General features: G+C 37.2%; 129 protein-coding genes, 1 riboswitch and 2 other annotated features (1 of these 132 running past the window's edge). Of the genes, 17 read left to right on the forward strand and 112 right to left on the reverse strand.

Features of this window, described 5'->3' with window-relative positions; all coding sequences use genetic code 11:
• The first annotated feature begins 169 nt into the window (after positions 1-169).
• Positions 170-823, forward strand: a complete 654-nt coding sequence (locus tag MHH85_RS19070; RefSeq protein ID WP_340708207.1) for a hypothetical protein — start codon at positions 170-172, stop codon at positions 821-823.
• Positions 824-970: 147 nt separating this feature from the next.
• Here the strand turns inward: MHH85_RS19070 and MHH85_RS19075 are convergent, their stop codons facing one another.
• Positions 971-1651, reverse strand: coding sequence for a KinB-signaling pathway activation protein (locus tag MHH85_RS19075; RefSeq protein ID WP_340708531.1), 681 nt, complete (start codon positions 1649-1651; stop codon positions 971-973).
• Between the two features lie 150 nt (positions 1652-1801).
• Here MHH85_RS19075 and gerD point away from each other — a divergent pair, with 150 nt between their 5' ends.
• On the forward strand, positions 1802-2407 hold the full coding sequence (gerD, locus tag MHH85_RS19080) for a spore germination lipoprotein GerD (RefSeq protein ID WP_340708208.1): 606 nt from the start codon (positions 1802-1804) through the stop codon (positions 2405-2407).
• Between the two features lie 61 nt (positions 2408-2468).
• On the opposite strand, the gene MHH85_RS19085 is transcribed toward gerD, so the two are convergent.
• From MHH85_RS19085 to MHH85_RS19415, 67 genes are all read right to left on the reverse strand, one after another.
• Positions 2469-3527, reverse strand: a complete 1059-nt coding sequence (locus MHH85_RS19085) for an Mrp/NBP35 family ATP-binding protein (RefSeq protein WP_340708209.1) — start codon at positions 3525-3527, stop codon at positions 2469-2471.
• A gap of 79 nt (positions 3528-3606) precedes the next feature.
• Positions 3607-4320, reverse strand: coding sequence for an N-acetylmuramoyl-L-alanine amidase (locus tag MHH85_RS19090; RefSeq protein WP_340708210.1), 714 nt, complete (start codon positions 4318-4320; stop codon positions 3607-3609).
• A 158-nt stretch (positions 4321-4478) separates the two neighbouring features.
• On the reverse strand, positions 4479-4871 hold the full coding sequence (rpsI, locus tag MHH85_RS19095) for a 30S ribosomal protein S9 (RefSeq protein ID WP_038179136.1): 393 nt from the start codon (positions 4869-4871) through the stop codon (positions 4479-4481).
• Between the two features lie 21 nt (positions 4872-4892).
• Positions 4893-5330, reverse strand: a complete 438-nt coding sequence (rplM, locus tag MHH85_RS19100; RefSeq protein WP_193738019.1) for a 50S ribosomal protein L13 — start codon at positions 5328-5330, stop codon at positions 4893-4895.
• Between the two features lie 172 nt (positions 5331-5502).
• On the reverse strand, positions 5503-6252 hold the full coding sequence (gene truA, locus MHH85_RS19105; RefSeq protein ID WP_340708211.1) for a tRNA pseudouridine(38-40) synthase TruA: 750 nt from the start codon (positions 6250-6252) through the stop codon (positions 5503-5505).
• Positions 6253-6274: 22 nt separating this feature from the next.
• The gene (locus tag MHH85_RS19110) at positions 6275-7072 is read right to left on the reverse strand and encodes an energy-coupling factor transporter transmembrane component T family protein (protein ID WP_193738017.1); all 798 of its coding nucleotides are present in this window, start codon (positions 7070-7072) and stop codon (positions 6275-6277) included.
• Positions 7069-7941, reverse strand: coding sequence for an energy-coupling factor ABC transporter ATP-binding protein (locus tag MHH85_RS19115; RefSeq protein ID WP_340708212.1), 873 nt, complete (start codon positions 7939-7941; stop codon positions 7069-7071). The genes MHH85_RS19110 and MHH85_RS19115 overlap by 4 nt, the downstream gene beginning before the upstream one ends.
• Positions 7917-8762: an energy-coupling factor ABC transporter ATP-binding protein gene (locus tag MHH85_RS19120; protein ID WP_193738015.1), complete on the reverse strand. Its 846-nt coding sequence runs from the start codon at positions 8760-8762 to the stop codon at positions 7917-7919. Before MHH85_RS19120 ends, MHH85_RS19115 begins: the two co-directional genes overlap by 25 nt.
• A gap of 420 nt (positions 8763-9182) precedes the next feature.
• Complete coding sequence (gene rplQ, locus MHH85_RS19125; protein WP_038179125.1) at positions 9183-9563, reverse strand: 50S ribosomal protein L17; 381 nt, start codon at positions 9561-9563, stop codon at positions 9183-9185.
• 54 nt (positions 9564-9617) lie between these two features.
• The gene (locus MHH85_RS19130) at positions 9618-10562 is read right to left on the reverse strand and encodes a DNA-directed RNA polymerase subunit alpha (RefSeq protein WP_038179123.1); all 945 of its coding nucleotides are present in this window, start codon (positions 10560-10562) and stop codon (positions 9618-9620) included.
• 140 nt (positions 10563-10702) lie between these two features.
• Entirely contained in the window at positions 10703-11092 is a 390-nt protein-coding gene (gene rpsK / locus MHH85_RS19135; protein ID WP_053418552.1) for a 30S ribosomal protein S11, read from the reverse strand.
• Between the two features lie 25 nt (positions 11093-11117).
• Complete coding sequence (gene rpsM / locus MHH85_RS19140; protein WP_053418551.1) at positions 11118-11483, reverse strand: 30S ribosomal protein S13; 366 nt, start codon at positions 11481-11483, stop codon at positions 11118-11120.
• Between the two features lie 23 nt (positions 11484-11506).
• Positions 11507-11620: a 50S ribosomal protein L36 gene (gene rpmJ, locus MHH85_RS19145; RefSeq protein WP_000868344.1), complete on the reverse strand. Its 114-nt coding sequence runs from the start codon at positions 11618-11620 to the stop codon at positions 11507-11509.
• A gap of 37 nt (positions 11621-11657) precedes the next feature.
• Entirely contained in the window at positions 11658-11876 is a 219-nt protein-coding gene (gene infA / locus MHH85_RS19150) for a translation initiation factor IF-1 (protein WP_038179110.1), read from the reverse strand.
• A gap of 457 nt (positions 11877-12333) precedes the next feature.
• On the reverse strand, positions 12334-12987 hold the full coding sequence (locus MHH85_RS19155) for an adenylate kinase (RefSeq protein WP_340708213.1): 654 nt from the start codon (positions 12985-12987) through the stop codon (positions 12334-12336).
• 66 nt (positions 12988-13053) lie between these two features.
• The gene (secY, locus tag MHH85_RS19160) at positions 13054-14340 is read right to left on the reverse strand and encodes a preprotein translocase subunit SecY (protein ID WP_193738013.1); all 1287 of its coding nucleotides are present in this window, start codon (positions 14338-14340) and stop codon (positions 13054-13056) included.
• Positions 14340-14780: a 50S ribosomal protein L15 gene (gene rplO / locus MHH85_RS19165; RefSeq protein WP_053418547.1), complete on the reverse strand. Its 441-nt coding sequence runs from the start codon at positions 14778-14780 to the stop codon at positions 14340-14342. Before rplO ends, secY begins: the two co-directional genes overlap by 1 nt.
• A gap of 34 nt (positions 14781-14814) precedes the next feature.
• A complete protein-coding gene (gene rpmD, locus MHH85_RS19170) occupies positions 14815-14997 on the reverse strand; it encodes a 50S ribosomal protein L30 (RefSeq protein ID WP_038179101.1) in 183 nt (60 codons plus the stop codon).
• A 13-nt stretch (positions 14998-15010) separates the two neighbouring features.
• Positions 15011-15511 (reverse strand): 30S ribosomal protein S5, encoded by a 501-nt coding sequence (gene rpsE / locus MHH85_RS19175; protein WP_038179099.1) that lies wholly within the window; start codon positions 15509-15511, stop codon positions 15011-15013.
• A 21-nt stretch (positions 15512-15532) separates the two neighbouring features.
• Positions 15533-15892, reverse strand: coding sequence for a 50S ribosomal protein L18 (gene rplR, locus MHH85_RS19180; RefSeq protein WP_038179097.1), 360 nt, complete (start codon positions 15890-15892; stop codon positions 15533-15535).
• Positions 15893-15925: 33 nt separating this feature from the next.
• Positions 15926-16465, reverse strand: a complete 540-nt coding sequence (gene rplF, locus MHH85_RS19185) for a 50S ribosomal protein L6 (RefSeq protein WP_038179095.1) — start codon at positions 16463-16465, stop codon at positions 15926-15928.
• Between the two features lie 31 nt (positions 16466-16496).
• Entirely contained in the window at positions 16497-16895 is a 399-nt protein-coding gene (rpsH, locus tag MHH85_RS19190) for a 30S ribosomal protein S8 (RefSeq protein WP_053418546.1), read from the reverse strand.
• A 29-nt stretch (positions 16896-16924) separates the two neighbouring features.
• On the reverse strand, positions 16925-17110 hold the full coding sequence (gene rpsN, locus MHH85_RS19195) for a 30S ribosomal protein S14 (RefSeq protein WP_008406949.1): 186 nt from the start codon (positions 17108-17110) through the stop codon (positions 16925-16927).
• Between the two features lie 21 nt (positions 17111-17131).
• Positions 17132-17671, reverse strand: coding sequence for a 50S ribosomal protein L5 (gene rplE, locus MHH85_RS19200; protein ID WP_193738011.1), 540 nt, complete (start codon positions 17669-17671; stop codon positions 17132-17134).
• A gap of 26 nt (positions 17672-17697) precedes the next feature.
• A complete protein-coding gene (gene rplX / locus MHH85_RS19205; RefSeq protein ID WP_038179088.1) occupies positions 17698-18009 on the reverse strand; it encodes a 50S ribosomal protein L24 in 312 nt (103 codons plus the stop codon).
• A 36-nt stretch (positions 18010-18045) separates the two neighbouring features.
• Positions 18046-18414: a 50S ribosomal protein L14 gene (rplN, locus tag MHH85_RS19210; RefSeq protein WP_038179086.1), complete on the reverse strand. Its 369-nt coding sequence runs from the start codon at positions 18412-18414 to the stop codon at positions 18046-18048.
• Positions 18415-18455: 41 nt separating this feature from the next.
• Complete coding sequence (gene rpsQ, locus MHH85_RS19215; protein WP_038179084.1) at positions 18456-18719, reverse strand: 30S ribosomal protein S17; 264 nt, start codon at positions 18717-18719, stop codon at positions 18456-18458.
• A 17-nt stretch (positions 18720-18736) separates the two neighbouring features.
• Positions 18737-18937 carry a 50S ribosomal protein L29 gene (rpmC, locus tag MHH85_RS19220; protein ID WP_038179082.1) on the reverse strand — a complete coding sequence of 67 codons (201 nt, stop codon included), beginning with the start codon at positions 18935-18937 and terminating at the stop codon, positions 18737-18739.
• Positions 18927-19361 carry a 50S ribosomal protein L16 gene (gene rplP / locus MHH85_RS19225; protein WP_038179080.1) on the reverse strand — a complete coding sequence of 145 codons (435 nt, stop codon included), beginning with the start codon at positions 19359-19361 and terminating at the stop codon, positions 18927-18929. Before rplP ends, rpmC begins: the two co-directional genes overlap by 11 nt.
• A gap of 1 nt (position 19362) precedes the next feature.
• Positions 19363-20019, reverse strand: coding sequence for a 30S ribosomal protein S3 (rpsC, locus tag MHH85_RS19230; RefSeq protein WP_038179079.1), 657 nt, complete (start codon positions 20017-20019; stop codon positions 19363-19365).
• A 3-nt stretch (positions 20020-20022) separates the two neighbouring features.
• Entirely contained in the window at positions 20023-20367 is a 345-nt protein-coding gene (gene rplV / locus MHH85_RS19235) for a 50S ribosomal protein L22 (RefSeq protein WP_038179077.1), read from the reverse strand.
• A gap of 21 nt (positions 20368-20388) precedes the next feature.
• Positions 20389-20670, reverse strand: a complete 282-nt coding sequence (rpsS, locus tag MHH85_RS19240; RefSeq protein WP_038179075.1) for a 30S ribosomal protein S19 — start codon at positions 20668-20670, stop codon at positions 20389-20391.
• Positions 20671-20730: 60 nt separating this feature from the next.
• Complete coding sequence (gene rplB / locus MHH85_RS19245) at positions 20731-21561, reverse strand: 50S ribosomal protein L2 (RefSeq protein ID WP_340708214.1); 831 nt, start codon at positions 21559-21561, stop codon at positions 20731-20733.
• A gap of 41 nt (positions 21562-21602) precedes the next feature.
• A complete protein-coding gene (gene rplW / locus MHH85_RS19250; RefSeq protein WP_038179071.1) occupies positions 21603-21884 on the reverse strand; it encodes a 50S ribosomal protein L23 in 282 nt (93 codons plus the stop codon).
• Positions 21884-22507 (reverse strand): 50S ribosomal protein L4, encoded by a 624-nt coding sequence (gene rplD, locus MHH85_RS19255; RefSeq protein ID WP_193738010.1) that lies wholly within the window; start codon positions 22505-22507, stop codon positions 21884-21886. The genes rplW and rplD overlap by 1 nt, the downstream gene beginning before the upstream one ends.
• A 26-nt stretch (positions 22508-22533) precedes the next feature.
• On the reverse strand, positions 22534-23163 hold the full coding sequence (gene rplC, locus MHH85_RS19260; RefSeq protein WP_053418543.1) for a 50S ribosomal protein L3: 630 nt from the start codon (positions 23161-23163) through the stop codon (positions 22534-22536).
• A 47-nt stretch (positions 23164-23210) separates the two neighbouring features.
• The gene (rpsJ, locus tag MHH85_RS19265; RefSeq protein ID WP_004233624.1) at positions 23211-23519 is read right to left on the reverse strand and encodes a 30S ribosomal protein S10; all 309 of its coding nucleotides are present in this window, start codon (positions 23517-23519) and stop codon (positions 23211-23213) included.
• 315 nt (positions 23520-23834) lie between these two features.
• Positions 23835-25151 (reverse strand): Na+/H+ antiporter family protein, encoded by a 1317-nt coding sequence (locus MHH85_RS19270; RefSeq protein ID WP_340708215.1) that lies wholly within the window; start codon positions 25149-25151, stop codon positions 23835-23837.
• 125 nt (positions 25152-25276) lie between these two features.
• Positions 25277-27265: an ABC transporter permease gene (locus tag MHH85_RS19275; RefSeq protein WP_340708216.1), complete on the reverse strand. Its 1989-nt coding sequence runs from the start codon at positions 27263-27265 to the stop codon at positions 25277-25279.
• Positions 27255-28016, reverse strand: coding sequence for an ABC transporter ATP-binding protein (locus MHH85_RS19280; protein ID WP_038179060.1), 762 nt, complete (start codon positions 28014-28016; stop codon positions 27255-27257). Before MHH85_RS19280 ends, MHH85_RS19275 begins: the two co-directional genes overlap by 11 nt.
• Positions 28017-28115: 99 nt before the next feature.
• Positions 28116-29141, reverse strand: coding sequence for a sensor histidine kinase (locus MHH85_RS19285; RefSeq protein ID WP_193738006.1), 1026 nt, complete (start codon positions 29139-29141; stop codon positions 28116-28118).
• Positions 29142-29147: 6 nt separating this feature from the next.
• Positions 29148-29834, reverse strand: a complete 687-nt coding sequence (locus tag MHH85_RS19290; protein ID WP_340708217.1) for a response regulator transcription factor — start codon at positions 29832-29834, stop codon at positions 29148-29150.
• 144 nt (positions 29835-29978) lie between these two features.
• On the reverse strand, positions 29979-31166 hold the full coding sequence (tuf, locus tag MHH85_RS19295; RefSeq protein ID WP_038179057.1) for an elongation factor Tu: 1188 nt from the start codon (positions 31164-31166) through the stop codon (positions 29979-29981).
• A gap of 136 nt (positions 31167-31302) precedes the next feature.
• A complete protein-coding gene (gene fusA, locus MHH85_RS19300) occupies positions 31303-33381 on the reverse strand; it encodes an elongation factor G (protein WP_340708219.1) in 2079 nt (692 codons plus the stop codon).
• 43 nt (positions 33382-33424) lie between these two features.
• A complete protein-coding gene (rpsG, locus tag MHH85_RS19305) occupies positions 33425-33895 on the reverse strand; it encodes a 30S ribosomal protein S7 (protein WP_038179053.1) in 471 nt (156 codons plus the stop codon).
• A 35-nt stretch (positions 33896-33930) separates the two neighbouring features.
• Complete coding sequence (gene rpsL, locus MHH85_RS19310; protein ID WP_053418537.1) at positions 33931-34350, reverse strand: 30S ribosomal protein S12; 420 nt, start codon at positions 34348-34350, stop codon at positions 33931-33933.
• 100 nt (positions 34351-34450) lie between these two features.
• Positions 34451-34699, reverse strand: coding sequence for a ribosomal L7Ae/L30e/S12e/Gadd45 family protein (locus MHH85_RS19315; protein ID WP_340708220.1), 249 nt, complete (start codon positions 34697-34699; stop codon positions 34451-34453).
• A 132-nt stretch (positions 34700-34831) separates the two neighbouring features.
• Positions 34832-38431: a DNA-directed RNA polymerase subunit beta' gene (gene rpoC, locus MHH85_RS19320; protein ID WP_193738003.1), complete on the reverse strand. Its 3600-nt coding sequence runs from the start codon at positions 38429-38431 to the stop codon at positions 34832-34834.
• A gap of 130 nt (positions 38432-38561) precedes the next feature.
• The gene (rpoB, locus tag MHH85_RS19325) at positions 38562-42125 is read right to left on the reverse strand and encodes a DNA-directed RNA polymerase subunit beta (protein WP_340708221.1); all 3564 of its coding nucleotides are present in this window, start codon (positions 42123-42125) and stop codon (positions 38562-38564) included.
• 241 nt (positions 42126-42366) lie between these two features.
• Entirely contained in the window at positions 42367-42966 is a 600-nt protein-coding gene (locus MHH85_RS19330) for a class I SAM-dependent methyltransferase (RefSeq protein WP_340708222.1), read from the reverse strand.
• A 77-nt stretch (positions 42967-43043) separates the two neighbouring features.
• Complete coding sequence (gene rplL / locus MHH85_RS19335; protein ID WP_053418532.1) at positions 43044-43403, reverse strand: 50S ribosomal protein L7/L12; 360 nt, start codon at positions 43401-43403, stop codon at positions 43044-43046.
• 74 nt (positions 43404-43477) lie between these two features.
• Entirely contained in the window at positions 43478-43978 is a 501-nt protein-coding gene (rplJ, locus tag MHH85_RS19340; RefSeq protein ID WP_340708223.1) for a 50S ribosomal protein L10, read from the reverse strand.
• 32 nt (positions 43979-44010) lie between these two features.
• Positions 44011-44155, reverse strand: a sequence feature (ribosomal protein L10 leader region).
• A gap of 47 nt (positions 44156-44202) precedes the next feature.
• Positions 44203-44904: a 50S ribosomal protein L1 gene (gene rplA, locus MHH85_RS19345; RefSeq protein WP_193738001.1), complete on the reverse strand. Its 702-nt coding sequence runs from the start codon at positions 44902-44904 to the stop codon at positions 44203-44205.
• 129 nt (positions 44905-45033) lie between these two features.
• Entirely contained in the window at positions 45034-45459 is a 426-nt protein-coding gene (rplK, locus tag MHH85_RS19350) for a 50S ribosomal protein L11 (RefSeq protein ID WP_053418530.1), read from the reverse strand.
• Between the two features lie 176 nt (positions 45460-45635).
• Positions 45636-46169, reverse strand: a complete 534-nt coding sequence (nusG, locus tag MHH85_RS19355) for a transcription termination/antitermination protein NusG (protein ID WP_053418529.1) — start codon at positions 46167-46169, stop codon at positions 45636-45638.
• A gap of 103 nt (positions 46170-46272) precedes the next feature.
• Positions 46273-46458 carry a preprotein translocase subunit SecE gene (secE, locus tag MHH85_RS19360; RefSeq protein WP_038179025.1) on the reverse strand — a complete coding sequence of 62 codons (186 nt, stop codon included), beginning with the start codon at positions 46456-46458 and terminating at the stop codon, positions 46273-46275.
• 44 nt (positions 46459-46502) lie between these two features.
• Complete coding sequence (gene rpmG, locus MHH85_RS19365; RefSeq protein ID WP_038179187.1) at positions 46503-46652, reverse strand: 50S ribosomal protein L33; 150 nt, start codon at positions 46650-46652, stop codon at positions 46503-46505.
• 86 nt (positions 46653-46738) lie between these two features.
• Positions 46739-47383 carry an RNA polymerase sporulation sigma factor SigH gene (gene sigH, locus MHH85_RS19370; protein ID WP_193738000.1) on the reverse strand — a complete coding sequence of 215 codons (645 nt, stop codon included), beginning with the start codon at positions 47381-47383 and terminating at the stop codon, positions 46739-46741.
• Between the two features lie 62 nt (positions 47384-47445).
• A complete protein-coding gene (locus MHH85_RS19375; RefSeq protein ID WP_053418584.1) occupies positions 47446-47964 on the reverse strand; it encodes an NYN domain-containing protein in 519 nt (172 codons plus the stop codon).
• A 10-nt stretch (positions 47965-47974) separates the two neighbouring features.
• Positions 47975-48724: a 23S rRNA (guanosine(2251)-2'-O)-methyltransferase RlmB gene (gene rlmB / locus MHH85_RS19380; RefSeq protein ID WP_038179021.1), complete on the reverse strand. Its 750-nt coding sequence runs from the start codon at positions 48722-48724 to the stop codon at positions 47975-47977.
• The gene (locus MHH85_RS19385; protein ID WP_340708224.1) at positions 48702-49148 is read right to left on the reverse strand and encodes a Mini-ribonuclease 3; all 447 of its coding nucleotides are present in this window, start codon (positions 49146-49148) and stop codon (positions 48702-48704) included. The genes rlmB and MHH85_RS19385 overlap by 23 nt, the downstream gene beginning before the upstream one ends.
• Positions 49148-50548, reverse strand: coding sequence for a cysteine--tRNA ligase (gene cysS / locus MHH85_RS19390; RefSeq protein ID WP_193737998.1), 1401 nt, complete (start codon positions 50546-50548; stop codon positions 49148-49150). Before cysS ends, MHH85_RS19385 begins: the two co-directional genes overlap by 1 nt.
• A 6-nt stretch (positions 50549-50554) precedes the next feature.
• Positions 50555-51202, reverse strand: coding sequence for a serine O-acetyltransferase (gene epsC / locus MHH85_RS19395; protein ID WP_193737997.1), 648 nt, complete (start codon positions 51200-51202; stop codon positions 50555-50557).
• Positions 51203-51253: 51 nt separating this feature from the next.
• Positions 51254-51475: a binding site (T-box leader), on the reverse strand.
• 49 nt (positions 51476-51524) lie between these two features.
• On the reverse strand, positions 51525-52985 hold the full coding sequence (gene gltX / locus MHH85_RS19400) for a glutamate--tRNA ligase (protein WP_193737996.1): 1461 nt from the start codon (positions 52983-52985) through the stop codon (positions 51525-51527).
• A gap of 76 nt (positions 52986-53061) precedes the next feature.
• On the reverse strand, positions 53062-53538 hold the full coding sequence (ispF, locus tag MHH85_RS19405; RefSeq protein ID WP_193737995.1) for a 2-C-methyl-D-erythritol 2,4-cyclodiphosphate synthase: 477 nt from the start codon (positions 53536-53538) through the stop codon (positions 53062-53064).
• A 2-nt stretch (positions 53539-53540) separates the two neighbouring features.
• A complete protein-coding gene (gene ispD / locus MHH85_RS19410) occupies positions 53541-54230 on the reverse strand; it encodes a 2-C-methyl-D-erythritol 4-phosphate cytidylyltransferase (RefSeq protein WP_340708225.1) in 690 nt (229 codons plus the stop codon).
• A gap of 63 nt (positions 54231-54293) precedes the next feature.
• On the reverse strand, positions 54294-55391 hold the full coding sequence (locus tag MHH85_RS19415; RefSeq protein WP_340708226.1) for a PIN/TRAM domain-containing protein: 1098 nt from the start codon (positions 55389-55391) through the stop codon (positions 54294-54296).
• Between the two features lie 310 nt (positions 55392-55701).
• On the opposite strand from MHH85_RS19415, the gene MHH85_RS19420 reads away from it, so the two are divergent.
• Positions 55702-56364, forward strand: a complete 663-nt coding sequence (locus MHH85_RS19420) for an acetate uptake transporter (protein WP_340708227.1) — start codon at positions 55702-55704, stop codon at positions 56362-56364.
• 41 nt (positions 56365-56405) lie between these two features.
• Here the strand turns inward: MHH85_RS19420 and radA are convergent, their stop codons facing one another.
• The 6 genes from radA to MHH85_RS19450 all read right to left on the reverse strand — a co-directional run bounded on the left by radA (position 56406) and on the right by MHH85_RS19450 (position 63104).
• Positions 56406-57782, reverse strand: a complete 1377-nt coding sequence (gene radA / locus MHH85_RS19425; RefSeq protein WP_193737992.1) for a DNA repair protein RadA — start codon at positions 57780-57782, stop codon at positions 56406-56408.
• 137 nt (positions 57783-57919) lie between these two features.
• Entirely contained in the window at positions 57920-60358 is a 2439-nt protein-coding gene (locus tag MHH85_RS19430) for an ATP-dependent Clp protease ATP-binding subunit (protein ID WP_227751961.1), read from the reverse strand.
• A complete protein-coding gene (locus MHH85_RS19435; RefSeq protein WP_340708228.1) occupies positions 60348-61469 on the reverse strand; it encodes a protein arginine kinase in 1122 nt (373 codons plus the stop codon). The genes MHH85_RS19430 and MHH85_RS19435 overlap by 11 nt, the downstream gene beginning before the upstream one ends.
• A complete protein-coding gene (locus tag MHH85_RS19440; protein WP_193737991.1) occupies positions 61459-62022 on the reverse strand; it encodes a nucleotide excision repair protein in 564 nt (187 codons plus the stop codon). The genes MHH85_RS19435 and MHH85_RS19440 overlap by 11 nt, the downstream gene beginning before the upstream one ends.
• Positions 62023-62037: 15 nt before the next feature.
• Complete coding sequence (locus MHH85_RS19445) at positions 62038-62508, reverse strand: CtsR family transcriptional regulator (RefSeq protein ID WP_193737990.1); 471 nt, start codon at positions 62506-62508, stop codon at positions 62038-62040.
• Positions 62509-62798: 290 nt separating this feature from the next.
• The gene (locus MHH85_RS19450) at positions 62799-63104 is read right to left on the reverse strand and encodes a DUF4870 domain-containing protein (RefSeq protein WP_193737989.1); all 306 of its coding nucleotides are present in this window, start codon (positions 63102-63104) and stop codon (positions 62799-62801) included.
• Between the two features lie 150 nt (positions 63105-63254).
• Here MHH85_RS19450 and MHH85_RS19455 point away from each other — a divergent pair, with 150 nt between their 5' ends.
• Complete coding sequence (locus MHH85_RS19455; RefSeq protein WP_340708229.1) at positions 63255-63524, forward strand: hypothetical protein; 270 nt, start codon at positions 63255-63257, stop codon at positions 63522-63524.
• 142 nt (positions 63525-63666) lie between these two features.
• Positions 63667-64629: a magnesium/cobalt transporter CorA gene (gene corA / locus MHH85_RS19460; protein ID WP_340708230.1), complete on the forward strand. Its 963-nt coding sequence runs from the start codon at positions 63667-63669 to the stop codon at positions 64627-64629.
• Positions 64630-64668: 39 nt separating this feature from the next.
• Here the strand turns inward: corA and MHH85_RS19465 are convergent, their stop codons facing one another.
• Positions 64669-64872, reverse strand: coding sequence for a histidine kinase (locus tag MHH85_RS19465; RefSeq protein WP_340708231.1), 204 nt, complete (start codon positions 64870-64872; stop codon positions 64669-64671).
• A gap of 323 nt (positions 64873-65195) precedes the next feature.
• Between MHH85_RS19465 and MHH85_RS19470 the strand changes: the two genes are divergently transcribed.
• Positions 65196-66506 carry a globin-coupled sensor protein gene (locus MHH85_RS19470; RefSeq protein WP_340708232.1) on the forward strand — a complete coding sequence of 437 codons (1311 nt, stop codon included), beginning with the start codon at positions 65196-65198 and terminating at the stop codon, positions 66504-66506.
• A 168-nt stretch (positions 66507-66674) separates the two neighbouring features.
• Here MHH85_RS19470 and MHH85_RS19475 read toward each other — a convergent pair whose 3' ends face one another.
• The 6 genes from MHH85_RS19475 to MHH85_RS19500 all read right to left on the reverse strand — a co-directional run bounded on the left by MHH85_RS19475 (position 66675) and on the right by MHH85_RS19500 (position 71514).
• Positions 66675-67673 (reverse strand): ABC transporter permease subunit, encoded by a 999-nt coding sequence (locus tag MHH85_RS19475; protein WP_053418511.1) that lies wholly within the window; start codon positions 67671-67673, stop codon positions 66675-66677.
• Positions 67651-68574, reverse strand: coding sequence for an ABC transporter ATP-binding protein (locus tag MHH85_RS19480; protein WP_193737986.1), 924 nt, complete (start codon positions 68572-68574; stop codon positions 67651-67653). The genes MHH85_RS19475 and MHH85_RS19480 overlap by 23 nt, the downstream gene beginning before the upstream one ends.
• A complete protein-coding gene (locus MHH85_RS19485; RefSeq protein WP_193737985.1) occupies positions 68564-69274 on the reverse strand; it encodes an ABC transporter ATP-binding protein in 711 nt (236 codons plus the stop codon). Before MHH85_RS19485 ends, MHH85_RS19480 begins: the two co-directional genes overlap by 11 nt.
• A gap of 2 nt (positions 69275-69276) precedes the next feature.
• Positions 69277-69642, reverse strand: coding sequence for a GntR family transcriptional regulator (locus MHH85_RS19490; RefSeq protein WP_340708233.1), 366 nt, complete (start codon positions 69640-69642; stop codon positions 69277-69279).
• On the reverse strand, positions 69639-70418 hold the full coding sequence (locus MHH85_RS19495; protein ID WP_193737983.1) for a hypothetical protein: 780 nt from the start codon (positions 70416-70418) through the stop codon (positions 69639-69641). The genes MHH85_RS19490 and MHH85_RS19495 overlap by 4 nt, the downstream gene beginning before the upstream one ends.
• A gap of 148 nt (positions 70419-70566) precedes the next feature.
• Positions 70567-71514 carry a hypothetical protein gene (locus MHH85_RS19500; RefSeq protein WP_340708235.1) on the reverse strand — a complete coding sequence of 316 codons (948 nt, stop codon included), beginning with the start codon at positions 71512-71514 and terminating at the stop codon, positions 70567-70569.
• Between the two features lie 105 nt (positions 71515-71619).
• Between MHH85_RS19500 and MHH85_RS19505 the strand changes: the two genes are divergently transcribed.
• A complete protein-coding gene (locus tag MHH85_RS19505; protein WP_340708236.1) occupies positions 71620-72231 on the forward strand; it encodes a histidine phosphatase family protein in 612 nt (203 codons plus the stop codon).
• 49 nt (positions 72232-72280) lie between these two features.
• Here MHH85_RS19505 and MHH85_RS19510 read toward each other — a convergent pair whose 3' ends face one another.
• The 3 genes from MHH85_RS19510 to MHH85_RS19520 all read right to left on the reverse strand — a co-directional run bounded on the left by MHH85_RS19510 (position 72281) and on the right by MHH85_RS19520 (position 75486).
• On the reverse strand, positions 72281-72757 hold the full coding sequence (locus MHH85_RS19510; protein WP_053418504.1) for an acyl-CoA thioesterase: 477 nt from the start codon (positions 72755-72757) through the stop codon (positions 72281-72283).
• Between the two features lie 242 nt (positions 72758-72999).
• Positions 73000-74427: an aldehyde dehydrogenase family protein gene (locus MHH85_RS19515; protein WP_340708237.1), complete on the reverse strand. Its 1428-nt coding sequence runs from the start codon at positions 74425-74427 to the stop codon at positions 73000-73002.
• Positions 74428-74502: 75 nt separating this feature from the next.
• The gene (locus MHH85_RS19520; protein WP_340708238.1) at positions 74503-75486 is read right to left on the reverse strand and encodes a DUF4003 family protein; all 984 of its coding nucleotides are present in this window, start codon (positions 75484-75486) and stop codon (positions 74503-74505) included.
• 92 nt (positions 75487-75578) lie between these two features.
• Between MHH85_RS19520 and MHH85_RS19525 the strand changes: the two genes are divergently transcribed.
• Positions 75579-76403, forward strand: a complete 825-nt coding sequence (locus MHH85_RS19525) for an aminoglycoside N(3)-acetyltransferase (RefSeq protein WP_340708239.1) — start codon at positions 75579-75581, stop codon at positions 76401-76403.
• Positions 76404-76449: 46 nt separating this feature from the next.
• Here the strand turns inward: MHH85_RS19525 and MHH85_RS19530 are convergent, their stop codons facing one another.
• Entirely contained in the window at positions 76450-76812 is a 363-nt protein-coding gene (locus MHH85_RS19530; RefSeq protein WP_193737977.1) for a DUF779 domain-containing protein, read from the reverse strand.
• An 18-nt stretch (positions 76813-76830) separates the two neighbouring features.
• The gene (gene adh, locus MHH85_RS19535; RefSeq protein WP_340708240.1) at positions 76831-78351 is read right to left on the reverse strand and encodes an aldehyde dehydrogenase; all 1521 of its coding nucleotides are present in this window, start codon (positions 78349-78351) and stop codon (positions 76831-76833) included.
• A 214-nt stretch (positions 78352-78565) separates the two neighbouring features.
• Between adh and rluF the strand changes: the two genes are divergently transcribed.
• Both rluF and MHH85_RS19545 read left to right on the forward strand, forming a co-directional pair.
• Positions 78566-79270, forward strand: coding sequence for a 23S rRNA pseudouridine(2604) synthase RluF (gene rluF, locus MHH85_RS19540; protein ID WP_053418498.1), 705 nt, complete (start codon positions 78566-78568; stop codon positions 79268-79270).
• A gap of 37 nt (positions 79271-79307) precedes the next feature.
• Complete coding sequence (locus MHH85_RS19545; RefSeq protein ID WP_340708241.1) at positions 79308-80027, forward strand: DUF6904 family protein; 720 nt, start codon at positions 79308-79310, stop codon at positions 80025-80027.
• A 124-nt stretch (positions 80028-80151) separates the two neighbouring features.
• Here MHH85_RS19545 and MHH85_RS19550 read toward each other — a convergent pair whose 3' ends face one another.
• From MHH85_RS19550 to MHH85_RS19580, 7 genes are all read right to left on the reverse strand, one after another.
• Positions 80152-80634, reverse strand: coding sequence for a hypothetical protein (locus MHH85_RS19550; protein ID WP_340708242.1), 483 nt, complete (start codon positions 80632-80634; stop codon positions 80152-80154).
• Between the two features lie 199 nt (positions 80635-80833).
• On the reverse strand, positions 80834-81541 hold the full coding sequence (locus tag MHH85_RS19555) for an ABC transporter ATP-binding protein (RefSeq protein WP_340708243.1): 708 nt from the start codon (positions 81539-81541) through the stop codon (positions 80834-80836).
• A gap of 1 nt (position 81542) precedes the next feature.
• The gene (locus MHH85_RS19560) at positions 81543-82322 is read right to left on the reverse strand and encodes an ABC transporter ATP-binding protein (protein WP_340708244.1); all 780 of its coding nucleotides are present in this window, start codon (positions 82320-82322) and stop codon (positions 81543-81545) included.
• Positions 82312-83262 (reverse strand): branched-chain amino acid ABC transporter permease, encoded by a 951-nt coding sequence (locus MHH85_RS19565; protein ID WP_340708245.1) that lies wholly within the window; start codon positions 83260-83262, stop codon positions 82312-82314. Before MHH85_RS19565 ends, MHH85_RS19560 begins: the two co-directional genes overlap by 11 nt.
• Before the next feature lie 13 nt (positions 83263-83275).
• Positions 83276-84151: a branched-chain amino acid ABC transporter permease gene (locus tag MHH85_RS19570; RefSeq protein ID WP_340708246.1), complete on the reverse strand. Its 876-nt coding sequence runs from the start codon at positions 84149-84151 to the stop codon at positions 83276-83278.
• A gap of 85 nt (positions 84152-84236) precedes the next feature.
• Complete coding sequence (locus tag MHH85_RS19575; RefSeq protein WP_340708247.1) at positions 84237-85445, reverse strand: ABC transporter substrate-binding protein; 1209 nt, start codon at positions 85443-85445, stop codon at positions 84237-84239.
• A 330-nt stretch (positions 85446-85775) separates the two neighbouring features.
• Positions 85776-87989: an MMPL family transporter gene (locus MHH85_RS19580; RefSeq protein WP_340708248.1), complete on the reverse strand. Its 2214-nt coding sequence runs from the start codon at positions 87987-87989 to the stop codon at positions 85776-85778.
• Between the two features lie 118 nt (positions 87990-88107).
• Between MHH85_RS19580 and MHH85_RS19585 the strand changes: the two genes are divergently transcribed.
• Complete coding sequence (locus MHH85_RS19585) at positions 88108-88728, forward strand: TetR/AcrR family transcriptional regulator (protein ID WP_193737969.1); 621 nt, start codon at positions 88108-88110, stop codon at positions 88726-88728.
• 6 nt (positions 88729-88734) lie between these two features.
• Here the strand turns inward: MHH85_RS19585 and MHH85_RS19590 are convergent, their stop codons facing one another.
• On the reverse strand, positions 88735-89184 hold the full coding sequence (locus MHH85_RS19590) for a hypothetical protein (RefSeq protein WP_340708249.1): 450 nt from the start codon (positions 89182-89184) through the stop codon (positions 88735-88737).
• Between the two features lie 51 nt (positions 89185-89235).
• Between MHH85_RS19590 and MHH85_RS19595 the strand changes: the two genes are divergently transcribed.
• Positions 89236-90654, forward strand: coding sequence for a cryptochrome/photolyase family protein (locus MHH85_RS19595; protein ID WP_340708250.1), 1419 nt, complete (start codon positions 89236-89238; stop codon positions 90652-90654).
• Between the two features lie 26 nt (positions 90655-90680).
• On the opposite strand, the gene MHH85_RS19600 is transcribed toward MHH85_RS19595, so the two are convergent.
• The 13 genes from MHH85_RS19600 to MHH85_RS19660 form a co-directional block, all read right to left on the reverse strand.
• On the reverse strand, positions 90681-91115 hold the full coding sequence (locus tag MHH85_RS19600; protein ID WP_053418487.1) for a MarR family winged helix-turn-helix transcriptional regulator: 435 nt from the start codon (positions 91113-91115) through the stop codon (positions 90681-90683).
• A gap of 27 nt (positions 91116-91142) precedes the next feature.
• Positions 91143-91898 carry an SDR family NAD(P)-dependent oxidoreductase gene (locus MHH85_RS19605; RefSeq protein ID WP_053418486.1) on the reverse strand — a complete coding sequence of 252 codons (756 nt, stop codon included), beginning with the start codon at positions 91896-91898 and terminating at the stop codon, positions 91143-91145.
• A 141-nt stretch (positions 91899-92039) separates the two neighbouring features.
• On the reverse strand, positions 92040-92645 hold the full coding sequence (locus MHH85_RS19610; RefSeq protein WP_193737966.1) for an SAM-dependent methyltransferase: 606 nt from the start codon (positions 92643-92645) through the stop codon (positions 92040-92042).
• Between the two features lie 819 nt (positions 92646-93464).
• Entirely contained in the window at positions 93465-95492 is a 2028-nt protein-coding gene (locus MHH85_RS19615; RefSeq protein ID WP_340708251.1) for a CotH kinase family protein, read from the reverse strand.
• 36 nt (positions 95493-95528) lie between these two features.
• Positions 95529-96212 (reverse strand): DUF4956 domain-containing protein, encoded by a 684-nt coding sequence (locus MHH85_RS19620; RefSeq protein WP_193737964.1) that lies wholly within the window; start codon positions 96210-96212, stop codon positions 95529-95531.
• A gap of 21 nt (positions 96213-96233) precedes the next feature.
• Positions 96234-96935 carry a polyphosphate polymerase domain-containing protein gene (locus MHH85_RS19625; RefSeq protein ID WP_340708252.1) on the reverse strand — a complete coding sequence of 234 codons (702 nt, stop codon included), beginning with the start codon at positions 96933-96935 and terminating at the stop codon, positions 96234-96236.
• Positions 96936-96956: 21 nt separating this feature from the next.
• Positions 96957-97874 (reverse strand): peptidylprolyl isomerase, encoded by a 918-nt coding sequence (locus MHH85_RS19630; RefSeq protein WP_340708253.1) that lies wholly within the window; start codon positions 97872-97874, stop codon positions 96957-96959.
• A gap of 141 nt (positions 97875-98015) precedes the next feature.
• Positions 98016-99440: a HAMP domain-containing sensor histidine kinase gene (locus MHH85_RS19635; RefSeq protein ID WP_340708254.1), complete on the reverse strand. Its 1425-nt coding sequence runs from the start codon at positions 99438-99440 to the stop codon at positions 98016-98018.
• On the reverse strand, positions 99424-100104 hold the full coding sequence (locus MHH85_RS19640) for a response regulator transcription factor (RefSeq protein WP_340708255.1): 681 nt from the start codon (positions 100102-100104) through the stop codon (positions 99424-99426). Before MHH85_RS19640 ends, MHH85_RS19635 begins: the two co-directional genes overlap by 17 nt.
• A gap of 217 nt (positions 100105-100321) precedes the next feature.
• The gene (locus tag MHH85_RS19645; protein WP_193737959.1) at positions 100322-101599 is read right to left on the reverse strand and encodes a cation:dicarboxylate symporter family transporter; all 1278 of its coding nucleotides are present in this window, start codon (positions 101597-101599) and stop codon (positions 100322-100324) included.
• 153 nt (positions 101600-101752) lie between these two features.
• Positions 101753-102649: a response regulator gene (locus MHH85_RS19650; RefSeq protein WP_340708532.1), complete on the reverse strand. Its 897-nt coding sequence runs from the start codon at positions 102647-102649 to the stop codon at positions 101753-101755.
• 2 nt (positions 102650-102651) lie between these two features.
• The gene (locus MHH85_RS19655) at positions 102652-103920 is read right to left on the reverse strand and encodes an ATP-binding protein (protein ID WP_340708256.1); all 1269 of its coding nucleotides are present in this window, start codon (positions 103918-103920) and stop codon (positions 102652-102654) included.
• 403 nt (positions 103921-104323) lie between these two features.
• Positions 104324-105376 carry an NAD(P)/FAD-dependent oxidoreductase gene (locus tag MHH85_RS19660; protein WP_340708257.1) on the reverse strand — a complete coding sequence of 351 codons (1053 nt, stop codon included), beginning with the start codon at positions 105374-105376 and terminating at the stop codon, positions 104324-104326.
• Positions 105377-105554: 178 nt separating this feature from the next.
• Between MHH85_RS19660 and MHH85_RS19665 the strand changes: the two genes are divergently transcribed.
• The 4 genes from MHH85_RS19665 to MHH85_RS19680 are packed head-to-tail and all read left to right on the forward strand — an operon-like array spanning position 105555 to position 109326.
• Positions 105555-106352 (forward strand): ABC transporter ATP-binding protein, encoded by a 798-nt coding sequence (locus MHH85_RS19665; RefSeq protein ID WP_193737956.1) that lies wholly within the window; start codon positions 105555-105557, stop codon positions 106350-106352.
• Positions 106349-107275 (forward strand): iron-hydroxamate ABC transporter substrate-binding protein, encoded by a 927-nt coding sequence (locus MHH85_RS19670; RefSeq protein ID WP_340708258.1) that lies wholly within the window; start codon positions 106349-106351, stop codon positions 107273-107275. Before MHH85_RS19665 ends, MHH85_RS19670 begins: the two co-directional genes overlap by 4 nt.
• Before the next feature lie 36 nt (positions 107276-107311).
• Positions 107312-108322, forward strand: a complete 1011-nt coding sequence (locus tag MHH85_RS19675) for a FecCD family ABC transporter permease (RefSeq protein WP_340708259.1) — start codon at positions 107312-107314, stop codon at positions 108320-108322.
• Positions 108319-109326, forward strand: a complete 1008-nt coding sequence (locus tag MHH85_RS19680; protein WP_340708260.1) for a FecCD family ABC transporter permease — start codon at positions 108319-108321, stop codon at positions 109324-109326. Before MHH85_RS19675 ends, MHH85_RS19680 begins: the two co-directional genes overlap by 4 nt.
• 234 nt (positions 109327-109560) lie before the next feature.
• On the opposite strand, the gene MHH85_RS19685 is transcribed toward MHH85_RS19680, so the two are convergent.
• A complete protein-coding gene (locus MHH85_RS19685) occupies positions 109561-110562 on the reverse strand; it encodes a YeiH family protein (RefSeq protein ID WP_340708261.1) in 1002 nt (333 codons plus the stop codon).
• Between the two features lie 112 nt (positions 110563-110674).
• On the opposite strand from MHH85_RS19685, the gene MHH85_RS19690 reads away from it, so the two are divergent.
• Complete coding sequence (locus MHH85_RS19690) at positions 110675-111565, forward strand: LysR family transcriptional regulator (protein WP_340708262.1); 891 nt, start codon at positions 110675-110677, stop codon at positions 111563-111565.
• A 58-nt stretch (positions 111566-111623) separates the two neighbouring features.
• Here MHH85_RS19690 and MHH85_RS19695 read toward each other — a convergent pair whose 3' ends face one another.
• From MHH85_RS19695 to MHH85_RS19710, 4 genes are all read right to left on the reverse strand, one after another.
• Positions 111624-112361, reverse strand: a complete 738-nt coding sequence (locus tag MHH85_RS19695; RefSeq protein WP_340708263.1) for an amino acid ABC transporter ATP-binding protein — start codon at positions 112359-112361, stop codon at positions 111624-111626.
• 22 nt (positions 112362-112383) lie between these two features.
• The gene (locus MHH85_RS19700; protein ID WP_038178910.1) at positions 112384-113127 is read right to left on the reverse strand and encodes an amino acid ABC transporter permease; all 744 of its coding nucleotides are present in this window, start codon (positions 113125-113127) and stop codon (positions 112384-112386) included.
• Between the two features lie 63 nt (positions 113128-113190).
• Complete coding sequence (locus MHH85_RS19705) at positions 113191-114045, reverse strand: transporter substrate-binding domain-containing protein (protein ID WP_340708264.1); 855 nt, start codon at positions 114043-114045, stop codon at positions 113191-113193.
• Positions 114046-114181: 136 nt separating this feature from the next.
• A riboswitch (Lysine riboswitch) is annotated at positions 114182-114363 on the reverse strand.
• Positions 114364-114481: 118 nt separating this feature from the next.
• Positions 114482-115343 carry the 3' portion of a hypothetical protein gene (locus MHH85_RS19710; RefSeq protein ID WP_340708265.1) on the reverse strand. The gene runs 587 nt beyond the window's last position, so the window shows 862 of its 1449 coding nt (coding positions 588-1449); its start codon lies beyond the right edge, outside the window; its stop codon occupies positions 114482-114484.

Genomic DNA, 115343 nt, shown 5'->3' on the forward strand with positions numbered 1-115343 from the left:
CATTTATTGATTAACGTCTTGCATGTTCAGTTTTCAAGGTTCATTTTGTCGTTTTGTTTTGACGACTTACATATCTTATCATCCTTTTTGCATTATTGTCAACACATTATCATAAAAAAGTAATAGGGGATTTTTTCAGTGTTAATAAAAAATGAGCGGGAGCGTTGATATGATGCGGAAAACTATCATTCTTAGTAGTTTTATTTTGGTTGTTTTTTTATTATTTATACCTACGAAAGAGAAACTTTTAGAAGTTTTTAACGTAACAGATAGTCCAGATGTTATCGCAAGAGGTACTTATGGTCAAACGTTGACAATTGATGTTTCATTCGGAGATCAGGAACTGGAGCAATGGGTAAAGGCTTTGTCTCCCCCTTATCCTCTATTACTATTAGATAAGGATTGGATTAATCGTTCCCCTGCGATTTTACAATTAATTAAAGAGAAAAGGATTCCTACTGGATTATTAGGAAAAGAAAGCACATATTATGAAAGTAACCTAATGGCCTTGGAGGAAGAAATCGCTATTTATAAAAAGCATTTTGGCGTAAAGCCATTATGGTTCCGAACAAAGGACCAACTGTTCCCTAGTGATATGCGTCAACATTTATGGCAAGAACAAATTAATATGCTTGGATCTTCTAAAGTATGGACGAACGATAAACTACCTATACTTGTAAAAGGAGATATTATTACTGCTCCTATGCATCAAAAGGAACGTATAAGTTTTAAAAAAATTGATGAATTGCGCGCTAAATATGAATTCTCTACTTTAGAAAAGACGATCTTTGGCTACGAAATAAAGGATAAGAAGTTCCCATAAACGAGTTTTTACTCGGAAGAGAGAAAAACACTTTCTATTATCCGCTAATATAAAGCATGTTATATACGTCTCATGATTATTAGTTGAATATTAATGTTTTTCTACAAAAAAGTGATGTCCATCTATATAAGGACATCACTTTACTTATTATTTCACTTTAGATGCTTCGGCTAAGCGGCGTGCTTTACGACGCTCTTCCAATTTTAATCGATCTTCATCTGATTTTGCATTATACTTCGGCAAAACTAGCAATTGGAAAGCATTAACCGCTAAAAGAGGGAATAGTAATAACGTTACATATTCATCGCCACCGTCAGTACGTACCCATAACGCGATTAACCATTCAAGGGTAGTTACAACAATCATAAAAAATAAAGCTGGAACAAGAACATGTTTCTTTGTTAGCCTTGTCTTTTGAATAGCTGTTGCAATTGATCCTGCCAATAAGACAAGCAATAAAACTATATACAATAACCAATCTTGAGCAGTATGAGCATATGGTTTGAAGCGGAACAATACTAAATCAACTAACGTAACAACGATAATTAGCATTTGTACCCAATTCCATAATGTTAAAGAACGGAAAATGTTTACTCCAATTTGATGCACAGTTAAATATGCAAAGAACCCCATTTGTGCAATAACACTCATTGTAAAACCTAAAATAACAAACCAAATAATTCCTGTAAAGAACTCTGCCCATTCTCCATTAGAGAAATGCACAGCATAAAAATCGTTCCATCTAATGAATAAACTAAAAACTCCTGTAATGGAACCACCGATCAACATTGCATTTAAGAAAAATTTAAACCAATTTCGTATCGTCACGACTAAAAGTCCTCCGTTTGTAAAAACAATTTCTTGTTTCATTCTAACAACGAATCCGCAAAAAATCTATTTCTCCTTCAAATCAATACATATTACTTCGTTAATTGTGAACAATAATTGAAAGCAATATGAAGAAAGTGAGGGATTAGAATGGCCAAAAGGATCGTCTTTTCATTTTGCTTCATCGTTTTCTTAGCAGGTTGTTCTGCAAACCAACAAAGTACTCAGTCTTATGATGAAGTAAAGAAGATAATGCTCGATGCACTGCAATCTGAAGATGGCAAAAAAGCAATACGACAGCTTCTAGAAGATAACAGCTTTCGGGATTTAGTTATATTGGAAAATGAAGAGGTAAAAAAAGCAATTGAGGAAACATTGCTATCCAAAAAGTCTGAAGAATATTGGAAGAAACAGTTTGAAGATCCAAAATTCCGTGAAACATTCGCTAAAAGTATGAAGAAGGAACAAGAAGGCGTTATGAAGGACTTAATTAAAGACGCTTCATTCCAAAAAGATCTTGAACAATTTTTTGGTCAGCCCGATATGCAAAAACAGCTGGAGAAGATTTTAAAATCAGCTAATTCAAAAGAAAATTTAGAAAAAATTATTGCAGAAACAATCGAAAGTCCACTTCTACAAGAAAAATGGCTAAAACTTATTCAATCTGCTGGTGAATCCTCTGGTGGTGAGGAGAAATCCAAGGGAGGTAAAAGTGGCGATGAATCCAGTGGAGATAAAAAGAAACAAGAGGGATAATTAATCGGCATACAAAAGAAGAAGCGGGTGCCTTTGTTAAGGTGCCCGCTTCTTCTTTTGATTATTTTTCTAACTTTTCAATTACGTTACGCGCGATATCAAGATAAATTTGACCTGTAGAGTGATTTTTTGCATAAACAGATGGTGCGAAATCAACGTCATTCCAGTCAGGTTGACCTAATGGAATTTGACCAAGTAATTCTGCACGAAGCTCTTCAGCCAATTTCGGACCGCCACCTTCGCCGAAGACAAATTCACGTTCGCCAGATACTTTTGATTGGAACCAAGACATATTCTCAATAACACCAAGGATGTTATGATCTGTTTTAATCGCCATTGCTCCTGCACGAGCTGCTACGAATGCAGCAGTTGGATGAGGTGTTGTTACAACGATTTCATTTGATTCAGGTAGCATTTGGTGAATATCAAGAGCAATATCCCCTGTACCTGGAGGTAAGTCCAAAAGTAAGTAGTCAAGCTCGCCCCATTCTACATCACGGAAAAACTGGTCCAACACTTTTCCAAGCATTGGTCCACGCCATACTACTGGTGCGTTATCTTCAACAAAGAAGCCCATAGAAATCATTTTCACACCTAAACGATCCACCGGAATAATACGATTCTCTTCTACCACTGGCATTGTTTGTACACCCATCATATCAGGCACACTGAAACCATAGATATCAGCATCAATTAAGCCGACTTTTTTACCAAGACGCGCAAGCGCTACAGCAAGGTTAACTGATACTGTTGATTTACCTACACCACCTTTACCTGAAGCAATTGAAATGAATTTTACATTATTAAGTGGCGATAATACATCTTGTGCTTCTGCTCTTGTAGCTGTACCACGGAATTGCTCTAAAGTTTCCTGAGGAAGGTCTTCAAAACGAATACCTACTGTTTCCACTCCAGCATTTTTTAATGCATCTACAATTTGCATTTGTAATTGCATTTGTTCTGGTGTACCAGTTTTAGCAATCGCCACTTTCACACTTACATGGTTTTTTTCTTCTTTTATTGAGACATTCGTAATACCATTTGTTTCTGCTAATGTTTTATGTAAAAAAGGATCTTTTAGTTCTCCGACTAATTCACGGACTTGTTGTTCATTAATCACAATAGACACTCCTCTAGTAAATATCTTTTTTCGAATTTTAGTATATCACAAAGGGTATGAATTAGGTTTACGAGTTGCTTTATTCGATATTAATCTCAAAATATTGTTCAATCCCTTGGACAATCGCATCTGCCAATTGATCTTGGTATTTTGGTGAAGTAAGTAGTTTTTGTTCTTCTGGATTGCTGATAAAGCCTGTCTCTATAAGTGCAGAAGGCATCGTAGCTTTTTTCAATAAATACACTTGCTTTATAGACAGTGCTTCTCTTTTAGTATTCTTCAAATTCTCTCGTATAGAAGACTGAATTTCTTTTGCCAAAAACTCACCGCCAGGATGTCCATTTGCATGGTAGAATACCTGAGCACCTCTCCACTTTGTTTCTGGAATTGCGTTGGCATGAATAGTTATAAAGAGATCTGGTTTTTGTTTAGCTACAAGTCGTTCTCTCAAGAAAATATCTTCTTTTTTACGTTCTCGTAATGTATTGTAAGTTTGATCAGAGGCATGTTCAGCAATAACATCACCACTTTTAGAACGTGTCATAAATACTGTCGCACCTTTTTTCTTCAGCCTCTTCTCTACCTTTTGTGCAATGGCAAGAGTGATATCTCTTTCAATAATATCCCCTTTAGACGCACCGCCATCTATTCCACCATGTCCAGCATCTACTACTATTTTCACTCCACCTAATGTTTCTGCAATGAAAAATCCACGATCTGATGCTTTTACTCCATATACAACAAATAGTATACAGCAAAGTAAAATTGTCCCTAAAATAAGCCACCGCTTCAAATAACGACACCGCCCTTTTGCATTAATATATGCCCTATGCTTGGACGATATGTCGTAATGATAAGCTAATATAAAATCATTTATATAATACCTAGTATTTTAGAACAAAAAAACCGCCCCATAAAAATGGGACGGTTTGAATTCGCATAAACGAATGATTAACGTTTTGAGAATTGAGGTGCACGACGAGCGCCGCGAAGACCTGGCTTCTTACGTTCTTTCATACGTGGGTCACGAGTAAGTAGACCTGCTGATTTAAGTGCTGGACGGAAATCAGGATCAACTGTTAGTAATGCACGTGCAATACCGTGACGGATTGCGCCAGCTTGACCTGTGTATCCACCACCATTCACGTTAACGTGAATGTCATAGCTTCCAACTGTTTCAGTTGCTACTAATGGTTGTTTAATAATTTCGCGTAAAGCTGCGAATGGGACGTAGTTTTCAACGTCGCGATTGTTAATAACGATATTTCCTTCGCCTGGTACTAAACGTACGCGAGCTACAGAACTTTTACGACGACCTGTGCCGATATATTGAACTTGTGCCAAGGGTATTTCCTCCTCTAATGATTATCCGCGAAGCTCATATGCTTCTGGTTTTTGTGCTGCGTGTGGGTGTTCTGCTCCAGCGTATACGTGAAGTTTAGTGAACATTTGACGACCTAAAGAGTTTTTAGGAAGCATCCCTTTGATAGCTAATTCTAGCATTTGTTTTGGATATTTATCTTTCATTTCACCTGCAGTACGAGTTTTTAAACCACCTGCAAATTGAGTGTGACGGTAATAAATTTTATCTTGTAATTTGTTACCTGTTAATTCGATTTTACCAGCGTTGATAAGGATTACGTGATCCCCAGTGTCAACGTTTGGTGTGAAAATTGCTTTATGTTTACCGCGTAAGATAGCAGCTACTTCAGAAGCTAAACGACCAAGAGTTTTGCCTTCTGCATCAACTACTAACCATTTACGCTCTACTTCGTGACCTTTAGCCATGAATGTTGTACGCATGTTAGTATCCTCCTACTAATTGTTTCTATTTTCTGTTCCAATTGTTTTCTTTATCCACAACACTATAAGATTCGGGGCTTATCGAGTGGGGTAATGAAAATACCATATGTCATAATATAACGAATAACAACTTTTGTCAAGTGCTTAACCAAAAACACCTGGAGATGTTGCTTCAGTCGCTATAGAACACGGATTCTAAGTACAATCCGTGTGGTGGCGCGGTTTTACCGGCATTTCCTCGATTCATTGAAGCAATAATTGAGGCTAGTTCATCAGCTTGGCGTTTACCAATTCCGACTTCCCATAAAGTACCTGCAATAATTCGCACCATATTATACAAAAAGCCATTTCCTTCAATTGTCATATGCAATTCTTCACCATGCCATTCAAAGTCTAACTTTGCAACAGTACGCACTTTATCTTTCACACTTGTATTGGCTGCACAAAAGCATGAAAAATCATGTGTCCCTAGAATATACTGTGCTGCTTCTTGCATAGCCATAACATTTGGCTTCACACCATTGGTAGGTGTCGCATAAAAACGTCTAAAAGGGCTCTGTACGGCTTCACACGACCAGATATAGCGATATCTCTTTCCATGGACGCTAAACCTCGCGTGAAAGTCATCAGACACCTCTTCTATTTGAACAATTCGGATGTCTCTCGGTAATTGGACGTTTAATGCTTGTGCATAACGATCAAGAGGAATGGACAGTGTCGTATCAAAATGGATTACTTGGCCGGTTGCGTGCACCTTGGCATCCGTTCTCCCACTTGCTGTCACCTGGACAATCTCATTTTTATGCATGATGGTAAGCACCTTCTGAAGCTCTTCTTGCACTGTACGTTTCTCTGGTTGCACTTGGTAACCAGAGAAATTCGTTCCATCATATGTGATTGTAGCTTTCATTCTTCTTTTCATCGTTATGCAATCTCCTCATTCATTAACTACGAAGGGTTATTAATAATGCTGTCATGACTACAAGTAACAGGATCGCTAATGTATCCTTACTATCCCACTTCAGCTGACGGTAGCGTGTACGTCCTTCGCCGCCACGATAACCACGTACTTCCATTGCTGTTGCCAAATCCTCTGCACGCTTAAAAGCGCTAACGAAGAGTGGTACTAGCAATGGTACAACGGCTTTAACACGTTCTTTTATTGGTCCTGTACTAAGATCTGACCCACGCGCCATTTGTGCCTTCATAATCTTATCCGTCTCATCCATTAGTGTAGGGATGAAGCGAAGCGATATTGACATCATTAGTGCTAACTCATGTACAGGTAATTTTAATTTTTTGAATGGATTCAACAGAACTTCTAATCCATCTGTAATCGAAATTGGTGAAGTTGTTAGCGTCAAAATGGATGTCATAAAGACTAATACTAAAAATCTAATAGAAATGAAAATACCTTGCTTCAAACCCTCTTCATATATACTGATGAACTTCCAGTGATAAAGCAGTTCACCTTCCTTCGTAAAGAAAATATGAAGTAAGAATGTAAATGCCATTAATATAATAACCGGCTTCAAGCCATTTATTAAAAAGTATAATTTAATACGCGAAACAAAAATAACAAGTAATGTAAACACAAACAGCGCTGCATACGTCACCGGATTGTTCGCTAAAAATACGATAATAATAAATGCGAATACAAATAATAGTTTCGAGCGAGGATCTAATTTATGCACGAAGGAATCTCCTGGCATAAAGCGGCCAAAAATCATTTTCTCCATCATTGACCCGCACGCTCCTCTCGAACAGCTTCCGTAATCGCTGACGCGAGCTCTTCTTCTGTTAGACAAAGCCTTGGTAGCTTGCGACCGACCTTCTCTTCAAATTCTCTCTGGAAACGTACAATACGCGGAGGCTCTAATCGATACTTTGCCAATTGCTCAGCATTACCAAAGATTTCTTCTGGATTTCCTGTTAGTACACATTTGCCTTCATGCATAATTGCAATTCGATCTGCATAACGTGCTGCATCTTCCATACTATGTGTCACAAGGATTGTCGTTAACTTTCTTGCCTTATGAAGCTGTAGGAATAAATCCATTATTTCTTTACGGCCGCGAGGATCAAGTCCAGCTGTTGGCTCGTCAAGGACAATTACTTCTGGTTCCATAGCGAGTACCCCTGCAATAGCCACTCGTCGCATTTGACCACCCGATAAATCAAACGGTGATTTATCAAGTACCGTAAGTGGTAAACCTACAAGTTCGATTAAGTGATGAGCACGTTTTGTCGCTTCGTCTTCAGAGATACCAAAGTTCATGGGACCAAAAATAATATCTTTTAAAACCGTTTCTTCAAATAACTGATGTTCGGGAAATTGAAATACAATCCCTACTTTTTGACGAACCGGTTTTAAATCCTTCGCCTTTTTACCAGCCGTAATAGTCTTGTCCCCGATTTGTATAGTACCTTCTGTAGGTTTTAAAAGGGCATTTAGATGTTGTAAAATCGTAGACTTCCCTGAACCTGTATGACCTATAATTGCTTGATAGCTACCTGAAGGAATAGCCAATTCAACATCAAATAACGCTCTCTTCTCAAAAGGCGTTCCTTGTGCATACGCATAACTTACTTTTTGAAGTTGGATGTCCATAAGTCATTCACCAGCTCTTCTTCTGTCATGTGCTCACCTAGAAGCTTTACACCATTTTGTTTCAAAAGCTTTGTTAGCTTCATAGCAAATGGTAAATCTAAACCAAGCTCTACTAATTGGTCGCCTAAAGCGAAAATTTCAGATGGTGTTCCTTCAGCAAATTTCTTGCCACCATTCATAAATAACATACGGTCAGCTAAAATAGCTTCCTCTAAATCATGTGTAATTGATAGGACCGTTAATCCTGTCTCTTCACGTAATGCTTGTACAGTAGCCAGTACTTCGGCACGGCCCTGTGGATCAAGCATTGATGTCGCTTCATCCAAAATGAGCAGTTTCGGTTTTAGTGCAAGTGCACCTGCAATGGCAACGCGTTGTTTTTGCCCACCTGATAAATGCTGTGGTTCATGATTTAAAAACTGATCCATCTTTACTTGTTTCAGTGCCTCATGTACACGTTTAACCATTTCTTCATATGGTATACCGTTGTTTTCAAGTGCAAAAGCAACGTCATCCTGTACAGTCGCTCCTACAAACTGATTATCAGGATTTTGGAATACCATACCCATTTGAGACCTAATATCCCAAAGGTTTTCTTCAGTCAATGACTGATTCAAAACTTTAATGGTTCCTTCTTGTGGAAACAATAAACCGTTCATAAGGCGCGCTATAGTTGATTTGCCAGATCCGTTATGGCCTACAATCGCGATCCATTCGCCTTCATTCACAGCAAATGACACGTCTTCAACCGCGTTCTTAATATCCGGCTCATCCGGGGAATATGTGAATGTTACGTGATCCAGTGATAAGATTTCATCCATATGCTCAAACTCCTCTCGCTCAACTTCGCTCCGCTGTTCTCTCTAACTTACACTGTTTTATGTATGAATACTAGCTGAAAAGATTCTATATTAGAAAAATACGACTTTAGCTTATAACGGCGAAAGTCGATTCTCTTCATTACTAATATTTAGTGGACATGAGCAAGGGCTCTTCCAAATTAAATAAAAAAGCGCGCACCCCATTCAGAGAAATGCGCTTTGTTTCGTATCTCCGTTCTTAAAGTTGCTCAGACTTTAAGAGTGAATGAGGTGCGTAGAGCTAAACGAGACGGCACTTATGTCCGCTCATCATAACACTCTGCTTTTAAATTTGTCGTATAAATCTAAATTCTAATTTTTAAAAAAAGAGGGTGCAGTTCAAATAGCTATGAACCAAACACCCTCCTCCGCATCGTATGATTAAACTAGTTCAATCACAACTACAGGCGCACCGTCACCGCGGCGAGGTCCCATTTTCATAATGCGTGTATAACCGCCTTGGCGTTCAGCGTAGCGTGGTGCTACATCATCGAACAATTTTTGCAAAGCGTAAACTGTTGATTCATTGCCTTCAGCGTCAGTTGTAGTAGCTAATTCACGACGAATAAATGTAGCTGCTTGACGACGAGCATGCAAGTCTCCGCGTTTGCCTAAAGTAATCATTTTCTCAACAACCGAACGTAATTCTTTAGCACGAGTTTCTGTTGTTTCAATGCGCTCATTGATGATTAAGTCAGTAGCTAAATCGCGTAACATCGCTTTACGTTGAGAACTTGTACGTCCAAGTTTTCTGTAACCCATGGATGTTTCCCTCCTTTGTTCAATAACTGATCAGTCTTTTATATAAAAGTTCGCTTAGTCTTCTTCGCGTAACCCTAAACCAAGCTCTTCTAACTTCGCTTTTACTTCTTCTAATGATTTACGTCCTAGGTTACGAACTTTCATCATGTCGTCCTCAGACTTGTTAGCAAGTTCAAGAACAGTGTTGATACCTGCTCGTTTTAAACAGTTGTAAGATCGCACAGAAAGATCAAGCTCTTCGATAGTCATCTCTAAGACTTTTTCTTTTTGGTCTTCTTCTTTTTCAACCATGATTTCAGCAGTTTGTGCCTCGTCTGTTAAACCAACGAAGATATTTAAGTGCTCGGTTAATATTTTTGCTCCGAGCGAAATCGCCTCTTTAGGACCGATGCTACCATCTGTCCATACATCTAGAGAAAGTTTATCGAAATCAGACGATTGTCCAACACGAGTATTTTCTACTTGGAAGTTGACGCGTGAAACTGGAGTGTAAATAGAGTCGATCGGGATCACGCCAATTGGAAGATCCTCGCGTTTGTTTTGATCAGCAGGAGTGTAACCACGTCCACGTTGCGCATACATACGCATACGAAGATGACCATTTTTAGCAATAGTTGCAATATATAGATCTGGGTTTAACACTTCAACGTCACTGTCATGCGTAATATCCGCAGCAGTTACTACTCCGTCACCTTTGAAATCTATTTCAATGACTTTTTCTTCATCAGAATAGATTTTTAAAGCTAGCTTTTTAATGTTCAAAATAATTGATGCAACATCTTCTACAACGCCCTCAATAGTAGAGAATTCGTGTAGTACGCCGTCAATTTGGATTGAAGTAACAGCAGCTCCTGGTAAAGAAGACAGAAGGATACGACGTAAAGAATTTCCCAAAGTGTTTCCATATCCACGTTCAAGTGGTTCTACAACAAACTTGCCGTATTTGGCATCATCGCTGATCTCAACGGTTTCAATCTTTGGTTTTTCAATTTCGATCATTCAAATTTACCCTCCTTCAAAACATCGAATGTATGATTTTTATTTCCTACATTAAATCGAATGTCTAATCAATCATGTGTCTGCACAATTCAGTTTGTACAAGAAATGAGATTCTCAATCACTAGATTGAGATTCATCAATTATACACGACGACGTTTTGGTGGGCGACAACCGTTATGTGGAACTGGAGTTACATCTTTAATTGCTGTAACGTCTAAACCTGCAGCTTGAAGCGCACGAATAGCAGCTTCACGACCTGCACCAGGACCCTTAACAGTTACTTCTAAAGTTTTTAAACCATGCTCGATTGATGTTTTAGCAGCAGTTTCAGCAGCCATTTGTGCAGCAAAAGGAGTTGATTTACGAGAACCACGGAATCCTAGAGCACCTGCACTTGACCAAGAAACAGCATTACCTTGCATGTCAGTGATGGTTACAATTGTATTATTAAATGTAGAACGGATGTGAGCAATACCAGATTCGATATTCTTTTTCACACGACGTTTACGAGATTGTTGTTTACGTGCCATGTTAAGAAGAAACCTCCTTTACCGATTATTTTTTCTTGTTCGCTACAGTTTTACGAGGACCTTTACGCGTACGCGCATTGTTCTTCGTATTTTGACCGCGAACAGGTAAACCGCGACGGTGACGGATACCACGGAAAGATCCGATTTCCATCAAGCGTTTGATGTTTAGAGAGATCTCACGACGAAGATCACCTTCTAATTTGTATTTGTCTAATTGTTCACGGATTTTGTTAAGTTCGTCTTCAGTAAGATCGCGAACTCGAGTACTTTCAGAAACACCTGCTCCAGCAAGAACTTGCTTAGCAGTAGTGTTACCTACTCCGTAAATGTAAGTTAATGAAATTACAACGCGTTTGTCGCGAGGAATGTCAACACCAGCAATACGTGCCATATACGTTGTGCACCTCCTTCAAATTAACCTTGTTTTTGTTTGTGTTTAGGATTTTCACAGATTACCATTACTTTACCGCGTCGGCGAATAACTTTACATTTTTCGCAGATCGGTTTCACAGATGGTCTCACTTTCATCTAACCTAACCTCCTTAGTGGTCCGGAGTGCAAAAGATTATTTAAAACGGTATGTGATACGACCGCGAGTTAAGTCATATGGAGATAACTCAATAGTTACTTTATCTCCAGGCAAGATGCGAATAAAGTGCATACGAATTTTGCCTGATACATGAGCAAGAACTGTATGACCATTTTCTAATTCTACCTTAAACATCGCGTTTGGCAAAGTCTCAACAACTGTGCCTTCGATTTCAATTACATCGTCTTTCGCCATCGACCCTGTCTCCCTTCTATATGCAATTCAGGTTCCCATCTTCAAATCAAACGGAATTTGCTTCAAGTTTTTTTCTTTCATGAAAGAAACGACTCGTCTCAACATATGTTTGGATTGTATGAGAGATGTTCGAAAGACGCTCATCAGGTTTCGCTTCTTACAACCCATGGAATTGACTTTCCGTTTGAACCTTGTTTCCCTCATGTCAACATGACCATCCGGAATTGCCTTGGATAAGATCCTTCCATACCCGTTTACACAGATGCTTCCACGAAACCCATTATACCCTTTCAGAACTAGGATTGCATCAAGGACAAAGGGTATCCCGTATACCGATACATCTAATTCATCAGTGCATAGACCGGGCACAATATGCTTTTGCAGCTCTCGAAAATACATTTCCGTTGCTACCGCATACTCCCCGCGGAGGCAGTTATCTGCACCCGGGATTCGGGTATTAGTTGCGGCTGCCCTGTAATAGAGCATCTACGTCAGCAAAAACATCTGAGATATCTTGCTGTCCGTTGATATTTGTTAACACGTTTTTAGCTTGATAAAAATCAAGTAAAGGTTGTGTTTGTTTAATATTTACTTCCAGGCGATTAGAAACCGTTTCTGGATTATCGTCTGCTCTTTGATAAAGTTCTCCTCCGTCTTTATCACAAATGCCTTCCTCTTTAGAAGGATTAAACACTAAGTGATAAGCAGAGCCACATACTTTACAGATACGACGACCTGTTAAACGTTTAATCAACTCTTCTTGTTCTACTTGAATATTTACTACATATTCTATTCTCTTACCAAGATCAGATAAAATATTATCTAACGCATCAGCTTGTTCAATAGTACGTGGAAAACCATCTAGTAGGAAGCCTTGATCACAATCAGGTTGGCTTAAGCGCTCGCGAACGATTCCAATCGTCACTTCATCAGGTACAAGAGCACCTTTATCAATAAACGATTTCGCTAAAAGACCTAATTCCGTACCACCTTTAATAGCTGCACGGAACATATCGCCTGTAGAAATATGAGGGATTGCGTACTTCTCAACAATTTTATCTGCTTGAGTGCCTTTACCAGCACCAGGCAAACCCATCAAAACGATATTCATACGGAGAGAGCCCCCTCAAGTTATTGTGAAGGTTTAAGGAACGAATATCGTCCCTAAAAACCAACATTATTTCATGAAACCTTTGTAGTGGCGTTTCACAAGTTGTGATTCTAATTGTTTCATCGTTTCCAGTGCAACACCGACAACGATTAGTAGACTAGTACCGCCAATTTGAGCCGATGATGGAAGCTTCGCAACATTAATAAAAATGATTGGAAGGATCGCAACAAGCGACAAGAAAATCGCACCTACAAACGTTAAGCGATATAAAACAGTTGTTAGATAATCTTGAGTGCTTTTACCAGGACGAATGCCCGGGATATAGGCACCTTGCTTTTTCAAATTATCTGCAACTTTTTCAGGATTCACTTGGACGAACGCATAGAAATATGCAAACGCTACAATTAACGCTACATAAATGATCATCCCAACTGGTTGAGAATAATCAAACGTTCTTTCAATGAACTGAGTTGCTTTATTATCTCCAAAGAAAGTAGCAATTGTTCTCGGCGTTACGATAAACGCAACAGCAAAGATTACTGGGATTACCCCAGCCGCATTTACTTTCAATGGTAAATGAGATTGTTGTGCACCTCTTTGAGCACCAGCACGTTTTGCATATTGAATAGGAATTTTACGCAACGCTTGTTGAACGTAAATGACACCTACAACAATCGCAAGAGCGGCCAATACAATAAGAGCCATCACGATTATACGGATGAATAATTGCTCTCCCGCATTCTCGAATTGTGAAGCATAAATTTGATTCACAGTGTTTGGCAATGCAGCTACGATACCAGCGAAGATGATAACGGAAATACCATTTCCTACACCTTTTTCAGTAATTTGCTCACCTAACCAAAGTAAAAATGCAGTACCAGCAGTTAACACAATCGCAATTGTTAAGTACGTCATAACACCCTCATCTTTAATCAATGAACCGCCATACATACGGTTAAAACCGTAAGACATTGCGATTGATTGAATAAATGCAAGGATAATTGCGAAGTAACGTGTAAATTGAGCGATTTTACGTCGACCAACTTCACCTTGTTTTGACCACTCGGTGAACTTTTGGACAACATCCATTTGCAATAGCTGAACTATAATCGAAGCCGTAATGTATGGCATTATACCCATAGCAAAAATCGAGAAGTTTGACAAAGCTCCCCCACCAAATGTATTTAAGAAACCAACTAAACTATATTGATCAGTGGCTTTTAATACATTGGCGTCGACGTTTGGTACTGGTATAAACGTTCCAAGACGGAATACGACCAACATCAAAAGAGTGAAAATGATTTTATTTCTAATATCTCTCACGCGCATAAAGTTAGAGATTGTTTGAAACATTAAATCACCTCGATTTGTCCGCCGGCATTCTCAATTGCTTCTTTAGCAGAAGCTGAGAATTTATGAGCTTTAACAGTAAGCTTTTTCTCAACAGTTCCATTACCTAGAACTTTGATTCCAGCTTTCTCGTTGCTCACAACACCAGTTTCAATTAATAAAGCTGGTGTTACTTCTGTGCCGTCTTCAAAACGATTTAAAGCGTCAAGGTTTACGATAGCGTATTCTTTACGATTAATGTTCGTAAATCCACGTTTAGGTAAACGACGGAACAATGGGTTTTGACCGCCTTCAAATCCTGGACGAACGCCGCCGCCAGAACGAGAGTTTTGACCTTTATGACCTTTACCAGAAGTTTTACCGTTACCAGAACCGATACCACGACCTACGCGGTTACGTTCTTTACGTGAACCTAATGCTGGTTCTAACTCATGAAGTTTCATTTGGGTGGCACCTCCTTGTTATTGATTTTTCGAATTAAATCTCTGTAACAGTAACTAAGTGTGCTACTTTTGTGATCGCACCGCGAACAGCCACATTGTCTGGATGTTCAACAGTATGATTTACTTTACGTAAGCCAAGCGCTTCGATTGTTTTACGTTGAGCAGGTTTAGTACCGATTAAACTTTTAGTAAGGGTAATTTGTAGTTTAGTTGACATATTATTTCCCCCCTTAACCTAATAGTTCTTCTACTGATTTACCGCGAAGTTTTGCAACTTCTTCAGCATGTTTAAGTTCAGATAAACCTCTAACAGTAGCGCGAACCATGTTAATTGGCGTATTTGAACCAAGTGATTTTGAAAGAATATCAGTGATACCAGCAAGCTCTAATACAGCACGAACTGGACCACCAGCGATAACTCCAGTACCAGGAGCAGCAGGTTTAATCATGATGTTACCTGCACCGAAGCGACCCATGATTAAGTGTGGTGTTGTACCACCAACACGTGGAACTTCGATCAAGTTTTTCTTCGCATCTTCTACTGCTTTGCGAATTGCATCAGGTACTTCCTGAGCTTTACCTGTACCGAAACCAACATGGCCATTACGGTCTCCAACCACTACTAGTGCAGTGAAGCGGAAACGACGTCCACCTTTAACAACTTTAGCAACGCGGTTGATCGTAACAACGCGTTCTTCAAGTTCTAGTTTGTTTGCGTCAATGCGACTCATGAAATGTGTACCTCCTTCTTATTAAAATTCTAAACCATTTGCACGTGCAGCTTCAGCTAAAGCTTTAACACGTCCATGATATAAGTAACCACCACGGTCAAATACAACAGCTTTGATGTTTTTTTCCGCAGCGCCTTTAGCGATAGTTTCACCGATTTTTGTAGCAGCTTCTAAGTTACCAGCAGTTCCTTCAAACTCTTTATCCATAGTTGAAGCACTTACTAGTGTTAGGCCTTTAGAATCATCGATAATTTGCGCGTAAATGTGTTTGTTTGAACGGAATACGTTTAAACGTGGACATTCAGCAGTACCAGTAATTTTAGAACGCACGCGCGCATGACGTTTTTTACGAACTTGATTCTTATCTTGTTTCGTAATCACAGAGGTCACTCCTTTCTAATGCTTTAAGCAGCATTATTTACCTGTTTTACCTTCTTTACGACGAACGAATTCGCCTTCATAACGAATCCCTTTACCTTTATAAGGCTCTGGTGGACGCACTTGACGGATGTTAGAAGCAAGTGCTCCAACACGTTCTTTGCTAATCCCTTTAACGATAACTTTAGTGTTTGAAGGAACTTCTACAGTTACTCCTTCTTCAGGTGTGAACTCAACTGGATGTGAGTAACCTACGTTCAATACAAGTTTAGTTCCTTGTAATTGAGCACGGTAACCTACACCAACTAATTCAAGTGCACGTTCAAATCCTTCAGAAACACCAGTAATCATGTTTGCTAAAAGAGCACGAGTTGTACCATGGTTAGTACGGTGGTCTTTTGACTCAGAAGGACGAGATACTGTAATCACGTTACCTTCTTGTTCAATTTTCATATCTTTGTTAAAAGAGCGAACAAGTTCACCTTTTGGTCCTTTAACAGTTACTGTGTTGTCAGCAGCGACAGTTACAGTTACAGTAGCCGGTACCTCGATTGGTTTTTTACCTACGCGAGACATTTATGTTGCACCTCCATTCTTTTGTTGCTAATTACCAAACGTAAGCTAAGATTTCTCCGCCAACTTGTTTAGCGCGAGCTTCTTTATCAGTTAATAAACCGTTTGAAGTTGAAACTAAAGCGATTCCTAGTCCGTTCAACACTTTAGGTACTTCGTTAGTTTTCGCATAAACGCGTAAACCTGGTTTAGAAATACGTTTTAATCCTGTAATAACACGTTCGTTTTCTTGGCCATATTTTAAGAAGATACGGATGATACCTTGTTTGTCATCTTCTACATACTCAACGTCACGTACAAAACCTTCACGCTTAAGAATTTCAGCGATCTCTTTTTTGATATTAGAAGCCGGAAGCTCTAATTTCTCGTGACGGACCATATTAGCATTACGAATGCGTGTAAGCATATCTGCAATCGGATCTGTCATTGTCATTACATTTACCTCCTTCCCAAATTAGGGGATTACCAGCTGGCTTTTTTCACGCCAGGAATTTGTCCCTTATATGCAAGTTCTCGGAAACAAATACGGCAAAGTTTAAATTTGCGGTATACAGAGTGTGGACGCCCACAGCGTTCACAACGAGTGTATTCTTGCACTTTAAACTTTTGCGTGCGTTGTTGTTTAACGATCATTGATTTTTTAGCCACGTTTTCGCCCTCCTTGTTTTATTACTTTTGGAACGGCATACCGAATTGAGTTAGTAACTCGCGAGCTTCTTCATCAGAGTTCGCAGTAGTTACGATAACGATATCCATACCGCGTACTTTAGAAACTTTATCGTAGTCGATTTCTGGGAAGATTAATTGCTCTTTAATACCAAGAGTATAGTTACCGCGACCGTCAAATGCTTTTTTAGAAACACCACGGAAGTCACGTACACGTGGAAGAGAAACAGCGATTAGTTTATCCAAGAATTCATACATACGCTCACCGCGTAATGTAACTTTCGCACCGATTGGCATTCCTTCACGAAGACGGAAACCTGCGATAGATTTTTTAGCTTTAGTTACAACAGGTTTTTGACCTGCGATTAATGCTAATTCTTCAACAGCTGAGTCAAGTACTTTAGAGTTTTGAACTGCGTCACCAACACCCATGTTAATAACGATCTTGTCAACTTTAGGAACTTGCATAACTGATGTATATTCAAACTTGCTCATAAGAGCAGGTGAAACTTCGTTTACAAATTTTTCTTTTAGGCGGCTCATGTGTTTGTACCTCCCTTCTCTATTACTTATTTATCGATTACTGCACCTGATTTTTTTGCTACACGAACTTTTTTGCCATCTTCGATTTTATAACCTACGCGAGTCGGCTCGCCAGATTTTGGATCGATTAGCATTACGTTCGAAACGTGAATTGCTGCCTCTTGGCTGACAATTCCACCTTGTGGGTTAACTTGGTTAGGTTTCACGTGTTTTTTGACGATGTTTACACCTTCAACTAGTACACGATCATTTTTAGGGAAAGCAGCAAGAATCACACCTGTTTTGCCTTTTTCTTTACCTGAAATAACCTTTACCTTGTCGCCTTTTTTAACATGCATTCTGTCGCACCTCCTTGATTGGCACTTTCATGAAAATTAAAGAACTTCCGGAGCTAAAGATACGATTTTCATGAAACTGTTATCACGTAATTCACGTGCTACAGGTCCGAAAATACGAGTTCCGCGTGGTGATTTGTCATCTTTGATGATTACACATGCGTTTTCATCGAATTTGATGTAAGTACCGTCTTTACGACGAACGCCGCTTTTCGTACGAACGATTACAGCTTTAACTACTTCACCCTTCTTGACAACGCCACCTGGTGTTGCTTTCTTGACAGTACATACGATTACATCACCGATGTTCGCAGTCTTACGTCCAGAACCACCAAGTACTTTGATAGTTAATACTTCTTTCGCACCTGAGTTGTCAGCAACTTTTAAACGGGTTTCTTGTTGGATCACTTAGGTTACCTCCCTTCGGACGTTGTAGTTCCGAAATTTAATTAGATAATAACCGCTTTTTCTACTACTTCAACCAAACGGAAACGTTTAGTAGCTGATAGCGGACGAGTTTCCATAATGCGGACGATATCTCCAACTTTTGCTTCGTTGTTTTCATCATGCGCCTTGAATTTCTTAGAGTATTTTACACGTTTGCCATAAAGCTTATGCTTTTTGTGAGTTTCAATTAAAACTGAGATAGTTTTATCCATTTTATCTGAAACTACGCGGCCAGTGTAAACTTTGCGTTGGTTACGCTCAGTCATGCTGCAAACCTCCTTTATCAGTTATTTGCACTGATTTCTCTTTCACGAATCACAGTTTTCATACGCGCAATTGCTTTGCGTACTTCGCGGATGCGAGCTGTGTTTTCTAATTGACCAGTCGCCAATTGGAAGCGAAGGTTAAAAAGCTCTTCTTTCAGTGATTTTACTTTAGTTTCGATTTCTGCTGTTGTAAGTTCACGGATTTCATTAGCTTTCATTAGATTCACCACCAATTTCTTCACGTTTAACAATCTTACATTTCACAGGAAGCTTATGAGATGCTAAACGAAGTGCTTCACGAGAGATTTCCTCAGAAACGCCTCCGATTTCGAACATAATTTTTCCTGGTTTAACTACTGCTACCCATCCTTCAGGAGCACCTTTACCTGAACCCATACGCACTTCTAGAGGCTTTTTCGTATATGGTTTATGTGGGAAGATTTTAATCCAAACTTTACCGCCACGTTTCATGTAACGAGTCATCGCGATACGTGCAGCTTCGATTTGACGGTTAGTGATCCAGCTAGCTTCAGTTGCTTGTAAACCGAATTCGCCGAATGCTATTTCTTTACCGCCTTTCGCTTCTCCACGCATTTTTCCGCGGTGTACACGACGGTATTTTACGCGTTTTGGCAATAACATATTATTTGCCTCCTTCCTCAGAGTTCTTCTTCACTGGAAGGACTTCACCGCGGTAGATCCATACTTTAACACCTAATTTACCATAAGTAGTGTCAGCTTCTGCATGAGCATAATCAATGTCAGCACGAAGAGTATGAAGCGGAACAGTTCCTTCACTATAATGTTCAGCACGCGCGATATCAGCGCCGCCTAGACGACCAGATACTTGAGTTTTAATACCTTTAGCGCCTGCACGCATTGTGCGTTGAATAGTTTGTTTTTGTGCACGACGGAATGATACACGGTTTTCTAATTGGCGAGCAATGTTTTCTGCTACCAATTTAGCGTCAAGATCCGCACGTTTGATTTCAACAATATTGATGTGAACGCGTTTGCCAGTGATTTTGCCAAGGTTTTTACGAAGTGATTCCACTTCAGTACCGCCCTTACCAATTACCATACCTGGTTTCGCAGTGTGAATTGTAATATTAACACGGTTTGCAGCGCGTTCGATTTCTACTTTAGAAACTGAAGCTTCTTTTAAGCTTGTTTCAATGTATTTACGTACTTTAATGTCTTCATGAAGTAAAGTAGCGTACTCTTTTTCAGCGTACCATCTAGATTCCCAATCACGAATGACACCAACACGTAATCCTATTGGATGTACTTTTTGACCCACGTATTATCCCTCCTTCTTCTCAGATACCACTAGAGTAATGTGGCTTGTACGTTTGTTAATTGCGCTTGCACGTCCTTGTGCGCGTGGACGGAAACGTTTTAACGTTGGACCTTCATCAACGAATACTTCTGAAATAACTAAGTTATTTACATCTAAATCGTAGTTATGTTCAGCATTTGCAACTGCAGATTTTAGTACTTTTTCAACTACAGGAGACGCTGCTCTTGGAGTGTGACGTAAAATTGCAACTGCTTCGCCAATTTGCTTGCCTCGGATTAAATCAACCACTAAGCGGACTTTACGAGGAGCAATGCGAACTGTGCGAGCAATAGCTTTTGCTTCTTGCATCAGGATTTACCTCCCCTCATATTAGCGTACTGATGTTTTCTTATCATCTGCACCATGACCTTTATATGTGCGTGTTGGTGCGAACTCACCTAGTTTATGACCTACCATATCTTCAGTCACGTATACAGGAACATGTTTACGTCCATCATATACAGCGATAGTTAGTCCGATAAAGTTCGGGAAGATTGTAGAACGGCGAGACCAAGTCTTGATAACTTGTTTTTTCTCAGAAGCCTCTTGTGCTTCCACTTTTTTCATTAAGTGGTCATCGACAAAAGGTCCTTTTTTCAAGCTGCGACCCATATTGGAGCCTCCCTCCGTGATCCCACTACGGTTCTTTCAACGAACCGCAGTCTAATCACTTTATTTTTTACGACGACGAATGATAAGTTTGTCGGATTTGTTTTTCTTGTTACGAGTTTTATAACCAAGAGCTGGTTTACCCCATGGTGTCATTGGTGATTTACGTCCGATTGGAGAACGTCCTTCACCACCACCGTGTGGGTGATCGTTCGGGTTCATTACAGATCCACGTACAGTCGGGCGTTTACCTAACCAACGAGTACGACCTGCTTTACCGATGTTGATTAATTCGTGTTGCTCGTTACCAACTTGACCGATTGTAGCACGGCAAGTAGCAAGGATCATGCGAACTTCACCAGATTGTAGACGAACTATTACGTATTTACCCTCTTTACCAAGGATTTGAGCTGATGTACCAGCAGAACGTACTAATTGTCCACCTTTACCAGGTTTCATTTCGATGTTATGGATTGTAGTACCCATTGGGATATTTTCAAGTGGTAATGCGTTACCTACTTTAATATCAACATCTGCACCTGATACAATTGTCATTCCTACAACTAGACCTTTAGGTGCTAGGATGTAGCGTTTTTCACCATCTGCATAATTAATTAATGCAATGTTTGCAGAACGGTTTGGATCATATTCGATAGTAGCAACGCGTCCTGGAATGCCATCTTTCAAACGTTTGAAATCGATGACACGATATTGGCGTTTATGGCCACCACCATTATGACGAACAGTGATTTTACCTTGGTTGTTACGACCAGCTTTGCGTTTAGTCGGTTCTAACAATGATTTCTCAGGCTTGTTAGTTGTGATTTCAGCAAAGTCAGATGACGTCATGTTACGACGACCATTTGAGGTAGGCTTATACTTTTTAATCGCCATTTGAGTTCCCTCCTTCTTTATTGTTCAATAATGAACGAAAATTACATTTCGAATAATTCGATTTCGTTGCCAGCAACTAATTTCACGATTGCTTTACGGCGTTTGTTTGTGTATCCACCGAATTTACCAACGCGTTTGTATTTACCTTTGTAGTTCATGATGTTTACTTTCTCAACTTTAACACCAAAGATAGATTCAACAGCATCTTTAACTTCAGTTTTGTTGGCACGAGTGTCAACTTCAAATGTATATTTGTTTTCTGCCATTAGTTCTGAAGAACGCTCAGTAATGACAGGACGTTTTAAAATATCACGTGCTTCCATTAACCAAGCACCTCCTCAACTTTTTCTACAGCAGCTTTAGTGAAAACTACTTTTTCGTGACCTAAAAGATCAAGAACGTTGATACCAGCAGCTGGTACAACAGTAACGCCTTGGATGTTACGAGCAGATAATGCTACGTTTTCATCTACATTAGCAGTTACGAATAATGCTTTAGATTCGATTGAAAGATCTTTAAGAACTTTTACGAAATCTTTAGTTTTTGGTGCGTCTAGTTTAAGAGCATCTAGTACTAAGAAATTAGTTTCTAATACTTTAGCAGATAGAGCTGATTTAAGAGCTAAACGACGTACTTTTTTCGGTAGTTTGTAGCTATAGCTACGAGGTACTGGACCGAATACTACGCCACCGCCACGCCATTGTGGAGAGCGAATAGAACCTTGACGAGCACGTCCTGTTCCTTTTTGCTTCCATGGTTTACGACCACCGCCAGCAACTTCAGAACGGTTTTTTACTTTATGGTTACCTTGACGTAATGAAGCGCGTTGAGCGATTACTGCGTCGAATAACACGTTTTGGTTTGGTTCGATTCCGAAGATTGCATCGTTTAATTCGATTTCACCAACAGAAGAACCCGTTTGACTAAGCAAAGATACTTTTGTCATTCCTGTTTCCTCCTTTCTTCGGTAAGTTAGTTAGCTTTAATAGCAGCTTTTACTGTTACTAATGCTTTACGAGAACCAGGAACATTACCTTTAATAAGTAGTAAGTTGCGTTCAACGTCAACTTTTACAATTTCCAAGTTTTGGATTGTAACAACTCCGCCACCCATTTGACCAGGTAATTTCTTTTGTTTGAATACGCGGTTCGGAGCAACTGGACCCATTGAACCAGGACGACGGTGGTAACGAGAACCGTGGGCCATAGGACCACGAGATTGTCCGTGGCGTTTAATAACACCTTGGAAACCTTTACCCTTAGTAACACCTGTTACATCTACTACATCGCCTTCTGCGAAAATTTCAACTTTGACTTCTTGACCAACCTCGTACTCAGCTAAGTTTACATCGCGGATTTCGCGGATGAAGCGCTTAGGAGCAGTGCTTGCTTTAGCTACGTGTCCTTTTTCAGGTTTGTTAGAAAGCTTTTCGCGCTTATCTTCGAAACCGATTTGGATTGCTTCGTAACCATCTGTATCAACTGATTTCTTTTGAAGTACTACGTTTGGAGTAGCTTCAACAACAGTTACAGGGATTAAATCACCGTTCTCAGCAAAAACTTGCGTCATACCGATTTTTCTACCTAAGATTCCTTTGGTCATTTGTCACACCTCCTGTGATTATTGTTTTTCTATTTTCATTTTTACCATTAAAGTTTGATTTCAATATCAACGCCAGATGGTAAATCAAGTTTCATTAACGCGTCAACAGTTTGTGGTGTTGGGTTAACGATATCGATCAGACGTTTATGAGTACGCATCTCGAATTGCTCACGAGAATCTTTGTACTTATGCACGGCACGCAGAATTGTGTACACCGATTTTTCAGTTGGAAGTGGAATCGGACCTGATACACTTGCACCTGAACGTTTAGCAGTTTCCACAATTTTCTCAGCAGATTGATCAAGAATTCTATGATCATATGCTTTTAAACGGATACGGATCTTTTGTTTTGCCATTATTTTCCCTCCTTTTCGCCTATTTCCTAGACATTCTCCACGGAAATTTCTCCGTCACACGCGCCATGGCAATGCGGCCGGGTGTGTCGGCAACCTCCCGCTTCATCGCAGTCGAAGACCAACATTTGATATTATACACATAAAAAAAAGAATAAGCAAGTGTTTTTGCTAAACTCTTTTCAATGGCATGTTTATTTTATGATATCTTCATCTTTTGCTCTTCAGCAGATTCCAAGTATATAAAAAATACAGCTATATTGCAAACTATATGTAATAAAAAAAGGATGCAATTCAAATTGAATTGCATCCTTACTATTATAAGAAGAATACACAAGCAATCCAGCCAAAGATAATGAGTGGGATATTTACGAAGATAAACGTCGGAACACATGTATCCCAAATATGATTATGCTGTCCGTCAACGTTCAATCCAGCTGTCGGCCCTAGAGTTGTATCAGAAGCTGGCGATCCAGCATCTCCAAGAGCACCTGCTGTCCCAATCAAACACATAATTGCTAATGGGCTTAACCCTAGTTCTACAGATAAAGGAACAAATAGTGTCGCGATGATCGGAATTGTAGCAAAGGATGAACCAATTCCCATCGTTACGATTAAACCTATTATTAGCATAATAAATACAGCTAAACTCGTATTTCCTTTGAATATACTTAATGAACTGTTGATTAGACTATCTATATCTCCTGTTGCATTTATAACAGATGCAAAACCGTTTGCCGCAATCATAACAAATCCTATGAATGACATCATGCGCATACCATCTGTTAAAACTTCATCTGCTTCTCTCCATTTTAATGCCCCAGTTACGTACATAACTGTAATACCGGCAAATGCACCAACTATCATAGAATCAGTTGCAATCTGTGTATAGAGTGCTGCAATTAATGCAATGATAGTTGAAATAATCACCTTTTTGCTAACCTTTAGTTCTATAGAAGAACTTTCAACACCTACTTCTTCGTAGCGTCTTGGTTTACGATAAAAGAATAATGCAACAACTAAACCAATAACCATCCCTAACACAGGAATAGCCATTGCTATCGGAACATCATTTACGGATACATCCATACCGGCCTTCGTTACCTGAGTTGCTATAATCTCTTGGAAAATAGAACCAAATCCTGAAGGTACAAAGCTATATGTGCCCACTAAACCAACTGCAATAATTGTTGAGATAATTCGGCGATCTACTTCAAGCATATTTAGGATTTTCAAAATTGGTGGAATCAATAATGGAATAAATGCTATATGAATCGGAATCAAGTTTTGAGAGAATACGGCCATTGCAAAAATTAAAAAGAAGATTAAAGCCTTCACTAATCCTCGTTTATTATTTTCACCGTTTTTATTTAAAAGTTTCAGAATCGAAGCAATCATTAATTCTGGAATTCCAGTTTTTGAAATGGCGATTGCAAATCCACCTAATAAACCGTAACTCAAAGCTATTGTTGCTCCTGCTCCTAACCCTTCTGTAAATGTTTCTACAGTTTTAGAAATTCCCATTCCACTTGTTAGGCCCCCTGCAAACGCACCTAATACAAGTGAAAGAACAACATTTATACGTAATAGACTTAAGATTAGCATGACAGCTATCGCTATTATTACTGCATTCATATTTTACACTTCACTTTCATACTCTAGTTCTCTAGTTCGATAAAGTAATTATAAGTAGATTAATTATTAATGTCAATAAAAAAATCCCACGTAAAGTAATACTCCACGTGGGTTTTCTTCTGTAATTATAAACTTTCATTTACAACTCTGCGGTAATACGTAACGGACAACAATGCAAATACCGAATAAAGTAATGCGTAAATACTCATTGTCAGGATTAAAGGTGTTGTTAGCTCTGTACCAAATAGCATCCAGCCTGATTTAACAGCAAAATAACTGTGTAATAACCCGATTAGAAGTGGTACACCAAAATTAAAAGCTTGTTTCATATATATCCCCTTCATGATCTCTGACTTGGTAAAGCCGATTTTACGAAGAACCGTATAAGACTCTCTTTCATCTTCTGCATCGGACATTTGCTTAAAGTATAAAACGCTACCTGTTGCCAGTAAGAATGCTAAGCCTAGGAATGCTGTAATGAAAATGACATTACCCCATAAATCTAATGCTTCAGTTTTATTACCTTCCTGAGTCCATGCAATAAATTGTTTTTCTTTCCCTTTTGTGTCCTTTGTGGTGAATTTCCCACCATTGGTTGTCTTTATATATATTTCTTGAACTTTCTCCAAATCTTTTTCTTTAAACGTGTACCCCTCTTGCTCATACCAAATGGAGTTCTTCTGAATTTTCGCATCTGTTGCTAACTTATCGAAATATCGGTCTGTAACAACGATAGCTGCGCTACCATGTGAAAGTTGACTTGTAATAATCCCTCTTTTTTCAAGTCCGATCATTTTTAGTTTTGATTTACCTTCTGTTGTATGGACAGTCATAGACTTACCAACTTCTAGAGGCATTAATTCTGCAAGCATACCGCTATATCCTACTAGATAAGCTTCTCCCTCTTTTAAACTAGCTTCAGGGTATATTTTCTTCATATCGCTTAACTTTGTCACTATAGAATCAAGCCATATATTTTCTTTAATATCATTAGATACTGGATTTTTCATCAAGCTTGAAATATCAATATCTACATTCAACAAAGAAAACTCATATTTTTCAAAATTTATATTTTCTTTTTGAAGTTGTTCTTCAAACGTTTTATTTTGTTCATTTAATGTAATGACGTCAAAAGGGACAACTTGCTTTGCACTCGCACCCGCTGAATAGTACGCAATATAAGATAATGACATAATAGCTAAAGCAACCGCAGTCATTACTGTAATAAGCGTTAAAGACTTCGCATTCCCTTTCATACGATGCATAATAGGCGTTAATGCCAATACGTCAGTTAATGATAAATGCCCTTTCTTCCCTTTACGAATTACATTCATAATTAAAGATACTGAAAAACGGAAAACGAAAAAAGTACCTATAATAGTGGAACCCAATATTATAATCATCTTTATTACTAACTGATTAATAGTTGCGGAATCCAAATCAAATAAATGTGCTGATTTATAATATCCAAAGGTAATTAATACTAAGCCTACTAGACCTAATAACATTTGAAACAATCCAAAACGTTTCACACGCGTATCACCTTTTTTACTTGCAGAAAACAAATCAAGTAACGTTGAACGACGAATCACGAAAATAGTTTGAATGGTTATTACTATTAATAAAATTAAGAAAACAACAAGTGTTTGAAAAAGTGCCTGTGAAGAAAATGCAATTTCTACAAGAGCCTCTTTAGCAATTAGCTTCAATAAAATCATCGCAAATACCCGTGATGTTAAAAAACCAATACTTACCCCTACAGCTGTTGCACCTGTCCACAATAGTATATTTTCAATCGCTAATAGACGTACAACTGTGCTCTTCGACATTCCTATCAATTGATATAAACCGATTTCTTTACTTCTGCGCTTCATAAAAAGATGATTAGCGTAAATTACAAAAAACGTCACAATGAATACTAACATCACTGAAGCAGCTTTAAATCCTGCTGCACCTGTAGTACTTTCTTTTGTCATTTCTAAAATACTTGGGTTAAATTGCAAAGTCACAAATGAAAAGTATAATGTCACACTAAATATCAGAGCAAAAAAGTATAAATAATAATGTGTAATATTCTTTTTCATACTTCGGAGTACGAGTTGACTAATCGTCATAACCGTCACCGCCTAAAACACCTTGCGTATTCATTATTTCTTGGAAGAACATTTTACGGTTTTTTTCACCTTTGTAAAGCTCTGTATAAAGTTGACCGTCTTTCAGGAATAAGACTCGGCTACAAAAACTCGCTGCTACTGGATCATGAGTAACCATCATAATTGTCACCCTTTGCTTCTCATTAATAGTAGCTAAGTTTTCTAGAAGAGCGGTAGCTGATTTTGAATCTAGCGCTCCTGTTGGCTCATCCCCAAATACTATAGATGGATTCGAAATAAGTGCACGTGCTGCAGATGTCCTTTGTTTTTGTCCACCTGAGATCTCATTTGGATATTTATTAGCTAATTCACGTATATCTAATAAATCTGTTAGTGTATTGAAACGACTTTCAGCTTCAGATTTTGATACTTTACTAATAGATAGAGGTAGTAATATATTCTCTTTCACAGTTAATGTATCTAATAAGTTATAGTCTTGAAATATAAAACCTAACTGTTCCCGGCGAAACTTCGATAGCTCTTTCTCTTTCATCTTTCTTAAATCATTACCGTCAATTTCTATGACACCTTCCGTCGCATTATCAATCGAACATAGAACATTTAACAAAGTCGTCTTTCCAGACCCTGATGGACCCATGATACCAACAAATTCGCCTTCATTAACCTCTATATCAATACCTTTCAAGACTTCTTGAGCAGTTAATTTACGTCCATATACTTTTTTAACTTTACGCGCTTTTAAAATAGCCATTACAATTCCTCCCTCTCGCTTATATGACCATTCTATATAATTTCAAAAAAAGAATCGTTTGATTAACATGACAAACAAAAAGAGTAGGTGACATTTTCGTCATCTACTCATGATTTTAACGAATTCATTTTTCAAAGGAAAACGTAAGGAAAATACTGTCCCTACTTTTTCTTCAGACTGTACAAATATTTGGATACCTAATTTTGATGCTGCATTTTTAGCCAAATATAGCCCCATTCCAGTTGAAGCAGTCTGATATCGACCAATTTTACCAGTAAAGGACTTATTAAAAATACGTGGCAAATCAGCTTGACTAATCCCTATACCCGAGTCTTTAATATATAAATATACATGACCGTCTGAATCCTTTGATGAATATACCTGTATATCTGAATTATCATTACTATATTTGACTGCATTAGAAAGTAATTGACGAATAATAAAGGATGTCCATTTTTGATCAGTTAGTACTTCAGCATCAAGATTTTCAATATCAAAGCCAATACCTTTTTCAATACACCATGTTTGCAAATTCTTAATTTCTCTCAGTATTGTTGGCCTAATTGATATCATTTCCATCCTGTTGTCATTCTCTATTGAAGAAAGTCTAATATGATGTAATTCCTGATCAAGTAGCAAGTGGATTCTTAACCATTCAATTTCAAGGCGCTTCTTTAAAGTAGTGTCCTCTAAGGAGTCGATCATAAGCTTCATCGCAGTTAAAGGCGTCTTCACTTCATGAATCCATCCTAATGCTCTATCTTGATCTTCTGAAAACTCAACATGTACGTTGTTAATTTGTTCCCGCCTCTTTACTTCAACATTTTCAATAACCTTAAAAAATACTATTTCAAAACTCGATAGCTTTTCTGAAGGAGCTGGTAGAATACTCTCTATATCTAATTCATTCCCCAGGAAATGTTTCAGTCTACGAATTGATTTGGTCTCTTTTATATATCGCCATATTAAAAAAACAATAAATAAAACTGAATTAGTTAAATTTAGATAAACTGCAGATATATTGGATAATCCTACATCTAAGAAAATAACTAAATTTAACCACAGCTGAACAGCTATAAAAAAGAGAATCCACGACCTTCTTTCCTTAAGAAATATTAAAAGCATTACAAATTAGACCTCCTTAGTAATAGCCATATAGCCCAGTCCTTTTTTTGTAAGAATAACTTCTTCCAATCCAATTTCTTCAAGCTTCAAGCGTAAACGATTCATATTCACTGATAACGTATTATCATTAACAAAGCGTTCATCATCCCATAGCTTTCTCATTAATTCATCACGAGATACAATCTGATTTAAATGTTCTATTAAAATTCTTAAAATAAATAATTCATTTTTAGTTAATTCCACTAAACAGTCTTCTTTAGTAATAGTACCTCTTGAATAATCAATGGTAGCCCCATTCCATAATGCAGTATGTAGTCTTTCTTGTTTATAATCGTATGTTCTTCGTATAATGGCTTGTACTTTAGCCAATAGTACATCCATATTAAAAGGTTTTTGTATAAAATCATCTGCGCCCATTTGCATAGCCATTACTTGATCCATAGCATGATCTCGTGAAGACAAAAAGATAATCGGCACTTTAGAAATATGACGTATTTCACGACACCAGTGGAAACCATCAAATGCAGGCAACTGAATATCAATAATAACTAGTTGCGGAGTTTCATTATGAAAGCATTCCATAACTTTTTGAAAATCCGCAGGTTTTGTAACTTCCATAGACCACTGACTGAATCGTTCTCGAATAATTTCAAAAATAGCTTGATCATCTTCGATAATAAAAACTTTTATCATGTATTCACCCCCCTCATACTATATTGTACAAGAAATAGAGCAAATAAAAAAAGTTTTCTCCAGTAAAAGGGAAAACTTAAATAAATTTATAAATAAAAAACCATCTCGTCGTCACGAGATGGTTTTTAAAAAAAGTAATAGAAATTACTTAGTGATTGAAGCTACAACGCCAGCGCCTACAGTACGTCCACCCTCACGGATAGAGAACTTAGTACCTTCTTCAAGAGCGATAGGAGAGATCAAAGAAACAGTCATTTCGATGTTATCTCCAGGCATAACCATTTCTACGCCTTCAGGAAGATTACAAACACCAGTTACGTCAGTTGTACGGAAGTAGAACTGAGGACGGTAGTTTGAGAAGAATGGAGTATGACGTCCACCCTCTTCTTTAGAAAGAACATAAACTTCAGCTTTGAAGTCTGTGTGTGGAGTGATTGAACCTGGTTTAGCAAGTACTTGTCCACGTTGGATATCTTCACGAGCTACACCACGAAGAAGAGCACCAATGTTGTCTCCAGCTTCAGCGTAGTCTAATAATTTACGGAACATTTCAACACCTGTTACAGTTGTTTGTTTAGCTTCTTCAGCAATACCAACGATGTCTACAACGTCGCCGACTTTAACTTGACCACGTTCAACACGGCCAGTTGCAACTGTACCACGACCAGTGATAGAGAATACATCCTCTACTGGCATCATGAATGGTTTGTCAGTTTGACGTTCTGGAGTTGGGATATAAGAATCAACAGCGTCCATTAATTCAACAATTTTTTCTTCCCATTCTGCTTCGCCTTCAAGAGCTTTAAGAGCAGAACCTTTAATTACAGGAAGGTCATCGCCTGGGAAATCGTATTCAGATAATAGGTCACGAACTTCCATTTCTACTAATTCAAGTAGCTCTTCGTCGTCAACCATATCACATTTGTTCATGAATACTACTAGGTATGGAACACCTACTTGACGAGATAAAAGGATGTGTTCACGAGTTTGTGGCATTGGACCATCAGCAGCAGATACTACTAAGATACCGCCATCCATTTGAGCAGCACCAGTGATCATGTTTTTAACATAATCGGCGTGTCCTGGGCAATCTACGTGAGCGTAGTGACGAGTATCAGTTTCGTATTCTACGTGAGAAGTATTGATTGTGATACCACGTTCTTTTTCTTCTGGAGCGTTGTCGATATCAGCGTATGACTTAGCTTCTCCACCCATTTTTTTAGATAGAACTGTAGCGATTGCAGCAGTTAAAGTTGTTTTACCATGGTCAACGTGTCCGATTGTACCAATGTTAGCATGCGTTTTAGAACGGTCAAATTTTTCTTTAGCCATTAGAAAATGCCTCCTCAATAATGTTTATAATTTTAGTTTTATAGTCATATATTTCAGAGAATAGGGCCCTATCCTCTTCCATATATAGCATACAAGTTATTTATACTTTAATTAGAGTGAAAATTCAACTTAGAAATTATTCACCTTTATTTTTTTTAACGATTTCGGCAGCAATTGATTTTGGCACTTCTTCATAATGATCAAATGTCATAGAGAATACACCGCGACCTTGTGTACCAGAACGTAAAGTTGTAGCATATCCGAACATTTCAGATAGTGGCACCATTGCACGAACAACTTGAGAGTTACCGCGAGCATCCATACCCTCAACGCGTCCGCGACGAGCAGTAATGTTACCCATGATATCACCAAGATATTCTTCTGGAATTACAACTTCAACTTTCATCATTGGTTCTAAGATAACAGCGTTACATTGTTTCGCAGCTTCTTTAAGAGCCATAGATGCAGCAATTTTGAACGCCATCTCATTCGAGTCAACGTCATGGTAAGAACCGAATACTAATTTCGCTTTAATGTCGATTAGTGGGTATCCAGCAACTACACCGCGGTCAAGAGAGTCACGAAGACCCTGTTCTACTGCAGGAATGTATTCACGAGGTACTACACCACCAACGATAGCGTTTTCGAATTCAAAGCCTTTACCTTCTTCATTTGGAGAGAACTCAATCGTAACATCTCCGTATTGTCCACGACCACCAGATTGGCGAGTGAATTTACCTTGAACTTTTGCAGAGCTACGGAATGTTTCACGGTAAGATACCATTGGAGCACCTACGTTAGCTTCTACTTTGAATTCACGGCGCATACGGTCAACTAAGATATCAAGGTGAAGCTCACCCATACCAGAGATGATTGTTTGACCAGTTTCAGTGTCAGTGTGAGCACGGAAAGTTGGATCTTCTTCTTGTAGTTTTTGTAAAGCTTGACCCATTTTATCTTGGTCTGCTTTAGATTTTGGTTCTACAGAAAGTGAGATTACTGGCTCAGGGAATTCCATTGATTCAAGAATAACTAAGTTTTTCTCGTCACATAGTGTATCACCAGTAGTAGTATCTTTAAGACCTACTGCTGCTGCGATATCCCCAGAATGCACTCTTGAGATTTCTTCACGAGAGTTAGCGTGCATTTGTAGGATACGACCTACGCGTTCACGTTTACCTTTAGAAGAGTTTTGTACGTATGAACCTGAATCTAATGTTCCAGAGTACACACGGAAGAAAGTTAATTTACCTACGAATGGGTCAGTCATAACTTTGAATGCAAGAGCTGAGAATGGCTCTTCATCAGAAGGATGACGTTCTAATTCCACTTCACCATCAACATCTGTACCTTTGATTGATGGTACATCTAATGGAGATGGTAAGTAATCGATAACTGCATTTAACATAGGGCGTACGCCTTTGTGTTTGAATGCTGTACCACAGATTACTGGGTAAAATTCTACTGCGATCGTAGCACGACGGATAGCCGCTTTAAGTTCAGCAACAGTAATTTCTTCGCCTTCTAAATATTTTTCCATGATTTCTTCATCAACACTTGCAACAGCGTCGATTAATTTCTCACGGTATTCTTCAGCTAGTTCGCGGTGTTCTTCAGGAATTTCTCCTTCAGTTACTGCTGTACCTTTTTCGTCGCCGTAGAAAGTAGCTTTCATTTCAACTAAGTCAATGATTGCAGAGAATTGATCTTCAGCGCCGATTGGTAATTGAACAGGGTGAGCATTTGCTTGTAAACGCTCATGAAGAGTTCCTACAGAATATAAGAAATCCGCTCCTGTTTTATCCATTTTGTTAATGAATACAATACGTGGAACACCGTATGTTGTAGCTTGACGCCATACAGTTTCAGTTTGAGGCTCAACACCAGATTGAGCATCAAGTACTGTTACAGCACCGTCAAGTACGCGTAATGAACGTTCTACTTCTACAGTGAAGTCTACGTGTCCAGGAGTATCGATGATATTTACACGGTGGCCTTCCCATTGGGCTGTTGTCGCAGCAGAAGTGATTGTAATACCACGTTCCTGTTCTTGCTCCATCCAGTCCATTTGAGAAGCACCTTCATGAGTTTCACCGATTTTGTGAATCTTACCAGTGTAATAAAGGATACGCTCAGTTGTTGTTGTTTTACCAGCATCAATGTGAGCCATGATCCCAATATTACGAGTATTCTCAAGTGAGAATTCGCGTTTCATAGGAAATTTCTCCTTCCATATTGGGGGTTAAGCCGATTTTATATTACCAACGGTAGTGAGCAAATGCTTTATTTGCTTCTGCCATTTTGTGCATATCTTCACGTTTTTTAACTGACGCACCAGTGTTGTTAGAAGCATCTAGAATTTCGTTAGCTAGACGTTCTTCCATAGTTTTTTCGCCACGAAGACGAGAGTAGTTTACTAGGTAACGAAGACCAAGAGTTGTACGACGTTCTGGACGTACTTCTACTGGTACTTGATAGTTAGTACCACCTACACGGCGAGCACGAACTTCAAGAACTGGCATTACATTGTTTAATGCAGCTTCAAATACTTCGATTGGATTATTACCAGAACGTTCTTTAACTAATTCGAACGCACCGTATAAAATCTTTTGAGAAGTACCTCTTTTACCATCTACCATCATTTTATTGATTAAACGAGTTACTAGTTTTGAATTATAAATTGGATCTGGTAACACGTCACGTTTGGAAACAGGACCTTTACGAGGCATGTGTTTTCCTCCTTTCGATTAGAGCTTAATTTTAATTATTTTTTTTCTTTTGGTTTTTTAGCACCATATAGAGAACGAGATTGCATACGGCCAGATACTGCAGCAGTATCAAGCGCACCACGAACGATGTGATAACGTACACCTGGTAAGTCTTTTACACGACCTCCACGGATAAGTACAACACTGTGTTCTTGTAAGTTGTGGCCTTCACCAGGAATATAAGCGTTAACCTCGATTTGGTTTGTTAAACGTACACGAGCGTATTTACGTAACGCTGAGTTAGGTTTTTTAGGTGTCATTGTACCAACACGTGTACATACACCGCGTTTTTGTGGTGAGTTAACATCAGTTAGAGCTTTTTGGAAGCTGTTATAACTTTTGTTTAACGCTGGTGAGTTTGATTTCTTGCTTTTGGATTGGCGAGGCTTACGTAATAATTGGTTAATTGTAGGCATCGGTTTTTCCTCCCTTCATATCTTCAGTTTAAATCCACACATCCAGGTGGTTCATTTTTAGGTAAAAAACAAAGTCTTTGTGTATCATACACAAAAACCATCATTCAGTAATTGCAACAACTGCAGCACCTACTTGAATTCCGCAGGCTCTACCAAGTTCTTTTTTCGAGTCTACAAATACAATGGGAATACCATTTTTTTGTGCTAAGTGCACCGCATGCGTGGTAATTCGATCATCTGCATTTAGAGCAACGAAAATTTCAGTAACATGACCAGTACACATTGCTTTTACTGCTTGCTTAGTACCGATGATTGTTTTTTTAGCCTTTTTGACTTTTTCATAAGACATTTGCATATCCTCCGAAATGATAGACAATCAACTATCAACCTAAAATATATTATCACTCAATGCATTTATTGTCAATTAAAATCATAAAAATTCCGAGAAGAAGGAAAAATCGCTTCCTCCCGGATCTTTTTATTATTCAGCTAAAGCTGGTTCAGCATCTTCAATTTCGCTGTCTTCAATTTTGATTTGGCGATATCGTTGCATACCTGTACCAGCAGGAACAAGTTTACCTAAGATTACATTTTCTTTCAGACCTAGTAGTTCATCACGCTTACCTTTAATAGCTGCATCCGTTAACACACGAGTTGTTTCTTGGAATGATGCTGCAGATAAGAATGATTCAGTTTCAAGAGATGCTTTAGTGATACCAAGGATAAGAGGGCGACAAGTTGCTGGAAGTTTTCCATTTAACAACGCCTCTGCATTGGCTTCAGAGAATTGGTGAATATCAAGTAGTGAACCAGGAAGTACATCTGTTTCACCAGCTTCAATTACGCGAACTTTACGAAGCATTTGGCGAACCATTACTTCGATATGTTTGTCTCCAATTTCTACACCTTGCATACGATATACTTTTTGAACTTCTTTCAATAAGTATTCTTGAACTGTTGCTACATCAGTTACTTTAATCAATTCTTTTGGATCGATAGAACCTTCAGTAAGCGTTTGTCCGTGGTGAACTTGATCGTTAACTTGTACTATGATACGACCATTGTACGGAGCCAAATATTTACGAGTTTCTACTGTACCTTGAATTGTAATTTCTTTTTGACCTTCGCGAATCTCGTCAATGTCAACTACAGTACCTGCGATTTCCGTAATAACCGCTTGACCTTTAGGGTTACGCGCTTCGAAAATCTCTTGGATACGTGGAAGACCTTGTGTAATATCGCTACTTGCTACCCCACCTGTATGGAAAGTACGCATTGTTAACTGTGTACCTGGCTCACCGATAGATTGAGCTGCGATAATACCAACTGCTTCGCCGACTTCAACTTTATCACCAGTCGCTAAGTTCATGCCGTAACATTTTTTACATACACCATGCTTAGTGTTACATGTAAATGCTGAGCGAATTGTTACTTCTTCAATTCCTGCTTCAATTACTTTACGAGCTAGTTCTGGTGTTACTAATGCATTTCTTTCAACCATAACTTCATTTGTTTCTGGATGACGAATTGTTTTCTTAACATAACGGCCAAGAATACGTTCTTCAAGAGCTTCGATTACTTCTGTACCCTCTTTTAATGAACCTATTGTTAAACCACGGTCAGTACCACAGTCATCTTCGCGGACAATAACATCTTGTGCTACGTCAACTAGACGACGAGTAAGGTAACCTGAATCGGCCGTTTTAAGTGCTGTATCGGTAAGACCTTTACGAGCACCATGCGTAGAGATGAAGTATTCCAATACTGTTAAACCTTCACGGAATGAAGACTTGATTGGAAGTTCGATAATACGACCAGCTGGATTGGCCATAAGACCACGCATACCAGCAAGTTGAGTAAAGTTAGATGCGTTACCACGGGCACCAGAGTCACTCATCATGAAGATAGGGTTAAAGCTATCTAATGATTTCATAAGTTTCTCTTGGATTACGTCTTTCGCTGCACTCCAATAAGAGATTACACGATCGTAACGTTCTTCTTCTGTAATTAAACCACGACGGAACTGTTTCAATACTTTATCAACTTTTTCTTGAGCCTCTTCAAGAATCTCTTGTTTGTCTGGTAATACTAGGATATCTGAGATACCAATTGTAATACCAGCTTTAGTTGCATATTTGAACCCAAGATCTTTAAGGCGGTCAAGCATTTTAGAAGTTTCAGTAATGTGGAAGTTAGCAAATACTTCAGCAATAACTTTACCTAAATAGCTCTTCGTAAATGGTTTAACTGGATCAACTTCTGATAAATATTTCTTAATATCTGTATTTGTAGGAACAAAATATTTAGCTGGTGTTTCAACTTGTAAGTTAGTAATTGTTGGTTCATTAATGTACGGGAATGATTCTGGTAAAATTTCATTAAATATTACCTTACCAACTGACGTTAATAACAACTTGCTATTTTGTTCTTCTGTAAATGTTTGGTTATTTAATGATGAAGCTTTAATAGCGATACGTGTATGCAAGTGGACTTCATGGTTTTCATAAGCAACCATTAATTCCTCAGGACCAAAGAATACAGCGCCTTCGCCTCGAGCACCTTTACGTTCAAGAGTAAGGTAGTAGTTACCTAGTACCATATCTTGAGATGGTGTAACAACAGGTTTACCATCTTTAGGGTTCAAGATATTTTGAGCTGCAAGCATTAATAAACGTGCTTCCGCTTGTGCTTCTGCTGATAAAGGAACGTGAACCGCCATTTGGTCACCATCAAAGTCAGCGTTATATGCTGTACATACTAATGGGTGAAGGCGGATTGCTTTCCCTTCAACTAAAGTTGGTTCGAAAGCTTGAATACCAAGTCGGTGAAGAGTCGGTGCACGGTTAAGTAATACTGGGTGTTCTCGGATTATATCCTCTAATACATCCCATACTTCGTAGTGCATACGTTCAATTTTACGTTTTGCCGATTTAATGTTGTGTGCAAGACCACGTTCAACAAGTTCTTTCATTACGAAAGGTTTAAACAATTCGATTGCCATTTCTTTCGGTAAACCACATTGATACATTTTCAGGCTAGGTCCTACAACGATTACAGAACGACCTGAATAGTCAACACGTTTACCAAGTAAGTTTTGACGGAAACGACCTTGTTTACCTTTTAACATATGAGAAAGAGATTTTAATGGACGGTTACCTGGACCAGTTACTGGACGGCCACGACGACCATTATCGATTAAAGCATCTACTGCTTCTTGAAGCATACGTTTTTCGTTTTGAACGATAATACCAGGTGCTCCAAGATCAAGAAGACGTTTTAAACGGTTGTTACGGTTAATAACTCGACGATATAAATCATTCAAGTCACTTGTTGCAAAACGACCACCATCTAATTGCACCATTGGACGAAGCTCTGGTGGAATAACAGGTAGTACGTCTAAAATCATCCAATCTGGACGGTTACCAGAATGACGGAATGACTCAACAACTTCTAAACGTTTAATTGCACGAGTACGACGTTGACCTTGTGCAGTTTTAAGTTCTTCTTTTAAAGATTCTGTTTCTTTATCAAGATCGATTTCTTGTAAAAGACGTTTAATTGCTTCAGCGCCCATTGCAGCTTGGAATGTATTGCCGTATTTTTCACGATACGCGCGATATTCCTTTTCTGAAAGCAATTGTTTTTTCTCAAGTGCAGTATCGCCAGGCTCTACTACAACATAAGAAGCGAAGTAGATTACTTCTTCTAATGCACGTGGAGACATATCTAAAATAAGCCCCATACGGCTTGGAATTCCTTTGAAATACCAAATGTGTGAGACTGGAGCAGCTAATTCAATATGACCCATGCGCTCACGACGTACTTTTGCACGTGTTACTTCAACTCCACAACGATCACAAACTACGCCTTTATAGCGTACACGTTTGTACTTACCGCAGTGACATTCCCAGTCCTTTGTAGGTCCGAAAATTCGTTCACAGAACAAACCATCTTTTTCTGGTTTGAGTGTACGATAGTTAATAGTTTCTGGTTTTTTTACTTCTCCATAAGACCATGAGCGGATTTTATCAGGTGAAGCTAAACCAATTTTCATATACTCAAAATTATTAACGTCTATCAAGGAGCCTACCTCCCTTTAGTATGAAGTCTTTTCGACTTTATTCTTAGCTCGACGATTGATTTAATGATAATTGGAAAGCTGGACAAGCCCTAATGGGCCTGCCAGCCATTCAATTATTTGTTATTTATAATTATTCAACAGATCCTACTGGTGCTTCTTCATCAGCGCTCGGTAAGATATTAAGCGCGTCTGCTGGTTGAAGATCTTCATCTTCATCCATGTCACGAAGCTCAATTTCTTCGTCGTCAATTGTTAGCATTTTCACATCTAGACCTAGACTTTGAAGTTCTTTAATTAATACTTTAAATGATTCAGGTACGCCTGGTTCTGGAACACTTTCACCTTTAACAATTGCTTCGTATGTTTTCACACGACCTACAACGTCATCGGATTTAACTGTCAAGATTTCTTGAAGAGTATAAGCAGCGCCATAAGCCTCAAGAGCCCAAACTTCCATCTCACCGAAACGTTGTCCACCGAATTGAGCTTTACCACCCAATGGTTGTTGCGTTACTAATGAGTATGGTCCTGTTGAACGTGCGTGAAGTTTATCATCAACCATGTGAGCAAGTTTGATCATGTACATGACACCAACAGATACTCGGTTATCAAAAGGTTCACCTGAACGTCCATCATAAAGAATTGTTTTACCATCGCGGTTCATGCCCGCTTCTTCCATTGTTTCCCAAACATCTTCTTCGTTGGCACCATCAAATACTGGTGTTGCCATGTGAACGCCTAAGTAGCGAGCTGCCATACCTAAATGTAGCTCTAATACTTGACCGATGTTCATACGTGATGGTACACCAAGTGGGTTTAACATGATATCAATTGGTGTGCCGTCTGGAAGGAATGGCATATCTTCTTCTGGAAGAATACGAGAAATTACACCCTTATTACCGTGACGTCCGGCCATTTTATCTCCTACGCGAATTTTACGTTTTTGAACGATATATGCGCGTACAAGTTGGTTAACGCCTGGAGGTAATTCGTCACCATCTTCACGGTTGAAGACTTTAACATCAAGAACAATACCGCCTGCACCATGAGGAACACGTAGTGATGTATCACGAACTTCACGTGCTTTTTCACCGAAGATTGCATGTAATAAGCGTTCTTCAGCTGTCAATTCAGTTACACCTTTAGGAGTTACTTTACCTACAAGGATATCTCCGTCATGAACTTCAGCACCAATACGAATGATTCCACGTTCGTCAAGATTGCGTAATGCTTCTTCACCAACATTCGGAATATCACGAGTGATTTCTTCAGGCCCTAATTTAGTATCACGAGCTTCTGATTCATATTCTTCAATATGAACAGATGTATAAACATCATCTTTAACAAGACGTTCACTCATGATTACGGCATCTTCATAGTTATAACCGTTCCAAGTCATGAAGCCAACTACTACGTTACGACCAAGTGCTAGCTCGCCACATTCCATTGAAGGACCATCAGCAAGAATATCACGTGGGTTTACGCGGTCTCCAACTTTAACAATTGGACGTTGGTTATAACTTGTACCTTGGTTAGAACGAATGAATTTCTGTAATTTATATTTAGTTAAGTCGCCTTTTACTTCTTTGCCGTCAATTTCTTCAATACGACGAATGTGAATAGAGCGAGCTTCAACATGTTCAACAATACCTGGATATTTTGCAACTACTGCAGCACCAGAATCACGTGCATCTACGTGTTCCATACCAGTACCAACGAATGGTGCTTCTGGATTTAATAACGGAACAGCTTGACGTTGCATGTTCGCTCCCATTAGAGCACGGTTAGAGTCATCGTTTTCTAAGAAAGGAATACATGCTGTCGCAGCAGAAACGACTTGTTTTGGTGATACATCCATATAATCAACATTTTCACGTTTGAAGATAGTGTTATCACCACGGAAACGACCTACAACTTCTTCTTTAGCAAATGAACCATCTGGATTTAAGATTGAATTCGCTTGTGCTACTACGTAGTTGTCTTCTTCATCAGCAGTTAAATAGTCGATATGACCAGTAACTCGACTTGTTTCAGGATCAACGCGACGGTAAGGTGTTTCGATGAAGCCAAATTTATTCACTTTCGCGAAACTTGAAAGTGAGTTTATTAAACCAATGTTCGGACCCTCAGGAGTCTCAATTGGACACATACGACCATAGTGAGAATAGTGAACGTCACGTACTTCAAAACCAGCACGTTCACGAGTTAAACCACCAGGTCCTAAAGCTGATAGACGACGTTTGTGCGTTAATTCAGCTAATGGGTTTGTTTGGTCCATGAATTGAGATAATTGAGAGCTACCAAAGAATTCCTTAATAGAAGCAATTACAGGACGAATATTGATTAATTGTTGTGGAACAATAGATTGTGTATCGTTAATCGACATACGTTCACGTACAACACGTTCCATACGAGATAAACCGATACGGAATTGATTTTGTAATAATTCACCTACAGAACGTAAGCGACGATTACCTAAATGATCGATATCATCTGTGTTACCAACACCATAAAGTAAGTTAAAGAAGTAAGATACAGATGCAATAACGTCAGCAGGAGTGATATTTTTCACTTCTTCTTCTACGTAAGCATTACTGATTACTTTAATTTCTTTTTGCGCTTCATCATTAGGTGCAAAGATTTTAATTTCTTGAATTAAAACATCGCCTTCTAAAACGCCTGCAACTTTAGACATCGTTTGGAAGCCAATGCCTTTTTCTAGATGTGGTATTAAGCGATCCAGTACACGACGATCGATTAAAGTTCCAGCTTCAACTAAAATTTCACCTGTTTCAGGATCAACTAGTGTCTCTGCCACTGTTTGATTGAATAGACGATTTTTAATATCTAGCTTTTTGTTCATTTTATAACGACCAACATTAGCTAAATCATAGCGTTTTGGGTCAAAGAAACGTGAATACAAGAGATTTTTAGCGCTTTCTACTGTAGGTGGTTCACCTGGACGTAGACGTTCGTAAATTTCCAACAACGCTTTCTCTGTACTTTCAGTGTTATCTTTTTCTAAAGTATTACGTAAATATTCGTTATCACCAATAAGCTCGATGATTTCTTGGTCTGAAGCAAAACCTAAAGCACGTAAAAGTACTGTTACAGGTAATTTACGTGTGCGGTCGATACGAACATAGACAACATCTTTTGCGTCTGTTTCGTACTCTAACCATGCTCCACGGTTAGGAATCACTGTTGCGCCGAAACCTTTTTTACCGTTTTTATCTGTTTTATCGTGATAGTATACACTTGGTGATCTTACTAATTGTGAAACGATAACGCGTTCTGCGCCGTTGATAACGAAAGTGCCAGTTTCAGTCATAAGTGGGAAGTCACCCATAAATACTTCTTGTTCTTTCACTTCGTCTGTTTCTTTGTTGTGTAAACGTACTTTTACACGTAATGGTGCAGCGTAAGTAACATCGCGTTCTTTACATTCATCGACATCATATTTCGGTTCTCCGAGACTGTAGTCGACGAATTCAAGTGAAAGATTCCCTGTAAAGTCTTCAATCGGTGAAATATCGCGGAACATTTCACGTAAACCTTCTTCAAGAAACCACTCGTTAGATGCGGTTTGAATCTCAATTAGATTCGGAAGTTCCAGCACCTCATTAATACGCGCAAAGCTTCTACGCTGGCGGTGTTGTCCGTACTGAACTAGTTGACCTGTCAACTCATTCACCCCTCAATAAAGCGATAATAGGTCTTTGCGAAATCATACAAATGGTGTATGATATCGAAAGACAAAAAGAAAACGAGTTCGTTAAAGAGCTCATTTTCGATTAACCAAACATAACTTTGAAAAGTCTAACCATATTGATATAGTTTTTATACAAAAGGACAGACCTATTCAAATTAATATTTTTGCATTTTATTATAATATCACAGCTAATTTGTCAAGTCAATCTATAAACTTTAACAGATTATTTTTTGGCCTTGATAATCCAATAGCCTTTTTTCTTCTCTACGACTGTTACTTCAGTAAATTTCTCTTCCAAATGCGCAATAGTCGATGGAGCACCTTGCTTCTTCTGAATAACTATCCACAACTCACCGTTATCCACAAGTTTTTCAAAAGCTTGATCATAAAAACGGAAGATTGTATCTTTTCCCGCTCGGATCGGAGGATTTGTCATAACGGCAGCGACTTGTTCTTCTTGAACAGTAGAAAGTCCATCACTCTCAAAAATCTGCACATTTTGTACCCCGTTCACCTCAGCGTTTTTCTTCGCTAATGCAACCGCACGTTCGTTAACATCCATCATATGAATGACTCGTTCAGGATAATTTTTTGCAATAGACAAGCCAATTGGGCCATAGCCACAACCCACATCCAAAATACACCCTTCAACATCAGGCAATTCAAAACTATCAATTAACACACGGGAGCCAAAATCTACTTCGCTTTTACTAAAAACCCCTGCATCTGTTTCAAATACAAAAGAAAATCCTCGAAGAGTGAATTTCCATTTACTCGGATTACTTCCGACTTGAGGTTTTTTCGAATAATAATGTTCTGACAAGAAAATGCCCTCCATCACGTAAAATGAAGAAAAAGCTCGTCAGAATTGACGAGCTTTTTTCAAATAGAAAGTAGAAATTATTTAACTTCTACGCTAGCGCCAACTTCTTCAAGTTTAGCTTTGATTTCTTCAGCGTCAGCTGCAGAAACGCCTTCTTTAATAGCTTTAGGAGCGTTATCTACTACTTCTTTAGCTTCTTTTAAGCCAAGACCAGTGATTTCACGTACCACTTTGATTACTTTAATTTTTGATTCGCCTGCAGAAGCAAGAACTACATCAAATTCAGTTTTTTCTTCTACTGCAGCAGCAGCACCACCAGCAGCAGCTACAGGAGCAGCAGCAGTAACACCGAATTCGTCTTCGATTGCTTTTACTAAATCGTTTAATTCAAGAACTGTCATAGCTTTGATAGCTTCTAAGATTTGTTCATTGTTCATTATAATTTCCTCCTATACGGAATATTAGTTTTGTTTTGGCATATTATGCCGAGAAGATTAAGCTACGCTTAAAATTAAGCGCCTTGCTCTTCTTTTTGTTCTGCAACAGCTTTTGTTGCAAGAGCGAAATTGCGTACTGGTGCTTGAAGCACAGATAATAGCATAGAAAGTAGACCTTCGCGTGATGGAAGTTCTGCCAATGCTTTAACATCTTCAGCAGATGCAAATGTACCTTCGATAAGACCAGCTTTAATTTCAAGTTGTTCGTTAGCTTTTGCGAAGTTGTTAATGATTTTAGCAGGAGCAATTACATCTTCAGTTGAGAATGCGATTGCGTTAGGACCTGTAAGGAATTCATTAAGTTCTTCTTGTTCAACTTCTGCAGTAGCACGGCGTACTAAAGTATTTTTGTATACTTTGAATTCAACACCAGCTTCGCGAAGTTGTTTACGTAGTTCTGTTACTTGAGCAACAGAAAGGCCACGATAGTCAACAACTACTACGGATGCAGCGCTTTTGAACTTGTCAGCGATTTCTTGAACGACAGCTTGTTTAGCTTCAACTGCTTTGTTCATTTTGACACCTCCTATAAGAATGGGTCATTTATACCAACAAAAGAAAAGCCTCCTGTCTATGTAGACAAAGAGGCGGAAAGTCATCATCTTAAATAAGAGTCTGAGTTCCTTTGTCCTCGGTAGGTTGATTAAGCAATTACTTGCCCCTACGGTCTACGGTACAAATGGATGATTCACAACGTTGTACATCATATCAAAATATGATGTCGTTTGTCAATCAAAAATTATTTCGTAGCAACAGAAGTAGAAGCATCAACTTTGATTGATGGTCCCATTGTAGTTGTTACGTGTACTGATTTCATGTAAGTACCTTTAGCTGCAGCAGGCTTAGCTTTAATAATTACATCAACTAGAGTTGATAAGTTTTCAGCTAATTTATCAGCTTCGAATGAAGCTTTACCGATTGGAGCGTGAACGATACCAGCTTTATCAGCACGGTATTCAACTTTACCAGCTTTGATTTCAGCGATTGCTTTAGCAACGTCGAAAGTAACTGTTCCAGTTTTAGGGTTTGGCATTAAGCCTTTTGGTCCTAATACGCGACCTAGTTTACCAACTTCACCCATCATATCAGGAGTTGCAACGATTACATCGAAGTCAAACCATCCTTGTTGGATTTTAGCGATATATTCAGCATCACCAGCGAAGTCTGCACCAGCTGCTTCAGCTTCTTTAAGTTTTTCGCCTTTAGCGAAAACTAATACACGTTGAGTTTTACCAGTTCCGTTTGGAAGTACTACTGCTCCACGGATTTGTTGGTCATTTTTACGTGTATCAATATTTAAGTTAAATGCTACTTCAACAGTTGCGTCAAAGTTAACAGTGCTTGTTTTTTTAGCCAATTCAACTGCTTCTTGTACAGAATACACTTGAGTACGGTCTACTAATTTAGCTGCATCTTGCAGTTTTTTACCTTTTTTAGCCATTATAAATTTCCTCCTTGATTGTGGTTGTAGCGGAATAAACCTCCCACGAATAAAGGCTGCGAGTTTCAAATATGACTATTAGAAACATTCGCAACCCTCAAAAAACAATACTTCTATCAAGTAATGGGATTAGTCTTCGATAACAATACCCATGCTACGTGCAGTACCTTCAACCATTAACATAGCTGCTTCAACTGTTGCAGCGTTAAGGTCTGGCATTTTAGTTTCAGCGATTTCGCGAACTTTATCGCGTTTCACTGTAGCTACTTTTTTACGGTTAGGTTCACCTGATCCTGATTGGATACCAGCTGCTACTTTAAGTAGAACTGCTGCCGGCGGAGTTTTTGTAACGAAAGTGAATGAACGATCTTCGAATACAGAAATCTCTACTGGAATGATTAAACCTGCTTGGTCCGCAGTACGAGCGTTGAATTCTTTACAGAATCCCATAATGTTAACACCTGCTTGACCTAATGCAGGACCTACCGGTGGCGCTGGGTTTGCTTTACCAGCTGGAATCTGAAGTTTTACAACTTTAATAACTTTTTTAGCCACGAGACACACCTCCTTAAGTCCGTGATGTGGTAATTGGGTTGCCCCTCCCACTCAATATCTGTCTGTCGGCTTATTCCGATAACATTAAAAATAAAAATGCCAGTCCATAATAAAATGACAGTCTGACCTTTGAAATGATATCACTTTTAACATTCTAAGGCAAGTATAATTGTCAATTATACTTTTAACACTTGATCGTAGTCCAATTCCATTTTAGTTTCGCGACCGAACATATCAATAGTTACTTTAACTTTTCCTTTATCAGCAACAATCTCTTCGACCTTACCTTGGAAATGAGCAAACGGTCCTTCTAACACTTCAACTAAATCGCCAATAGCGAAATCAATTTCAAGTGATTTTTCTTGCATACCCATTTGTTTAAGGATGAATTCAACTTCTTCAGGTAATAATGGTGTAGGTTTTACCCCACCACCTGATGATCCGATAAATCCAGTAACACCTGGTGTATTACGTACTACATACCATGCATCATCTGTCATAATTAATTCCACTAGTACATAACCAGGGAATGTTTTACGCATATATTCTTTTTTGCGGCCATCTTTAACTTCCGTCTCTTGTTGTTCAGGAATGATGACGCGGAAAATTTTATCTTGCATACCCATCGTTTCAACACGTTTTTCTAGGTTTGCTTTAACTTTATTTTCATAACCAGAGTAAGTATGAACTACATACCAATTTTTTTCCATAATAGATAGGACTACTCGTCCTTCCCTCCTTCGCTAAAGGCAAATGAAAAAACCCGTTACAGATCATTCACGGGCCATTTCAAAAATATTAACATTAATTCAATTATAAATCCAAATACATGCGGAATAATTTAGAAATCCCTAAGTCTACTAACATGAAAAATGCAGCCATGAAAAGTAAAGTTGAAATAACAACAATTGTGTATTTCGTAAGTTCTTTACGCTTAGGCCAGCTTGTTTTTTGCATTTCCGACATAACACCGCGGAAAAAGTTACTAATCTTACCCATCTAACTAACCCCCGAATAAAATCATATATACAAAGCGAATCGTATTATCTAGTTTGTTTATGTAATGTATGTTCATTACAGTGAGAACAATATTTTTTCAGTTCCATCCTTGCAGTTGCACTGTCTTTAGATGCAGGAAGTGAATAGTTTCTTGAACCACACTTTTCACAGCTAAGCACGACTTTTTTTGCCATTTTATCACCTTTTCGGCATTTGTCCTTATAAAGACTAACACCTATCACAAATACTGTCAACTTGCCTACAGCTAGCATTCTTGCAATCATTCAATATCTAAATGACGTTCTAATTTCCGTTTTACGCGTTGTAAAGCATTGTCAATCGACTTCACATGCCTGTTCAATTCAGCGGAAATTTCGTGATAAGATTGTCCATCTAAATAGAGTGCCAACACCTGACGTTCGAGATCACTTAATATTTCGCCAATTTTTTCTTCCATGTAGCTAAATTCCTCACGATGAATAATAAGCTCCTCTGGATCGTCGACAACTGAACCTGTTAACACGTCCATTAACGTGCGCTGGGATTCTTCATCGAAAATTGGTTTGTCCAATGAGATGTATGAATTAAGTGGAATATGCTTTTGTCTAGTTGCAGTTTTTATTGCAGTGATGATTTGACGTGTAATACAAAGTTCCGCAAAAGCTTTGAAAGAAGATAACTTATCTCCTTTAAAATCGCGAATAGCCTTATAAAGTCCAATCATACCTTCTTGCACAATATCCTCTTTATCAGCACCAATGAGAAAATACGACTTCACTTTCATACGAACGAATGATTTATACTTCGTAATGAGGAAGTCTAACGCTTCACTATCACCACTATGGACCATTCCCACTAGCTCTTCGTCGGTATATTGCTCATATTGTTGTTGCTGCTTCAAGTGTAAATGATCGCTAATAATCAATAGTATCACTCCAATTGCGCTAGCATTGTTAAAAACAGTATAACGGAATTGGAAAATATGAGTCAATCATTCATTTTATTTCCTCTTCGCCATAACTCAAACTTTGCAGCAATATCATCTCTTAATTGTATCTTAGAACTAGGCTTTTGCACTTGAATATCCCTTACAGTTTGCGTGATTTTAGATTGCGTAGATTGCATTTCAATTTCTAATTCTCTAGCAGATTTTCTTAATGCCCCATGTCCGAAAACGACATTTTGCTCTGTCATATCAGATGTCGCTACATAAATGCGGACTCTTTTACTAATTAAAGAAGCAGTAAGCTTTTCAATTCTTTCATCTGCAGTCTCTCTAGCTCTTGTATAAATAACTTCTACGTCATGCTGCACATTTTTCGTTTCAATTCCTGGCACGAGATACGCGTCAAAGATAACAATGACGCGCCAGCCAGAATATGCCTTATACTCTGCCATCATTTCTACCAGTCGGTCTCTCGCATCTATTAGCCTTTGCTCTTTTAATCTTCTGAGTTCTTCCCAAGCACCAATAATGTTATAACCATCAACCAACAGTATATTCATGGCATTCACCTTAAACTTCTTGGCGTTTACGCAATACTTCGTACATCAATAAAGCAGCAGCTACAGATGCATTTAGTGATGTAACATGACCAACCATTGGTAAATTATATAGGAAATCACATTTCTCTGTTAATAAACGACTCATACCTTTTCCTTCACTGCCGATAATGACCGCTAGTGGCAAAGTCGCATCCATTTTACGATAGTCTGCTGAGCCTTTTGCGTCTGTTCCCGCGATCCAAACACCGCGTTTTTTTAACTCATCCACCGTTTGCGAAAGATTATTCACACGAACAGTTGGAATATGTTCGATCGCGCCTGTAGACGCTTTTGCTACAACAGCCGTTAAACCAACTGCACGACGTCTTGGAATGATAATACCATGAGCACCCACTGCATCTGCGGTTCTCATAATAGATCCTAAATTATGCGGATCTTCTAGTTCATCGAGAATTAAGAAAAATGGATCTTCTCCACGACTTTCTGCCAATTTAAACAAGTCATCTAATTCAGCATATTTATAAGCCGCAACAGATGCCACAATCCCTTGGTGATTAGCATCTGTTAACTGATCTAATTTTTTCTTTGGAACGAATTGTACGATAATTCCCTGTTCTTTAGCTAATGCAAGAAGCTCCGTCAAGCTACCGTGCTGAACACCTTCTGCAATCCAAATTTTATTCATTTCTCTTGCTGCACGAAGTGCCTCTAATACCGGGTTTTTCCCGGCAATCATCTCATTTGACTGTTCTTCCGTCATCTTTTGACACTCCTTTTGATTCTTCAATAATATCAATTGTATATTGGATTATTTCATTTACACGATCCATTTGACCTGTTAAATATAAGCTGCCAATTACAGCTTCATACGCTGAGCTATAGCGGTATGTTTGAACATCAGTATTCTTTGGTACCGATCCTGATTTTGCATTGCGACCGCGTTTTAAGACCGCCATTTCTTCTTCAGAAAAAAACTCTTCATCCATCATTCGGTGAATAACACTTGACTGCGCCTTTGCAGAAACATAATGCGTTGCCTCTTTATGAAGAATATTCGGTTTGACGCGTCCAGAGCGTAAGAGATGCTCACGTACCGCTATTTCCAGTACAGCATCTCCCATATACGCCAACGCCAATGCATTTAACTGTTTGACATCTTGGTTACGAAGTTCTCCCACTGCCATTAACCTCGTTTCCATCTAATGCCTTGGCGTGTATCCTCTAAAATAATATTCATCTCTTTTAGTTGATCACGAATTTCGTCAGCACGTTTAAAATCACGATCTTTACGCGCTTGAATACGTTCTTCAATAAGCGCATCGATCTCTTCATCCAACAATTCTTCTGCTACATCTAATTCAATTCCAAGTACATTAGCTAACGCACTTAAAGTATCGGCAAATTTCGTTAATACTTCTTCATTCGTATTTTGTTCAAGTAAATATTTATTGGCAGTTGCTGATAACTCAAATAGCGCCGCAATTGCATTTGCAGTATTAAAATCATCGTCCATAGCAATTTCAAACTGTTCTTTTACTTCAGCAATATTTGCTAACCACTCGTCTTTCTCTTCTCCTAAATTAGCTGTAGCAGTTAGTCGATGCTGCAAGTTGTTGTAAGAAGTACGGATACGCTCTAATCCTGCTGCTGCAGCTTCCACTAAATCTTGCGCAAAGTTAATTGGATTACGATAGTGTACTGATAGTATAAAGAACCTTAAAACTTGAGGGTCAATTTGCTTTCGAATGTCATTTACAAGAATGAAGTTACCAAGTGACTTAGACATTTTTTCGTTGTCGATGTTAATATATCCATTATGCATCCAGTAACGTGCAAATTGCTTACCTGTATACGCTTCAGATTGAGCTATTTCATTTTCATGGTGCGGGAATGTTAAATCTTGCCCACCTGCGTGGATATCAATAGTATCACCAAAATGCTCATGTACCATTACAGAGCACTCAATATGCCAACCTGGTCTACCTTGCCCCCACGGACTTTCCCAGAAGATTTCACCTGGTTTAGCAGCTTTCCAAAGAGCAAAGTCCAAAGCATCCTCTTTTTTGTCACCAGTTTCGATGCGGGCGCCAACTTTCAAATCATCAACAGATTGATGAGAAAGCTTTCCATATCCTTCGAATTTACGCGGACGATAATAAACATCCCCTTGAGATTCGTAGGCATAACCTTTTTCAATTAGCACAGCGATAAATTCAATAATTTGATCCATATGCTCCGTAACTCGTGGATGTGAATCTGCTTTTTGGCAACCTAATGCTGTAATATCCTCAAAATAAGCTTGAATAAAGCGATTTGTTAAATCTGATACATCTTCACCAAGTTCATTTGCCGCTTTAATAATTTTATCGTCTACATCCGTGAAATTTGATACATACGTAACCTCAAAGCCTTTATAAGTTAAGTAACGACGCACTGTATCATATACAATTACAGGCCGCGAATTCCCGATATGAATGTAGTTATAAACCGTAGGACCACATACATACATTTTCACTTTTCCTTCTTCAAGTGGTACGAAATCCTCTTTTTGTCGAGTTAATGAGTTAAAAATTTGAACACCCATTGTTATTTACATCTCCTTTTCACTTAGTACAATCTGCTTTTGAAGTTCTTCTATTTTCCGTTCTAACGTAGAGCATCGATCCTCTACTGGATCTGGAATATTTTGATGATCTAGTTTTTGTTTATTCTCTACTTTGATACCGTCTTGAATGACGATTTTCCCTGGAATGCCAACGACTGTAGCATTGGGAGGTACAGCTTTTAATACAACAGAACCTGCGCCAATTTTGCTATTTGCACCAATCGTTATAGAACCAAGCACCTTAGCGCCTGTCGCAACAAGTACATTATCTTCTAGTGTTGGGTGACGTTTCCCTTTCTCTTTTCCTGTACCACCAAGTGTAACCCCTTGATATAAAGTAACGTCATTGCCAATCTCACATGTCTCTCCAATTACAACGCCCATTCCATGGTCAATAAAGAAACGTCGGCCGATTTTGGCACCTGGATGAATTTCAATCCCAGTGAAGAATCTACTTACCTGAGAGATTAAACGTGCCATAAAGTAAAATTTTCGCTTGTAAAAAGCATGTGCAATGCGGTGTCCCCAAACCGCATGCAAACCAGAATAAGTTAGCACAACTTCCAAGGTGCTTCGTGCAGCAGGATCATTTTCAAAAATCGTCGCAACATCTTCCCTTATAGTTTTGAACATAAATTCAAAGCTCCCCTCTTTTTTCAAAATAAAAACGCCTCTGCCCTATAGGACAGAGACGCTGGATATGCGCGGTTCCACTCTGGTTGGAAGTATTAAAAAACACTTCCCGCTTAAAGTCTATAACGGTGACTTACCGACTAAGCCTACTTAACGTTCAACTCAGTGCTCAGAGGTGCATTTCTGTATTACATTGGCTCAGACCACTTTCAGCCGGTGATGGTCCTCTCTACAGAGCTTGCTCTACATACTTCTCCTCTTCAACGCTTTTTTATCGATAGTAGCTTCATTTTACAATGAAGCTAGAAAAAAGCAAACTAAATTACTTGATAAATTGTTCGACACGTTTAATGACTGTTTCTTTACCTAGTAATGCTATTGAGTTTGGAAGTTCTGGACCATGCATTTCACCTGTCGTAGCAACACGAATCGGCATGAACAGGTTTTTACCTTTGTGGCCAGTTTCCTTTTGCACTGCTTTAATAGCTGCTTTAATAGCTGCTGGTTCAAATTCTTCTAAAGCTTCTAATTGCACTTTGAATGAAGCCATTACTTCTGGAACCTGTTCACCAGCTAATATTTCTCTTTCTTCTTCATTGTATGCAAGTTCTTCCGTAAAGAACAATTGAGATAACTCAACAATTTCAGCACCGAAACTCATTTGTTCATGATAAAGGCCGATTAAATCAGATGCCCAAGCATGTTGCTCTTCAGTTAACTCAGCTGGCAATAGACCTGCTTTTTGTAAATGAGGTAATGCCAGTTCTACTACTTTTTCATGAGATAATTTTTTTATATATTGGTTATTCATCCACGTTAATTTTTGTTTATCAAACATAGATGGAGATTTTGAAAGACGTTTTTCATCAAATAGACGGATGAAGTCTTCTTTAGAGAAGATTTCTTCTTCGCCTTCTGGTGACCAACCTAATAAACCGAAGAAATTGAACATTGCTTCCGGCAAATAACCAAGATCACGATATTGCGAAACAAATTGGATAATGGATTCATCTCGTTTTGATAATTTTTTGTGATTTTCATTAACAATTAAAGTCATATGACCATAGCTTGGAGCTTCCCAATCAAATGCATTAAAAATCATTAATTGTTTTGGTGTATTTGATAAATGCTCTTCACCGCGGAATACATGAGTCATTTCCATGAAGTGGTCATCCAATACAACTGCATAGTTATATGTTGGAATTCCATTCGCTTTGACTAGTACCCAATCACCAACATCTTTAGATTCGAATGATACCTCACCACGAACTAAATCATCGAATTTGTATGTAACGCCTTCAGGAACGCGCATACGGATTGTGAACGCTTCACCAGCAGCTTCTTTTGCTGCAACTTCTTCAGCAGATAAATGACGGCATTTCCCATTGTACATTGGAGCCGCTACACCATTTGACTTTTGTACTTCGCGATCAGCTTCTAATTCTTCTGAAGTACAGAAACATTTATAAGCCATACCTTTTTCGATTAATTGATGCGCATGTTCACGATAGATGTCTAAACGCTCCATTTGACGATACGGCGCATAAGGTCCACCGATATCAACTGATTCATCATACTCTAAACCTAACCATTTTAAGTTATCTAATTGAGAAGCTTCGCCACCCTCGATATTACGCTCAATATCTGTATCTTCAATACGAACGATGAAATCTCCGTTATGGTGTCTTGCGTATAAGTAGTTAAATAAAGCTGTACGTGCGCCACCAATGTGTAAATGTCCTGTTGGGCTTGGTGCATAACGAACACGAACTTTTTTAGTCATGATATAATCCTCCTAGTTTTCCTGCAAAAATTCACTTTGTTCATTTTACCACTGCAAGTTTAAAATTTAAAGGAAGTCATTTTTTTATTAGTAAAATGGTCGCCATTGAAGCAATTCCTTCTTCGCGACCTGTGAATCCTAGTTTTTCAGTTGTTGTTGCTTTGACATTTACTTGATCAGGTTCTGCATTTAAGAGTTCCGCAATTCGATTACGCATAGGTTCAATATATGGTGCCATTTTAGGTCGCTGTGCCATAATTGTGCAATCTACATTACCTAGTACATATCCTTTGTCTTCAACGATTTTCCAAATGTATTCTAATAATTTTGCTGAGTCAGCATCTTTAAATGCAGGATCTGTGTCTGGGAAATGACGACCAATATCCCCTTCACCGATTGCGCCCAAAGCAGCGTCCGTTATTGTGTGTAATAAAACATCAGCATCAGAATGACCTACTAGACCTCTTTCGTGAGGAATTGTAATACCTCCGATAATTAATGGTCGACCTTCTTCAAATGCATGTACATCAAACCCTTGCCCTACTCGAAACATAGTTATCCTCCTATACGTTGGCTTAAAATCGCCTCTCCAAATACTAAATCTTCTTTTGTTGTTATTTTAACGTTATCGTAGCTACTTTCAACGATATGTACGACCTGTCCTAATCGTTCAACTAACATAGCTTCATCGGTTCCTAAAAATTGATCCTTCTCTGCTGCACGTTCTGCTTCTTGTAAAATTGTAAACTGAAATGCTTGAGGTGTTTGAATCATCCATAAGTTAGAACGATCTACCGTCTCAACTATGACACCATTTTCAACTTTTTTAATCGTATCCTTTGTACGCACACCAGCAATTACCGCGCCATTTTCTTCCGCAGCCTCTACTAGTTTGTGAATAACTGGAATTGTGATAAATGGTCTAGCAGCATCGTGGACGAGTACAATTTCACCATCTTTTACTTTCTTAACACAAGAATACACACTGTCTTGGCGTTCTGCTCCACCATCAGGTAATGCTTTAACTTTTTTAATATTATATTTCACAAGCAGCGATTGGATATATTCTCGTTCTTCAGGCTTTACTGCTAACCAAATCCCCTTACATACCGAGTCTTGTTCAAAGACTTCAAGAGTGTGGATTAATATTGGCTTCTCACGTAGTTCTAAGAACAATTTGTTATGTCCTGCACCCATGCGCTTACCGCTACCAGCTGCAGGTAAAATAACATCATATTGCTTCAAAATTTTCACGTCCTACTCATGGAAAAGGACAAGGCAAAATGCCCTGTCTCTTTTTGTTTTCTATTATGCTACTTTACCGCCACTTTTTGGTTTTGCAAAAATCATACGACCAGCAGAAGTTTGTAAAACACTTGTCACAACGACTATAATTGCTTGCCCAATATAGGATTTTCCTTCTTCAACGACAATCATTGTACCATCATCTAAATAAGCAACTCCTTGATTGTGTTCCTTACCATCCTTGATGACAACCACATGCATTTCTTCACCTGGAATAACGACAGGCTTCACAGCGTTGGCTAAATCATTAATGTTTAAAACCGCAACATTATGGAGATCACATACTTTATTTAAATTAAAGTCGTTGGTTAAAATCTGCCCACTCATTTTTTTAGCTAAACGAACTAATTTTAAATCTACTTCTTGAATATCATCAAAATCCACTTCTGTAATTAAAATATCCGTTGCTCGTTCATCCTGTAAAGTTCTCAAAATATCAAGACCTCGACGACCGCGGGTACGTTTCAGTGTATCTGACGAATCTGCAATATGTTGCAATTCCGTTAACACAAACTGTGGAACTACTAATGTACCTTCTATAAAACCAGTTCCTGAAATATCAGCAATACGCCCATCAATAATAACACTCGTATCTAGTAGCTTATAAGCAGGTGCTGGCGTTTCTGGAACCACTTCATCAGCACTTTTCTTTTTAGCTAAATTACTTGCTCTTGCTGCCGTAAACACATGAAGCAATTCATCCCGCTTTTTAAAACCTACCTGGAATCCTAAATACCCAAGAACAATTGATAATATCGGTAAGACCGGCGTAATGAGCGGCAGTTGTATACTATCAATCGAAAACCCAATAAAATACGCCACAATTAATCCTACAATCAAACCTAATGTGCCAAATAACAAATCACCAACTGGAGCTTTCAATAACTTGTCTTCCATCCAACGAATAAAACGGACACATGAATCGGAAAATAAAAATGAAAATCCAAACAAAATGAAAGCGCCAATTGCAACTGACACATATGGATTATTTAGCCATGGGTTTGAGGATAAATGAATGAATTCGTATAATGGCGGTAAAAATAATAAACCCAACGTACCTCCGATAAATAAGAAAGCAACTTGAATAACTATTTTCAACAAAATGAACACCTCCTTTATAGTTTTAATTATACATAGTTTGCCTTTTATTTGCTCGGCAAACCCCTTGGGCAATTCAAATCAATTATATTGCATGTTTTTTCTACTTTCTACTTCCAATTATCTAGAAAAAACAGCTTTTTTACGTAAAAAGATAATTTATAAATTAAACAGAATATGCTCTTTACAACAGAAATCCCTCTTGTTAATGACCATCCTTTAGTCAAATCTGACATCGCCGTGTCACATTTATTGAAATCGGTTACAATCTTCATATTCGAGAAAATTTACAACGCAAAACAGGAGGATTGTTATGAATCAAACACAAGATATTAAAATAACAACTGCAGATCCATCCGGCATCGGGCTTTTTGGACTAGCCATCGTTACACTTGTAGCCTCATCTCAAAAATTAGGATGGACAGAAGGTGTAGGTCTAGTCATTCCCTGGGCAATATTCTTAGGCGGTATCGCACAATTTTATGCCTCTATACTAGATTCTAAACATAATAATACATTCGGTACTACTGCTTTCGGAGCTTATGGACTTTTTTGGATGGGAGTCGCTACATCTTGGTTTGTTCAATCCGGAACCTTTGGGTTAACATTACAAGAAAGTGCTGATGTACATCAATTAGGGTTCGTATACATAGGGTACCTTGTTTTTACAATATTTATGACCATTGGTGCATTAGAAACAAATAAAGTACTATTCTTCATCTTTTTCTTAATCAATTTTTTATTCGTTGGCTTATCACTAAGTTCACTTGGCATCATGGAACACGGCATGCACCTTCTAGCGGCTTATTCTGAGTTTGGCATTGCCATCCTATCTTTATACGGTGCTGGCGCAAATGTTTTGAACAAACATTTCGGTTTCGAATTTTTACCTTTAGGTAAACCCTTCGGAATTATTACTAAACCAGTAGAAAAAGAAAAAACCGCTCACTTACAAACAAATAACCAATCATTTTAGAAAAAGCGACAACCTTTTGGTTGTCGCTTTCATTTACTGCATCATAAATCACGGAAGCAAAGTTTCAACGCCTCGTTTACCGTCTCTACCCCAACAATTTCAATACCAGCTGGATAATCCCAACCTCCTATGTTAGAGGCCGGAACAATGGCACGTTTAAAGCCTAGCTTTGCAGCCTCTTGAACACGCTGCTCCACACGCGATACACGACGCACTTCACCTGTTAAACCTACTTCACCTATAATACAGTCTCCTGCACTCACAGCACGGTCCTGATAGCTTGAAACAATACTTGTTAAGACTGCTAAATCGATTGCCGGTTCATCTAGTTTTACGCCACCTGCGACTTTAATGTATGCATCTTGAGCTTGTAGCAGCATACCCATACGCTTTTCAAGTACTGCCATCAACAACGACACACGATTCTGATCAATGCCTGTAGCCATACGTTTCGGGTAGTTAAAGCTCGAAGGCGTCACTAAGGCTTGGATCTCAACTAATATTGGGCGTGTCCCTTCCATTGAGGCAACGACGCTAGAACCCGCAGCCCCTTGCGAACGTTCTTGCAAGAACAATTCAGAAGGATTCAATACTTCTTTTAAACCACCCTGTAACATTTCAAATATGGCAATTTCATTCGTTGACCCAAAGCGGTTTTTTTGACTACGTAATATTCTATACGTATGATGACGCTCTCCTTCAAAATAAAGAACCGTATCTACCATATGTTCTAAAATACGTGGCCCTGCTATTTGCCCTTCTTTTGTTACATGCCCAACAAGGAAAATGGCAATATTTTTTGTCTTAGCAATACGCATTAATTCAGCAGTACATTCACGCACTTGTGATACACTACCTGGTGCAGAAGTTACTTCTGGATGATGCACAGTTTGAATGGAGTCAACAATGACAAACTTCGGTTGAACTTCTTCTATTGTTTGATTTAAAAACTCCAAGTTCGTTTCAGAGTAAATATATAGCTCAGCTGACTTCACACCTAGTCGCTCAGCACGTAACTTTGTTTGGCGGATGGATTCCTCACCAGAAATATAGAGTACCCTATGACCTTTATTAGAGAGCAACGCTGAAACTTGTAAAAGTAGTGTAGATTTACCGATCCCAGGATCGCCACCAATTAACACTAAAGAACCGGGCACTACGCCTCCACCAAGTACACGATTCAATTCATCTAGTTCTGTTTCAACTCTAGGCGCATCTTCTGTCTCAATCGAAATAATTGGCATAGCCTTTTGAGAAGTAGTTGATGAGTGCTGAAAAGCTCCTCTAGGTCCTTTAGAAATGACTTCTACTTCTTCCACCATCTTATTCCATTCACCGCACCCAGGACATCTTCCCATCCATTTAGGTGATTCATAACCACAAGAATTACATAAAAATTTCGTTTTCTTTTTAACCATATTTCCTCCCACTAACACTTCTATTGTTCTCTCTATTATAAAACAAGGCACTCCAAACATGTTGTTCGGAATGCCCTGTTTTCCCAGACCTTTGACGAATTAAGTAGCGAACTACACAATTGCATCATTAGAATGAATTATTTTGTTACAAACTCTTTAATATTTACAACGAACTCATCGTTTTCAACATCAAAAATGACACGCTGACCCGTTAACACTGTGCCTTTTAAAATCTCTTCAGATAAACGGTCTTCCACATGTTTTTGTATTGCTCGACGTAAAGGACGAGCACCATACTGTGGATCATAACCTTCTTTAGCAATTTTATCTAAAGCTGCGTCCGTTAACTCCAATTCGATATGTTGTTCTTGCAAACGTTTTGTCAATTGTTTTGCCATTAGCGCAACGATTTTCGTTAATTCTTCTTTTTGTAGCGCATGGAAGACAATCATTTCATCAATACGGTTTAAGAACTCTGGGCGGAATGCTTTTTTCAATTCAGACATTGTAACACTCTTATTATCTTTGTGTATGTCTTTTGCATTAGCCGAGCTAAAACCAAGTGATTTTCTATATTGAAGTTCTGAAGCACCTACGTTTGAAGTCATGATAACAACTGTATTTCTAAAGTCTACTACGCGTCCTTTAGAATCTGTTAAACGACCATCTTCTAATACTTGTAATAGAATATTGAAGACATCCGGATGTGCTTTCTCAATTTCATCAAGTAAAATAACTGAATATGGTTTACGACGGACTTTTTCTGTCAACTGACCGCCTTCTTCAAACCCTACATACCCTGGGGGTGAACCGACAAGTCTTGAAGTCGAATGTTTTTCCATGTACTCAGACATATCAACTCGGATCATAGAATCTTCATCACCAAACATTACTTCTGCTAACGCACGAGCAAGTTCCGTTTTACCAACACCAGTTGGTCCAAGGAAAATAAATGAACCGATTGGACGCTTCGGATCTTTTAATCCCGCACGTGCACGACGGATTGCTCTAGAGATTGCTTCAACTGCCTCAGTTTGGCCAACAAGACGTTTATGCAACTCTTCTTCAAGGTTAAGTAATTTAGCTGATTCCTCTTGTGCTAACTTCGATACCGGTATCCCCGTCCACACAGAAACAACTTCAGCCACGTCATTAACAGTTACTTTAGATTCTTCTTTACCTTGTTTTTCTTTCCACGTTTTCTTTGTAGATTCTAATTCTTCTTTTAATTTTTGTTCAGTATCGCGAAGCGAAGCCGCTTTTTCAAATTCCTGACTTTGAACGGAAGCGTTTTTCTCTGATCGAATCGCTTCTAGTCTTTGCTCGAGCTCTTTTAAGTTTGGAGGAGTTGTATAAGAACGCAACCTTACTTTAGATCCCGCTTCATCAATTAAATCAATAGCCTTATCCGGTAAGAAACGATCCGAAATATAACGGTCTGACATTTTCGCAGCTGCATCAATAGCTTCATCCGTAATTTTCACACGGTGATGCGCTTCGTAGCGGTCACGTAAACCTTTAATAATTAGGATAGCTTCCTCAACAGTTGGTTCATCGACTTGAATTGGTTGGAAACGACGCTCTAATGCAGCATCCTTTTCGATGTATTTACGATATTCATCCAATGTTGTAGCACCGATACATTGTAATTCTCCACGTGCTAGCGATGGCTTCAAGATGTTCGATGCATCAATAGCACCCTCTGCTCCACCTGCACCGATTAATGTGTGTAGTTCATCAATAAAGAGAATAACATTGCCTGCTTGGCGAATTTCATCCATCACTTTTTTCAAGCGATCTTCAAATTCACCACGGTATTTTGTACCCGCCACGACTGTTCCCATATCAAGTGTCATAACACGTTTATCACGCAAAATTTCAGGTACTTCATTGTTGACGATTTGTTGAGCTAAGCCTTCCGCAATTGCCGTTTTACCGACACCTGGTTCCCCGATTAAAACTGGGTTGTTTTTAGTACGACGAGATAGTACCTCAATAACTCGTGTAATTTCCTTACTACGGCCAATTACCGGATCTAAGCTGCCGTCCCTTGCAACTTGAGTCAAATCACGAGCCAAGCTATCTAACGTTGGTGTACTTGCAGCTTGGGTAGCACTATTTGCATTTTGAGCATGATCATGACTACCTAACAACTGCAACACCTGTTGACGCGCTTTATTTAAACTAACTCCTGCATTGTTTAAAACACGAGCTGCTACGCCTTCTCCCTCACGAATAAGAGCTAATAATAAGTGCTCTGTACCGATATACGAGTGGCCTAGTTTACGTGATTCATCGACAGATAGTTCGATTACTTTTTTTGCACGAGGTGTATAATGTACGATTGGACCAACGTCTTTTGTACCTACACCCACTAACTCCTCAATACCTTCTTCAATCATTTCAGAGCTAATATCAATTGCTTCAAGCGCTTTAGCTGCAATGCCGCCACCTTCACGAATTAAGCCAAGCAAAATGTGCTCAGTACCAATTGATTCATGTTTCATACGAATAGCTTCTTCTTGTGCCAGTTGAAGCACTTTTTGTGCGCGTTGAGTAAATCGATTAAACATCATAAGAATCCTCTCCCTCTTCGTCAGAATGACCTTTTTTTAATTCTCTATTGCATTGCAATCGTTCTCGCAACAAACTTGCTCGATACACATCTCGTTCATTTGATTGAAGTGTAGTACCTGCATGTTGTTGTAAAAAGCCCGGCTGCATATAAAGCATACATTCGTTCAAAACAGCAATAGGTATATTCTGGATTATACCCAAATATATACCCAATCGAACGTTAGATAAACAATTTGCTGCTTCTTCGCTCGTTAAAATTCTGGCATAAAGTAAAGTTCCCAATGAACGATTGAGACGATCAGCTAAAGCAATTGAAGCATGCTCTATTAATGCTGTACGTGCTTCTGTCTCTTTTTGAATAATTTGTTCAGTTACACTTTGTAAATCTAATAAAATATCCTTTTCTGATTTACCAAGTGTAATTTGATTGGAGATTTGATAATAATTGCCTACCGATTCCGTCCCCTCACCATACATTCCTCTCACAACCATACCAAGTCGTGGCATCGTACTTATGAGTGAACCAATTTGGTTTGTCATAGTTAACGCGGGTAGATGCATCATAATAGACGCCCTCAAACCTGTTCCTGTATTTGTAGGGCAACTTGTTAAATAACCAAATGTATCATCAAAAGCATACGGTAAATGATGCTCTAATAGACGGTCAATTTGATCGGCACTTTCATAAGCTTTTTCTAATTGTAAGCCTGGCTGTAAACATTGAATACGAATATGATCCTCTTCATTAATCATTACGCTAATCGATTCATCTTTTGACAGTAAAACCGATCCAACTCTCTCTTTATCTGCAAGCTGAGGACTGATTAAATGCTTTTCTACTAATACTTTACGCTGCAATGCAGGCATGTCATGCAAAGAAAAATAAGAGAACTGAAAATGTTGTTCTTCCTCATCATCTGCATCAATCAATACATTCGAAACAGCTTTATCAATTTGCATTGCCTCTTCATCAGAAAAAGCTCTTGGAAAACGGAAATCTGTTAAGTTACGCGCTAACCTAATGCGAGTACTCATGACGATATCACCGTATTGTCCTTCTTCTTGCATCCAATTTGTCGTTGGATTGTGTAAAAAGTGCTCAATGTTCATCTTGAGACTCACCTCCTACTTGCAACTTTTTTTCAAGAGCGCGGACATTATCCCGCATAGTTGCTGCATCTTCAAACCGCTCTTCCTCTATGGCCACTTTCATGTCCAAACGAATTGCCTCGATTTGTCTTTTTAATTGATATAGCTCGTTGATAGAACCTGGCACTTTTCCAACGTGTTCCACGGCTCCATTATGCAAACGTTTTAAGACTTGAGGTAGCTGCTCTTTAAAAGTTTCATAACAACCAGGGCAATTAAATTTTCCCTCGTTCAAAAATTGATGGTATGTCATGCCACATTCTGGACAATTCTCCTGTTCCTGCGTTTTCTGCTCATTTACATTTGGTGCTGCAACCGACCAACTCGGTGTACCAAACCAATTTGAAAAAAGTTTATGCATTGAAATTGGATCGGCATTAAAGTCGAGGTTCAAATGGAAAGAATCAAGTTGTTTATTGCACACTTCACAGAAATGCCTTGTCGTTTTTTTGCCATTCTTCATTTGTGTCACCGTGATAGTGGCCGGTCTTTGTTTACAGTTTTCACAAATCATACCCTCGCACCTCTTTTACAATTGCTTGTCATATTTTATAGTCAGTAGCATTGCTTGTAGGATACGCGCGCGTAGCTCATCACGTACCGGTAAATTTATTCGTAACACAGAACGATCGAGAGCTGCTAACATCATTTTAGCTTCTCTTTTCGTTATTACACCTTCGTCAATTAAACGGAAAATTAAATCGTTCGTCATATTTTGTGAAGCACCTTCATTCACTTGCTCAATCACTTGGTCAATTAAATCTGCCTTTGAATTAGCTTTGACACGCAAAATTCGTATATATCCTCCACCACCGCGTTTACTTTCAACTAAATAGCCACGCTCGGCGGTAAATCGAGTATTTATCACATAATTAATTTGGGAGGGTACGCATTGAAATTTATCAGCAATTTCACTCCGTTTTATCTCAATATGTCCTTCTCCACCTAATTCGATAACCTCTTTCAAATAACCTTCTATTATGTCAGAGATATTACGCATTTCAAATTCCACCTCGCTTGCATCACTGACTTTGACTATCTTTGACTATATTTGACTACATTATACACAGCCTAATAAAAAACACGCAATTGAAATGCTCATTGAAATGTGTACGGTGCCTGTTTAGCCTCGAAAAGCACCGATACCTTCAAATCGAAAATTTATTTTCAGTTTCGATAAGGAACCGGAAGTTAAAAGCATCCTACTGTCTCAAGATACCCGTTTCACCTATCTAATATTCTGCCCAAACAAAAAACCACGATAGCAAATGCCATCGCGGTTTTTTCGTATTAATACCATTTCCCAACAATCGGATAATCCCAATCTGTGTCATTAAGAGCTTTCACAATACCTATTACTGGAACTACAACGCCCATTATCAAAAAGACTACTAAGAACGGAAGTCCAATTAATAAAAAACTAAAGATCCCTGATACAATGACTAATACCCACATAACAAATTGGAACAATAACGCTTGAATAGACAAACGCTTAACTTGTTTATCATCAATAAATATATAGAATAGGATTGGCACTAAACACGGAGCAAAAAATGCACTTGCATGAAGAATCACTTTTAATCCTTTTGATTCCATCTAGAGCAACTCACTTTCATAAATTAATATACTTCTTATTCTATTTATACGATTCAAAAATTCATTAGTTTCATATCCTTATCAAAAAAGGAACATTCTTTATTTCGATTCGTCCTCTGAAGTAACAAAAGAAAGGGAGGAGTTTTTCCTTTGAAAAAAGCATTATTATTCATCGGTAGCATCGCACTATGCTTAATCATTTTCATTGCAATGCCGTATTGTTTATTGAAAAATTCATTTTCAAATGATTGCGAATCTAAAACTTCCTCATGCTCTAAAACCATTGAGCATAAAATAAAAATCATCAATTCAATAAGTGAATCTGATGTCCTGTATCAAGATCAAAATACTATTGAAGACTCAACCGATAAAAGTCATAGAGGTCAATTTATATCAAGCCTTTTCCTAAGTGATAACTAAATATCTTAAAATAAAAAAGAGGGCCGCTATGTATAAGCGCCCTCTTTACTATTTATATTATGTTCTATTCGACTTCTTCCCGTGACAATACGATACCGTTTATGAGAGGATAGTTATACACTAGTTGAAATGAGGACGATCTATGATTCGGACCCTTGGCGTTACTATTAATCAAGAACTAAAAATGGATTTTCCACTAGAAGAATTACGGAATAATACTTTTGAATGGTATTGGGTTGATTTTGATGAACCTACTGTGGAAGAAGAACTATTGCTAGACACATTCTTTCACTTTCATCCACTAGCTATTGAAGACTGTTTAATGCGATTACAACGACCAAAACTCGATTATTATGACGATTACCAATTTTTAGTTGCACATAAGTTAAACGAAGAGACCTTTGAAGCCGAAGAGGTTAATATGTTCGTTTCCGAAAAATTTGTTGTGACTTTTCATAAATCGCCAGTACCTGAATTTGATATCGTCCGTTCGCGTATAAATGACCAACCAAAGTATTGGAAAAGTGGTGCTATTTTCGTCACTTATCAAGCGATAGATAAAATCGTAGATAGCTATTTCCCAATGGTCTACAACATTGAAGATCATCTAAACACAATTGAGGATGAGCTAAATTATCAAAGCAATACAAAATCTATGCGCTATGTATTTGATTTGCGTAGTGATTTACTTCATATTCGCCGTACCATTTTACCGATGCGTGACCTTTTATATCGTATTTTAAACTCCGAACGCTTTACATTGATCAAATCCGAACGTGCTTACTTTGCCGACATTCATGACCATTTAATAAAACTAACAGAAATGGTTGAATCAAACCGTGAGCTTACTGCTGATATGCGAGATAGTCATATGTCGATGAATGCTAGTCGAATGAATGGCATTATGATGACTTTAACCATTATTTCATCTATCTTCATTCCGCTAACCTTTATAGCTGGTGTATACGGTATGAACTTTGAAAATATGCCCGAATTACATTGGTATTACAGCTACTTTATCGTTTTAGCTATCATGCTTATTATTGCCATATCTATGTTAGTTTGGTTCAAATACAAAGGATGGTTCGACTTATTCAAACCATAAAAAACGCAGGCTCTCCACAATTTGAGGAGAGTCTGCGTTTTATTTTAGTTCATCGTCTTTAGCATCTTTTAAACCAAATAATACAAAAGAAATGGCACCTGAAAATAATGCTGCACCTACGGCAATCATTATACGTGAGTTCAAAGGAACTTCTGTATAATCCTTATTCAATAACATCAACGCCGATACCACTACAACTGCCATTATTGGTAAAGCAAATTTCATCCCTCGCTTACGATCCATTGACCAATACATCCTTTTCTTCAAGACATTTCTTTTATTGTAGCATGGACAACCTACAAGAACACGGTGAAATAATATGTGACATCGATTGTTCACTTCTCCGTGTCAGTTTTAAAGGAGCTTTTTTTATACGTAGATCCATTAAATCCTCAGCACATTACTTTATACCTCCAATATTAACTTCAAAACTCCCTATTTATTAATTAAATATTACTAATTTCTCAATAAAAAGAAATCTATGTTATGTCTATAGATACGTTAAAAATGGTAGAATAGAATCATCATAAACTAAACTTCGCTTATAGTAGAATGGAGAAATTGACGTGTCAATTTGGACAATGAGAAGAACTAGAAAAGAAAAAGAGCCCTACTTTCAAACAGAGCACTATATGAATCAAGTTACTTTAAACGTAACTAGACATCATGATATACAAAAACAATTTCAATTATTAGATCTAAATAAGCAAGATTTAGCTATTTTAAAACAACTACAACCATTAACTCAGGATCTCATCAACGAAATGGTCGAGAAATTTTATGAAGCGATTAAACAATCAGATACTTTAATGGGAATTATTAGAAACCACTCTGAAATCAACAAATTAAAAGTAACATTAAAGCGTCACCTATCTGAAATGTTTGAATGTAATATTAATGATGCTTACATTGGACAACGCAAGATTATTGCACAAGTACATGTTCGCATAGGGCTACAATCAAAGTGGTATATCAATTCATTTCAATCTTTAACTACATCTTTCATTCACTTTGTTAATAGTCTAGAACTCAGTACTAAGGAGTCGACTTTAGCAATCAGTGCATTTTCAAAATTAATAAATCTCGAGCAACAACTAGTTATTGAGGCATATGAAAATGAACAAGATCGCATTAGGGAGAATTCAGATGAAAAGCAACAAAAAGTTGTCATCTCAGTTCAAAGTACAGCACAAGAGCTTAGTGCTATTAGCCAAGAGACAACTGCTTCACTACAATCTTTAGCTAGCCAATCAGATGATATTGCTCAATCAACTCAACAGGGTTTAATGTTTGTAACTTCTACTCAAGAAAAATCTGATAGTGGCAGAGAACTATTAGACGCACAAACAAAATTGATGAACAAAATGTCTTCAAGTGTCACTTTATTAGATGAGACAATGAATAGACTACGTATTTCTTCTAATGAAATCACACAAATTGTTCGTCTAGTAACAGACATTGCCGATCAAACGAATTTACTTGCATTAAATGCGTCGATTGAGGCAGCTCGTGCTGGTGAACATGGTAAAGGCTTCGCTGTTGTAGCTGATGAAGTACGTAAATTAGCTGAGGAAACGAAGAGTGCTGTTCGAAATGTATCACTTCTTATTAAAGACACTGAAAATAACATTGAGAATATGTCCAGTTCAGTTAAGGATGTCGACATTCAAATCTCTAAAGGCGTTGATATGCAAAATACCCTTTCTCAATCATTCAACATTATCGCAGAGGCAGTTGCAGGTATAAAAGAAAAAAATGAAAATACAACAAAAGACATCACTAGTATTTCCCATCTACTTGAGGATTTGAGCCAAGGAGCTGCTCAAGTATCTGCATCATCTGACCATCTAATTGAAATTACATGCCAATTAAATTAAAAAAACCGGCTGTTCGCTATGAGATTCATAGTGAACAGCCGGTTTTATATTATTGATAGAATCTCTTTATTCCATAAAAACCACCAAATATAAAGAGAACTCCAACTAAAATGATTGCTATAATGCACATCATTTCTGACATCATTTATCCACCCTAACTACACTCTACTACGCTGTAACATCTCGTTTAGTGAAGACAATATAACTAATCGCCATGAAAATAATTACGTAAACAGATAACACTGCTAGGGCGAGTGTCATTGTTGTTCCTTCAACTATTACATAACCATTCACAAACTGTGTTAAATCCGTATAAGTGAAGAATAAATATTTTACAATTTCATATTTGCTTAAGAAAACAACAATCGTACTTCCCATAAACCATAGGAACATTGAAATACCGATTGCTAATGCATTTGAACGGAAAACTGATCCAATCATAAATGCAAATGTTGCCGTTACAAAAATATTAACTGATGAAATTAAATATAAATACAATGAGCGTAGCCAAATCGACTGTTCCACCACTTCACTGCCATTCCATTTCAAATAACCTTCACCACTTGTATCAAATAATATAAACCCAATGATCGTAGAGGTAATCCATGTGACTGCTGCCATTACTATTCCAAATAATAATACTGTCGCAAATTTAGATGTAAGTATCTTCCATCTTTTCACTGGTCTCGTTAATAACATTTTAATTGTGCCTTCTGAAAACTCAATTGCCACAATTCCAGCTGCAATAACGACAACAAACATAGTAACTAGCGACAACATACCACTAGAGCCTAGCACAAAACTTTCCGTACTCATGTTATTTTCAGGTGCAATATCATTCTTCAAGCGATATTCTGAAATACTTTTTTGCTCGATTAGATCTTCTTTTTCATCTTTAGATAGACTATCTTCTTTTAGCATTTTTTCATTCTCAGCAATAACAGCTTTTTCCTGTTCTTGCCAACTCAACTTTGGTGCATCTTTCCCATCAGCATTTTCTATTGTTACTACTCCGCCTGTTGAATCCTCAGCAGAACCATACTTAGATGATATCCACTTATTTAACCCAGCCATACCAATTACTATTACTATGAGCATGATTAACATAATCCAAGTGGCTTTTTTACGCCATAACTTCATCCACTCATTTTGAATTAGTTTCAGCAATTTGGCCACCTCCTGTCATTTCTAAGAATTGATCTTCTAACGTTTTATGATAAGGATTTACTGCATAAATATTAATATCACTTGCAACAAGCGACTGCACTATTGCTGGAATTTGCGTTTTCTCTGCCTGTATGAGCCATCCCTTTTCATGCTGCTCAAAAACAACACCCGCATCAGCAAAGACTGTCGTGATATTAGCACTTTGTTCTGTTTCAATATAATAATGTGACTGCTCATCATCTTTCATTTCACGCATATCAATTAATTTACCATTTTGGATAACTGCAATTCTGTCACACATTAATTCTATTTCAGAGAGTAAGTGACTTGATACGAAAACAGCGACACCTTCCTCCTCCGCAATTTTACGTAAGTAGTTACGGAATTCTCGAATACCTGCTGGATCTAAGCCATTCGTAGGTTCATCTAAAATTAAAAACTTCGGTTTATTTAGCAAAGCCTGTGCTAAACCTAAACGTTGACGCATCCCTAACGAGTACGTCGATACCTTTTCACGAATACGATTTTCTAAACCTACTTGGCGAATAACTTCGTTAATTCTCTCTTTTGTTACGTTTTTATTCATACGCGCAAAATGTTCCAAGTTTTTATAGCCCGATAAGTATTTATACATCTCAGGGTTTTCTACGATTACACCTACTTTGCTAATCGCTTCCTCAAAATGCCTTTGGACTGACTGCCCATCGATGAAAACCTCACCGCTCGTCGGCTTCATAAGACCTACCATCATACGGATTGTTGTCGTTTTCCCCGCACCATTTGGTCCTAAAAAGCCCGTAATTTGACCGGGATACAAAGCTAAATTTAAATCATGGATAATCTTCTTACCTTTAATTGTTTTCGATAAATTCTTCAGTTCAACAATTGGTTTATTGTCCAACTTTGTCACCTTCCTTCAATAAATTTTTCAACCATGTAATCGTATCTTGGTTGTATATTTCGCGAATGTTTTCAATTTCTTCCTGTCCTACAATCTTTCCTTTTTGAAGAACGATAATACTATCCAACAAAGGCTCAACTTCCCTAATTTCATGAGTCGAAAGAAAAATTGTTTGCGTTTCTGAATCTGTAAATTGAATTAGCCCTTTAATCAAATTCTCTCGTACAAGTGGGTCAAAACCAGAGAATGGTTCATCCATTAAATAATAAGATGCATCTCGTCCTAGTGTAGCTGCCATCTTCACACGCCCACGACTACCCTTTGACATATTCTTAAGTTTTACATCTAATGGAATATTCAAAAATTGCGCCACAATACAAGCTTTGTCATAATGAAAGTCTACAAATTGTGTGTCATAATAACGGAAAAGTTCTTCTCCCGTAAAGTATGGATAAAATAAATCCAAGTCAGGTAAGTAAGCGATGTGCTCAGCACTTCCTCGATTTGACCTTCTACCATCTAGCTGCACTCTTCCACTCGTAGGATGTAGTAAACCAGCAATAATTTTTAGCAGTGTAGATTTACCACTTCCATTTTCTCCAGCTAACCCTATAATTTTCCCTTTTGGAATGGTAAAAGAAACATCGGATAATACAGTTTTTTTGCCATATTTTTTTGAGACTTTATCAACTGTAATCATACTTACTCACCTCGTTCCTTTGCTTGCAATACCTCTATCATTTCTTTTTGAGTAAAACCTAATGACTCCATGTTGTGAATGAAGCTTTCAACTAATCCTAGCTTCATCTCTTCGCGTAGTTCAGCTAGTCGCTCACGGTTTTCCGTCACGAATGTACCTTGACCACGCTTCGTTTCCGTAATATCCATTTGCTCCAACTCCTTGTATACACGCTGCATTGTATTCGCATTAACCCCGGCTTCAACAGCATATTCCCGAACTGATGGAAGGCGGTCTCCCGATTTTAAGCTTCCACGAATAATATCACCGCATATACGATCTACAAGCTGTTGATAAATTGGTTTATCCTTCAAAAAATCTACACTCATCGTTGTTCAACTCCTCGGTCGAACCACTTTAACGCTATAACGTAGAAGAGAATTGTTACGATGGCATAAAATAGAATAGAACCTAAATAAAGATTCTGAATTTCTAGTGTACCTGGGATATCAGTAATCTTTGGTACCACTTTTCCAACTACAGTCGATTTGATTTCAAATGTATAAAGCCACTTTTTCATCCATGCTAACTCTAACATGTTCGACCAAAGTAAAGAGGATACAATTCCAAAGACCACGGTAATAAATCCAGTAAATTTTCCAGTGTAATGTCTCATTTTCATATGGAAAATCCAGAACAATAACACAACAACAAACATAAACAACGAGTTTGAAACGAGTAGGAGTAGAAGATGAATCCCAAGTAAAATTAACTCTCCTAATTCAGCTATATGGCTAGCTACTAGCAAAGTAATACCCAATACACCCAACACGGTAAACACAACAATTTCAAAAAGGATGCTAAAAGCAATTTTAGAGCTTATAATTTGCCCAGTAGTAGCAGGTGTATGTAACCACACATCTATTCTTTTAGCATCTTGATTTAGACTAATACAGAATTGGATCAATACGATAAAACTCTGTAAGAGCACCCATAAACCTGTCAGTACAAGTGCGATTTCCACATATATTCCATCCCAATCGAACATCTTCATTAGTCCTATTGGTACCAGAAAAATTGTTACAACAGTGGCCAATATAACTCCCCATATCCAAGAGCGATATAATAACCACTCTCTTTGAAATAGGCCTTTCCATTTTTTCATAAGTATCCCTCGCATGTTCTAGTGTACTAGTTATATAGTACACCTAAAAAAAGGTAAAACGCAAGTGGAATTGTAATTTAATTACTTAACACCTTGGCAAAATGCTATTCAGTTAAACGCTCCATACCTTGCTATTACTAAGTTTAATTCACCCTAAAATAACATCAATTTTTTTCTGAATTTGCGTTTCTTTCTCCTCTGTCATTTCCAAGCGTTTACATAGTTCATCACAAGTAGCAATCACTTGATTCAATGTTTGTTCTACATGCTTTTGTGATGATTTAATACGCGAATGCAATGACCATTCAGAGAAGATATCATCAAACACATAATCCGCAAATGTTATAAATGAACCTCTTTCGACTTGTAAATTTTCAACTTGAATCTCCCTTACATCTAATAATTCTGTTTGAAAATTTTGAAGTGCAACCTGTGCTTTATGTATAGCATTTTCGGTATCATCTAACTCACCGTGTTTTAAAGCAGTCGCAATAAAACCACCACCTAAAAACGTATCCCATGTAGAGTAGCCTTCAGCATTATCTAATCGTTTTAGAGCAAACTGTAGTGATCTCTTCGCTACGTCCCCAGCTTTTATTGCTTCTTTAATTTCTCGACGTAAAGTCGTTAGTAACGTTCTTTCTTCATACAAGTCTCCCAATAGACGACACTCTGGTAAATTGTTATTGAAAATAAAATCTTCCTTTTCCTTAATAATTGAAGACCATCTGTCTTCAATATTTTGCCATATGGGATTGTAAAGTTCTGTTTGTATCTCTGCTAAATCAGCTTGTAAAGTCTCTTTCATCTTCTCAGCCTCACGCCACTTCGCTTCGGCTGATGCCATTTCCGACAATTCCTTTAATCGAATTTCGTCCTGCTTGCCTGTCCATGTTCTAAACATATTTAAAAATGAAAATCGATCTAGTTTATCGACATCCTTTGTTTCTTTCTGTAACTTTCTATAATATCTTTCTGAACGTCTACCTATCTCTTCAAGTTGTTCTTGAAGCGCAATTTGACGACGCAAAACTTTATCTCTCTTATCCATTTCAAGCTTTAATTCTGCTTGTCGATTATCTATTTGTTGTAACATTTACCCGACCTCCCACAATTACCTTTTATTAACATACGAAAAAGTTAATGAAATGGTTTCATTTATTTTGATAAACTAAAAGAATAATCGTGAGAGGGTGATCTTTTGGTTACTTTATATATAACAAGACATGGACAAACAGAGTGGAATGTAGCAAAGAGGATGCAAGGTTGGTCTGACTCTCCTTTAACAGAAAAAGGTCATCAAGATGCGAAGAAATTAGCTAATAAGTTGAAGAATATTCCTTTTTCAGTAGCCTATATTAGTCCAAGTGGGCGCACTGTACAAACTGCAGAAATTCTTTTGAAGGGACGCGAAGTGACAACCATTTTAGACGAAGATTTACGAGAGATTAATGCGGGAGAATGGCAGGGAATGACTTTAAGTAATATTGAATCCACATTCCCTGAACAGTACGTTGCTTATTATGAGCAGCCTGAGCAGTTCAAACCTACATCCGGGGAAAGTTTCCATGACGTTGAAAAGCGAGTTCTTTCAGTTTTAAATCGTATAATTGAAGCAGCACCAGAAGGAAACGTCTTAATCGTTACACATAGTGTTGTGAAAAAATTACTTATTAATTATTTTAAAGGGAATCCATTAAATTCTCTTTGGGATCCCCCTTTTATTCACGGTACAAGCTTAACCGTTGTAGAAATAGATAATGATGGACAAGCAACCTTTAAAATAGTTGGGGACACTTCACATTTTGAATAAAAAAACCGTCCTTCTATACATGATTCCATGCATGAAGGACGGTTTATTATCAGTGTGGCATTAAACGCTTCGCTTTACGATGCTCACGACGTGCAGGACCAGTATCGAATAATCGTTTTTCCGCTTCTGTTTCTGGGAACACACCGGGCACAGGAATAGGTTTACCATTCTCATCAACTGCAACCATTGTTACAAAAGATTCCGTAGTTAATTTCTGTTCTCCTGTTAATAGATCTCGGGAAATTACACGTACATACACTTCCATAGAAGATCGACCAGTAGAAGTCACTATACTTTCTAGTTCTAAGACATCACCTACATGAGCAGGTGATACGAAATCAACTGAATCAATAGAAGCTGTAACTACAGCACTTTTTGCATGCTTCATTGATGTAATTGCAGCAATTTCGTCAATATAAGCTAAAACTTTTCCTCCAAAGATAGAGTTCATATGATTTGTATCTGGTGGCAAGACTAATTTCGATTGTATAGTGCGAGACTCTTTCATTGGAATTGCTTCTGTCATTTTCTAAACACGCTCCTAGATCATTTTGTTTTCTCACGCTAATGTTATTTTAAAGTTAATGCGTTTGTTTTTCTACAATTCAGATTAAAATAATATCTAAAATCATTTATGACCGTTTACTAACTTAAAATCCCCTAAGGAAAACATTCTTAGTAAACTAATGATACTAATAATTTTAGATCTCATTTTATAGCTTCTCCAGTTAAGGCCATTCGTATTCCACAAGGAATCATTATGTTATTTTAAAGACCGGTGTTTACCGTAATAAATTTCAATTCTGTCATTCCTTCTACTGCAAACTTAACTCCTTCACGACCATAGCCACTCATTTTCACGCCACCATATGGCATATTATCTGTACGGAATGTGGGAATATCATTAATAATTACAGATCCTGCTTCTAATTCATCAGCTGCACGCAAAGCATCGTCTAGCTTATTTGTAAAAATGCCTGCATTCAAACCAAGGTCAGATGAGTTTAATAAATCGATAGCTTTGTCGAATGTTTCATATGGAACAATCGACACAATAGGTGCAAATACTTCTTGACAAACTACTTTCATATCTGTTTCGACATTCGTCATGACGGTTGGTGTCAACGTACGTTCAGTGAATGTTCCGCCAGTGGCGACGATTGCCCCTTGGGTTTTTGCTTCTTCAATCCACTCTGTAATTCTTGTTACTTCTTTTGGATTAATCATTGCGCTGACATCCGTCGATTTATCAAACGGATCACCCACTTTTAGTTTTGCTGTTTCTGCCACGAACGCCTTCGTAAATTCATCGTAAATCGATTCATGAACAAAAATGCGTTGCAATGAAATACAAACTTGCCCCGCAAAACCGAATGCACCGTTCACACAACGTCCTACAATTTTTTCAATCGGTGCACTTGGCTCTATTATTAATCCTGCATTTGAACCAAGTTCAAGTGTGATTTTACGTAAGCCGACCTGTTCTTTGATTTTCAATCCAACAGCTCCACTTCCTGTAAAAGTTACTTTTTTTACTGCTGAATTTGTAACAAGCTCCTCACTAAGCTCACTGCCGCTACCCGTAACAATTTGAAGCACACCATCTGGTAAACCCGCTTCTTTAAAGATTTCTGCCATCACAATACTGCTTAATGGCGTTTGAGATGCCGGCTTTAAGACGACCGCATTTCCTACAGCAAAAGCTGGCCCTAATTTATGTGCTACCAAATTAAACGGAAAGTTAAATGGTGTAATAGCAGCGACCACACCAAGTGGTACGCGCTTTGTCCAACCGATTCTATTCGTTACCCCTGGTGCTGCGTCCATCGGCACTGTCACACCATGTAGTTGTTTCGCTTCCTCTGCTGCAAATTGATACGTTGCAATAGTACGATCCAACTCACTTAAGCTAGCTGTAATTGGTTTTCCCGCCTCTAACGTCAAAATTTCCGCTAATTCATCACGACGTCTACGCATAATTTCAACAACACGATATAAAATTTCTGCTCTTTCGTATGCCGTTGTTTTTTTATAAGATTGAAAAGCTTTATGTGCTCCCTCAATAGCCCGTTTCACATCTGCTGGTGTCGCCTTTGCCACTTTAGCAATCACTTCACCACTATAAGGAGATTGTAGTTCATAGCTTTCTATTGTATCTTCCCATTTACCATCTATCCAAAGTTTCTTTTCTTCCATTTGAATTCCTCCTATATGTAGTTCACAACGCCTTCCATATTATCACTATTTTTTTGAACCGGTGCAGGTGGGCGTTTAATTACTACCATTGCTATTTGCTGCAGTAGATGCACTGACAATTACAGCGGTAGAAATCATTGCAGCTTGCTGAGCCTGTAAAATAGATTCTATAGATGTGAGTACTGTCATTGTCGTTCCAGTTTGTGTTTCGATTAAATGTTTTGTTTCAAGCTGGACTGCAATAGGTAAAATCATCTCTTTATAACCCCATTTGAAAAGCTTCATCTGTTCAAGTTCATAATAGACAGAAACAATTTTCTGTAGGAGTTCATCTTTCGCACCGATAGCTCCCAACAAACCAATTACCATATAATGCGGTCTCTTTACTTTAATACCCGCTTTTTTAAAATAATCACGTACATTCAACACATTTTCTATAAGTTTGCGATTATATCCAGCGTTTGTAATGGTCATAATTTGTGACGTCCATTGTAATTCATCACTACTATAAAAACCATTCCCCTTTAAATCCTTAAAATAATCATTCATTGTCGTAGCGCGTTCTTGTATATCCCCTTCTTGTTTACTTAGTAGCACAGCAAATGGAATATCTTCATGTGATGTAAGAAACGGATGATGCTTTCGAATTGCATCATAAAGCTCTTTCCCTTTATTCGCTTGTTCTTCTTCCGGTATAACATCACTATTGATAAAAAGAGCTGCTAAATATGAATACATCGACCGCTTAAATCCTGCTTGCTTCAAGATCTCTTCACGTGTTATTAATAGTCCTACTGCTGTACTTGGCATCTCATCTGTGCTATCTAAGAAAGCAACTATACTATGATGAATATGGGATCTTAGGGGTGATAATAATTTTGTCTGCGCTTTAATTTCATCTGATATTTCTATAAATCGTTTTGCATTAAATGTACGTCCAGTTGTAACATAATAGCTAGCTATAGAAATTAAAAAGCGTTTATCTACACCCCAGCCCACAGCATTTTTCAATCTTTCATATGTATCTTGTATATCTTGCTTCACTTGCATGATTTCCATAATATCCATCTCCTTTTTTAAATTTTACGTATTGGTTAATGATTGGTTTCATTTTGTTATAATGTAAATAATTTACGAGTGAGGTGAGTATCATGACAGAATTTGATGTCATACAACAAACGAATATCTTTCAATCAAAAGACACGTTAAAAGTACAACTCCAAGAGCTTGGCATACGTGTGGGTGATTCTATAATTGTTCACTCTTCCCTTAGCAAAATGGGATGGATTGCAGGTGCTGAACAGGCCGTAATTGAGGCTTTAATGGAGAGTATAACTGAAAAAGGTACAATTGTTATGCCTTCCCAATCTGCTACTAATTCTGAACCATCATATTGGGCACTACCGCCAGTACCAGAGCCTTGGCATCAAGCAATTCGTGATTCAATGCCAGCTTATGATCCACATTTATCTTCCTTACGTGGTATGGGTAAAATAGCAGAATGCTTTCTAAGACACCCTTCAACAGTTCGTAGCATGCATCCAGCACATTCCTTTATGGCATGGGGATTAAATGCAAAAGAATGGATGAATTCACATCCAATTGAAAGCTCATTTGGACTTAAATCTCCTCTTGGCAAAATGTTTCAACACGATATGAAGATATTATTGATTGGTGTTGATTATGATTCCTGTACAGCACTTCATTTATCAGAGTACCTTGCAAATGCACAAAATACATCTCCTCAAGGGGCGGCTATGTTGATTGCAGGTAAGCGCCAATGGGTTACCTTTGATATGCTCAATGTAGATTCAGACCGCTTCCTTGAGATTGGTAACTCATTTGAAAAGGCGTATTCTGAACATGTACATTATGGGACGTTAGGACAAGCCATCACTAAAGTTATTGCAATGAAACCACTTATTGAATACGGTACAATTTGGCTAAATGATCATGCTAAAACTCCTGAAGAATAAGAAAAAAAAGGGTCTCTAGCATGAAGTAGCTAGAGACCCTTTTCTTTTATAAAAGCTTTTTCACTTCTGTATATTCTTCTTCAGTAAACGCTCGCGAACGTGTTAAAAAACGTTTACCTTCAACGCCTTCAAGGGAAAACATGCCTCCACGCCCATTCACAACATCAATAATAAGCTGAGTATGCTTCCAATAATCATATTGGCTTTCATGCATATAGAAAGGAACTTCTCCTATTGAACCAAGAAGTACATCGACATCTCCTAGGATCAAATCTCCATCTGCATAGCACATCGGTGAGGAACCATCACAGCATCCACCTGATTGGTGGAACATGATAGGTCCATGTTTACTTTTAAGCAAGTCGATTAACGCTAACGCCTCATCTGTTGCGATAACACGTACTACCATGTTCCGAACACACCTTTCTTAGAAGAATCCTTGTGCACCTTCAGCGTAACTAACTAGTAAGTTTTTAGTTTGTTGGTAATGATCTAGCATCATTTTGTGATTTTCACGGCCAATACCAGATAATTTATAACCACCAAATGCAGCATGTGCTGGGTATTGGTGATATGTGTTTGTCCAAACACGACCTGCTTGGATTCCACGACCCATGCGGTAAGCCGTATTCATATCACGGGACCAAACACCTGCACCTAGTCCATATAGAGTATCATTTGCAATTTCAAGCGCCTCTGCTTTGTCTTTGAAAGTTGTCACTGAAAGTACCGGTCCAAAAATTTCTTCTTGGAAAATGCGCATTTTGTTATTTCCTTTAAAGACAGTTGGTTTTACGTAATAACCAGTTGCAAGTTCACCATCAAGTTCGTTTTGTCCGCCACCGATTAAGCACTCTGCACCTTCTTGCTTACCAATATCAATGTAAGAAAGGATTTTCTCAAGTTGCTCTTGAGAAGCTTGAGCGCCCATCATGACATCAGTATCAAGAGGATTACCAATCTTAATCTCAGCTACACGTTTTAATGCTTTTTCTATGAATCTATCATAAATAGACTCTTGGATTAAAGCGCGTGAAGGACATGTACATACTTCACCTTGGTTTAGGGCAAACATAACAAAACCTTCAACTGCTTTATCTAAAAATGCATCATCTTGATCCATTACATCTTCAAAGAAAATATTTGGTGATTTACCACCAAGCTCAAGAGTAACAGGAATTAAATTTTGAGTTGCATATTGCATAATTAAGCGACCAGTAGTCGTTTCACCAGTAAAAGCAATTTTACCAATTCGTGTACTTGTAGCAAGTGGTTTACCTGCTTCTAAACCAAATCCATTAACAACGTTTAATACGCCTGCTGGTAATAAATCTTGGATTAACTCTAATAATACAAGGATTGATGTTGGTGTTTGCTCAGCTGGTTTTAAAACGATACAGTTTCCTGCTGCTAATGCAGGAGCCATCTTCCAAACACCCATTAGTATAGGGAAATTCCAAGGAATAATTTGCCCCACAACACCGATTGGCTCATGGAAATGATATGCTACTGTGTCATTATCAATTTGACTAATTGAACCTTCTTGAGCTCGGATAGCTCCAGCGAAATATCTGAAGTGATCAATTGCTAATGGTAAATCAGCATTTAATGTTTCACGTACGGCTTTACCATTATCCCAACTCTCAGCTACAGCTAAAAGTTCAAGGTTTTCTTCTATACGATCAGCGATTTTATTTAGGATACGTGCACGTTCAGTAACAGAAGTAGTCCCCCAACTATCTTTTGCTGCATGTGCCGCGTCTAATGCAAGTTCAATATCTTCAGAAGTTGAGCGTGCTACTTTTGTAAACACTTGCCCTGTTACTGGTGATACATTCTCAAAATATTGACCATTTACTGGCGCTACCCATTCGCCTCCGATAAAGTTTTCATATTGCTCTTTAAAGTGGACTAAAGCACCTTCAGTATTTGGATTAGAATAAATCATTATTTATCTCCCCTTTTGCAATAATTTAAAACCGCCCACATAGAATACGCTTACATTTACATTTTTTAAATATATATTCTATTATTCAAGTGGTTGTCTACAATTACTATATTCCCTTATTTTAGAATAAATTACAACTTGTATAGCTCAATTTTTCTGAAAAGAATTTATGCTATCATGTATAATTATATTACTCAAAAAAAGGTGGAAGATTATGCGTATAAATAAGTATTTAAGCGAAGCAGGAATAGTTTCAAGACGCGGAGCTGACAAATGGATAGCAGACGGTAAAGTAACGATTAATGGTGAACCAGCAACTTTAGGGAGCCAAGTAGAAGACGGGGATAAAGTATGTGTAGACGGTAAACCAGTCGGTAAACAAAATCAATTTGTCTACATTAAATTAAACAAACCAGTTGGTATAACAAGTACAACAGAAAAACATATTAAAGGAAATATTGTAGACTTCGTCAATCACCCACTACGAATATTCCATATAGGTCGATTAGATAAAGATTCAGAAGGACTTATATTATTAACAAATGATGGCGATATTGTAAATGAGATATTACGTTCTGAAAACAAACATGAAAAAGAATATATTGTTAAAGTGGATCAACCTATCACTACTCACTTCTTAAAGAGAATGGCTGAAGGCGTAGATATTTTAGATACTACTACGTTACCTTGTAAAGTTGAAAAGTTATCTAGTAATACATTTAAAATCATTTTAACGCAAGGTTTAAACCGCCAAATCCGTAGAATGTGTTCCTCTTTAGGCTATGCCGTAACAAGCCTACAACGTATTCGTATTATGAATATCGAACTAGATGGCCTACGTGTAGGTGAATGGCGTGACCTAACTGATAAAGAAAGTTCAGAGCTGTTTCGTTTACTGAATTATAAACCTAAAAATTAATTTAATGAAAATGATAGATATTTGGGAGGGCTAGACAATGATTTCAATCAAGAGTACAGAAAATTTGACTGGTGCCCGCATTAGTGGCGACTTTTGGGACTTCGAAGAGCTTGTCCATGCACTGCACCACATCACGACTCTTGATGATCTACAATCTTCCTATGAAGGTGTTTGCATTAGGATTTTAGGTGTTTGCTACGATATACGGCTTGCTGCTCAAGGTAAGCATAATATCGAGTTCGTCAAAAATGGAATGCAAAAAGATATTATAAAGTCACAGAATGTCATTGTTCCCGAACAAAATGTATATCTATCGGTTGAAGTATTGTGGCCAGAGTTACTTTTCACAACAATCGCTCTTAATGAATTATACCGATTACAGCATGAACATAACAATGGTCATGAGTGGAATCTACATATGGCTACCATTCGGAAATTCCAAGCCAATGTAATCGACTGTCTGAAAGATTCAATGAATCCTAGTGATTTCAAACTTTTCATTAATATGCTTCAAGTCCATCAAACATCTATAGTAGAATATGCTGTTCAATATATAGACCTCTTAAACCTGAAGTTCATCGAGATGACACCAGAAGAAAGGCGAGCAAATTTATTAACTTTTGCTTATAAAATTGCATTTGAAGACACTGAATACCTCGTATTAAAAAAACAATTACTAGAAACATCCAGCATTACCGAAAGCCCCATTCATAAAATAAAAATACCCTTAAAGTACCCTAAAGAAATTAAATGGTAATTTAACACTTGGAAGTCGTAAATTGCACAGGATTCATTCTCCAGTCCCCAACAAACAAAGCTCTGTGTACTTAGCTTGTTCGAAAAATACGTAAGGCTACTAAATTTAATAGTAGCCTTATTCATTAGCTTATTTTATTTAAGGCTTTGGAGATGGAATAAAAATAATGATCGAGCGCTTTCAATTCAGTATCACACAAATCGTCCATTCTATAGGATAAATAAAGTTTCTTTAGATTTTTTAATACTCTTAAAAAATCTAAAGCCAAAACATTTGGAGTTGTTTTAGCTAAAGTATTTTCACCCTTTGAGGGAAGAACAATAATATTTACATCATGATTTTTGATTTTGAAAGCTAACTTATTATCAGAGGTCTTCCCAAAATCAGAATAGCTGGATTGCTTCTGTTGCAATAGTAAATTTAGAATTCCTTCGCACATACTTTCTATTAACATAAAATGGTGCATCGTTTCAAATTCACACTTACCATTATCCCCATAAGCAAACGTGAGAATAGCATTAAATTCAAATAGATTCGACCAGTGCACTTCTCCATCATGGATATCTATAAATGATTCGTCATTATCCAATATGGTTATCTTAATCATTAGTATTCACTCCAGACTTAATAGCTATTTATCACTTTATGGTTTATAGATTTTGCTAAAGTATAGACCTGCTATAAGACCCTATTAATTTTATATTTTTGCATTAGATAAAACACCTTCGATTAGTTGTACGTATTGTTTACGTACTCGCTCCGAAGGTGTTTCTATTTTTTTATAAATTAAAGTTGAGACACATCTTTTACAAACCACCTAGATATGCTGCCTTAACTTGTTCAGTTTCCTTCAGTTCTTTTGCTGTTCCGGATAATACTACTCTCCCAGTCTCAATAACATAAGCGCGATCCGCAACAGATAGTGCCATATGTGCATTTTGTTCTACAAGTAATATTGTAGTACCTTCTTTATTTATTTCCTTTACAATACTAAAAATTGTTTTTACCATAAGAGGCGCAAGACCCATAGACGGCTCATCAAGCAATAATAACTTTGGTTTTGCCATAATTGCACGGCCCATTGCGAGCATTTGTTGCTCACCGCCAGATAAAGTACCTGACTGTTGCTTACGGCGTTCTAGCAAACGAGGAAATAGCTCAAAAACTCGTTGTAAGTCCTTTGCTATACCACCTTTATCTTTACGTAAATAGGCACCCAGCTCCAAATTTTCTTCAACTGTCATATTTGCAAATACACGACGCCCTTCAGGCACATGTGAAATCCCTGCCTTAACAATAGATTGTGCTTGCTTCCCTGCAACAGAGGAACCTAAATACTCAATTGTTCCCTGCTTAGGTTTTAACAAACCAGATAATGTTTTTAGCAGCGTACTTTTACCTGCACCATTGGCACCAATTAATGTTACTATCTCACCTTCATTTACCTCTAAGGAGACGCCTTTTAATGCTTGAATATTACCGTAAAATACATTGATGTCATTCACTTTAAGCATATTATTCTGTAACCTCCTCACCAAGGTAAGCTTCAATAACCTTTGGATTGTTGCGAATTTCTTCGGGGGTACCATCCGCTATTAATTGACCATGATCCAATACATAAATTCGTTCACAAATACCCATTACCAATCCCATATCATGCTCAATTAGTAAAATAGTCAAATCGAATCTCTTTCGGATTAATGCTATTAAGTCCATCAAGTCCTTTGTTTCTTGTGGATTCATACCTGCTGCAGGTTCATCAAGAAGCAATAGTTTTGGACCTGCCGCTAGTGCACGTGCAATTTCAAGTCGACGTTGCATTCCATATGGTAAATTTTTCGCTAATTCATTTTTGTATTTATCTAGACCAAATATTTTCAAGAATTCAATCGATACTTCTTCCATTTTGGCTTCTCCAGAAAAGAAGCTTGGTAAACGAAATACTGAGCTGAAAATGGAGTGCTTTGCTAACGAATGATTTGCTACTTTAACATTATCTAATACAGATAATTCTTTAAAGAGACGAATATTTTGAAATGTACGACTGACACCACTTTTTGTTACTTGGTGTGGTGACATATTATTTGTCCGTTTGCCATCAAATAGAATTTCACCTTCAGTAGGTTTATACACACCTGTTAGCATATTGAAGCTCGTTGTTTTACCGGCACCATTTGGTCCAATTAAACCAATTAATTCGCCTTGAAATAGCTCTAAATTCAAACCTTGCACTGCCTTTAATCCACCAAATTGAATACCGACATTTTCTACTTTCAGAAGAAGGTTATTGGTCATCTAGATTACCTCCTTTAGAACGCTTACCTAATTTAAAATAGTCTGTAATTTCTTTTGTCCCCATCAAACCTGATGGACGATAAAGCATTACGATAATTAATACTAAACTATAAATAATCATACGTGTTTCCGGGAACTCTGTTAGATACATTGAGACAACTGTCAAAAGTATCGCTGCAATAATTGCACCTGACAAACTCCCTAACCCACCTAATACAACATAAATTAAAATATCAAAAGATTTTAAAAAGCCGAATTGCGAAGGTTGAATGATATAAAAGTTATGTGAGAACAAACCACCTGCAAGACCCGCAAAGAATGAACCTAACGCAAAGGCAACAACTTTATAATAGGTTGTGTTAATCCCCATAGCATCTGCTGCAATCTCGTCTTCACGTACAGCTATGCAAGCACGACCATGCCTAGACTTTGTAAAGTTTGCAATAATGATGACTGTAATGAAAACACCAAAGAATGCATAAGTCCAAGTAGTCATTTGTGTAATCTGCATGCCTGCTGCGCCACCAACATAATCCGTATTTAGGAAAATAATTCGAATGATTTCAGCAAAACCAAGCGTAGCAATTGCTAAATAGTCACCTTTCAATCGTAAAGATGGAATACCGACAACTAATCCTGCAAGTGCCGCAACAACCGCCCCAATAAATAATGCAACTGGGAATGGTAGGTCAAAATGCATTGTACAAATTGCCGAAATGTAAGCACCTACTGCTAAGAATCCCGCATGACCTATTGAGAATTGTCCCGTAATCCCTATGACTAGGTGCAAACTTACCGCCAAAATGATATTAATGGCAATCGTGATCAATAAATTCGAGTAATACATATCCAATTGTTCACTAGTAATCATGAATTGAACAATAGCGTAAACAATAAGTGCAATGATTGCATATAGCCAAAATACTTTAGACTTTTTCATAAGTACCACTCACCTACACTTTCTCACGGGTGTTTTTACCAAAGATACCCGACGGTCTAAAGATTAAAATTAAGATTAAAATGACAAATGCCGCGGCATCTCGCCATAAAGAGAAACCTAAGGCACTAACAATTGACTCTACAACGCCTAGAACCATACCACCAGCCATTGCACCTGGAATAATACCAATTCCCCCCAGCACTGCAGCTACGAAAGCTTTAACCCCTGGAATAACCCCCATTAACGGGTCAATTTTTGTATAATATACACCGAAAATCACACCTGCTGCTCCAGCTAAAGCTGAGCCAATAGCAAAGGTCGCAGAGATTGTATTATCTACATTGATACCCATTAAGCGAGCTGCCTCTACATCATGTGATACTGCACGCATCGCCTTACCAATTTTCGTTTTATGTACAATAAATTGTAGTATAATCATTAAACTTAAAGAAACTGACAAAATCATAATAGACTGAGCACTAATCTGTGCACCTAAAAAATTGAATGTACTTTTTGATAAGACATCTGGATACGCTTCTGGTTGAGCTCCTCTGAAATAAATTACACTGTATTCAATTAATAATGACACACCGATTGCTGTGATTAACGCAGCTATTCTAGTAGCATTCCGAAGCCTTTTATACGCAATGCGCTCAATGAGTACCCCAAAAATCGCACAGACTACCATCGCTAAAAACAATGCTGGGAAGAAACCTAAGCCCCACCCTGATATTGCATAAAACCCGATAAATGCACCGATCATAAATACATCACCATGTGCAAAATTAATTAGCTTGATAATACCGTAAACCATCGTATAACCTAATGCGATAAGTGCATAAATACTACCGAGTGAAATACCGTTTACTAGTTGTTGCACCCATTCCATAAAATCTCACTCCTTTTAAACCCGCATCGGGTAAGTTAAAACGCGAAAAGGGAGGTCAGTGCCTCCCCTTTCTGTTAGAAAATCATTAAGGATTAACTTTAGAGTTGAACACTTGTTTACCGTCTTTAAATTCAAGAACTGTTGCTGTTTTCACTGGATGGTGATTTTCATCAACTGAGAATGTACCAGTTACTAATGGCAGATCTTTTGTAGCCGCTAAAGCTTTTTGAACTGCTTCACCATCTGTCGACCCTGAACGTTCTATAGCATCTTTTAACCAATACACAGTGTCATAACCAAGAGCGTTAAACGCATCTGGTGCTTTATCTTTATTTGCTGCTTTAAATGCTGATACGAATTTTTGAATCTTTTCATCTGGATCTTCAGAAGAATAATGGTTAGTAAAGAATGTATTATTTAATGAATCTTTACCAGCTAACTCAACCATTTTTGGTGAATCCCAACCATCGCCACCCATAAGAGGCACATCAATACCTGCTTCACGAGCCTGTTTTACAATCAAACCAACTTCTTCATAGTAACCAGGAATATAAATGAATTCTGGTTTTTTAGATTTTAAACGAGTCAATATAGATTTGAAATCTGTATCTTTTGCGATATATGCTTCTTCAGCCACTACTTTACCGCCATTAGCTTCAACTGTTTCTTTAAATGATTTAGCTAAGCCTTTTGCATAGTCACTAGAACTATCAGCATAAATTGCTACATTCTTAAGCTTTAAAGTGTTTGTTGCAAAATTTGCTGCAATTTTCCCTTGGAATGGGTCAATGAAACATGTACGGAATGCATAATCATTAACAGATCCATCTTCGTTTACTGTTACAGTCGTAGATGTAGCAGATGGTCCAATAATCGGCATTTTATTTTTATTTGCAATTTGCACTGCCGCTACTGTATTACCCGATGTTGCGGAACCAATTTGTGCCACTACTTTTTCTTGAGTTGCTAATTTAATTGCTGCTGCTGTTGCTTCAGCTGCATCTGATTTGTTATCAATTTTAACAGGTTTAATTTGTTTACCATCAATACCGCCTGCCTCGTTAATCTCAGCAATTGCTAATTCAGCCCCTGCCGCTACACCTGAACCGTAAGATGCTACACCACCTGATAGCTCTAAGTTCATCCCGATTTTAATCACGTCACTGTCTTTCCCACCACTACTACCGCCACTAGTTGCACCATCTTTTGCACCACAGCCTGCTAAAGCACCGATGATCAATGAAGAAGCTAGAAATACTGAAGCAAATCTTTTTAGCTTGTTTTTTGATATCATATGAATCCCCCTTTAAGTATAATACTATATTTTTAGATATTTCTGATAATTATAAACAATTAGATTACTATAAGCAATACAGTAAAATAATTTTTAATATATCATCAGTTTTTTACATATTTAGAAGTACATTCAATATATTAAAACATCTTCCCAATTGAGTCTATATTATTTTTCAGTTTATTTAAAATATTCTTATATATTATGTTAATATTATTAATTCATACTATTTATATACTATTATCCTTTTCAAATAGTATATTTATGTCATTTCATACTAATAAAGAAACCTCGAGAAATATAAAATCCCTCGAGGTTTCTTTATTAAAATTAGCTATTTTCTTTTTTTGATAATTTTCCTGGCCAAAATGCGAAGCGTCCAGAAACAGTTGTTAATGCTGGTACTAATAATGGACGAACGATAAATGTATCTAACAAAATACCGATTGCCGTCACAACCCCAAATTGTACAAGCACCTGAATTGGCAATGTTGCTAATACAGCAAAAGTTCCAGCTAAAATTAGTCCTGCCGAGGTAATGACACTACTCGTATGGACAACACCATCGGCTACTGCATCCTTGTGGTTATGAGTTCGTCGTTTCTTCCATATCTCTGATACCATGAAAATATTATAATCTTCACCTAATGCGACTAAGAATACGAATGAATACAGTGGAATGGATCCCTGAATTGCTTCTGCTCCAAAACCATAATGCAACACTAACCACCCTGCACCCAATGCACCCAAAAATGAAAGAACAACAGTACCTAATAGATAAACGGTTGCTGTAATTGAGCGCAAATACACTAATAATAGTAACGCTATGATAGCAATCATTGTCGGCATAATAACTGATTCATCTCGGGCAATCGTCGTTTTTGTATCATATTGAGTGGCAGTTTCGCCACCAATCCAAAAACTATTTGTGGCATTCTCTATATCAGCTTCTTTTAATAACAAATTAACTTCCTTCTTCAAATCTGGAATATGTTCTAATGATTCAGCAGAATACGGATTATCCGATAATGTTAATTCATACAACTGAATATCTTTATTATTACTGCCTTGACGTGCTTCACTTACGCCGTCTATATAATCTAATTTAGAAAGATTTTTTTGTAAATTTACATCCTTACCTTTTGTATCAACAACTACCTTCACTGGAGCGAGTTCTCCAGGAGAAAAATTGTCTGAAATAAGCTTAAATCCTTCTCGTGATTCCATCTCTTCTGGGAATGAAGAAAGAATATCGAAAGTAAATTGTACACGAGGTACGAAAGCAGCTAAACCTCCAAGTAATATTACAGTTGCTGTAATAACAAGCCAAGGTCTATGCGTTACTAAATGACCCACTTTACGGCTAAATTTATGCTGTGGTTTCGGTTCTTTATAAGGTTTATTTTTTCGCTTAGCTCTAGCTTTTTCCATATCTACGGTACGTGGAACAAACGGATAAAATGCTACACGTCCAAATAAAACAAGCAATGCTGGTAATAACGTAAGTGATGCAATTCCCATAACTAATATTGCAAAACTAAATGGTACTGCGAATCTTTGAAAAGAACCATAATGTGCAAGTCCAAGCGTGCCTAGACCAATAACAACTGTCAAAGCACTCATTGCAATAGCGCCACCTGAATCTCTAATAGCAAGTTTCATCGCTTTGTACTTATCTTCTTCATCTAGTAAAATTTCACGATATTTTGATATTAAAAATAAACAATAATCTGTTCCTGCCCCAAAGAGTAGAACGGTCATAATTGATACTGCCTGGGCATCTTTACTAATCCATCCTTGCTCTGCAAAGAAACCTAATGAAGGACTAATAATTCCGTAAGCAAATCCAACGATAATAAGTGGAATTATTGCTAACAGCGGTGATCTATATAACAAAATAAGTAGGACTAAAACAAGTAATACTGTTGCAATCATTAGTTTAATATCTGCTGAAGAGAACAAACTAACTGCATCAATTTGTATTCCAACTGGTCCTGATAGACGTAGTTGCAACTCATCGCTACCTAATTTTGCAGCAAATGGGTCTTTCCCTAATTCTTCTTTTACAAGTTTTTTAAATTCATCGGTGCTTTTTTCAAGGTCATCTGTAATAGCATCTTTATCAAAGAAAATAGGCGTTACAATTGTTGTACCATTTTCAGATGCACTCGCAGCTAAGGCTTGAGGTGGTAACTTACCCAATGGAGGTAATACTGTTTGCTGCTCTAATGGGTTATCAGCTAATTTCTTATATACATTTTGAATAGTTGAATAATCTTCTTTCGATAATTTCCCATCTCTATGCCATACAACTAATAGTGGATTACCCGAGTCATCGGAAAACTCCTGATCAATTAACTTAGCAGCTTGTTGAGACATTGCATCAGCTGGAACATTTTCAGCTGAATCATTTTCAATACTGTTTACTTGTGGCCACATGAATGATAAAACCGTTACGAGCAATACCCACGTTATGAGTGCAATCCAACGTGACTTCTTTCCTCCAACTAATTCACCCCATGCTTCTAATGGATGCTTTTTCACACTTTACCACCTTCCTAATACATTTGTTTTTATTATATATACTGGTTAGTTAATTTTTCAAGTGGTTTCACCTAATATGATATAATATATGTAAAATAACCAAGTAGGGGGAGTTCAAGTGAGGCAGAAATCACGTAGCCTTGGGAGACCTCGTCAAAACCAAACGACAAAACCAACAAAAACGATTATTTTAGATACAGCAACAAAATTATTTATTCAACACGGCTATAAAATTGTTTCCATGGATGATGTCGCCAAAGAATGTGACATTACAAAAGCGACTGTTTATTATTATTACTCCACGAAAGCAGATTTATTTACAGATGCTATGGTGCATATGATGCAACGAATTGCTTTGCGTATTTCGCAAATTTTAGCAACAGATGCGCCTTTAAAAGAAAGATTATATCAGCTTGTCAAAATTCAGCTATCTGCAACAATTGATGTAGATATGGGAAGCTTTATGCGAGACGCCAAAACGCATTTATCCGATCAACAGCTACAAATGATGAAGGAATCTGAAGAGCAAATGTATAATGCAGTAGAAAATGTATTAATAGAAGCTATGAACAATGGTGAAATTCCAAAATTCGACCCTAAATTCGCCACACACTCCTTCATGTCTTTATTAAACGTAGGAAATTACCGAGATGCACAATCACAATCCATATTCCCTTCCATTGATGAAGCGACAAAGCAAATTGTTGATTTTTATCTTAGAGGTTTAGGTGTTCATTAAAAACACCTAATTTTTTTTTTTTTTGAACATTATTAAATAAAGACTAGCTAATACTATACCAAATAAAAGGTGACCAACTATCCACACAGCTAATGCCTCGACCGAGGTAAGGGCAGGTGTTCTATTAGATAGTACTGTAGTTGGAAAATACACTAAAGCGATTAATACTGATGTTAAAATTACTGCAATTAATTGATGTCTTTTTAAATATTTTTTAAAGTAAATTATGTATACCATAACAGCCGATAACCCAATGGCAATAAGTAGATGCAATAGAAACTCCACAAATTCCGGATAATGATAATTTCCGAAAATAGGAATAAAATCAATATTCAACAACAATGTGTACACTCTTATATTGAATGTGACTTCAACATATTTAAAAAAGAAACCTAGGAAAAGACCTGCGATAGTACCTGCAATAATACTCTTTATAACGAAATCCCTTTTTCTCACTACCATCATCCTTCTCTAATTGTTTACTGGACTATAAATGGAGGTATTACTATGAAAAAAATAATCGTTTGGTTCAGAAAAGATTTAAGAATCCACGATCATGCCGCACTTTTTGAAGCTGCTCAACAAGGATGTATAATACCTGTTTTTATTTGGCCATCTGAGCAAGAATTCGAATATGCGGATAGTATTGCTGCAAAGTGGTCACTTCATCAATCATTAATTTCACTGAAACAAAATTTAGAAGCAAAAGGAATACCTCTTATTATACGTAAAGGAAATATCCAAAAAGAATTATTGCAGCTTATAAAAGAAACTTCTGCTGATGCGGTTTTTTATAATAGATGCTACGAACCTTTCATGGTGCAATCCTTATTTGAGATTGAAATACAACTTTCTAAGTCCAAAATTGAAGTACAATCATTTCACGGTAATCTTCTCTATCAACAATTCAACATTTTAAATAAAAACCATGAACCGTATAAAGTATTCACTTCTTACTGGAAGAGAACTATGCAAGAACATGTCCCCACTCCTTATGCCATTCCGAAGATGACTTCTACTCTAGCTACATTACCTGCATCATTAGAAATACATGAACTACAGTTATTATCACCTAACAGCTTAGAATCTAGGCTAGATCAACATTGGGAAATTGGGGAACAAGAAGCGATTAGTCATTGGACAGAGTTTCTAGAATATGGACTTAATAAATATGAAAGCTATAAAGATTTCCCTAGCGCACAGGCTACTTCACTTCTATCCCCTTATTTAGTATGGGGGAATATTAGTGTGAAGTCGATTTGGCATTCTATTCAATCCCACGAAATACAAGGTCCATCTACTGAAACGTTTTTAAGACAACTGGTTTGGCGCGATTTTGCATATGACCAGCTAATCCACTTTCCTACTATGCCTATAAAGCCATTGAGAGAAGCATATAACACTTTTCCTTGGGAAGGTTCATCAAGTGATTTCAAAAAATGGAAGTTGGGGCAAACTGGGTATCCATTAGTGGATGCTGGTATGCGGGAATTGCTAGCGACAGGCTATATGCATAATCGAGTGCGAATGGTAGTTGCTTCATTCTTGGTTAAACATTTACTTGTTCCCTGGACAGAGGGATCTAAATGGTTCACGCAAAAGCTAATTGATTTTGATGTCGCCAATAATGCTATGGGCTGGCAATGGACAACTGGCTGTGGCATTGATTCTGCCCCCTTTTTCCGTATCTTTAACCCAGTTGCACAAGGGAAACGTTTTGATCCAAATGGCGATTACGTTCGTCAATGGATACCCGAATTGAAGAATCTTCCCCAAAAATTTATTCATAAACCATGGGAAGCCTCCAAGGAAATATTAGCATTAGCACATTTAGAATTAGGTAAAGACTATCCTTTTCCTATTGTTGAACATAATTTTGCAAGAAAACGTGCATTACAAGCTTATAATCTCATAAAAAAAGCTTAGTTCCCATGAGAGAACTAAGCTTTTTATTATAACTCTTCTTTTGCTACATTTTTCAACAATTTATTTTGGATGGCCAAATATTGATCGACCTCTTCCTCACTTAATACACTGAAAAGTTCCATTGCTAAATCATGTCCCTTTGACTGGGCATCAATTAACACTTTACTTCCCATTTCTGTAATAGCTAATAAAACATGACGACGGTCATTAGCATTATATTGACGTTCTGCAAAGCCATTTTTCACTAGTTTAGTTGCAATATTTGTCATAGCACCTGGAGTATAACCAAGCTTATCGGCTAAAACAGTCTGTTTTTGTGCCCCGTTTATTTTTAACTCACTCAGAGCTAATATAGGTGATATCCCTATATTATGTGGAAACATTTGTGAAAATCGAATGATATTAGCATTGTTAACTAATTCAACTGCATGTATAAGTTTAAAAATATTCGTGTCTCTCAATTTGTCCTCCCCTGATTGCAGAAAAACTTATCTAAGCATTATTGATCCACCATCAGCCATAATTGTTTGACCAGTAATATATTGAGAATCCTCAGAAGCTAAGAATACCGCTACGCGACCGATATCATTTTCAACATCACCAAAACGTCCCAAAGGAATTTTGTTTTTAACTGCTTCATAATATTCTGGTTGTGCTTTTGCCCAAGCTTCTACACCTTGAGAATTTGCAAGCGGTCCAATTATGTTAACGTTGATACCAAAACGGCCCCATTCGTTAGCAGCTACACGTGTAATACCACGAATCGCTTCTTTTGCTGCAGCATATACACCTTGCGTTTCATGTCCAGCTAAACCAGCACCTGAAGCAAAGTTAATAACATTACCTTTTGTTTCCTTCAAGTAAGGAAGTGCAGCTTGCATTAAATAGAATGTTGCGTAGAAACCAGTACCAAATGATAGATCAAGATCTGCTTGAGTTGTTTCCTCAATAGATACTTGTTTTGATGCATGAGCATTGTTTACTAAGACATCAATTTTACCATATTTTTCAGCCACTGTCTTCACGATATTGCCTAAATTATCACGATCCATAAGGTTAGCTTGGATAAATGATGATTTCGGCGAAATTTCTTGTAATTCTTTAGCCATTGCTTCTCCAGCTTCTTCGTTTAAGTCAACGATTGCAACGATTGCGCCTTCTTTAACCATTGCTTTTGCCATACCGCCACCGATACCGCCAGCTCCGCCGGTAATAATTACTACTTTTTCATCTAATTTCCCCATTAATCACAACTCCTTTTATTCATGAGTATAGTTTAACACTAAAATATTTATTAGTGAAATGAAAGTTCTTCTTTTAAAAATCTATTGATTCATAAAAGTTATACTATATAAGTCTTTACGGTAACTTTTTATGGATATAATTCACATATTTTTAAACACTAATATTCGCTCATTTACATTACGAACAGAAACTTCTTCGAGAAATATCTCATTCTCTAATTCAAAATTAGTCTCATATTGTAAAAACTGTACATAATCTATTGATGGATAATATAAAATAAGGCTAATTTGACGAGGCTCTAATTCAACTGAGCGTAATATATTGTTTACTACTTTACGGAATATTTGAACTGAAAATGGATTAAAAAAGAAAAACACATTATCCTTCTGCTGAACTAAATAGTCTTGTGCAAACACACATTGGAAATCAATAGCATTATTTTTCACACTGTATTTCTTCATATATTGAATTTTATTCGTTAGAGCATTTTCATAAAAAGTTAAATTCATTTCAACCCCAACAACATTTGTATGAAAGCGGTGATGTACATAAAAAGGGACACGTCCTTTACCACATCCCATATCCACCACACAATCTGTACTTTCAAGACTATATTTTTCAAAAAGTTGGTCTAGTGCGGCGTATGGCGTAGGCTCATAACGGTGATAATGCGTTAATGTTGGATAGCCATACTGATTGCCTGTAGTCTCAATATGTAAAAGCTGATCAAATTGTTGGTCATTCATATTTTTAGCACCTTCTATTTAATATTAAATATTTTAAAATTAAAACTTTTGATTATCTAATAATTTTCCTTTATAATAGTCTAACAATTTAATAATAATTAAACGGCATAGGATTTGTGAATAAAACGACTTGTTTAGCAAAAACGAGCTCCCATCATTACTAGTAGTGGTGTCGTAATTGATGAGTGTCACTCGTTTTTATGCTATAGAAACCGTTCGTTCAATGAGGAAAAGTACATTACAAACGAATTCACCTTGGAATTCAACTTCCTAAGGCAACGACTTCGTAATTCACATCGCGCAGATTTGAATCCAACCTTTCTAATAATTGTTCGAAAAGTTATTAATGGACTTTAAGGTCTAGCAACGGAGGCTAGATTTTTTTAATCATTTTCTAACTCACTCTTTTCAATCCGTTTTTATTAAATGCTTAAATGGGCAGTGAACTTTGAATTTCAAAATCTAAAGGATAAGTTCCACTCATTAATTGTTTCAACGACAAAATACCATTCTTTTAAGCTAGCTGCTCGACACAGCTAGCTTCTTTTTTTATTCTTTAAGTTATTTTTGATTAACTTTAACAAAATCTAACTCATTATTGTATTAATAATATTAGTAAGACATACATATAAGAATTTTAACTAATATCCGTTGAAATAGTTAACAGTACCATATTGTTTAGATAACAAAAGGTTGCCACTGATTGATGTGCTAAACAATCAATTGGCAACCTTTTGTCTCTTTTAAAGTGTAAGTTGGGTGGGTTTCACTGCCAGCACCGGCAATCAGGTACCGGCAGTGGTTGTTCGTTTGTTCGTTTTATCGTCTACGTTTGAATAGGAAAACGAAAATCGTGGCTATAAGTAGGCATCCAACAGCTATAGAACTTACTATAATCGTGTCTCTTGAATAACCCGTTGTTTGCTGATTATTTTTTTCAGGTATGCCTGGATTCTGCCCACCATCCCCTCCTCGACCATCTTGCATACTATTCGGAGATTGTCCTCTTTCAGGCATATTGTTTGAATCAAAACCTTCGCCACCAGGTTGATTGGGCATAACCTCTCCTTTTGTTTCCGCGTTAGGTTTTGCGGTAGAATCTTTATCAGCATTTGTATTTAGTTGATTTTTTTGATTTACTTTATCACCTGTAGAGTTGGATGAATCTACAACTAAATCACCTGATAGTTGCTTCAAAATTGATTTTGAGCGTTGTTTTGCAAATTCAGGTAAGCTATTATCTCCTTCTACTGCAGCTTTAAATTCTTCTGTTGTGTAAAATTTCGTTGGATCTTTTTCAACATAAGGCGTGATTAATTTTGCAATTTTGGCTGTTTCTACGGCAATTTTATCCTCTGTTAAATATTTAGTAGCGATATCATTTAAATATTCTTCATATTTTTTACGATATTCATCATTTGATAGTAGAGCATTTAATAATGGGCGCTCTTCTATAGACGTCCCGGAGACCGGTGTTGTTACACTGAAATTAATACTTGAATCAGAAATCAACTGACCATTCCCTGCACCCATACCTCCACGTTTTGCGATAACATTTTTATCCTTAGTGGCGTCTGATGTTCCGTCAGCCTCTTTTTTGTTTGATTCAGTTCCTTTTTTAGCGTCTGCTGATGCGTCTAGTTCTTCATTACTTGTAGGTTCCTGATTTGGTCTTGCTACGTTGTTTTCCTGTGGTGGCTGCAGTTGCCCACCATCACTTGGTGGTTGGCCATGTGTACCTTCTGGAGGTGTAGGCATATCAGTCATATCCCTTTGTTCATCACTATTTGATTCTGCTTCATCTTTACTCTCAGTAGTTGATGGTGTTTCAGAAGTGCTATCATCCTTAGTTACTAAAGAATCTTTTTCTGTATTTTCGTTAGTGTCTTCTTGAGGTCCACCACGGCCGCCACCGCCTCCCCCTGCACCAAAACCTCCAAAGCTCATATTGTAATCCCAAGGAATAATGGAGAACTTGCCTTTTTCTTCATATAAGTAATAGTTATGCTTCATGTTTCCTTGATAACTATCTAGATTTACTAGTGCTGTATTTGTTGCAAAGTAGCGCAACATATTGTCCACAGCAACTGTGTCTTCTATACTAGCGCCTTTATTATTAATGGCACTTAAGAAATTAATCATTGCTTCATCATCAGAATCATCTGTACTCGTTTTTGCATTCAAACCAGTGTAATCATCGATATCTTCACTAATCCATTTCAAATCACTGCCTGTACCATCTGGTTTGTATAATGACCCGGTATTTGTTGAGAAATTTTTGGCTAGGAAAGTTTCGTCCACTTGTTCAACGCCTAGGAAAAGTCCTCTATCTTCGCCATTCACCGTTACATACATGTATGAGTATGCAGGTGTTGGCAAGCCCATTTCTTCCATTAGCTGATAAGAAAGATATTCTCTCATCAAAGTTGAATCACTATAATTGTTGTTCAAATTTAGTTTCTTCAAACCATATAAACTTTGCTCGTCATTGTAATAATCGAAGTCGATTTTCAAGCTGTATCGATCCGAATTTTCATCACTTGCCACCTCGCGTAACGACAAATTACCTTTTGTACGTACACCAACATGCTCAAGGGTTTTACCATTTATAGTAACATTTGCTTCTTTAATTTCCTCATCAAGCGGATTATCTAACATGTCTTGCCAATCCCTTTCAGAAATTTCAAGGTCGACCGTTGTTACTTTATCTTTGTTAAATACCTTATTTGTATAACTTGTTTCTGTATTCTTAGAATCCAAAGATAGATTGGGCAAGATTACTACAGCGCATATGAACACAATCACGAGTACAGCGAGAATGCTGTATACTACTCTATTTTTGATCATGTTGTAACTCCTTTACGATGATTTGTGGTCCTTGTATTAAGCTGTGAAGTTACCATCGTAGCTAAGCATTACTGCTGATTTCACACCTTGAATAGCTGTTAAATCCTTCATGAATTTTGAATCATTTTCTTTTACTCGAATTTCGTAAGTTACTTCTAGCTCTTCACCATTCATCACCGATTTTGATTTTAAAGCATGTTTCTTTGATTGAGATGAAATAACTTTTTCCATAGCATCTTCAACTGTGGAATCTGCATATTTTATAATTAATAAATATGGATTTTCAATTGTGATTCTATTGACAAATAGTACTAACACTAAGCCAATTAGTATTGAACCTACGATTACTAATGGAATAAATCCGGCACCACATAAAATACCTGATACGATAGACCAGAATAAAAAAACTAAATCCATTGGGTCTTTGATAGGTGTTCTAAAACGAACAATTGATAAAGCACCGACCATACCAAGGGATAATAGGACATTTGAAGAAATACCCATAATAATAAGTGCCGTGGCCATTGTCATAATCATTAAAGAAATATTGAAAGTGTGTGAATAAATTACACCTGAAAATGTCTTTTTATATACTGCGTAAATAAAAAGGCCAATGATAAATGAAACAAGGAGTCCGATTAATGCATCTGTTAGCGAGAAAGCTGATGTTTTTTCTATAAAGCTTGATTTAAAAATATCTGTGAAATTTGTTGTATCCATTATTAATTCCTCCAAAAAGTATTAACCGTACATACGGCTTAATTGATATTTTGAATATGCATCAGGTCTACGATCCATCATTTGCAACATCATTTTGATAACATCTGGCAAATATTCATCGTATTTCACTTCTAAAATTACTTGTGTTGGATCAAATACAGATACCATTGGTAAATCCGGATTAAAAATATCTGTATTACGAAAACTTGTTTTAATTTGGCCATCAAATGTCACACGTACATTCCCAAATGGATAAACGTACGCTTCGCGAACATAATCAACAACTGTCATCGGCTTCAATTGATATAAAGACATTTGAATAAATAGTTCACGAATAAGTTGACGCTCGTCCTCTTCCATCCAGTCAACCTGTCCAATACGCATTGATTCATATTCATCAGATGAAATAAGGCATTTTTCTTTAAAAGTTAAATTATTTCTCTTACTTTTCTTTTCAAGATTAATGAGTGCTGAATTATGATCGTAAATACGGACGCGATATTTATCACGCTTGAAATAACCTTCTTTTTTCTCATTCAAGATTTTGTTTTCAAAGTTATCGAAATACACACTACGAATTAAATACTTTCCATCACTACCAGCATGCGCATCAAGTTTCATCACATGTTGTAATTTATTACGTAACATGGTGTAATCCATTTGTGAGATGGCATGTTTGAGTTCTTTTCGACCTTTAACAGTAAACTCATCTTGGTATCTCATAATTTCCTGCTCCCTTTCAGCTTATTTTTCGCCAGCTAATGCATTTTCGATTTCATAGTCCTCATATAAAGAAGACAACCACGTTGAATAATTGGCATTTATTTTTTCGTTCATTAAAGCAGTTTTTACATCATCCTTTGAGTTTTCAAATGTAGCTTCTTTTGCTGCCTTTTTACCTGTAACTTTTATAATATGGTAGCCATAATCTGTTTTAATAGGATCACTTATTTCATCAATTTTCATGGAAAAAGCGGCTTTTTCAAATCCTTCCTCCATTACACCTTTTCCAAAATAGTCTAGATTACCGCCATTTGAAGCACTTGCTGTATCAGTTGAATACTCACTAGCTAGCTCTGCAAAGTCTTCACCTTTTTTAATTTTCTTCTCTACCTCTTGTGCTGTATCTTTGTCTTCAACTAATATATGACTGGCTTGTACTTGCTCTTCTTGAGAAAAAGTATCTTTATTTTCTTTAAAATATGTTTTTAGCTCTTTTTCGGTAATATCTATTGTTGGTTCAATTAATTTTGTAGTTGTTAAATACGTTTTGATATTGTCCTTTGCATCTTGTAATGTCATAACGTTAGATTCTAGCGCTGCTTCAAATGCCTCTTTACCACCATAAGAATTTTGCAAGTCATCGAGCTCCGCCTGAATCTCTTTATCTGAAACAGTAATTTTTTTCTTAACGGCTTCTAACTCAATGACTTTATTTGTGATCAGTGTACTAAGTACGTCAGTCCCATATTGAGAAACAAGTTCTTTATTTAACTCTGATTGGGTTATTTTTTCTCCGTTAATTTTGGCGACGTAATCATCTGTCTTTGGTACTGTTACATAGTAGGTAATTAACGCCATTAGTAAAATTAGCGGGATTCCGATAACGAGTATGAGGCGTTTACCCCTCCCCTTTTTATCTTCTGGTATTTCGCTTGTCATTTATATCATCCTTCCTTATATTCTGTTCTTTACAAAACCTACTTTACAGAATCAATGTGTCAGCTAAATGTCGGGATTTATATTTTTGAAAGAAAAAAACCCAATCCGATTTTGTGATCGAATTGAGTTCTTTGGTTATTATCAGTTATTTGCTTTTGGAATTATTAATTTGAATGTTGTACCTTTCTCAGAGCTTTCTACAAGATGTAAATCACCATGGATAGATTGCGCCATCATTTTACTAAGCGGTAAACCTAGACCTAAACCACGCACTTCGTATTTCTTATTTTCACCTCGATAGAAACGTTCGAAAACTAAATCTTGTTCTTCTTTTGGAATACCTTGTCCATGATCAGATACAGTAATAACAACCGATTCTTTCTCATCATACAAAACGACGTTAATATTGCCTAGCCCCTTCATAGCTTGCTCAGCATTTGTAAGTAAATTGGTGAAAATTTGTTGAAAACGAATAGCATCAATATTCACCGTTACTAACTCTTTTAATGTAGTAAGTGTTAACTGTATATCGTCAGTATCCTGCATTAGCCTCCATTGATTAACTACGTCTTTTACCATTTGGTTTATTTCAAGTGCTTCAAATTTTACAGGAATGGCGTTTACAGCAAATGAGTTGAATGCCAATAAATCACCAACCATTGTTTTTAATTTTGATGTTTCATTTATCGCCATTTTAACAAATTCGCGAGCATCATCACCTGAAACAACTCCATCTTGAATGGCTTGTAACAGACCACTAATAGAGGTTACAGGTGTTTTCAGTTCATGTGTTACACCTGCTAACAATTCGGTTCGCATTGACTCTAGTTGTTCCAAGCGCATTGCCATCTCTTTAAAAGAACGAACAAGTTCGTACACTTCTTCTTCCTTTAAATTTTCAGGAAGTTTGATATTATAGTTGCCCTGTTGTACTTGTTTTGCTGCGGCAGCAACCTCTTTAATTGGTGTAGCTAACCTTCTTGATAAAAAATAAATTGCTCCTAATCCTAACAAAGCTAAACTACCTATCATAATCGCCAACTGACCGTACTCTTGATTTAAATGTGTAAGCCTCTCTTTTGACTCCACAATTACTACCCAACCGACTTGTTCATCGGCAATTTCAATTTTCTTCTTTACTGCATAAAAAACTTTTGATGTTCCATTATAGTTAAGCTTTTGTACCTCATCACTAGATGATAAAATATCGGCTTGAATAGTTTGCTCTCGCGGTCCTTTAGGGCGATTACTTGAAATGATTTTCCCTTCGGTATTTACTATATAAATAACCGGCTTAATATCCATATTCATAAACCGATCCCGCTCTCTGAATAGTCCAGGATTATCACCATTTGGAATGCCTGCATCAACATTATCTGAAATGCGATGAGTCATTTCCTCAGCCATGAACTCAATCATATCCAATCTATATACAAGCGTTGTATGACGTAACCAGATTGCTGATATAAACGCAATAATTGTTAGACCTATACAAAGAGTTAGCAAATAGCGCGTAGTCCAATAACGCGTTAAAGATACCCTTTTCTTTTTACGATTTTTTAACACTTAACTGATACCCCAATCCACGAAGTGTCTTTATTTCCCCTTCTTCGGCAGGCCAGTCTTGTAGTGATTTACGTAATCTCTTTATTGCTAAATCGACTGCACGATCGCTACCATCATATTCCCACCCCCACACTTGCTCAATTAATTGATCTCGTGTAAATGTTTGGTTTGGATGCTCTGCTAGAAACATTAATACCGATAAATCTCTTGGTGTTAAATCTATTACTTGATTATTCACATGTACATCATATGATTGTAAGTTAATTTCTAAGCTACCAAATTTCCTCTTAGGGGCATTATCACCTTGAGTTCTTCTTAAAACAGCTTTCACGCGTGCGACAACCTCTTCAGCAACAAATGGCTTTGTAATGTAATCATCTGCACCTTCATTTAGCCCCTCAAGTCGATAATTAACTTCACCTAAAGCTGTTAACATGATAACTGGACAAGTACTTATTTGACGTATTTCCTTTAAGATCTCCCAACCACTTTTTCCCGGAAGCATAATATCTAACAACACGAGATTAGGATTAAATTCATGGAATTTCTTAATTGCATCAGAACCATTATAGGCCTGCTCAGTTTGAAAATTCACCTTTTGTAAATATGCCTTGAGCACTTGGCTAATCGCAAATTCATCTTCTACAATAAGTACTTTATCCATACAAATCCCTCCAAATCGCAGTTATATTCTTTTTTCAAACATTATAGCATTCCAATATGTCAACTAGATGTCATAGACAACTAGTACATAATTGAATAGCAGTAAAAAAACAAAAAAACTCCACTAACATCGCCGTTAGTGGAGTTCATAATTTTTTATTAAAAGAATGTCCTACATATACTAGAAGTGAATGAAAATAATTCTTCCACTAAGCTATTTATCGTACTGAATCTTCAGGTGTGTCAAAGTAAGTTGCCGCTTTGTCATAATCGAAGCGACCTTCCCATTTAGACATAACGATTGTAGCTAGAGAGTTACCAACTACATTTACAACTGTACGAGCCATATCAAGAATACGGTCGATACCAGCAATAAATGCTAAACCTTCTGGTGGAATACCTACAGTACCAAGAGTAGCTAATAATACAACAAAAGATACACCTGGTACACCTGCAATACCTTTAGAAGTAACCATTAATACAAGTACTAATGTAATTTGATCCATAATAGTTAAAGGAACATTATACATTTGAGCAATGAAAATTGCCGCAATCGCTTGGTATAGCGTAGAACCATCTAAGTTAAATGAATATCCCGTAGGTATTACAAAAGATACGACATCCTTTGGACTACCGAATTTCTCCATTTTTTGCATCACTTTTGGTAATACGGTTTCAGAGCTTGAGGTAGAGTATGCTAAAATCAGCTCATCTTTTAATACTCTAAGCAAACGGAAAATATTGATACCAACGAGCTTAGCAATTGAACCTAAAATCACGATTATAAAGAATATCATAGATGCATAAACTAAAATCGCCAATTTACCTAAAGGTATTAAGGATTCTAAACCGAATTTTGAAACGGTTATCCCAATTAGTGCGAATACACCAAATGGAGCAAATTTCATAACTGTGTTTGTTACCCAGAACATAGCGTCTGCTGTTCCTTGGAAGAAAGCAAGAACTGGTTTCCCTCTCTCACCAATAGAAGCTACACCAAGCCCAAATAATACAGAGAAGAAGATAATTGCTAACATGTTCGTATTAGCCATAGCATCAATGATATTCGTTGGAACAATATTAATAATTGTATCAGCGAAACCATGACTTTGTACTTCTTCAGTTGTATGAAGATATTGAGAAATATCACCTTTAGTGATAGCACTCATATCCACACCAACACCAGGTTGGAATATATTTGCAACCAATAAACCAACAACAATTGCAATTGTTGTTACAACTTCAAAGTAAATAAGAGTTTTCGCACCTAATTTACCAAGCTGTTTCATGTCACCTGTTCCAGCAACACCTAAAATTAATGTAGAAACAATAATCGGTACAACGATCATTTTGATCATATTCAAGAATATCGTACCAATTGGTTGTAAATAAGTTTCAACCTTTGGATTACCGTAGAAGATTGCACCTACTGTAATACCTAAAACAAGTCCGATCAATATTTGAACAGCTAAACTTATCTTAAATTTTTTCTTCATCAATAAGTCACCCCTTTGTTCTGTTTTACTTTTTACAGAAAAAGCCTTATTCACATTTTATTAACGACTTATTAAATCCGACAGAATCCGACATTTATTTGATTAAAAAATTTTGAAATAAGAAATTATATTGTTTTTCCACTAACTATTTACCTATTTAGGTGGATGATGATACTTCTCTAAAGACTCTACATATAACACTTGTAAGAACTTCTTCACATTCACTTTTATCTTCCTAGTTATCTTAGAATCCTCTTGAATGGAACGCATACATGTTCGAATTTCTGAGAACTCAAAGTAGCGCGGAGCATAGTATTCAAACTCAGGGTTTGTATAATCGACAACACCCAAAGTTGCTAAATTATTCATTGCGGCCAATATCGTTCTACGTATTCGTTGCTCAATGGCCTTACTTTCTTTCATTATCTCAACACCGTTAGTCTTTGTTTCAGATGCAAGTTCCTCATACAAATCCTTTAAAGCTGGCAATTGCATGGAAGATTCACTACGATTAATCAACAATTCCATTATACTTAGAATGTCGTCACTTCCTACTTCTCCTACAATACCCATATCATTTAAAATGGATAAAACTACATCTCTTATAGTTCGATGTGTCTCTTCTTTCGTGGTCTCTTCAAAGTTTATTAACGACTCACGAATCGTGAGCAGTGATCGTTTTAATAAAAAGCGCTCAGCTGTTTTTTTTAGGACATTTTGCACTTCAACACGATTGATGGGTTTATGGATAAAGAACTCCACGTCTTTTTCGTATGCTTGTCCCACCATTTCTTTATTAACGACTTGTGAGATCATCACAAAATGACCTTTAAATCCTTGTTTTCTCAATTGTTCTATTGTTTCAATACCATCTAAATTCGGCATTAATAAATCGATTAATACAAGATCAGGATGACTTGACAAAATAAGTGGCAATGCACTTTCTCCACTATCAGCCTCCCCAATTACTACCCCCAAATCACCTTCAATAATTATTTGCTTCAGCATTCGGCGGCTAGCTGCATCATCGTCTACTATAAAATAACGCAGGATTATTCAACTCTCTTTCGAATATTCTTCGTTGGTATTTCGATTCGAAAAATTAAGCCACTCTCAAAATTTCTAACAGAAATATCCCCTTCAAGCATTTGTACAATTTCGCGTACGTGTGATAAACCAATCCCGGTTGCTGCAACACCTTGCTTATTGTATTTCGTCGTAAAACCTGGTTCGAAAATAAAATCTAAATCATCTTTAGATATACCCTTACCAGAATCACTTACTTTAAAGCATGTCTTCTTTTCTATATCAAATACCTCAATTGAAATTTCACCAACATCATCTATTGCCTCAACCGCATTTGCCACAAGATTATTGAGCATAGCTAATAATGGAATTTGTTGATTCGTTTCAAAATCGGTGGATACTTTCACATGAAAAACAATTTGTTTACCTAATAACTCACTATATTTCGTATTGGCTGTTGTAACGAAATCAAGTAAATTCGACAAAAAATATACATCATTTGTTTTTTGAAGCGTCATGTTCGATAAACCCGAGAATATACGTTGAGCATCTTTCTTTACTTCATGAATTTCCTGGGCAATATGCAAAGCCTTGACACTTAGCTCTCTTTGCTCAATGTCCTTTAATTTACGATATAAATCATAGCTAGAAGCTGTAATTTTTTCTATATGATTCATTGATTTTTGCAAATATAACGTCTCTACATATAAACCTGAGTCTACAGTTAACTTTTCTTCTAATCGTTTATGTTGCTCTGAAATAACGACTGAACTATATAAACCTACGACAAAAAAGCTTCTCAATAAAGCAACTGCACTTAATAGTCCCAAATCAAATAGATCAATATTCGTTTCAGCTATTAAGAAAGCGCGAATGATATGCTCTGCACTATTCCCTACAATTTCAAGAAGTGTTGCATATATACCTAAGCGCAATGGCTTATCTTGATACTTTTCAACGCCAAATATTCGAAAACCACTAGAAAAAATAAAGTAATAAATAAAGGCGGGCGCATTTTGCTTTAAACTTTCCGTAAAATCAAACAAATTAAACGCTACATCATTCATAATCCGGAATAAAACTACCGTTAACCCCGTAACAACCCCAGCCCTTATAAGCGCATAAGGCGGGCGAATTAATATAAGTAAAAGGAACATTATGCTCCCAAGACCAAATCGAAAATTCTCTCCATTGAAAGGTGCCACTTTTATTTCACTGCTAATAGCTGTCAAAATAGCGATGAGAATTATCCATACCAGCTCGGACTTCCTCCATCTAGTACTTAAATTGTTCATTAGAACTCTCCTATAATAAATTACCAATAAAAATGAATTTGCTTAAAAATCTCTATTTTATGAAAACGCAATCACTAAGCCATTTTACCATTGTTCTATTTACAAGGAAAAACATTTACTTAATGCTCTACTTATATTAAGAAAATAATCTTTAAGTTAAACAGGTAATGTAGTCAAAAGAAGAAACATGAAGACCTAAATCATTGGCTACTATGCAGTTAGATTAGTGATTTATGGTTAAGGAAATATCTCCATATTAAATTTACTTTCCAATTAACCTTCCTTTGTAAAATATAAAAACCCGATTAAGCAGTCAGTTGATGCACTGGCTTTATCGGGTTTCATTTTTTATACTTTAAAAATTGGTTGGCTAGTAGTAATAATTACGAATGATCAATATACTTTAACATTCCATCATTTTTTTAATTAACTTCCGATTACGTTTTTTAAACAACTCGTTATGTGAGGACACCATTCCAACACCATTTGCTTCAGGTTCAATATACTTCTTAGCCTTATTTACTGCATTTGCTGCATCTTGGAATGCACCAGCAATTAAATTCACTTTACCTTCATATTTTACAATATCGCCTGCAGCATATAGACCTGGTACTGACGATTCGCCAGAAGAGTTACTTTCAATATAAAAGTTATCCGCAATATCAATTTCAACTTCGCTATTTTGAAGTAAAGATGCATCTTGTTCAAAACCATGATTAATAATGACTTCATCAATTTCTACATACTCTACTTCATTATTTTGATGATTTGTTAATTCTACTTTTTCAATTATTTCTCTATTATCACTAGCAATAAATTTTGAAATAGATGTGTTAAAAAAGGATGTGACTGTGCTTTCTAATAAATGATTCACTTGTGATTCATGTCCATTTAGTTGATCTTTTCGATATGTTAAATACACTTTTTTTGCTATTGGCTCTAATTCATTTGCCCAGTCAATTGCTGAATTACCACCGCCAGAAATGATGACCGTTTTATCTTTGAAGCGTTGAATGGATTTTACTGTATAATTCAAGTTCGATACTTCAAATTTCTCCGCACCTTCAAGTTGAATTTTCGTTGGGTTCAAGATACCACTTCCAACGGCAACTATTATGGTTTTGGAGTAATGCTTGTTTCCTGAAGCTGTCGTTAATTCAAAAAGATTTCCATCATTTTTTTCTATAGATTCTACTTTTTCATTTAACACGACAGTTGGATTAAACGTTAATCCTTGTTCGACTAACTGCTCTATCAATTGCTCGCCAGGAAGTGGCTTATGCCCCCCTACATCCCATATCATTTTTTCTGGATAAACATGTAATTTACCACCTAAATGAGGCTGATATTCAATGATTTTTGTTTTCATTTCACGTAATCCACTATAAAAAGTTGAATATAATCCAGCTGGTCCTCCACCAATGACAGTCACATCGTATAAGTCTTGTAGCTCCATATATTAACACTCCTAATTTGTATTAAATAATTTATGTATCTATCTATTTTCTTCAATTCAAAAAATTAATTGACTTTCAGTATCATTGACCTTATATTTAAGCATGTGCAATGATACTGAAATTCATTCTCAATTGTAATCTATTAATTATATTTTGTAAACGGAGGTTAGTCATATCATGGTTCGCCTATATACAGATGACTTAAGCATTGGTTATGGTGACCGTTTAATTGTCAAAGAATTGAGTATCTCAATTCCTGATAAAAAAATTACAACGATCATCGGCGCAAATGGTTGTGGTAAATCAACGCTTTTGAAAACAATGACTCGTATTATTTCACAACAATCAGGTGCTGTCTTACTTGATGGTGAAAACATTGCGAAGCAAAATACGAAAGACTTAGCGAGCAAAATGGCTATTCTCCCTCAAACTCCAGAGAGCGTTAGTGGATTGACCGTTGGAGAACTTGTATCCTACGGAAGATTTCCTTATCAAAAAGGATTAGGCCGACTAACAAAAGAGGATTATGACGTTATTGAATGGGCTCTCGATGTAACAGGAACTACTGAATTCAAATATCGCTCTGTAGACGCATTATCGGGCGGTCAGAGACAACGTGTTTGGATTGCCATGGCGCTTGCACAAGAGACAGAAATTATTTTCCTTGATGAGCCAACAACTTATCTAGATTTAGCCCATCAATTAGAAGTTCTCAATCTATTACAAAAGTTAAACGAAGAACAAGAACGTACCATTATTATGGTATTACATGATTTAAACCAAGCAGCACGTTTTGCTGATTATATTATTGCTTTAAAAGATGGAGAAATCGTGAAAGCTGGCAATTGCGAAGATGTCATGACGGCCGAAGTACTTGAAAAAGTATTTGCGATTGATGCTCATATCGGAATAGACCCTAGAACAAACAAACCAATGTGTGTCACATATGATTTATTAAAAGGAGAAGAAAAATGAAAAAATTATTTTTACCATTCTTATTATTATTCGTTCTAATCATTGCCGCTTGTGGCAATAAAACTGAGGATAAAGCTGAGGATACTTCAACAGATAAAAACAATGAGCCAGCGACGATTACATATGAATCTGAAGATGGTCCAGTAGAAGTGCCAGCTAACCCACAAAAAGTAATAGTATTAGGTTCTTTTGCAGGTAATGTAATGTCACTTGATGTACCCCTTGTAGGTGTTGACGCTTGGGCAAAAATGAATCCTCGCTTTGATTCAACTTTAAAAGATGTTGAAGAAGTAACAGATGAAGATATAGAGAAAATTATAGAGCTTGAACCAGACTTAATCATTGGTCTTTCAACTGCTAAAAACATTGATAAACTAAAAGAAATCGCTCCAACAGTTACATTTACTTATGGCAAAGTAGATTACCTAACACAACATTTAGAAATTGGTAAATTATTAAATAAGGAAAAAGAAGCAAAAGCATGGGTTGACGATTTTAAAGAACGTGCTGCTACTGCAGGCGATGAAATCCGCGCTAAAATCGGGGAAGATACAACAGTTTCTGTCATCGAAAGTTTCAATAAAGACCTATATGTATACGGCGATCACTGGGGCCGTGGAACAGAAATTTTATATCAAGAAATGAAATTAAAAATGCCTAAAAAAGTAGAAGAGTCAGTCTTAAAAGATGGATATTATGCTCTTTCTCAAGAAGTTTTACCTGACTATGCTGGTGATTATGTTATCTTAAGTAAATTCTCTGATGGTGATAATTCATTCCAAAAAACAGAAACATTTAAAAACATTCCTGCTGTTAAAAATGGTCATGTATACGAAGCAAATGCTAATGAATTCTATTTCAATGATCCGTTAACTCTAGAATATCAATTAGAATTCTTCAAAGACCATTTCTTAGGAAAATAAGCATCACTAATTTTAAAATAGGAATGATGATTAACTATGACAAAAGAAAAACAACAATCCATACCGTTTGTTATTAAATTCATAGTAGGAATTATCGTTCTGATCTGTATATTTACAGTAGCTATGGTATTCGGTGCTGCAAATACTTCTATAAGAGAAGTATGGCTAGCTATTACTTCAGATTCAGCGAGTGATACCATTACGATGATTCGAGAAATCCGTTTACCGAGAGAGGTCGGCGCCATTTTTGTTGGTGCCGCCCTTTCTGTTGCGGGTGCTATTATGCAAGGCATGACACGAAATCCATTAGCAGATCCAGGATTACTTGGACTAACTGCGGGTGCAAATGCTGCTCTAGCCATCACCTTTGCTCTTCTACCATCCACAAGCTATTTCGGTATTATGATTGCGTGTTTCATAGGTGCCGCAATTGGTGCTGTTTTAGTATTTGGAATTGGCATGTTAAAAAGAGGTGGATTTTCTCCACTGCGAATGGTATTAGCCGGAACTGCAGTTTCCGCGTTCCTTTATGCGATAGCTGATGGAGTAGCCTTATACTTTAAAATTTCAAAAAACGTTTCTATGTGGACAGCTGGAGGCCTTGTCGGAACTGCATGGAGTCAGTTACAACTAATTATTCCTATTATTATTGTAGGTCTAATTGTAGCTCTCCTTCTTTCAAGACAGCTGACTTTACTAAGTTTAAGTGAAGAAGTAGCAGTTGGCTTAGGACAAAATACAATGCGTGTAAAAATCATTTTATTTCTCATCATTATTATTTTAGTTGGAACATCAGTGGCCCTTGTAGGAAATATGGCTTTCATCGGTTTAATGGTACCTCACATCGTGCGTGCCATTGTCGGTACAGATTACCGTCTTGTTATTCCCATGTCAGCTATCGTAGGAGCTTCCTTTATGCTATTAGCTGATACAGTTGGGCGTACAATTAACGCACCTTATGAAACGCCTATTGCTGCTATTATTGCTGTTTTAGGACTACCGTTCTTTTTAATCATTGTTCGTAGAGGGGGCAAAGTATTCTCATGATTGCACCTCATTTGATTAGAAGACAACGATTAATCATATTTATACTATGCGCATTAATTATAGCTACATTTATTATCGGTTTAGGTATGGGAGCATCTTCAGTTTCATTCGACCGTATCATTCCAACTATTCTAGGTAACGGTACTTTCAAAGAAGAATTTGTTCTCTTTTCAATACGCCTACCTCGAATTCTTATTACTGTTTTAGCGGGTATGGCACTCGCATTATCTGGCTCCATTTTGCAAAGCATTACACGTAATGATTTAGCCGATCCAGGAATTATCGGGATTAATGCTGGCGCTGGAGTTGGCGTAGCTATTTTCTTTTTATTTTTCCCTGTTGATGTTGGTTCATTTATATATGTCTTACCGGCAGTCGCCTTTTTAGGTGCTTTGCTAACGGCTATATTGATATATGCATTTTCTTATAGTAAGAAAGAAGGTCTACAACCTGTACGCTTAGTTTTGGTCGGTATTGGGTTTTCAATGGCGCTTTCAGGCGTAATGATTGTTCTAATCTCATCAGCTGAACGTACAAAAGTGGATTTTATCGCCAAATGGTTAGCGGGAAATATATGGGGTAATGATTGGGCCTTTGTTTGGGCAATTTCACCTTGGCTTGTTATATTAATTCCTTTTACTCTTTTTAAGGCAAATAAGCTGAACTTACTAAACTTGAGTGAACCTGTTGCTATCGGAGTAGGTGTTTCACTTGAGAAAGAAAGAATTGTTTTACTGTTAACTGCGGTTGCATTAGCTGCTTCTGCCGTTTCAGTGACCGGCGGAATTGCCTTCATTGGTCTTTTGTCCCCTCACATTGCAAAAGCATTAGTAGGACCAAGAAATCAATTATTTATACCTGTAGCCATTTTAACAGGCGGTTGGCTATTACTACTGGCCGATACTATAGGTCGTAATATTATAAACTTTAGTAGCATTCCAGCAGGTATAATCGTATCTCTTATTGGGGCACCATACTTCATTTACCTGTTATTTAAAAAATAGACTTAAACCGCTCATTTAAGAGAGGTTCAGACTGTAGCTAAACTCGAAGAATTTCGAATTTGCCTACAGTCTTTTTTCTTTTATAAAAATATGGATGAATGCTACCTACTACCTTTGATTTCCGCTACGTGCGGACGCTTTTCGCTCCAATCAACTAAATACATTAATATTGCAGTCTGCTTTATATGACTCACCACTACCAATTTCTCAACTGAAAGTAGTAATGTCAGGGCATTAAAGCAACATGAATATTAGGATTAACGCTAAAATAATTTGGAATAGGCCAATACCACCTGCGTATGCAGATAATTTCCATCCATGCTGCGTTAAATCTTTTATATTTACACTCATACCAATACCTGCAAGTGCTGTGATTTCTAAATAGTTCCCAAAAACTTTAGTTGGATGTGTAATTGATGTTGGAAATAAAACAATACTATTGATTAGACACAATAATAAAAACCCTGCTACATACCAAGGGACTATTGAACGTATGTTGAATTTCCCTTTAGTGGCTTCTTGAACTTCTTGATTTGCCATCTTTATGCGTTTTAGAACAAAAACAACTAATGCTAAGAAAATGATTCTGCTGATTTTAAAAATTTCTGCCTGATCTTTCACTGCCTCGCCAACTATGCTCCCGCTGGCAACTACTTGCCCTACGGATTGTAATGTCCCACCGATCAAAGCTGAAGATGGGAGCACATTATTATGAAAAATGGTACTTGTGATGACAGGTAAAAGAATCATCATTACTGTACCTAGTAAATTAACAATTGTTATAGATACAGCCATATCTGATGTTTTTGCATTAATTGCTGGTGCTGTTGATGCAATTGCTGAAGACCCACAAACTGCATTACCACTCGCCATCAATAAACGAAAGTCCTCACCAAAACTTAAATATTTTCCCAACCAAATGACAAAAGCAATTGTCCCAGCCATTTGGATAAGTATAAAAGAGATACCCGTTAGCCCAATATTAAATAAAGAATTAAATGTTAACGTTGCACCCAATAAAATAATTGAATAGTACAGTAGGTTACTTTCTGAAAACTTTATTCCTGGTCTTAACATCGGGTTAGACCCAAACTTTAAATTGCCGACCAAAATACCTATTAATATAGCAAATAATCCACTGCCTAAACTTGGAAAGAAACGACCAAATACCATTCCAATAAAGGCGATAATAATACAAGTTATTAATCCAGGTAGAACATTTATTATTTTCTTCATATTTTAACCCCATTTATTTTTGTTTGTACCTAAACTTTACTGGAGAATTAATAATCAGTAAAATACAGATAAGTAATTATGACTATTAGTATTTCTAATAAGGGGGAATTTAATGTATTACGATGCCTTAAAGACATTCGTTGCTTTAGCGGATATAAAAAATTTTACGAAAACAGCTGAATACCTCCATATTTCTCAACCTAGCGTTAGTTTACACATAAAAAATTTAGAAACTGAGTTTAATACACAGTTATTTTTACGCTCACCTAAATCGCTAAAAATTACCCCATCTGGTGAAATTCTCTATGATCGCGCTAAACAAATGTTAGCCATTTATGATCAAACCAAATCGGATATTCTAACACTTCAAAATGAAATTAAAGGAAAACTGCTGATTGGCGCAAGCTTTACCATTGGCGAATATGTACTACCTTCATTACTCGTTACCTTACAACAAAAATATCCTGAACTTGACCTGGAAGTAATAATCGGAAATACGGATGAGATTGTTGAAGCTGTTCAATTGCTAAAGATAGATATCGGATTGATCGAAGGGCAAACAACCAATAAAGAGTTAATTGTAGAACCCTTTATGGAAGACGAGTTATTGTTAGTCGCCTCACCTTCACATGTACTTGCAAAAAAAGAAAGCATAACGATTCAAGATTTACATAATCACACGTGGCTAACTCGCGAGGAAGGCTCAGGTACGCGTAATTACTTACTTCATGTACTAGAATCTAATGGCATTAATATTAAATCGCTTATCTCTATTAGCAGTAATCAAGGATTAAAAGAATTTATGACTCAAGGAATTGATGGTCTTACACTTCTGTCAAAAAATGTTATTGAACATGAATTAAAAAGAGGGACACTCGCTGTTATCCGTCTAGAGGACCGTGTATTTAAACGGAGTTTTTCCTATGTATATTCACCAATTATGGGAAGTAAAAAGAATACCTCCATGTTTATAAAAGAAATCAACAATAAGTGGCATATATAAAAAGCCGTTCCTTATATCAAACGAATGATGTAGGAAACGGCTTTCTTATGCAATACCCCTATTGTTTAAACGTGCGCTTTAGAAATGCCTTTGTGCGTTCACTTTGTGGATGATTAAAGATTTGTTCTGGTGAACCTTCTTCCACTATGACCCCTTTATCCATGAAAACAACACGATCTGAAACTTCTCTTGCAAATTCCATTTCATGTGTCACGATTAACATCGTAAGACCTGTACCTGCTAATTCCTTCATAACCTTTAGAACTTCTCCAACCATTTCTGGGTCGAGTGCAGATGTTGGTTCATCAAAAAGTAATACATCTGGTTCCATAGACAGCGCTCTAGCAATAGCTACACGTTGCTTTTGACCACCTGATAATTGGTGTGGCTTCGCATTGACATAACGATCTAAACCAACAACCTTCAAGTACTTCATAGCAACATTCTCAGCATCACTTTTAGAGCGTTTTAAAACCTTTGTTTGACCTACAATACAATTTGTTAATACATTAAGGTTATTAAACAAATTGAATGATTGGAATACCATACCTAGTTTTGTACGATAATTATTTATATTATGGTTGTTATCTAGAATATTGTCACCTTGATAAACAATCTGTCCTCCACTTGGTCTTTCTAATAAGTTAATACAACGTAGAAGCGTAGATTTCCCTGATCCTGAAGAGCCGATGACACAGACAACTTCCCCTTTGTTTACAGAGAAATCAATGTCTTTAAGAACTTCATGAGTGCCAAAGGATTTGCTTAGATGTTGTATCTCGATTACATTTTTCATAAGTCTATCTCCTTTGCCCGCATCATGCTTTTTTGCCTTCCATTTGTTCTAGATCATCAATCATTTGATAGTTTTGTGGACCATCTAATCGTTTTTCAAAGTAGTGTAGAATTTTCGTCACTACGAATGTCATGATTAAGTATAAAATACATGCTACAAAGAATGACTCGAAATATCTGAAATTATTCCCCGAAACAGATTTTGTTTGGAAGTATAGTTCTGTAACCCCAATTACATTCAATACTGATGTATCTTTAATATTCATAACAAATTGGTTACCTGTTGCAGGTAAAATATTCCTTAAAACTTGTGGTAATACTACATGAATCATAGTTTGCCAATGATTCATGCCAATCGCTTGAGCTGCTTCAAATTGGCCTTTATCTACTGAGATAATGCCGCCACGTACAATTTCAGCCATATACGCTCCTGTATTAATAGCAACGATAAAAATTGCTGCAAACGTGCGGTCCATATCTACACCAAATGCTTGGGCAGCACCATAGAAAACTACCATTGCCTGAACAATCATTGGTGTACCTCGGAAAAATCCTACGTATATCCCAAGAATTATATTTATTAGTTTTAATACAATTCTTTTTAATCCTCTTTCAGGTTTAGGAATCGTATTAATAATACCGATAAGTAATCCAATGATTGCACCGAAAACAGTACCAAGTGTTGCAATTAATAACGTCATCCATGCCCCGCGAAGGAACATTTCCCAGTTTTCTGTTGCTATACTTATAATCCAATCAATACTCATACTGTTCCTCCTTCAAAAGCAGTAATACCGACTGCTTCATATGCAGCCGGTATCCGTCATACATTATTTTGCAGCTGGTTGGTTTGCAATCGCTTTATCCATAATTTCTGTACGCTCTTCTTCAGAGATACCTTTTAAAATTTCATTAATTTTATCTTTTAATTCGCTATCTTTTTCAATACCTACAGCAATTGCTGTATCTTCTTCAGACGCTTTAAAGCCATCTGTGAATTCAACCATTACAAATTTATCATTTGCAGCTGAAGAACTAATACCTTCTGGACGTTCAGATACATAACCATCAATCACACCTGATTCAAGTGCTACACGCATTGCAGGGAAGTTATCCATTGCAGCTTGTTTTTTAACACCAGTAATTTGATCTATTACATCATAGTGTGTTGTATTTAATTGACCTGTAATTTTGGCACCACTAAAATCTTGGATTGATTTAGCTTTCTCGTATTTACTGCCCTTTTTAACAACCATTACATAATTAGATGTATAGTAGTTATCAGTGAAATCAATTGTCTTTTTACGCTTTTCAGTTGGAGACATACCCGCCATAATTGCATCAATTTTACCTGAAGTTAATGAAGGTACTAGACCGTCCCATTCTGTTTTGACGATTACTAGTTCTTTTCCTAAAGATTCTGCAACTCTTTTTGCAATCTCAACATCATAACCGCCAGCATATTCTGCGTTACCAGAGATTTTCACGCCGCCGTTTGAATCATCCTTTTGTGTCCAGTTAAACGGAGGGTATCCCGCTTCCATACCAATTGTGAATGTTTCTTTTTTTGTTTCCCCTTCAGTAGATGCACCTGATCCCGAACCTGCATCTTTAGTCCCACAACCAGCTAATAGTAAAATAGCAAGTAGTGTCATAGCAGAAAAAATTGCCCATGTTTTTTTCATATTATATTCTCCCCCTCTAAATAATATCCTTAATTTTCTTCAAAATACTAAAAAAGGCTATTGTACGTATAAAAAACGCGCCCTGAGATGAACTCAGGTCGCATTGTACAATAGCCTAAATCCTCTACTTATCCCTTAATGAGATAGCTCAACTCAACGAACTAGGACGTTCATTGAGACAGTCCTGCAGTTATTAACTGCAGACCCAGCAAGTAACATCGAGTGTATTACAAACTTCGGCGACATCTCCTTCTCAATAGTTTCATAGTTTCTCAAGCTCCACTAAAGACTAATAGATATCGCGCCTCTACCTCACCTATTAAAAAGTGAGGTCGTATTCAATTATCATTGTACACAGTCTACAGTAACGAACTTTCACTGTCAACAACCATTTTGTTAAATACTCAGAATACTATTTTCTTTCTTACAACTAGTTTTAGCCTCTAATAAAATCTGATTCAGTGTACGTAACTTCACCTGTTGTAGCATTAATCTTATCAATTACACCATTTTCAGAAGGGGTGTTAACAGAATAATTTAAGCTATAGATTGTCATTTCATCATCTTCATCTATCTCTTCAAAACGTGAAAGTTTCATCTGCAAACTCTGTTTATATATAGCATCCGCTTCTTCCAATGTAATCAATGGTGTAGTACTAACACCTCGAATAGCCTCCATATTTAATGCACTATACAGACAAGAACGAATAATCCCAGTATGTATACCTACTTCAATTAGGACGGAGTATTTGTCTAATTTGTATTCATGGAAAAATGGGATAAAAGTAAACATAATCGTCGGCTCATCTTCATGTTCGTCTTCATGCTCGTCTTCATCATATTCGCCCACATTGAAGAAATCCTCATCTGTATCATCATCAAATTCTTCTGTATCATCATTCGACATAGATTGTTCTTCAAGCATGTATTTATAATGTATTTCACCAGCAATAATCTCTAAAAATTGCATTGCATTTTCTTTCAATTGCTCAAAAGGTAACTCAGTCTTTACTTCTGTATCCCATTCCACATTAGATTCATAGTTAGCACCCGCATCATCAAAATGTAGCACTTCGATTACAGCTTCTGCTTCTTCACCATTGGCATCTAACTCTTCCGCATCATACCAATATAAATTACCCTCTTCTTCACGTAATACATATTGATCGGTTGCACCTAATAATTTTGGCAATGCCTTTGTTACTTGAACAGGTGTAACAGCAAATTGTTCAAGCTTTGATTCACTGAACAACTGACTAGCTTTTTGAACTTCCCCGCCAACAGTAACACCTATATAA

It is taken from the genome of Viridibacillus sp. FSL E2-0187, from assembly GCF_038006425.1.
GTDB lineage: Bacteria > Bacillota > Bacilli > Bacillales_A > Planococcaceae > Viridibacillus > Viridibacillus arvi.

Coding starts and splice junctions, on each gene's coding strand:
- MHH85_RS19070 (WP_340708207.1), top strand. CDS start 170: ATGATGCGGAAAACTATCATTCTTAGTAGTTTTATTTTGGTTGTTTTT.
- gerD (WP_340708208.1), top strand. CDS start 1,802: ATGGCCAAAAGGATCGTCTTTTCATTTTGCTTCATCGTTTTCTTAGCA.
- rplM (WP_193738019.1), bottom strand. CDS start 5,330: ATGCGTACAACATTCATGGCTAAAGGTCACGAAGTAGAGCGTAAATGG.
- truA (WP_340708211.1), bottom strand. CDS start 6,252: ATGAAAAGAAGAATGAAAGCTACAATCACATATGATGGAACGAATTTC.
- MHH85_RS19110 (WP_193738017.1), bottom strand. CDS start 7,072: ATGATGGAGAAAATGATTTTTGGCCGCTTTATGCCAGGAGATTCCTTC.
- MHH85_RS19115 (WP_340708212.1), bottom strand. CDS start 7,941: ATGGACATCCAACTTCAAAAAGTAAGTTATGCGTATGCACAAGGAACG.
- MHH85_RS19120 (WP_193738015.1), bottom strand. CDS start 8,762: ATGGATGAAATCTTATCACTGGATCACGTAACATTCACATATTCCCCG.
- rplQ (WP_038179125.1), bottom strand. CDS start 9,563: ATGGGTTACAGAAAACTTGGACGTACAAGTTCTCAACGTAAAGCGATG.
- MHH85_RS19130 (WP_038179123.1), bottom strand. CDS start 10,562: ATGATCGAAATTGAAAAACCAAAGATTGAAACCGTTGAGATCAGCGAT.
- rpsK (WP_053418552.1), bottom strand. CDS start 11,092: ATGGCACGTAAACAACAATCTCGTAAACGTCGTGTGAAAAAGAATATC.
- rpsM (WP_053418551.1), bottom strand. CDS start 11,483: ATGGCACGTATTGCTGGTGTTGACATTCCTCGCGACAAACGCGTTGTA.
- rpmJ (WP_000868344.1), bottom strand. CDS start 11,620: ATGAAAGTGAGACCATCTGTGAAACCGATCTGCGAAAAATGTAAAGTT.
- infA (WP_038179110.1), bottom strand. CDS start 11,876: ATGGCGAAAGACGATGTAATTGAAATCGAAGGCACAGTTGTTGAGACT.
- MHH85_RS19155 (WP_340708213.1), bottom strand. CDS start 12,987: ATGAATATCGTTTTGATGGGTTTGCCTGGTGCTGGTAAAGGCACTCAA.
- secY (WP_193738013.1), bottom strand. CDS start 14,340: ATGTTTCAAACAATCTCTAACTTTATGCGCGTGAGAGATATTAGAAAT.
- rplO (WP_053418547.1), bottom strand. CDS start 14,780: ATGAAACTTCATGAGTTAGAACCAGCATTAGGTTCACGTAAAGAACGT.
- rpmD (WP_038179101.1), bottom strand. CDS start 14,997: ATGTCAACTAAACTACAAATTACCCTTACTAAAAGTTTAATCGGTACT.
- rpsE (WP_038179099.1), bottom strand. CDS start 15,511: ATGAGTCGCATTGACGCAAACAAACTAGAACTTGAAGAACGCGTTGTT.
- rplF (WP_038179095.1), bottom strand. CDS start 16,465: ATGTCTCGCGTAGGTAAAAAACCAATCGAGGTACCGGCTACTGTAACT.
- rpsH (WP_053418546.1), bottom strand. CDS start 16,895: ATGACAATGACAGATCCGATTGCAGATATGCTTACACGCATTCGTAAT.
- rplE (WP_193738011.1), bottom strand. CDS start 17,671: ATGAGCCGCCTAAAAGAAAAATTTGTAAACGAAGTTTCACCTGCTCTT.
- rplX (WP_038179088.1), bottom strand. CDS start 18,009: ATGCATGTTAAAAAAGGCGACAAGGTAAAGGTTATTTCAGGTAAAGAA.
- rpsQ (WP_038179084.1), bottom strand. CDS start 18,719: ATGACTGAGCGTAACCAACGCAAAGTTTACACTGGCCGCGTAGTTTCA.
- rpmC (WP_038179082.1), bottom strand. CDS start 18,937: ATGAAAGCTAATGAAATCCGTGAACTTACAACAGCAGAAATCGAAACT.
- rplP (WP_038179080.1), bottom strand. CDS start 19,361: ATGTTATTGCCAAAACGCGTAAAATACCGTCGTGTACACCGCGGAAAA.
- rplV (WP_038179077.1), bottom strand. CDS start 20,367: ATGCAAGAAGCAAAAGCTATTGCTCGCACAGTTCGCATTGCTCCTCGT.
- rpsS (WP_038179075.1), bottom strand. CDS start 20,670: ATGGGTCGCAGCTTGAAAAAAGGACCTTTTGTCGATGACCACTTAATG.
- rplB (WP_340708214.1), bottom strand. CDS start 21,561: ATGGCGATTAAAAAGTATAAGCCTACCTCAAATGGTCGTCGTAACATG.
- rplW (WP_038179071.1), bottom strand. CDS start 21,884: ATGGAAGCACGTGATATTTTAAAACGTCCTGTCATTACTGAGCGTTCT.
- rplD (WP_193738010.1), bottom strand. CDS start 22,507: ATGACAAAAGTATCTTTGCTTAGTCAAACGGGTTCTTCTGTTGGTGAA.
- rplC (WP_053418543.1), bottom strand. CDS start 23,163: ATGACCAAAGGAATCTTAGGTAGAAAAATCGGTATGACGCAAGTTTTT.
- rpsJ (WP_004233624.1), bottom strand. CDS start 23,519: ATGGCAAAACAAAAGATCCGTATCCGTTTAAAAGCATATGATCATAGA.
- MHH85_RS19270 (WP_340708215.1), bottom strand. CDS start 25,151: ATGAATGCAGTAATAATAGCGATAGCTGTCATGCTAATCTTAAGTCTA.
- MHH85_RS19275 (WP_340708216.1), bottom strand. CDS start 27,265: ATGACGATTAGTCAACTCGTACTCCGAAGTATGAAAAAGAATATTACA.
- MHH85_RS19280 (WP_038179060.1), bottom strand. CDS start 28,016: ATGGCTATTTTAAAAGCGCGTAAAGTTAAAAAAGTATATGGACGTAAA.
- MHH85_RS19285 (WP_193738006.1), bottom strand. CDS start 29,141: ATGCTTTTAATATTTCTTAAGGAAAGAAGGTCGTGGATTCTCTTTTTT.
- MHH85_RS19290 (WP_340708217.1), bottom strand. CDS start 29,834: ATGATAAAAGTTTTTATTATCGAAGATGATCAAGCTATTTTTGAAATT.
- tuf (WP_038179057.1), bottom strand. CDS start 31,166: ATGGCTAAAGAAAAATTTGACCGTTCTAAAACGCATGCTAACATTGGT.
- fusA (WP_340708219.1), bottom strand. CDS start 33,381: ATGAAACGCGAATTCTCACTTGAGAATACTCGTAATATTGGGATCATG.
- rpsG (WP_038179053.1), bottom strand. CDS start 33,895: ATGCCTCGTAAAGGTCCTGTTTCCAAACGTGACGTGTTACCAGATCCA.
- rpsL (WP_053418537.1), bottom strand. CDS start 34,350: ATGCCTACAATTAACCAATTATTACGTAAGCCTCGCCAATCCAAAAGC.
- MHH85_RS19315 (WP_340708220.1), bottom strand. CDS start 34,699: ATGTCTTATGAAAAAGTCAAAAAGGCTAAAAAAACAATCATCGGTACT.
- rplL (WP_053418532.1), bottom strand. CDS start 43,403: ATGAACAATGAACAAATCTTAGAAGCTATCAAAGCTATGACAGTTCTT.
- rplJ (WP_340708223.1), bottom strand. CDS start 43,978: ATGAACAAAGCAGTTGAAGCTAAACAAGCTGTCGTTCAAGAAATCGCT.
- rplA (WP_193738001.1), bottom strand. CDS start 44,904: ATGGCTAAAAAAGGTAAAAAACTGCAAGATGCAGCTAAATTAGTAGAC.
- nusG (WP_053418529.1), bottom strand. CDS start 46,169: ATGGAAAAAAATTGGTATGTAGTTCATACTTACTCTGGTTATGAAAAT.
- secE (WP_038179025.1), bottom strand. CDS start 46,458: ATGGGTAAGATTAGTAACTTTTTCCGCGGTGTTATGTCGGAAATGCAA.
- rpmG (WP_038179187.1), bottom strand. CDS start 46,652: ATGGCAAAAAAAGTCGTGCTTAGCTGTGAAAAGTGTGGTTCAAGAAAC.
- MHH85_RS19375 (WP_053418584.1), bottom strand. CDS start 47,964: ATGAATATACTGTTGGTTGATGGTTATAACATTATTGGTGCTTGGGAA.
- rlmB (WP_038179021.1), bottom strand. CDS start 48,724: ATGACGGAAGAACAGTCAAATGAGATGATTGCCGGGAAAAACCCGGTA.
- MHH85_RS19385 (WP_340708224.1), bottom strand. CDS start 49,148: ATGGCAGTGGGAGAACTTCGTAACCAAGATGTCAAACAGTTAAATGCA.
- cysS (WP_193737998.1), bottom strand. CDS start 50,548: ATGGGTGTTCAAATTTTTAACTCATTAACTCGACAAAAAGAGGATTTC.
- epsC (WP_193737997.1), bottom strand. CDS start 51,202: ATGTTCAAAACTATAAGGGAAGATGTTGCGACGATTTTTGAAAATGAT.
- gltX (WP_193737996.1), bottom strand. CDS start 52,985: ATGACTAAAAAAGTTCGTGTTCGTTATGCACCAAGCCCAACAGGACAT.
- ispF (WP_193737995.1), bottom strand. CDS start 53,538: ATGTTTCGAGTAGGGCAAGGGTTTGATGTACATGCATTTGAAGAAGGT.
- MHH85_RS19420 (WP_340708227.1), top strand. CDS start 55,702: ATGAATCAAACACAAGATATTAAAATAACAACTGCAGATCCATCCGGC.
- radA (WP_193737992.1), bottom strand. CDS start 57,782: ATGGTTAAAAAGAAAACGAAATTTTTATGTAATTCTTGTGGTTATGAA.
- MHH85_RS19430 (WP_227751961.1), bottom strand. CDS start 60,358: ATGATGTTTAATCGATTTACTCAACGCGCACAAAAAGTGCTTCAACTG.
- MHH85_RS19435 (WP_340708228.1), bottom strand. CDS start 61,469: ATGAACATTGAGCACTTTTTACACAATCCAACGACAAATTGGATGCAA.
- MHH85_RS19440 (WP_193737991.1), bottom strand. CDS start 62,022: ATGATTTGTGAAAACTGTAAACAAAGACCGGCCACTATCACGGTGACA.
- MHH85_RS19445 (WP_193737990.1), bottom strand. CDS start 62,508: ATGCGTAATATCTCTGACATAATAGAAGGTTATTTGAAAGAGGTTATC.
- MHH85_RS19450 (WP_193737989.1), bottom strand. CDS start 63,104: ATGGAATCAAAAGGATTAAAAGTGATTCTTCATGCAAGTGCATTTTTT.
- corA (WP_340708230.1), top strand. CDS start 63,667: ATGATTCGGACCCTTGGCGTTACTATTAATCAAGAACTAAAAATGGAT.
- MHH85_RS19465 (WP_340708231.1), bottom strand. CDS start 64,872: ATGGATCGTAAGCGAGGGATGAAATTTGCTTTACCAATAATGGCAGTT.
- MHH85_RS19485 (WP_193737985.1), bottom strand. CDS start 69,274: ATGATTACAGTTGATAAAGTCTCAAAAAAATATGGCAAAAAAACTGTA.
- MHH85_RS19490 (WP_340708233.1), bottom strand. CDS start 69,642: ATGAGTGTAGATTTTTTGAAGGATAAACCAATTTATCAACAGCTTGTA.
- MHH85_RS19495 (WP_193737983.1), bottom strand. CDS start 70,418: ATGAAAAAATGGAAAGGCCTATTTCAAAGAGAGTGGTTATTATATCGC.
- MHH85_RS19500 (WP_340708235.1), bottom strand. CDS start 71,514: ATGTTACAACAAATAGATAATCGACAAGCAGAATTAAAGCTTGAAATG.
- MHH85_RS19510 (WP_053418504.1), bottom strand. CDS start 72,757: ATGACAGAAGCAATTCCAATGAAAGAGTCTCGCACTATACAATCGAAA.
- MHH85_RS19515 (WP_340708237.1), bottom strand. CDS start 74,427: ATGGAAGAAAAGAAACTTTGGATAGATGGTAAATGGGAAGATACAATA.
- MHH85_RS19520 (WP_340708238.1), bottom strand. CDS start 75,486: ATGGAAATCATGCAAGTGAAGCAAGATATACAAGATACATATGAAAGA.
- MHH85_RS19525 (WP_340708239.1), top strand. CDS start 75,579: ATGACAGAATTTGATGTCATACAACAAACGAATATCTTTCAATCAAAA.
- MHH85_RS19530 (WP_193737977.1), bottom strand. CDS start 76,812: ATGGTAGTACGTGTTATCGCAACAGATGAGGCGTTAGCGTTAATCGAC.
- adh (WP_340708240.1), bottom strand. CDS start 78,351: ATGATTTATTCTAATCCAAATACTGAAGGTGCTTTAGTCCACTTTAAA.
- rluF (WP_053418498.1), top strand. CDS start 78,566: ATGCGTATAAATAAGTATTTAAGCGAAGCAGGAATAGTTTCAAGACGC.
- MHH85_RS19545 (WP_340708241.1), top strand. CDS start 79,308: ATGATTTCAATCAAGAGTACAGAAAATTTGACTGGTGCCCGCATTAGT.
- MHH85_RS19550 (WP_340708242.1), bottom strand. CDS start 80,634: ATGATTAAGATAACCATATTGGATAATGACGAATCATTTATAGATATC.
- MHH85_RS19555 (WP_340708243.1), bottom strand. CDS start 81,541: ATGCTTAAAGTGAATGACATCAATGTATTTTACGGTAATATTCAAGCA.
- MHH85_RS19560 (WP_340708244.1), bottom strand. CDS start 82,322: ATGACCAATAACCTTCTTCTGAAAGTAGAAAATGTCGGTATTCAATTT.
- MHH85_RS19565 (WP_340708245.1), bottom strand. CDS start 83,262: ATGAAAAAGTCTAAAGTATTTTGGCTATATGCAATCATTGCACTTATT.
- MHH85_RS19570 (WP_340708246.1), bottom strand. CDS start 84,151: ATGGAATGGGTGCAACAACTAGTAAACGGTATTTCACTCGGTAGTATT.
- MHH85_RS19575 (WP_340708247.1), bottom strand. CDS start 85,445: ATGATATCAAAAAACAAGCTAAAAAGATTTGCTTCAGTATTTCTAGCT.
- MHH85_RS19595 (WP_340708250.1), top strand. CDS start 89,236: ATGAAAAAAATAATCGTTTGGTTCAGAAAAGATTTAAGAATCCACGAT.
- MHH85_RS19605 (WP_053418486.1), bottom strand. CDS start 91,898: ATGGGGAAATTAGATGAAAAAGTAGTAATTATTACCGGCGGAGCTGGC.
- MHH85_RS19610 (WP_193737966.1), bottom strand. CDS start 92,645: ATGAATGACCAACAATTTGATCAGCTTTTACATATTGAGACTACAGGC.
- MHH85_RS19615 (WP_340708251.1), bottom strand. CDS start 95,492: ATGATCAAAAATAGAGTAGTATACAGCATTCTCGCTGTACTCGTGATT.
- MHH85_RS19620 (WP_193737964.1), bottom strand. CDS start 96,212: ATGGATACAACAAATTTCACAGATATTTTTAAATCAAGCTTTATAGAA.
- MHH85_RS19625 (WP_340708252.1), bottom strand. CDS start 96,935: ATGAGATACCAAGATGAGTTTACTGTTAAAGGTCGAAAAGAACTCAAA.
- MHH85_RS19630 (WP_340708253.1), bottom strand. CDS start 97,874: ATGACAAGCGAAATACCAGAAGATAAAAAGGGGAGGGGTAAACGCCTC.
- MHH85_RS19640 (WP_340708255.1), bottom strand. CDS start 100,104: ATGGATAAAGTACTTATTGTAGAAGATGAATTTGCGATTAGCCAAGTG.
- MHH85_RS19645 (WP_193737959.1), bottom strand. CDS start 101,599: ATGAAGAAAAAATTTAAGATAAGTTTAGCTGTTCAAATATTGATCGGA.
- MHH85_RS19655 (WP_340708256.1), bottom strand. CDS start 103,920: ATGAACAATTTAAGTACTAGATGGAGGAAGTCCGAGCTGGTATGGATA.
- MHH85_RS19660 (WP_340708257.1), bottom strand. CDS start 105,376: ATGGAGCTACAAGACTTATACGATGTGACTGTCATTGGTGGAGGACCA.
- MHH85_RS19665 (WP_193737956.1), top strand. CDS start 105,555: ATGGTTCGCCTATATACAGATGACTTAAGCATTGGTTATGGTGACCGT.
- MHH85_RS19670 (WP_340708258.1), top strand. CDS start 106,349: ATGAAAAAATTATTTTTACCATTCTTATTATTATTCGTTCTAATCATT.
- MHH85_RS19675 (WP_340708259.1), top strand. CDS start 107,312: ATGACAAAAGAAAAACAACAATCCATACCGTTTGTTATTAAATTCATA.
- MHH85_RS19680 (WP_340708260.1), top strand. CDS start 108,319: ATGATTGCACCTCATTTGATTAGAAGACAACGATTAATCATATTTATA.
- MHH85_RS19685 (WP_340708261.1), bottom strand. CDS start 110,562: ATGAAGAAAATAATAAATGTTCTACCTGGATTAATAACTTGTATTATT.
- MHH85_RS19690 (WP_340708262.1), top strand. CDS start 110,675: ATGTATTACGATGCCTTAAAGACATTCGTTGCTTTAGCGGATATAAAA.
- MHH85_RS19695 (WP_340708263.1), bottom strand. CDS start 112,361: ATGAAAAATGTAATCGAGATACAACATCTAAGCAAATCCTTTGGCACT.
- MHH85_RS19700 (WP_038178910.1), bottom strand. CDS start 113,127: ATGAGTATTGATTGGATTATAAGTATAGCAACAGAAAACTGGGAAATG.
- MHH85_RS19705 (WP_340708264.1), bottom strand. CDS start 114,045: ATGAAAAAAACATGGGCAATTTTTTCTGCTATGACACTACTTGCTATT.